We start from the raw sequence: 115,343 nt of genomic DNA on the forward strand, positions 1-115,343 counted from the left end.
ACCACCGGAGCCAGCAGCATCACCCGCAGATAGAGCGCGGCCAGACCGGCGGCGGGCGGGCGCAGGATGAAGAGCCCGGCCAGCACCGCGAGGGCGACATAGACCACCCCGCCGACCAGGCCGGCCCGGTCCGGGGCGGCCTTCTTCAGCACGGCCCGCACCTGGAAGGCGAGCAGCCAGAGCAGCGACCCGGGGAGGAACAGCACACCGGTGACCAGGGTGACCAGGGTCAGCTTGCGGTCGCGCTGGTTGCGCAGCTCCTGCGCCTCCAGGCAGTGCTCGACCACCATCCGGGAGTCGACACCGAGCGACGGCACCAGCGGCTTGCGGCCGTTGCCCAGGGTGCGGGCGATGACCGCCTCGGTGAAAGCCTCGCCGAGGTTGGCGCGGAAGAGCGCGAACCGGGCCCCCTTGGCCTTGGCGTCCGGCAGACCCTCGATCGGCCCGTCGCGGTAGGCGGCAGAGGCCAGCGCCTGGGTGACCGCGGTCTGGGGACCGCCGTCCAACCGGGGTATCTGCGCCCCGGGTGTCATGTCGAGTGTGGACATACGGCCTCCCCCTCCTCCCCTTGTCAGCGGCAGGCTACCGCGCCCCCGCACCGCCGCGCCGAAGATCGACTGATCCGGCGTCACCGCTCGGGCGGCCGGCCCGCCGGTTCTGAATGGTTCTCCCCGCCGGACCACCCGGGCATGCGTGCGGAACCCTAGGATGCGTGCGGAACCATAGGGGAGGATCGGTCCATGGCCACACGACCTCTGCTCGTCTACGACGGCGACTGCGCCTTCTGCTCCAGCTGCGTCGAGTTCGCCGGAAAACGGCTCTCCGACCCGGCCGCCCCGCTGTGGGACACCACCCCCTTCCAATTCGCCGACCTGGCGGAACTGGACGCTCTGGCCGGCGGCCGAGGGCAGCTGACCGCCCACCGCGCCGAGCAGGAGGTGCTCTGGCTGACCCCCACCGGGCAGGTGTACGGCGGTGCGCAGGCGGTCGCCCGGCTGCTGATGCGCGCCGGGGGCGCGTGTTCGGTGCTGGGCGCCGTGATCGCGCTACCGCCGGTCAGCTGGATCGCAGCCGGTGTCTACCGCCTGATCGCCCGCAACCGCCACCGGATGCCCGGCGGCACCCCCGCCTGCGCCCTGCCGCCCCGCAGGGCCTGAACCCCGCCGGGCCGGCCTCCCCGCACCCGCGGGGACGCCGGCCCGACCGCTGCCGCTCAGTGCTTCTCGGGTCAGTGCTTCTTGGATCAGGGCTTCCCGGGTCAGTGCCTCTCGGGTCAGTGCCTCTCGGGCTTCTCGGACTGCTGCTCCCGCATCCTGGCGGCGAGCTGCGGCGGCATCGGCTCATGCCGCGCGTACGTCCGGGAGAACCGCCCGGTGCCGTGCGACAGCGACCGCAGGTCCACCGCATAGCGGATGATCTCCAGCTCCGGCACCTCCGCCCGTACCAGCGTCCGCCCACCCGTCATCCGCCACTGCCCGTCCTGGGAGGCGGCGTGTGCGGCCCCGCCCGACGGCGGCACCGGCTCGGTGCCCAGCACCCGCCCGCGCCGCGCCGAGAGGTCGCTCATCACCGTGCCCACATAGTCGTCCGGCACCAGCACCCGCACCTCGGAGACCGGCTCCAGCAGGTGGATGACGGCCTGCGCCGCCGCCTCCCGCAGCGCCAGCGCCCCGGCGGTCTGGAAGGCGGCGTCGGAGGAGTCCACCGAGTGCGCCTTGCCGTCCACCAGCGTCACCCGCACGTCCACCACCGGGCAGCCGGTCGCGACGCCCCGGGCGAGCTGCGTCCGGATGCCCTTCTCCACGGAGGGGATGAACTGCCGGGGCACGGCCCCGCCGACCACCTTGTCCACGAACTCGAAGCCGCCGCCGGTGGGCAGCGGCTCCACCTCGATCTCGCAGATCGCGAACTGCCCGTGCCCGCCGGACTGCTTGACATGCCGCCCGCGCGCCGCCGCCGCCGACCCGAAGGTCTCCCGCAGCGGCACCCGGTACGGCACCGGGTCCACCTGCACCCCGTACCGGGTGCGCAGCCGCTCCAGCAGCACATCGGCATGGGCCTCGCCCATGCACCAGAGCACCAGCTGCCGGGTGTCCTGGTTCTGCTCCAGCCGCAGCGTCGGGTCCTCGGCGACCAGCCGGGCCAGCCCCTGCGAGAGCTTGTCCTCATCGGCCTTGCTGTGCGCCTCCACGGCGACCGGCAGCAGCGGGTCGGGCATCTCCCAGGGGAGCATCAGCAGCGGCTGCTCCTTGGCGGACAGCGTGTCGCCGGTCTCGGCGCGGGCCAGCTTGGCGATGCAGACGATGTCACCGGCGACGCCCTTGGGCACCGGGTGCTGGAACCTGCCGAAGGGCGCGGTGAGCGCACCGACCCGCTCGTCCACGTCGTGGTCCTCGTGCCCCCGGTCGGCCAGACCGTGCCCGGAGACATGCACCGCGGCGTCCGGCCGCAGCGTGCCGGAGAAGACCCGGACCAGGCTGAGCCGGCCCACATAGGGGTCGCCGCTGGTCTTCACCACCTCGGCGGCCAGCGGGCCCTCGGGGTCGCAGCTCAGCGGCTCCAGCGGGGCGCCGGCCGGGGTGGTGACGGGCGGCACCCGGTGCTCCTCGGGGGAGGGGAAGGCCGAGGTGATCAACTCCAGCAGCTCCACGGTGCCGATGCCGTGCCGGGACCCCTCGGCGGGCGGGGAGGCGGCCAGCACCGGGTGGAAGGAGCCCCGGGCGACGGCCCGCTCCAGGTCCTCGATCAGGGTCTTGACGTCCAGCGCCTCACCGCCGAGGTAGCGGTCCATGAGGGTCTCGTCCTCGCTCTCGGCGATGATGCCCTCGATCAGCCGGCCGCGTGCCTCCTCCAGGGCGGGCCGCAGGTCGGGGTCGGGGTCCCGCTCGGCCCGGGTGCCGCCGGAGTAGTCGAAGATCCGCTCGGTGAGCAGGCCGACCAGGCCGCAGACCGGCGGTTCGCCGTCGGGGCCGGGGCGCCGCCGCGCAGCGGCAGATAGAGCGGCAGCACGGACTCCGGGTTCTCCCCGCCGAAGGCCTCCCGGCAGACGTCCACCAGCTGGTCGAAGTCGGCGCGGGCGGTGTCCAGCTTGGTCACCACGACCGCGCGCGGCATGGCGACGGCGGCGCACTCGTCCCAGAGCATGCGGGTGGCGCCGTCCACACCGTCGGCGGCGGAGACCACGAAGAGGGCGGCGTCGGCCGCCCGCAGCCCGGCCCGCAGCTCTCCGACGAAGTCGGCGTAGCCGGGGGTGTCCAGCAGGTTGATCTTGACACCGGCCCACTCCAGGGGGACCAGCGAGAGCTGCACCGAGCGCTGCTGCCGGTGCTCGATGTCGTCGTAGTCGGAGATCGAGGTGCCGTCCTGCACCCGGCCGGCCCGGTTGACCGCCCCGGTGGCCAGGGCCAGCGCCTCGACCAGCGAGGTCTTGCCGGCTCCGCTGTGGCCGACCAGCACCACATTGCGCAGCTGCGCGGGCCGGTCGGCCGCCGGTGCCCTTCCGGCGGCTCCTGGTTGGTGGGATCCCTTGTCGGCCATGTGCCTCTCCTCCCGCTGAACGCTGGGGGCCGCTGCCAAGTGCAGGGGCATGGTCCGCACGCGCCACGGGGGAGCCGCACCGGGTGGGTGGCGACTGCCACCCGCGGTCCTTCGAGCTTTCCACCGTGCGGGCACCAGGTCCATACGGGAGTCGCGCCCGGTACGCCGAAGGGGGTGCGCGGCCGGGGCCGGGGCGCCGCGCGGATAGCATGGGGCCGCCGCAGAACCGAGCGAGATCGGAGCCGTCGGACAGGCCATGCTCAACAAATACGCGCGTGCGTTCTTCACGCGCGTCCTCACGCCGTTCGCGTCGATGCTGCTGCGCGCCGGGATCAGCCCGGACGCGGTCACCCTCATCGGCACAGCGGGCTCCGTGGCGGGCGCGTTGGCCTTCTTCCCCAGGGGCGAGTTCTTCTGGGGGACCATTGTGATCACGCTCTTCATCTTCAGCGACCTGGTGGACGGCAATATGGCCCGCCAGGCCGGCCGCTCCAGCAAGTGGGGCGCCTTCCTGGACTCCACCCTCGACCGGGTCGCCGACTCGGCGATCTTCGGCGGCATCGCCATGTGGTACGCGGGCAAGGGGGACAACCTGCTGCTCTGCGCGGTGGCGCTGTTCTGCCTGGCCTGCGGCCAGGTGGTCTCGTACACCAAGGCGCGGGCCGAGTCGCTGGGCCTGCCGTGCGACGTCTCCGGGCTGGTGGAGCGCGCCGAGCGGCTGGTGGTCACCCTGGTCGCCGCCGGGCTGGCCGGGCTGCACGGGTTCGGCGTGCCGTACATCGACTGGCTGCTGCCGATCGCGCTCTGGCTGATCGCCGTGGGCAGCTTCATCACCGTGCTCCAGCGGATGCTGACGGTGCGCCGGGAGGCCGCCGAGGCCCAGGGGGCGGGTGTCGCATGAGGGAGCGGCTGGTCGACTCGGCGTACGCGCTGGGCTGGTCCGCGCTCAAGCACCTGCCCGAGCCGGCCGCCCGGGCGCTCTTCCGGCAGATCGCGGACACCGCCTGGCGGAAGCGCGGCAAGGGCGTGCAGCGGCTGGAGGCCAATCTGCGCCGGGTGCGCCCGCAGGCCGGGGAGGCCGAGATCCGGGCGCTCTCCCGGGCCGGGATGCGCTCCTACCTGCGGTACTGGATGGAGTCCTTCCGGCTGCCGGTGTGGGACGCCGACCGGATCGCCCGCTCCTTCACCGCCGACGGGTACGAGCGGATCAACCAGCATCTCGCCGAGGGGCGCGGGGTGGTCCTGGCCCTGCCGCACATGGGCAACTGGGACCTGGCCGGGGCCTGGCTGGTCTCCTACCTGGGCCACCGCTTCACCACGGTCGCCGAGCGGCTGAAGCCGGAGTCGCTCTTCGACCGGTTCGTCGCCTACCGCGAGGGCCTCGGCATGGAGGTGCTGCCGCTCACCGGCGGAGCCGTCTCCACCATAGGGACCCTCGCCAAGCGGCTGCGCGACGGCGGACTGGTCTGCCTGGTCGGCGACCGCGACCTCTCCGCGAACGGCGTGGACGTGGACTTCCTGGGCGAGGCCGCCCGGGTGCCCGCCGGGCCCGCCGCGCTCGCCGTGCAGACCGGCGCGGCCCTGCTGCCGGTCACCCTCTGGTACGACGGGACGCCCGTGATGAAGGGCACCGTGCACCAGGAGATCCCGGTGCCCGCCGAGGGCAGCCGCCGGGAGAAGTCCGCCGCCATGACCCAGGCCCTCGCCGACGTCTGGGCGGACGGCATCCGCAACCACCCGGAGGACTGGCACATGCTCCAGCGCTTCTGGCTCGCCGACCTGCCCGCCCCCCGGCGCGCGGGCCCGGCGGCAGGCCCCGCCGACCCGGCCTCCGGGCCCGACCAGGTGGCCGCCCGGTGAGGATCGGCATCGTCTGCCCGTACTCCTGGGACGTCCCCGGGGGCGTCCAGTTCCACGTCCGCGACCTGGCGGACCACCTGCTGCGGCTGGGCCACCAGGTCTCGGTGCTGGCCCCCGCCGACGAGGACACCCCGCTGCCGCCGTATGTGGTCTCCGCCGGCCGCGCCGTGCCGGTCCCCTACAACGGCTCGGTGGCCCGGCTGAACTTCGGCTTCCTGTCGGCCGCCCGGGTGCGGCGCTGGCTGCACGAGGGCCGCTTCGACGTGCTGCACATCCATGAACCGGCCTCGCCCAGCCTCTCGCTGCTGGCCTGCTGGTCCGCCAACGGGCCGATCGTGGCCACCTTCCACACCTCCAACCCGCGCTCCCGCGCCATGATCGCCGCCTACCCGATCCTGCAACCCGCGCTGGAGAAGATCCGCGCCCGGATCGCGGTCAGCGAGTACGCCCGGCGCACCCTGGTGGAGCACCTGGGCGGCGACGCGGTGGTGATCCCCAACGGCGTGGACGTCCGCTACTTCGCCGACGCCGAGCCCGACCCCCGCTGGACCGGCGGCGCCCGCGACGGCGAGCCCGGCACCATCGGCTTCATCGGCCGGATCAACGAGCCCCGCAAGGGCCTGCCGACGCTGCTCGCCGCCATGCCGGAGATCCTGGCCGCCCGCCCGGGGGTGCGGCTGCTGGTCGCCGGCCGCGGCGACGAGGAGGAGGCCCTGGAGGGGGCGCCCGAGGAGGTCCGGCGGGCGGTCGAGTTCCTGGGCATGGTCAGCGACGAGGAGAAGGCCCGGCTGCTGCGCAGCGTGGACCTGTACATCGCGCCCAACACCGGCGGCGAGTCCTTCGGCATCATCCTGGTGGAGGCCATGTCCGCAGGCGCTCCGGTGCTGGCCAGCGACCTGGACGCGTTCCGCCAGGTGCTGGACGGCGGCACGGCCGGGGAGCTCTTCCCGGTCGGGGACGCGGGCGCGCTGGCCGCTGCGGCGGTGCGGCTGCTGGGCGACCCGGCGCGGCTGGCGAAGCTGGGCGCGACGGCCGCGCGGCATGTGCGGCGGTTCGACTGGGAGACCGTCGGCGCCGACATCCTCGCCGTGTACGAGACGGTGGCATCCGGCGCCGCGGCCGTGGAGGAGGACGAGCGGACCGGCTGGCTCGGCCGCCTCGGGCTGGCCCGGGACTGAGCCCGCAGCCGATCCCACGGCCGGGCGGCGGGTAGCCTGATCGGCCGTGAGTACTTGGATCTGGGCCGCCGTCGCCGTCGTCGCCATCGGGCTCTACCTCAGCTGGACGGCCGGCCGGCTGGACCGGCTGCACGCCCGGATCGACGCCGCCCGGGCGGCCCTGGACGCGCAGCTGCTGCGGCGGGCCTCGGTCTCCCAGGAGCTGGCCACCTCGACCCTGCTGGACCCGGCCGCCTCGATCGTGCTCTACCAGGCGTCGCACGCCGCCCGGCAGGCGGACGAGGACCACCGCGAGATGGCGGAGAGCGAGCTGAGCCAGGCGCTGCGGGCGGTCTTCGCCGAGCCGGAGCAGGCGACCGCGCTGCGTGCGGCCCCGGGCGGCGAGGAGGCGCTGCGCGACCTCACCGCCGCCGCCCGGCGGGTGCCGATGGCCCGGCGCTTCCACAATGACGCGGTGCGGGCGGCGCGGGCGGTGCGCACCCACCGGATCGTGCGCTATCTGCGGCTGGCGGGGCATGCGCCGTTCCCGATGGCCTTCGAGATGGACGACGAGCCGCCGGCGGTGCTCACCCCCGAGGGGGCGCGGCACTAGGCGGTCGTCCGAGGGCGGCTGAGGGTGGTGGCTCCACTCCGCAGTGTCGCAACGGAGGCCGAAAGCTGGCCCTGGTGGCACATCGGTTAGGGTCACGCCGGGCCTACGATGGGCCCTGTCGCACCGATTCGTCTCCCAGTGAGGTCTTTCCGTGTCCACCAGCACTCCCGCCACCCTCTCCCACGGCGAAGGCGACCAGCCCCAGGTCGGCACGGCCCGCGTCAAGCGCGGCATGGCCGAGCAGCTCAAGGGCGGCGTGATCATGGATGTCGTCACGCCCGAGCAGGCGAAGATCGCCGAGGACGCCGGTGCCGTGGCCGTCATGGCCCTGGAGCGCGTCCCCGCCGACATCCGCAAGGACGGCGGCGTCGCCCGGATGTCCGACCCCGACATGATCGACGGCATCATCAACGCTGTCTCCATCCCGGTGATGGCCAAGTCCCGCATCGGCCACTTCGTGGAGGCCCAGGTCCTCCAGGCGCTCGGCGTCGACTACATCGACGAGTCCGAGGTGCTCACCCCTGCCGACGAGCTGAACCACAGCGACAAGTGGGCGTTCACCACCCCCTTCGTCTGCGGCGCCACCAACCTGGGCGAGGCCCTGCGCCGGATCGCCGAGGGCGCGGCCATGATCCGCTCCAAGGGCGAGGCCGGCACCGGCAATGTCGTGGAGGCCGTCCGCCACATGCGGCAGATCCGTGGCGACATCCGCCGCCTCTCCACCCTGGACGACACCGAGCTCTTCGTCGCCGCCAAGAACCTCCAGGCCCCGTACGAGCTGGTCAAGGAGGTCGCCCAGCTGGGCAAGCTGCCCGTGGTGCTCTTCAGCGCCGGCGGTGTGGCCACCCCCGCCGACGCCGCGCTGATGATGCAGCTCGGCGCCGAGGGCGTCTTCGTCGGCTCCGGCATCTTCAAGTCCGGCGACCCGGCCAAGCGCGCCGCCGCCGTGGTCAAGGCCACCACCTTCTATGACGACCCGGATGTCATCGCCAAGGTCTCCCGTGGCCTGGGCGAGGCCATGGTCGGCATCAACTGCGACACCCTGCCCGAGTCCGAGCGCTACGCCAACCGCGGCTGGTAGTCCCCGACCCAAGGCTCGCTCCCGCAGCGGTCCGCCGCACCGGGTCCGCCCGGCGCGGTGGACCGTCCGCGTTCCGACGCCTCTCCCGTCCCCTGTCCCGAAGAGGAAGCCCGTGTCCACCAGCACTCCCGTCATCGGTGTCCTCGCCCTCCAGGGCGATGTCCGCGAGCACGCCGTGGCGCTCGCCGAGGCCGATGCGCTCGCCCGCCCGGTCCGCCGCCCCGAGGAGCTGGCCGAGGTCGACGGCCTGGTGATCCCCGGCGGCGAGTCCACCACCATGTCCAATCTGGCGCTCGCCTTCGGGCTGATGGAGCCGCTGCGGGCCAGGGTCGCCGAGGGGATGCCGGTGTACGGGTCCTGCGCGGGCATGATCATGCTGGCCGACAAGGTCCTGGACGGCCGTGACGACCAGCAGTCGGTCGGCGGCATCGACATGACCGTGCGCCGCAACGCCTTCGGCCGGCAGAACGAGTCCTTCGAGTCCACGGTCGCCCTGCACGGCGGCTGGGCCACCGGTCTGGAGGGCGGCCCGCTGCACGGCGTCTTCATCCGCGCCCCCTGGGTGGAGTCGGTCGGCGCCGGTGTCGAGGTGCTCGCCGAGCTTGCCTCCGGCCCCGCCGCCGGGCGCATAGTCGCCGTCCGGCAGGGGAACCTGCTGGCCACCTCCTTCCACCCGGAGCTCACCGGAGACCACCGGGTGCACGCCTCATTCGTCGACCTGGTGCGAGCCGCCGCGCGCTGAAGTCCGCCGGTTCCGGCGGGGGCGCCGGGTCTCGGTAGGATCTCCCCTGTTCATTTCCGTTGGATGACGTTGTAAGGAGCCAGGCGATGTCCGGCCACTCCAAATGGGCCACCACCAAGCACAAGAAGGCCGTGATCGACGCCAAGCGGGGCAAACTCTTCGCGAAGCTGATCAAGAACATCGAGGTGGCGGCCCGCACCGGCGGTGGCGACCCGGACGGCAACCCCACCCTCTACGACGCCATCCAGAAGGCGAAGAAGAGCTCGGTACCGAACGACAACATCGACCGCGCCGTCAAGCGCGGCTCCGGTGCCGAGGCCGGCGGTGCCGACTACATGACCATCATGTACGAGGGCTATGGGCCCAACGGCGTCGCGGTGCTCATCGAGTGCCTTACCGACAACCGCAACCGCGCCGCCTCCGATGTGCGGGTCGCCATGACCCGCAACGGCGGCTCGATGGCCGACCCCGGCTCGGTGTCGTACATGTTCGCCCGCAAGGGCGTGATCATCGTCCCCAAGGTGGGCGAGCTCGCCGAGGACGATGTGCTCGACGCGGTCCTGGAGGCCGGCGCCGAGGAGGTCAATGACCTCGGCGAGGCATTCGAGGTGGTCAGCGAGGCGTCCGACCTGGTCGCCGTCCGTACCGCCCTCCAGCAGGCCGGCGTCGACTACGACTCGGCCGACGCCAACTTCGTGCCCAGCGTCCAGGTGCCGCTGGACGCCGAGGGCGCCAGGAAGATCTTCAAGCTGATCGACGCGCTGGAGGACAGCGACGACGTGCAGAACGTCTTCGCCAACTTCGACGTCACCGACGAGGTCATGGCCGAGATCGACGCCTGATCCGGTACCGCCCCCGGCCCGGCAGCCCTCCATGGGCCGCCGGGCCGGCGCGTTCCCGGCGGGGCGCGGCGCCGCGCTGTCCGACCCTCCCGATAGCCTCGGACCTCGGACGGATCATCGAACGAGAGGCGGCAACCGCGTGCGGGTACTGGGTGTGGACCCCGGACTGACCAGGTGCGGCGTCGGCGTGGTCGACGGCGAACCGGGCCGTCCGCTGCGGATGGCCGGTGTCGGCGTGGTCCGCACCCCGGCCGATGCGGAGATCGGCCATCGGCTGCTCCAGATCGAGCAGGGCCTGGAGGAGTGGCTGGACGCCCACCGGCCCGACCTGGTCGCCATCGAGCGGGTCTTCTCCCAGCACAACGTCCGTACCGTGATGGGCACCGCGCAGGCCAGTGCGGTCGCCATGCTCTGCGCCACCCGGCGCGGACTGCCGGTCGCCCTGCACACCCCCAGCGAGGTCAAGGCGGCGGTCACCGGCAGTGGCCGCGCCGACAAGGCCCAGGTCGGCGCCATGGTCACCCGCCTGCTGCGGCTGGACGCACCGCCGAAGCCCGCCGACGCCGCCGACGCCCTGGCCCTCGCCATCTGCCACATCTGGCGGGGCTCCGCCAGCGACCGGATCGCCACCGCCCTGGCCCGGGCCGCCCGCCCGGCCCGCATCCCACCCCGCGCCGCCGCCCCCGCACGCCCGCACCCGCCGCCCCCGCGCTGCCGAGCCCCCCGCCGACACCCTCCGCACATCCGCACCCGGCACATCCGCACCCGGCACCGCCGAGACCCGCACCGCCGAGGCCCGGTCTGCCACGCCCGAGGAGAACCGTCTGTGATCGCCTTCGTCAGCGGCCCGGTCGCCGCCGTCGCTCCGGGCACCGCCGTCATCGAGGTCGGCGGGGTGGGCCTCGCCCTCCAGTGCACGCCGAACACCATCGCCGGGCTGCGCGTCGGCGAGCAGTCCCGGCTCGCCACCTCCCTGGTCGTCCGCGAGGACTCCCTCACCCTCTACGGCTTCGCCGACGACGACGAGCGGCAGACCTTCGAACTCCTCCAGACCGCCAGCGGCGTCGGCCCCCGCCTCGCCCAGGCCATGCTCGCCGTGCACAGCCCCGATGCGCTGCGCCTCGCCATCGCCCAGGGCGACGAGAAGGCGCTCACCGCCGTCCCCGGCATCGGCAAGCGGGGTGCCCAGAAGCTGCTGCTGGAGCTCAAGGACCGGCTCGGCGCCCCGGTCGGCGCCGTACCGGCGCAGGGCCCCGCCACCGGCCCCGCCCCCTGGCGCGACCAGCTGCACTCCGCGCTGGTCGGCCTCGGCTACGCCCCACGCGAGGCCGAGGACGCCGTCACCGCGGTCACCCCCGAGGCCGAGGCCCAGCAGAAGCCCGACATCGCCCTGCTGCTCCGCGCCGCCCTGCGCACTCTCAACCGCACCCGCTGAACCAAACCGCCCGCCCCCCTCTCCCGGAGAGCGCCCCCATGACCCCGTACGACCCCGACCCCTCCGCCCCCGGCCTCGGCCCCGGCGGCGACCGCCTGGTCACCGCGGCCGCCGACGGTGAGGACCGGGCCGTGGAGGCGGCGCTGCGGCCGAAGGACCTGGCCGAGTTCATCGGCCAGGAGCGGGTCCGCGAGCAGCTCTCCCTGGTCCTCCAGGCCGCCCGGCAGCGCGGCGCCACCCCCGACCATGTGCTGCTCAGCGGCCCTCCCGGGCTGGGCAAGACCACCCTCTCCATGATCATCGCGGCGGAGATGAACGCCCCCATCCGGATCACCTCCGGCCCCGCGATCCAGCACGCCGGCGACCTGGCCGCCATCCTCTCCTCGCTCACCGAGGGCGAGGTGCTCTTCCTGGACGAGATCCACCGGATGTCGCGCCCCGCCGAGGAGATGCTCTACATGGCGATGGAGGACTTCCGGGTCGACGTGATCGTCGGCAAGGGCCCCGGCGCCACCGCGATCCCGCTGGAGCTGCCGCCGTTCACCCTGGTCGGCGCCACCACCCGGGCCGGTCTGCTGCCGCCCCCGCTGCGCGACCGCTTCGGCTTCACCGGCCATATGGAGTTCTACGCCCCCGCCGAGCTGGAGCGCGTCCTGCACCGCTCCGCCCGGCTGCTCGACCTGGACATCGACCCCGCCGGCGCCGCCGAGATCGCCGGCCGGTCCCGGGGCACCCCGCGCATCGCCAACCGGCTGCTGCGCCGGGTCCGCGACTACGCCCAGGTCAAGCATGACGGCCGGATCACCCCGGAGATCGCCGCCCAGGCGCTGGACGTCTACGAGGTGGACGGCCGTGGCCTGGACCGCCTCGACCGGGCGGTGCTCGACGTGCTGCTCCGGCTCTTCGGCGGCGGTCCGGTGGGCCTGTCCACGCTGGCCGTCGCGGTGGGGGAGGAGAGCGAGACGGTGGAGGAGGTCGCCGAGCCGTTCCTGGTGCGCGAAGGGCTGCTGGCCCGTACGCCCCGGGGCCGGATCGCCACCGCCGCCGCCTGGCAGCATCTGGGGCTGACACCGCCGGCCGCGCCACCCGGCCCACGGCCGCCGCTCCCGGCCCAGCAGGACCTTTTCGGGTTGCCCGGGGGTCCCCCGGCAGAGGGGTGAGACCACTGCACACGGCCAGGGACTCGCCACTTCCGGAACCCGGATGCAATGCTTGACGTTGTCCGACCAAGGCGGGTCGCCCTAGACTCCGCCGAGCCGCCCCACCCAAGGGCGGCCAGACCTCCTACCACACCGGTCGCCCCGCGGCCCCGCAAAGGACCTGTCAAGCCGTGCTTACCACCCTTCTCCCCCTGCTTCTCCTGGTCGGCGTCATGTTCATCATGACCCGCAACGCCAAGAAGAAGCAGCAGCAGGCCCTCGAGATGCGCAACAACATGGGGCCCGGCTCCGGCGTGCGCACCATCGGAGGCATGTACGCCCTGGTGAAGTCCGTCAACGACGACACCGTCGAACTCGAAGCTGCCCCCGGCATCTTCCTTCACTTCACCAAGAGCGCCATCGCTGCCGTGCTGGAGCCGGAGGAGTACGAGGCGATCGTCAACGGCGTCCCGGCGTCCGACGACGAGGTCCCGCCCTTCGTCGAGGAGGACGGTGTGGTGGAGGCCGAGGCCGAGGCCGCACCCAAGTCCCTGGACCTCAGCAAGCCCGAGGCCGAGACCTCCGAGGCCGCCGCGTCCGAGGTCGACACCTCCACGACTGCGGGCGAGAAGGTCTCCGAAGGTGTGAAGGACGAGGGTCCGGCGGCCAAGTAAGGCCCGCCAGGCGTGCTTCGCCGGCCGGACGGCACCTCCGCCGTCCGGTCGTCAGGACTAGTGGGCCGCCGTGCCCGCCGCCCCGCAGGCCGCACGGCGGCCCGAGGCGGCCCGGCGCAGGGCCGCATGGACAGGGAGAAACGAGAAGGTGGCAACACCCAAGTCGCGTCCTCGCGACGGACAACCAGGACGCGCACTGGCGTTCATCCTGGTCGTCACGGTCGCGCTGATCGGTCTCATGTTTGCGACGGGGCACCGCACCCCTCGGCTGGGCATCGATCTCGCCGGCGGTACCAGCGTCACGCTGACCGCCTCGTCGAAGGACCCGAAGGCCATCAACCAGGCCAATATGACCACCGCCGAGGCAATCATGCTGAAGCGGGTCAACGGCATGGGTGTGTCCGAGGCCGAGACGCAGATCCAGGGCAGCAAGAACATCATCGTCAACATCCCCCGGGGTGACGGCAAGGGAGACACCCAGGACGCGGTCGCGCAGATCGGCACCACGGCCAAGCTGTACTTCCGCCCCGTCCTGGCCACCGGCGTCTCCATCCCGGCCGGATTGGTGAAGCCCAGCGCGTCCCCCACGCCGTCGGGCAGCGGCTCGCCCTCCGCCGGGGCCTCCGCCAAGCCGTCCGCCGGGTCCTCGGCCAAAGCGTCGGGCACCGGCGATTCCTCGGCCACCCCCTCCCCGAGCGGCTCCACCGCCGGGCGCGCGGTGAGCCAGGCCCTCCAGGCCGGTTCCACCGCGTCGCCGTCCGCCTCGGCGCAGGGCAGCGCCTCCCCGCAGCCCTCCGCCTCGCAGCCGGCCGCCGCCCCCGCCAAGTCGCCCACCTCGGTGACCACCGGCGGCACCGTGCCGGCCGACATGGAGAAGCAGTTCGCCGCGCTGGACTGCACCAACCAGGAGCAGCGCAGCCGCAACTACCAGACCTCCGACTCCGCCAACGCCGTCGCCTGCGACGAGAAGGCACAGCCGGACGGCACCTACGAGAAGTACGTGCTCGGCCCGGTCGCGGTCAACGGCCAGAACGTCAAGGACGCCAGCGCGGTCTTCGACACCCAGCGCTCCATGTGGATCGTCCAGCTGAAGTTCGACGGCACCGGTGCCAAGGCGTTCACCGCCACCACCACCACGCTCTCCGCCAAGCAGCAGCCGGAGAACCAGTTCGCGATCGTCCTCGACGGTCAGAACGTGTCCGCCCCCCGGGTGGAGAGCCCCATCCCCGGCAACACCGCCGAGATCACCGGCAGCTTCACCCAGAAGGAGGCCGAGGACCTCGCCAACGTCCTCAGCTACGGCGCCCTCCCGCTGGACTTCACCACCCAGTCCGTCAGCACCGTCTCCCCGCAGCTCGGCGGTGAGCAGCTGCACGCCGGCCTGGTCGCGGGCGCCATCGGCCTCGCCCTGGTGGTCCTCTACTCGCTGATCTACTACCGGGGCCTCGGCCTGGTCAGCATCGCCGGTCTGCTCGTCTCCGCCGGCCTGACCTACTCGATCATGTGCCTGCTGGGCGCGGGCATCGGCTTCGCCCTCAACCTGCCCGCCGTCTGCGGCGCCATCGTCGCCATCGGCATCACAGCGGACTCCTTCATCGTGTACTTCGAGCGCATCCGCGACGAGGTCCGCGAGGGCAGCCAGCTGCGCACCGCCGTGCAGCGTGCCTGGCCGCGTGCCCGGCGCACCATCCTGGTGTCGGACTTCGTCTCCTTCCTGGCCGCCGCCGTGCTGTATGTGGTCTCGGTCGGCAAGGTGCAGGGCTTCGCCTTCACGCTGGGCCTGACCACGCTGCTCGACATCGTGGTGATCTTCCTCTTCACCAAGCCGCTGATCACCCTGCTGGCCCGCACCAAGTTCTTCGGCGGCGGCCACCCGTGGTCCGGTCTCGACCCCAAGCGGCTCGGTGCCCGCCCGCCCATCCGTGGTGGACGCCGCCGTCCCGCCCGCGCCAGCGTCGCCAAGGAGGCCTGATGTCCAAGCTCGGCAGTATCGGCCATCGCCTCTACCAGGGCGAGATCAGCTTTGACTTCGTGGGCCGCCGCAAGCTGTGGTGGGGCATCTCCGCGCTGATCGTGATCGCGGCCGTCCTGGGCCTCAGCGTCAACGGGCTCAAGCTGGGCATCGAGTTCACCGGTGGCTCGGTGTACACCGTGACCAAGCCCGGCCTGACCATCTCCCAGGTGCAGACGGCCGCCGACAAGGTGGCGGAGCACTCCACCCCCATCGTGCAGTCGGTGGGCAACGGCAAGATCACGGTCCAGGTCAGCAAGGACGAGACCAAGAGCACCACCGAGGTCACCAAGGAACTCTCCAAGGACCTGGGCGTCGCCGCCGACACCATCAACGCCGACCAGATCGGCCCCAGCTGGGGCAAGGAGATCTCCAAGCAGGCCCTCACCGGCCTGGTGATCTTCATGATCCTGGTGACCGCCTATCTGGCGGTCGCCTTCGAGTGGCGGATGGCCATCGCGGCGCTGGTCGCGCTGATCCACGACCTGCTGATCACCATCGGCGTGTACGCCCTGGTCGGCTTCGAGGTCACCCCCGGTACCGTGATCGGCTTCCTGACCATCCTCGGCTACTCGCTCTACGACACGGTCGTCGTCTTCGACACCGTGAAGGAGAACACCCGGGGCCTGGCCAAGCAGAACCGGCGCACCTACAGCGAGGCCGCCAACCACGGCCTCAACCAGACCCTGGTCCGCTCCATCAACACCACGGTCCTGGCGCTGCTCCCGGTCGCCGCGCTGCTCTTCATCGGCGGCGGCATCCTGGGCGCCGGCACGCTCAACGACATCTCGCTGGCGCTCTTCGTCGGCCTCGCGGCCGGTGCCTACTCCTCGATCTGCCTCGCCACCCCGCTGCTGGCGCAGCTCAAGGAGGAGCAGCCGGAGATGAAGGCCCTGGCCAAGCGGGTGGCGCAGCGCCGCGCAGCCGAGGCCCGGGCCGCCGCCGAGAACCCGTCGTCGGCGTCGGCTGACGCCGCGGAGCAGGACGACGACCAGGAGGGGGCGGACGAGGACGCCGTACCGGCGGGTATCGTCGGTCAGCGGAACCAGCCGGTCGGACGGGGCCGAGGCAAGGGCCGCCCGTCCGGCAAGCGCCACTGACCCCAGGGCCTTCCTGGCCGCCCGGAGCTTCCGGACCTTCGAGAAGAGGACCACGTTGACCGCCGCCTACACGGCCATCCCCGACGCCGCCCTGGCCGAGCTGCTGCTCTCCAGGATCCGGGACGTCCCGGACTACCCCCAGCCGGGCGTGGTGTTCAAGGACATCGCGCCGCTGCTCGCCGACGCCGCCGCCTTCGCGGCGCTGGTGGAGGCGCTCGCGGCCCGGGTCGCGGCGCTGGGCGCGGTCAAGGTGGTGGGACTGGAGGCTCGCGGCTTCGTCCTGGCCGCCCCCGCCGCCCATGCGGCCGGGGTCGGCTTCGTCCCGATCCGCAAGGCGGGCAAGCTGCCCGGCCCGGTCCACAGCCGGGCCTACGACCTGGAGTACGGCTCCGCCGTGGTCGAGGTCCAGCAGGACGCCTTCACCCCGGGCGAGCGGGTGCTGGTGGTCGACGATGTGCTGGCCACCGGCGGCACCGTCTCCGCCGCCCTGGACCTGCTGCGCCAGGCCGGTGCCGAACCGGCCGGCGTGGTGGTCCTGATGGAGCTGGCCTTCCTGGCTGGCCGCAGCCGCCTCGCCGAGCATCTCGGTGACGCCCCGCTGGAGGCCCTGATCGAGGTCTGAAGACCGATCGAGGTCTGAGCGCCGGTCGAGGTCTGAGAGCCGGTCGTACGAGGGCGGGTCCGGAATGCCGGGCCCGTCCTCCGGCGTTCTCCGGGGCATGCGGCGGAACGGATCTTCCACCGCATCGGTACCATGAAGTTCCACCTTCTGCTCCGGTTACCGGGGAGAAGGAATCCGCTCGCCCGAGGAGCGCCCTTGCCCGAAGAGGTTGTGCCCAAGGCCGCGGCTGTCCAGGACAGCGCCCCCACCGCCGGGGACGCCCCCGCTCCGGCCGCCCGGCCCGCCGCGCGCCCGGCCGGGGAGAACCGGCCCGAGGCCGCCACGTCGGCGGGCTCCGGTACCTCGCGCGCCGTCGCGCCCACCGGCAGCCCGGCCCGGCAGCCCGCCTCCTCCTCCAGCGGTCGCGTACGGGCCCGCCTCGCCCGCCTCGGCGGACAGCGCACCAGCACCTTCAACCCGGTGCTGGAGCCGCTCTTCCGGATAGTCCGCGGCAATGACCCCAAGGCCGACCTCCGGGAGATCGAGCGCGCCTACACGGTCGCCGACCGCTGGCACCGAGGCCAGAAGCGCAAGAGCGGCGACCCGTACATCACCCACCCGCTCGCCGTGACCACCATCCTGGCCGAGCTGGGCATGGACGCCCCGACCCTGATGGCCGGGCTGCTGCACGACACGGTGGAGGACACCGAGTACGGCCTGGAGACCCTGCGCCGCGACTTCGGTGACACCGTGGCGATGCTGGTGGACGGCGTCACCAAGCTGGACAAGGTGAAGTTCGGCGAGGCCGCGCAGGCCGAGACGGTCCGCAAGATGGTCGTCGCCATGGCCAAGGACCCCCGGGTCCTGGTGATCAAGCTCGCCGACCGCCTGCACAACATGCGCACCATGCGCTACCTCAAGCGGGAGAAGCAGGAGAAGAAGGCCCGCGAGACCCTGGAGATCTACGCCCCGCTGGCCCACCGGCTGGGCATGAACACCATCAAGTGGGAGCTGGAGGACCTCGCCTTCGCGATCCTCTACCCCAAGATGTACGACGAGATCGTCCGGCTGGTCGCCGAGCGCGCCCCCAAGCGCGACGAGTACCTGGCCACCGTGATCGACCAGGTCCAGGGCGACCTGCGGGCCGCCCGGATCAAGGCGACCGTCACCGGCCGACCCAAGCACTACTACTCCGTCTACCAGAAGATGATCGTGCGGGGCCGCGACTTCGCCGAGATCTACGACCTGGTGGGGATCCGGGTGCTGGTCGACACCGTCCGTGACTGCTACGCGGCACTCGGGACCATCCATGCGCGGTGGAACCCGGTGCCGGGGCGGTTCAAGGACTACATCGCCATGCCCAAGTTCAACATGTACCAGTCGCTGCACACGACGGTCATCGGGCCCGGCGGCAAGCCGGTCGAGTTGCAGATCCGCACCTTCGACATGCACCGCCGCGCCGAGTACGGCATCGCGGCGCACTGGAAGTACAAGCAGCGCGCGGTCGCCGGAGCGTCCAAGGTGCGCACCGACGCGCCCGCCGCCCCCCGCCGGGCCGACAAGGCCGACCTCAATGAGATGGCCTGGCTGCGGCAGCTGGTCGACTGGCAGAAGGAGACCGAGGACCCGGGCGAGTTCCTGGAGTCGCTGCGGTTCGACCTCTCCAGCAACGAGGTCTTCGTCTTCACGCCCAAGGGCGATGTGATCGCGCTGCCCGCCGGGTCCACCCCGGTCGACTTCGCCTTCGCCGTCCACACCGAGGTCGGCTACCGCTGTATCGGCGCCCGGGTCAACGGCCGCCTGGTACCGCTGGAGTCCACCCTGGACAACGGCGACCTGGTGGAGGTCTTCACCTCCAAGGCGGCCGGCGCCGGGCCGTCCCGCGACTGGCTGGGGTTCGTCAAGTCACCGCGCGCCCGCAACAAGATCCGGGCCTGGTTCTCCAAGGAGCGCCGCGAGGAGGCCATCGAGCAGGGCAAGGACGCCATCGCCCGCGCGATGCGCAAGCAGGGCCTGCCCATCCAGCGCATCCTCACCGGCGACTCGCTGGTCACCCTGGCCCATGAGATGCGCTACCCCGACATCTCCTCCCTCTACGCCGCCATCGGCGAGGGCCATGTCACGGCGCAGTCCATCGTGCAGAAGCTGGTCCAGGCGCTCGGCGGCGAGGAGGGCGCCACCGAGGACATCGCCGAGATCACCACCCCGTCGCCCGAGCACGCCCGGCGCCGCCGCCCCAAGGGCGACCCCGGAGTGATCGTCAAGGGCGTCGAGGACGTCTGGGTGAAGCTCTCCCGCTGCTGCACCCCGGTGCCCGGCGACCCCATCGTCGGCTTTGTCACCCGGGGCAACGGCGTCTCGGTGCACCGCGCCGACTGCGTCAATGTGGAGTCCCTCGCCCAGCAGCCCGAGCGCATGATCGACGTCGAGTGGGCGCCCACCCAGTCCTCGGTCTTCCTGGTCGCCATCCAGGTCGAGGCGCTGGACCGGTCCCGGCTGCTCTCCGACGTCACCCGGGTCCTCTCCGACCAGCACGTCAACATCCTGTCGGCGGCGGTGCAGACCTCCCGCGACCGGGTGGCGATGAGCCGCTTCACCTTCGAGATGGGCGACCCCAAGCACCTGGGCCACGTCCTGAAGGCGGTCCGGGGCGTGGAGGGCGTCTATGACGTCTACCGGGTCACCTCCGCCCGCCAGCAGCGCTGACCGCAGCGCAGACAGACCGGCGCAGACAGGCCGGCGCAGACAGGCCGGCGCAGACAAGCCGGCGGAGACAAGACCGGTGGAGACAGACCGGCGGCCCGGGATCCGTGAGGATCCCGGGCCGCCCTGGTCAGTCCCGCCTCAGCCGCTGAACTCCTCCAGCGACTTCTGCGCCTGCTCCAGCAGCTCCCGGCGCCCGGCGAGCTCGGCCTCCAGCTTGGCGGCCTTGGCGCTGTTCCCGGCCGCACGGGCCCGGTCGACCTCGCCCTGGAGCTTGTCCACCGCCGCCTGGAGCAGTCCGGTCATGCCCTGGGCACGCGCCCGGGCCTCCGGGTTGGTGCGCTGCCACTCGGCCTCCTCGGCCTCCCGGATCGCCCGCTCCACGGTGTGCAGCCGCGCCTCCAGCCGGGGCCGGGCGTCGCGCGGCACATGGCCGATGGCCTCCCAGCGCTCGCCGATCGACCGGTACGCCGCCTTGGCGGTCTTGAGGTCGGCGATCGGCAGCAGCGCCTCGGCCTCGACCAGCAGCGCCTCCTTGTGCGTCTGGTTCTCCCGCTGCTCGGCGTCGCGCTCCGAGAAGACCTCCGAACGGGCCTGGAAGAAGACGTCCTGGGCCCCCCGGAAGCGGGTCCACAGCTCGTCCTCCGCCTCCCGCTGAGCGCGGCCGGCGGCCTTCCACTCCGTCATCAGCTGGCGGTAGCGGGCCGCAGTCTCGCCCCAGTCGGTGGAGCCGGAGAGCGCCTCCGCCTCCTGCACCAGCTTCTCCTTGCGCGTCCGCGCCTCGTCCCGCTGCTGGTCCAGCGTGGCGAAGTGGGCCTTGCGCCGCTTGGAGAACGCCGAGCGGGCGTGCGAGAAGCGATGCCACAACTCGTCGTCGCTCTTGCGGTCCAGCCGGGGCAGGCCCTTCCAGATGTCCACCAGGGCCCGCAGCCGGTCCCCGGCCTCCCGCCACTGGGTGGAATCCGCCAGCTGCTCCGCCTCGGCGACCAGCTGGTCCTTGGCCGTACGGGCCTCCTCCTGGGCCTTGGCCCGGGCCACCTTGCGCTCCTCGCGGCGGGACTCGATCTCCGCCGTCAGAGCGTCCAGCCGGGTCCCGAGCGCTTCAAGGTCGCCCACCGCATGGGCCTCGACGACCTGCGAGCGCAGATGCTCCACCGCCGTCAGCGCATCCTTCGGCGCCAGGTCGGTGGTGCGTACCCGGCGCTCCAGGAGGCCGATCTCCACGGCAAGACCCTCGTACTTGCGCTCGAAGTACGCAAGCGCCTCCTCGGGGGAGCCTGCCTGCCAGGAGCCGACGACGCGCTCTCCTTCGGCCGTCCGTACATAGACGGTCCCCTGCTCGTCGACACGGCCCCACGGGTCGCTGGTCACAGCGCCTCCTCCACATGACACCCGGTCCCGGCGGCGCACCGCCGCCGGGACGCGGACGTCGTCCACAGTTGATGTACGGCCGTCCTGGCTGCTGGACGGGCCGTCCGACGTGCCGCTTTTGCGAAGCTGAGGGTGACGGCCGTCGGGTCAGGGCACCCTACACAACAGCAACATAGGCGACAGGCACCGGTGCTGTCCGCATCCGGGCCAGGCCATTTCACGCGGCGGACCGGACCGGGGTCACTCCTTGGCGGCCGTCACCTTCGCCATCTGCACACCGGCCACCGGGGCGCCGTCGCTGCCGCCGCCCACCACACCGCCGGCCGCGATGTTCTTCAGCACGTCCATCCCGCCGGTGACCTTGCCGAACGGGGTGTAGCTGGGGGGCAGCTGGGTGTCCTTGTAGACCAGGAAGAACTGGCTGCCGTTGGTGTTGGGACCGGCGTTGGCCATCGCCAGGGTGCCCGCCGGATACGTCGCCCCCTCCAGGTTCTCGTCCTTGATCTCGTACCCCGGGCCGCCCGAACCCTGGCCCGTGGGGTCGCCGCACTGGAGGACGAAGATGCCGTCGGTGGTCAGCCGGTGGCACGGCACATGGTCGAAGTACTGCTGCCCGGCCAGGAAGACGAACGAGTTCACCGTGTGCGGCGCCTTGGCGGCGTCCAGCTCCAGCGTCACCTTGCCGCAGTTGGTCTCCAGCACGGCCTGGTACGTCGCCTTGGTGTCGACGGTGAGCTCCGGCTCCTTCGTCCAGGTCTTGCCGTTCGGCTTGCCCGCCGCGGGGGCCTTGCAGCCCTTGACCGAGGCCGGGTCGGCCTTGGCGGGGGAAGGCTCCGCCGACGGCGGGGCCGAGGCGGCCGGGTCCGCCGACGGCGTGGAGGCCGCCGCCGCGTCGACCTTCTTGTCGCCGTCCCCGGCGAGCGCCACCCCGGCCCAGGCCGCACCGCCCGCGAGCAGCACCACCGCCAGAGCGGCGCCAATGACCGTGTTCCGCCGCCGGGCGCGCTGCTGCGCCTCGACCCGGCGCTGCTGCTGCCGCTCGAACTTCTCGCGGGCGAGCTGCCGCCGCCGCTTCTCGCTGTCCACCGGTGGAGTCTCCTCGTTCGCTTGCAGGGGGGTCGTTGCGGGAAAGCCCAGGTACGTGCTGGTGCGACACGCACCTGCCGGCGGCCCAGTGTAGAGACGCGGTACGTAAGCCCGGTATCAGCAGGCGGTGACGGTCCCGGCGGTCGCCGGAACGGACGCGGCGGGGCGGCCGCGCCGCTATCTGGTTCGCAAAGCGCGCCTCACCGCCGGTAGGCTGCCCGGAGACCTCAAAAGCCGCCACTCACCCATCGCCGAGGACGCACGTGTTCATCGCCGGATTCCCCGCCGGAGCCTGGGGCACCAACTGCTACCTGGTCGCACCGGCCGCCGGTGAGGAATGCGTGATCGTCGACCCCGGGCACGAGGCGGCCGACGGCGTCGAGGAACTGGTGCGCGAGCACCGGCTCAAGCCGGTCGCGGTGGTCCTCACCCATGGGCACATCGACCACATCGCCTCGGTGGTCCCGGTCTGCGGTGCCCGTGGCGTCCCCGCCTGGATACACCCCGACGACCGCTACATGATGACCGATCCCGAGCGGGCCCTCGGCCGCTCGCTGGGGCAGCAGATCATGGGCTCCCTCACCGTCGGTGAGCCCGACGACGTCCGGGAGCTCTCCGACGGCAGCGTGCTCGACCTCGCCGGACTGGCCTTCACGGTCGACCATGCGCCCGGCCATACCAAGGGGTCGGTGACCTTCAGGACGCCCGCCGCCGGGGACGTACCCCCGGTGCTCTTCTCGGGCGACCTGCTCTTCGCCGGCTCCATCGGACGCACGGATCTGCCCGGAGGGGACCACACCGAGATCCTGAAGTCGCTGGCACGCGTCTGCCTGCCGCTTCCGGACGACACGGTCGTCCTCTCCGGCCACGGCCCCCAGACCAGCATCGGCCGCGAGCGCGCCGCCAATCCCTACCTCCAGCAGGTGGCAGGCGCCGCCGCCGGGGCACCCGCTGCCCCGCGACGAGGAATGTGACGGAAGCGAAGTTGAGCACCTTCAACGCCCCCAAGGGCACCTACGACCTGATCCCGCCGGACTCCGAGGTCTTCCTCGCCGTCCGCGAGGCCATCGCCGCGCCGCTGCGCGACGCCGGCTACGGCTACATCGAGACCCCGGTCTTCGAGGATGTGCAGCTCTTCTCCCGAGGTGTCGGCGAGTCCACCGACATCGTCTCCAAGGAGATGTACTCCTTCACCACCAAGGGCGGCGACGACCTCGCGCTGCGCCCCGAGGGCACCGCGCCGGTGCTGCGTGCCGTCCTCCAGCACAATCTGCACCGCGCCGGCGGGCTGCCGGTCAAGGTCTGGTACTCCGGCTCCCAGTACCGCTACGAGCGCCCCCAGGCGGGCCGCTACCGCCAGTTCTCCCAGGTCGGCGCCGAGGCGATCGGCGCCGAGGACCCGGCGCTGGACGCCGAACTGATCATCCTCGCCGTCGACGCCTACCGCTCGCTGGGCCTGCGCTCCTTCCGGCTGCTGCTCAACAGCCTCGGCGACCGCGAGTGCCGCCCCGTCTACCGGGCCGCCCTCCAGGACTTCCTGCGCGGCCTCGACCTGGACGAGGACACCCGGCGCCGCGCCGAGCTCAACCCGCTGCGGGTGCTGGACGACAAGCGCGAGTCGGTGCAGCAGCAGCTGGCCGACGCCCCGCTGATGCGCGACCACCTCTGCCAGGCGTGCAAGGCGTACCACGAGCAGGTGCGCGAGCTGCTGACGGCGGCCGGCGTCGACTATGTGGACGACCCCCGGCTGGTGCGCGGCCTGGACTACTACACCCGCACCACCTTCGAGTTCGTCCACGACGGCCTCGGCTCGCAGTCGGCCGTCGGCGGCGGCGGGCGCTACGACGGCCTCTCCGAGATGATCGGCGGCCCCGCGCTGCCCTCGGTCGGCTGGGCGCTCGGCGTGGACCGCACCGTACTCGCCCTCAAGGCCGAGGGCGTGCAGATCGACCTCCCCGCCCGCACCCAGGTCTTCGCGGTGCCGCTCGGCGACCAGGCCCGCCAGGTGCTCTTCGGCCTGGTCACCGCATTGCGCCGGGCCGGTGTCCCCGCCGACATCGCCTTCGGCGGCAAGGGCCTCAAGGGCGCCATGAAGGCCGCCGACCGCTCCGGCGCCCGCTGGGCCGTGGTCGCCGGTGAGCGCGACCTCGCCGACGGCGTCGTCCAGCTCAAGGACCTGACCAGCGGCGACCAGATCCCGGTCGCCGCAGACGCTCTCGTCACCACCCTGAAGGAGAAGCTTTCGTGATCCGCACGCACGACGCGGGCACGCTCCGATCGGAGCACGCCGGTACCACCGTGACCCTCGCCGGGTGGGTCGCCCGTCGCCGCGACCACGGAGGCGTCGCCTTCATCGATCTGCGCGACGCCTCCGGCACCGTCCAGATCGTCGTCCGCGACCTCGACTCCGTGCACGGGCTCCGCGCCGAGTACTGCGTCAAGGTCGTCGGCGATGTCCGCGTGCGCCCCGAGGGCAACGAGAACCCGGACATCCCCACCGGTGCCGTGGAGGTCGTCGTCAGCGACCTGGAGGTGCTCTCCGAGGCCGCCCCGCTGCCCTTCCCGGTCGCCGAGTACGAGCCGGGCACGGTCAACGAGGAGGTCCGGCTCAAGTACCGCTACCTCGACCTGCGCCGCGAGGGCCCGGCCCGCGCGCTGCGGCTGCGCTCCCGGGTCAGCCATGTGATCCGCACGGTGATGGAGGAGAACGGCTTCCTCGACATCGAGACGCCCAACCTCACCCGCTCCACCCCCGAGGGCGCCCGCGACTTCCTGGTCCCGGTCCGCCTCCAGCCCGGCCACTGGTACGCCCTGCCGCAGTCGCCGCAGCTCTTCAAGCAGCTGCTGATGGTGGCCGGCATGGAGCGCTACTACCAGATCGCCCGCTGCTTCCGCGACGAGGACTTCCGCGCCGACCGGCAGCCGGAGTTCACCCAGCTCGACGTGGAGATGTCCTTCGCCGACCAGGAGGACGTGCTGGACATCGGCGAGCAGGTCGTCGCCCGGGTCTGGAAGGAGGTGCACGGCTACGACGTCCCGCGCCCGCTGCCGCGCATCTCCTACGCCGACGCCATGAGCCGCTACGGCTCGGACAAGCCGGACGTCCGCTTCGGGCAGCAGCTGGTCGACCTCACCGGGTACTTCGCGGGTACGGCGTTCCGGGTCTTCCAGGCCCCGTACGTCGGCGCCGTGGTGATGCCCGGCGGCGCCGCGCAGACCCGCAAGCAGCTGGACGCCTGGCAGGACTGGGCCAAGGCCCGGGGTGCCCGGGGTCTGGCCTATGTGGTCGTCGACGCCGAGACCGGCGAGCTGCGCGGCCCGGTGGCCAAGAACCTCTCCGAGGAGCACCTGGCCGGCCTGGTGGAGGCCGCCGGCGCGGCCAAGGGCGACGCCATCTTCTTCGCCGCGGGCAAGAAGACCGCCTCCCAGGAGCTGCTGGGCGCCGCCCGCCTGGAGATCGGCCGCCGCTGCGGGCTGATCGACGAATCCCGGTGGGAGTTCCTCTGGGTGGTCGACTTCCCGATGTTCGAGCCGGTGGAGGACGACAAGGGCGAGCAGATCGGGTGGACCGCCATCCACCACCCCTTCACCGCGCCCACCGCCGAGTCCCTGGACACCTTCGACAAGGACCCGGCGAGCGCCCTCTCCAACGCCTACGACCTGGTGCTCAACGGCTCCGAGATCGGCGGCGGCTCGATCCGTATCCACCAGCGCGACGTCCAGCAGCGCGCCTTCGAGGCCATCGGCCTCTCCCAGGAGGAGGCCGCCTCGCAGTTCGGCTTCCTGCTGGAGGCGTTCAACTACGGCCCGCCGCCGCACGGTGGCATCGCGCTGGGCCTGGACCGGCTGGTCACCCTGCTCGGCGGCTACGAGACGATCAGGGATGTCATCGCCTTCCCGAAGACGTCGACCGGCGGCGACCCGCTGACCGGTGCGCCCACCCCGATCACCCCCCAGCAGCGCCGCGAGGCGGGGATCGACGCCAAGCCGAAGTCCCTGGCGGAGGCGGAGCAGAAGTCCGAGGTCTGAGCCCGGACGGCAGGACCTTCCGGCCCCGGCGGCTGCGTATCCCGCAGCCGCCGGGGCTCGTTCACAGGTGTGTGGCAGACGAAGGGAAGAGGCGATGATCGAGCGCACCGGAGTGGTCAGGGCAAGACCCGAGGAGCCCGAGGACGCCCCGGCGGTGCGCCGGGTGCATATGGCGGCCTTCCCCGGCCCGGCCGAGGCCGACCTGGTGGACACCCTGCGCAAGGACCCGGCCTGGCTGCCCGGCCTCTCCTGGGTGGCGGCCGACCACCGGGGCCTGGTGATCGCCCATGCCCTGCTCACCCGGCTGGCGGTGGGCGACGGCAAGGCGCTGGCCCTCGCCCCGGTCGCGGTCGCCCCGGAGTGGCAGCGCAGAGGGGTGGGCACCCTGCTGGTCCGGGCCGCCCTGGAGGCCGCCGGGGCCGCCGGGGAGCGGCTGGTGGTGGTGCTGGGCGATCCGCGCTACTACGGCCGGTTCGGCTTCACCCCCGCCTCCCGACACGGCGTCAGCGGCCCATATGAGGTGCCCGACGCCCTCTTCCAGGCGCTTCCGCTCGCCGACCAGGACGGCACCCCGCGCGGAACGGCCGTCTATCCGCCGCCTTTTGACGAGCTGTGAGCTGCGGCGAAACCCCTCCGCCCGGCTGCGGCGCATTTTTCTCGCCCGGCGTTGAACCGTAGCCCGCCCGGGCCCGTAATCCTCCTCGACGGCGGCGCAAACGCGCCGCAGCGGACCGGATCGAGGAGTGCGCAGATGAAGAAGGCGACAAGGGCGGGAGCCGCTGTGGGGGCTGCGGCTGTGGTCCTGCTTGCAGGCGCCTGCGGATCTTCGCAGCAGTCTGCCGGAACCACCACGGTGCAGCCCGCGGCCGCCGCAGGCGACGCCTACGGCGGCGGCGCCTACGGCGACGCGGCCGGGTCCCCCTCGCAGGCCGCCCAGGCCGCGTCCGACTCGTCGGCCGGAGTCGGCACCACCGATGACGCCAAGCTCGGTGAGATCCTGGTCGACGACCAGGGCCGCACCATGTACCGGTTCGACAAGGACACCGCCAAGCCGGCCAAGTCCAACTGCAACGACGCCTGCGCCCAGGCGTGGCCGCCGGTGCCCGCCTCCGCCAAGGACGCCGCCCAGGTCCCCGACCCCAGCCTGCTGGGCGAGGTCACCCGGGACGACGGCTCCAAGCAGCTCACCGTGGCGGGCTGGCCGATGTACCTGTACGCGGCCGACTCGGCGCCCGGCCAGACCAACGGCCAGGGCGTCAACCAGGTCTGGTGGGCCGTCCAGCCCAACGGCAAGAAGGCCGGCCAGGCCGCAGCGGCCCCGGAGGCCCCCGCAGCCGGCGGCAGCGGCAGCGGCAGTGGCAGCAGCAGCGGCGAGGACAGCGGCAGCAGCACCGGCAAGGAGTCGCTCGCGCTCTCCAGCGTCGACGACCCGCAGCTCGGCAAGATCCTTGTGGACGGCAAGGGCATGGTGCTCTACCGCTTCACCAAGGACGTCGCCTGGCCCATGAAGATCTCCTGCGTCGGCCAGTGCACCGAGGTCTGGCCGCCGGCCAAGCCGCTCAACCTCCAGCAGCAGGAGCAGGCCGCCAAGGCGCTGGGCGTCGACAAGAAGCTGATCACCAACATCAAGCGGCCCGACGGCACCTACCAGCTCGCCATCAACTGCTGGCCGCTCTACAACTACAGCAAGGACACCAAGCCCGGCCAGGCATCCGGCCAGGGCGTGGGCGGCACCTGGTTCGCCGTCACACCGGGCGGCAAGCTCGCCAAGTAGCCCGGAGGGCGACAGAGACCCGCAGGGGTACCGGCAGCGCGTGGCAGCGGCCCGCCGGCGCGGGGAAGGGGAGGGCGGCGCACGGACACCGAGTCCGTGCGCCGCCCCATGTCCGAGGGCTTGCCACCCGAAGGGCCGCCGACGTCCGTGACGTAGGCTGGCGAGCCGTGGAGCCCGATCTGTTTACCGCAGCAGCCGAGGAACGCCAGGCCAGAGAGCCCGGTCGGGCACCGCTGGCCGTACGGATGCGGCCGCGCACCCTGGACGAGGTCGCCGGGCAGCGGCATCTGCTGGGCGAGGGGTCGCCGCTGCGGCGGCTGGTGGCCACCGCCCGGGGCCCGGCCGCCACCTCCTCGGTGATCCTCTGGGGGCCGCCCGGCACCGGCAAGACCACCCTGGCGTATGTGATCAGCAGGGCCACCGACCGCCGCTTCGTGGAGCTCTCCGCCATCACCGCCGGGGTGAAGGAGGTCCGCGCCGTCATCGAGAGCGCCCGCCGCGAGGTCGGCGCCTCCGGCCGCGAGACGGTGCTCTTCCTGGACGAGATCCACCGCTTCTCCAAGGCCCAGCAGGACTCCCTGCTGCCGGCCGTGGAGAACCGCTGGGTCACCCTGATCGCGGCCACCACCGAGAACCCCTACTTCTCGGTGATCTCGCCGCTGCTCTCCCGCTCGCTGCTGCTCACCCTGGAGTCGCTGACCGACGACGACATCCGGGGGCTGCTGCACCGGGCGGTCGCCGACGAGCGGGGGCTCGGCGGCGCGCTGACCCTGGCGGAGGACGCGGAGCAGCATCTGGTGCGGCTGGCCGGGGGCGACGCCCGCCGGGCGCTGACCACCCTGGAGGCGGCGGCCGGCGCGGCCCTCGCCAAGGGCGAGTCCGAGATCGGCCTGGCCACCACCGAGACGGCGGTGGACCGGGCGGCCGTCCGCTACGACCGGGACGGCGACCAGCACTACGACGTGGCGAGCGCCCTGATCAAGTCCATCCGGGGCAGCGACGTGGACGCGGCTCTGCACTACCTGGCCCGGATGGTGGAGGCGGGGGAGGACCCGAGGTTCATCGCCCGGCGGTTGATGATCTCCGCCAGCGAGGACATCGGCCTGGCCGATCCGACCGCATTGCAGACGGCGGTCGCGGCTGCGCAGGCGGTGCAGCTGATCGGCTTCCCCGAGGCCCGGATCACCCTCTCCCAGGCGGTGATCGCCCTGGCCCTGGCGCCCAAGTCCAACGCGGCCTATCTGGCCATCGACGCCGCTCTGGCCGATGTCCGCAAGGGGCTCGCCGGACCGGTCCCCGCCCATCTGCGCGACGCCCACTACGGGGGCGCCCAGAAGCTCGGCCACGGCCAGGGCTACCAGTACCCGCACGACCTTCCCGGCGGCATCGCGGCCCAGCAGTACGCCCCCGACGCGATCCATGGGCGGCGCTACTACCGGCCCACCCGGTACGGGACCGAGGCCCGCTATGCGGAGGTCGCGGAGCGGGTGCGGGGCAAGCTCGACGGGGAGTGACGACCGACGGGACCGACCGCCGACGGGACCGACCGCCGACGGGACCGGCGGCCGGGGCCGGGGTGGTCAGTGGACGGCCGCCGGGGACGGCAGCGAGGTGGGCAGGTCCCGCTGGGTGCGGATGGGCCCGAGCAGCCGGAGGGACTTGGCCAGCACCCCGACGACCAGGGTCAGCCAGAGCGAGTGGCGGACGCCCAGCACGGTGCCGAGGGTGCCGCCGAGCACCGCCGCCACCGGGATGATCCCGAACTGGAGGACCCGGGTGCTGGCGAAGACCCGGCCGAGGATGTACTGCGGCACATACGCCTGCCGGAAGCCGCTGGAGAGGACGTTGCAGACGGCCATGCCGGCGCCCGCCACCATCAGCCCCAGGGCGAAGAGGCAGAGTCGCGGGCCGGGGCCGGCCATCGGGATCAGCAGGGTGAAGGGCGCGGTTCCGAGGGCGGCCAGCAGCATGCCGTGGGCGGTGCCGAAGCGGCAGGCGACCCGGGTGACCAGCAGCGCCCCGAGGATGCCGCCGAGGCTGTCGGCGGCGGTCAGCACGCCCACCAGGCCCGGCGCGACATGCAGGTCACGGACCAGGTAGACGACATACAGGGTCATCGAGGAGGTCCAGGTGAGGTTGTCCACCGCACCGGCGACGGTGAGGACCCGCAGATAGGGGTCGCGCACCACGAAGTGGACGCCCTCGGCGATCTCGGCCCGCAGGTTGCGGCGCGGGCGCTCCCCGGTGGGCCGGACCTCGGGGGTGCGGATCCGCATCAGGCAGACGGCGGAGACCGCGAAGGAGGCCGCGTCGGCGAGCATGCCGCCCGCGGCGCCGATCGACTGGGAGATCAGACCGCCGGCGCCCGGCCCGGCGACACCGGCCACCTGGTTGCTGCTCTGGAGCTTCGCATTGGCCGCAGAGAGGCCCTCCTTGGGGACCAGGGTCGGCAGATACGCCTGGTAGGCGGCGGTGAAGAAGACGGAGGAGGCGCCGACGCCCAGCGCCACCGCCACCACCTGCGCGATGCCCAGCACCCCGGCCGCAGCCGCGACGGGCACGCTGAGCAGCAGCAGCAGGGCGACGACATCGCAGGTCAGCATGGTCCGCCGCCGGGACAGCCGGTCGATCCACACCCCGGCAGGCAGGCCGATCAGCAGCCAGGGCAGCCAGGTGGCGGCCCTGACCAGCCCCACCATGAAGGTGGACGCCTGGAGTGTGCTGACCGCGATGAGGGAGATCGCCACCCCGCTGATGCCGGTGCCCAGCGCGCTGACGGTCTCCCCGGTCCACAGCAGCCGGAAGTCGCTCCGGCGGACGGCTGCGTCGTCCTGATCGCCGGGCGGGCGGCTCTGGACAGTGGTCTGAGCGACCTCTTCGGACATGCCTGTGTACCCCCGTAGTGCCCCGGAAGAGACTTGGAGTGTACATGGCAAATCTGGAAGATCGTCAGTGGACGAATTTCATCGTGTGCGGGGCTGGATGTCCAGGGGTTGGGCGCCTGGAGTTGGACGTCCGGAGGGTGGATGCCTAGAGGGTGGCGCGGTGCAGAATCCGGTGCATCGCGGTGCGCAACTGCTCGGGTGCCTCCACCGCCCGGTCGAAGTCGAAGCGCACATCGATGAACCGCTCCTCGTCCAGGAAGCGCACCCGCAGCCCGTAGCGGTCGAGCGCGATGGGCACCACCTCCGGGTGCGAGCCGGGCAGCCGGTCGGCCACCAGGGCTCCCAGCAGTCGCAGCTGGTCGGGGTGCGAGGCGGCGAGGTGCTGGAGCAGGTCCGCCTCGTACTCGGCCAGCGGGTCGGGGGTGGCCGCCGCGAAGTCCTCGCCGCCTGCCTGGGCGGTGCCCCAGAGGTCGTCGACCAGCACCCGCTCGACCTCCAGCAGAAGCAGCCGCCATGCCACCCGCCCGCTGTACGACGCGGCGGCCTCCTCCAGGCCGAGCGTGCCGACGGAGGGGTGCCGCCGGGCCAGCAGCCGCGCATGGCCGGCGAGCCGGTCGGCGGGTACCGGGCGGAGCAGTCCGCCGGCCCAGGCCCGGCCGCGGATGCGGTGGCGCACCGCCACCGGGGCGACGTCCACCGCCTCCAGTAGCGCCCGCAGGCCGCCGTCGCGGTCGTGTGCCGCATGCCGGGCGGCGGGGGAGTCGGCGGGTGCCAGCAGCAGCACATCGCCGTCCGGCAGCACCGTGCGGACGAGCGGGAACGGCGGGCAGGGGCGGGCGAGCAGGTCGAGCCCGGGGATCTCGACGGCCGCCGACGAGGCGTGCTCGACCAGGGTGCGGGCACGTTCGGCGGGGCAGGGGGACGGGCTCGGCTCTCCGGGGTGCGGCATCGCTCCTCCTCGGGTCGACTTAGGTGAGGCTAACCTAAATCAAAGGGGCCGTCACGGAAACCCCGCCCCTGGTCGGAAGCGGCCGTCCGGGACCCGTACAATGGCGTGAAGTGCCACGTCCCGTGCACGGAGGACTCCCGGGAGACCGGGCCGTCCACCGGCGTCACCAGCGGGACCGTCGGCCGGAGCGCCGCCCCCTCGGGTGCGGTGCCTCCAGGAGCGTCGCGCACGTCCCTGTGTCGCGGGCAGCCCACCACCATCAGGCGGTGGGCATCTCGTGCGCACCGGTGCGGGCTCCGGACCGGGAAGCGGCTGACCCCCTCCGCCACGGCGGGGACGGGTTTTTCCGGACCGCGGCAGGCGACCTCCTCAACACCGGTGAGCCAGTCACAACAGAGAGGTTCGGTTCAACAGTGAACCAGGCACGTCCCAAGGTCCGGATCGCCCGCGCGCTGGGTATCCCGCTGACCCCGAAGTCCGTCAAGTACTTCGAGGCCCGCCCCTACCCGCCGGGCCAGCACGGCCGTGGACGCAAGCAGAGCAGCGACTACAAGGTCCGTCTGCTCGAGAAGCAGCGCCTGCGCGCCCAGTACGACCTCAGCGAGACCCAGCTCTCCCGTGCCTTCGACCGCGCCCGCAAGGTCGAGGGCAAGACCGGTGAGGCGCTGATCGTCGAGCTGGAGCGCCGGCTGGACGCCCTGGTGCTGCGTTCCGGGATCGCCCGGACGATCTACCAGGCCCGCCAGATGGTCGTGCACGGCCACATCGAGGTCAACGGCCGCAAGGTCAACAAGCCCTCGTTCCAGGTGAAGCCCGGCTACGTCGTCACCGTGCGTGACCGCAGCAAGGAGAAGCACCCCTTCCAGGTGGCCCGTGAGGGTGGCTACGCCGGCGAGGGCCAGACCCCGAAGTACCTCGAGGTCAACCTCAAGGCCCTGGCCTTCCGCCTGGACCGCGACCCGCAGCGTCGTGAGGTCCCCGTGATCTGCGACGAGCAGCTGGTCGTCGAGTACTACTCGCGCTGACGCGCGGGACGTCACTCGTCGTACGCGGAACCGAGCCCCCGCAGCACCCCGTGCTGCGGGGGCTCGGCCGTTTCCCGGCCCCGGACCCTTCCGGCCGGGCGCCACGGGTGCGCGGCGGGGCCCGTACCGGCGATAACGCGTCGGGAATGCGGGCAGCGGCGCGATAGGGTTCTGCCCTGCGGCCCAAGGTGTGCGCCCGACCGTTCCGCGCACCGCCGGTCCCCGCCGCGACGGGGCCCCGGCCAGGGCGGCCCCAGCAGCCGACGCAGCATACGAGGGAGCACGCAAGGTGTCCGTGGGAGAGATGGCCGGCCTGATCGTGGCCGTCTTCTGGGCCGTCCTCGTGACCCTGCTCGCCGTGGTGCTGGTGCGGCTCTCCCGGGTCCTCAAGGAAACCACTACGCTCGTCAGAGGGGTCTCCGAGCAGGCCGTACCGCTGCTGGAGGACGCCTCGGCCGCGCTGGCCGACGCCCAGCAGCAGCTGGACCGGGTCGACGAGATCACCGCCAACGTCCAGGATGCCGCGGCCAACGCCCAGGCACTCTCCTCCACCGTCGCGGCCACCCTCGGCGGCCCGCTGGTGAAGGTCGCCGCCTTCAGCTACGGCGTACGGCGGGCCGTGGCGCGGCAGCAGGGCGTGGCGGGCACGGCAGCCCTGAGAACGGCCCCGCAGGGCGACCGCGAGGCCATCGCCGCCATCGTCCGGGCCGAGGTCCGGGCGGCCACCGCCCCCCGGCGGGGCGGGCTGGCCTCCCGCATCCGGCGAGCCGTGAGGGGCTGACAGAGACCGTGCGACGCATCTTCTGGATGGCGGTCGGCGCCGGCGCCACCGTCTGGGCCATGAGCAAGGCCAACGACGCCGCCCGCCGCCTCACCCCGACCGGCCTGGCCGGCACCGCCGCCCGCGGCGCCCTCGACCTCGGCGACGCGGTCCGGCAGTTCACCGGCGAGGTACGGGCCGGCATGGCCGAGCGCGAACGGGAACTCCGCACCGACCTGGGCCTGGACGGCAGCGCCGTACTCCCGGCCCCGCCGCCCCGGCGGGCACCGGCCGCACCGCGCGAGCCGGCGGTCGAGTACCGAGCTATCGCGCCGGCCCCGGGCCTGCCCGGAGCCGGCCCGGTACGCCGCCTCGCCCCCCAGCAGAACCGACAGACACCCGCCGCCCTCGAAACGACATCCGATCCCCGCGAGGCAGGACTGCGCGGCCGACGCCCGCGCAGGGGCAGCACCCACAACCGGAAGGACCACTGATGGAGTCGGCAGAGATCCGCCGCCGCTGGCTGCGCTTCTTCGAGGAGCGCGGCCACACCGTCGTTCCGTCGGCATCCCTGGTCGCCGACGACCCGACGCTGCTGCTGGTGCCCGCAGGCATGGTGCCGTTCAAGCCCTACTTCCTCGGGGAGGTCAAGCCGCCCTTCAGCCGCGCCACCAGCGTGCAGAAGTGCGTCCGCACCCCCGACATCGAAGAGGTCGGCAAGACCACCCGCCACGGCACCTTCTTCCAGATGTGCGGGAACTTCGCCTTCGGCGACTACTTCAAGGAAGGCGCCATCACCTACGCGTGGGAGCTGCTCACCACTCCCGTCGCGGACGGCGGCTTCGGCCTGGAGCCGGAGAAGCTCTGGATCACCGTCTACCAGGACGACGACGAGGCCGAGAAGATCTGGCGCGACGTCGTCGGCGTCCCGGCCGAGCGCATCCAGCGCCTCGGCATGAAGGACAACTTCTGGTCGATGGGCGTCCCCGGCCCCTGCGGCCCCTGCTCCGAGATCAACTACGACCGGGGCCCGGCCTACGGCGTGGAGGGCGGCCCGGCCGTCAACGACGAGCGCTACCTGGAGATCTGGAACCTGGTCTTCATGCAGTACGAGCGGGGCGCCGGCGACGGCAAGGACGGCTTCGAGATCCTTGGCGACCTGCCGAGCAAGAACATCGACACCGGCCTCGGCCTGGAGCGGCTCGCCGCCGTCCTCCAGGGCGTCGACAACATCTACGAGATCGACACCACCCGGATGATCCTCGGCCGGGCCGGTGAGCTCACCGGCCACCGCTACGGCGCCGGTCAGAAGTCCGACATCTCGCTGCGCGTCATCGCCGACCACATCCGCACCGCCGTGATGCTGATCAGCGACGGCGTCACCCCCGGCAACGAGGGCCGGGGCTATGTGCTGCGCCGCATCTTCCGCCGTGCCATCCGCAATATGCGGCTGCTCGGCGCCACCCAGCCGGTCGCCCTCCAGCTGGTCGACGTCACCATCGAGGCGATGGGCCCGCAGTACCCGGAGCTCCACGAGGACCGCAAGCGGATCGAGACGGTGGCCGCCGCCGAGGAGGCGTCCTTCCTCCAGACCCTGCGGACCGGCACCACCATCCTGGACACCGCCGTCTCCGAGGCGCGCGGCGCCGGCAGCACGGTGCTGGCCGGTGACAAGGCGTTCCAGCTCCACGACACCTACGGCTTCCCCATCGACCTCACCCTGGAGATGGCCGCCGAGCAGGGCCTCACCGTGGACGAGGCGGGCTTCCGCCGCCTGATGAAGGAGCAGCGCGACCGCGCCAAGGCCGACGCCAGGGCCAAGAAGCACGGCCACGCCGATGTCTCCGCCTACCGCGAGGTCGCCGACCGCGCCGGGGCCACCGCCTTCACCGGCTACACCGACACCAGCGGCGAGGCCGCCGTGGTCGGCCTGCTGGTCGACGGCGCCTCCGCCCCCGCCGCCCACGAGGGCGACGAGGTCGAGGTCGTACTGGACCGCACCCCCTTCTACGCCGAGGGCGGCGGCCAGCTCGCCGACCACGGCCGCATCCGCTTCGACTCCGGCGCCGTGGTCGAGGTCCGCGACGTCCAGCAGCCGGTGCCCGGCGTCACCGTGCACAAGGGCTCGGTGCTGGTCGGCGAGGTGGTGCTCGGCTCGGCCGCGTACGCGCAGATCGACGTGGACCGCCGCCGCTCCGTCTCCCGCGCCCACTCCGCCACCCACCTCACCCACCAGGCGCTGCGCGACGCGCTCGGCCCCACCGCCGCCCAGGCCGGGTCCGAGAACGCCCCGGGGCGCTTCCGCTTCGACTTCGGCTCGCCGGCCGCCGTACCCGGCTCGGTGCTCACCGACGTCGAGCAGAAGATCAACGAGGTGCTGGCCCGCGAACTGGACGTCACCGCCGAGGTGATGACCATGGACGAGGCCCGCAAGCAGGGCGCCATCGCCATGTTCGGCGAGAAGTACGGCGACGCGGTCCGGGTGGTCACCATCGGTGACTTCTCCAAGGAGCTGTGCGGCGGCACCCATGTCGCCAACACCGCCCAGTTGGGCCTGGTGAAGCTGCTCGGCGAGTCCTCCATCGGCGCCGGGGTGCGCCGCGTCGAGGCGCTGGTCGGGGTGGACGCCTACCGGTTCCTGGCCCGCGAGCACACCGTGGTCTCCCAGCTCACCGAGCTGGTCAAGGGCCGCCCGGAGGAGCTGCCGGAGAAGATCTCCGGCATGCTCGCCAAGCTCAAGGACGCCGAGAAGGAGATCGAGCGGTACCGCGCCGAGAAGGTGCTCGCCGCCGCCGCCGGACTCGCCGAATCCGCCGAGTCCATCCACGGCACCGCCCTGGTCGCCGCCCGCGTCCCGGACGGCACCGGCGCCGACGACCTGCGCAAGCTGGTCCTGGATGTGCGCGGCCGACTGGGCTCCCGGCCCGCCGTGGTCGCCGCCTTCACCGTGGCGAACGGCCGCCCGCTCACCGTGATCGCCACCAGCGAGGCCGCCCGCGAGCGCGGCATCAAGGCCGGTGAACTGGTCCGCACCGCCGCCAAGACCCTCGGCGGCGGCGGTGGCGGCAAGGACGATGTCGCCCAGGGCGGCGGCACCGACCCGGCCGCCGTGGACGAGGCGATCGAGGCGGTCCGCCGCCTGGTCGCCGAGCGCGCCTCCTGATGCGCCGGGGCCGGCGGATCTCCGTGGACGTCGGGGACGCCCGGATCGGGGTCGCCTCCTGCGACCCCGACGGGCTCCTCGCCACCCCCGTGGAGACCGTTCCCGCAGGCGGCAAGGCCCGCGCCCGGATCGCCGCGATCGTCGCCGAGTACGAGGCGATCGAGGTGGTCGTCGGGCTGCCCCGCTCGCTCAGCGGCAAGGAGGGGCCCGCCGCCGCCAAGGTGCGCACCTTCGCCGGCGGGCTCGCCGCGCTGGTCGCCCCCGTACCGGTGCGGCTGGTCGACGAGCGGATGTCCACCGTCACCGCCACCCACGGCCTGCGCGCCTCCGGCGTGAAGTCCAAGAAGGGCCGCTCGGTGATCGACCAGGCCGCCGCCGTGGTGATCCTGCAGAGCGCCCTGGAGGCCGAACGGGTGAGCGGCAACCCGCCCGGTGAGAGTGTCGAGCCGAGCTGACCACCACCCCTGCCTAGCCTCACCGCAAGGGGCCTGCTGAGCCGTCCGGGCATCCGTCCGGCGACCGGCAGGCCCCTCGCACATTCCGCCCCGGGCCCCGCGCCCGGGCCCGCCGGTGAGGGGCCCCATGACCGACCAGGACTCGACCGGGGAGCCGTACCCCGGCCCCATCGACGCACTGGCGGAGCGCGCCATCCCGGACCAGGGACCCGACCCCTACCACCGCCGCCGCACCGGACTGGCCTGCGCCATCACCACTGTGCTGCTGGCCGTCATGCTCACCATCGGCGGCCTGCTGCTGCGCGGCTGGTGGACCGGACGGCAGGTCCCCGCCCCCGCCGACTACGCCGGGAGCGGCACCGGGGCCGTCCGGGTCGACGTCCCCCAGGGGGCCAACCTCACCCAGATCGGCCGCCTGCTGCTGGACGGGGGCGTGGTGGCCAGCGTCCAGGCGTTCACCCGGGCCGCGATGAGCGACCCCAAAGCCGTCTCCATCCAGCCCGGCGACTACGCCATGCACCGCCGGATGTCCGCCCGGTCGGCGCTGTCCATCCTCACCGACCCGGCCAACGCCGGCGGGCTGGTGATCCCCGAGGGGCTGCGGGCCGCCCAGATCTTCGCGGCGATCGACACCCGGCTCGGCCTCCGCCCCGGCTCCGCCGCCGCCGAGGCCCGCCGCGACCCCGCCTCGCTCGGCCTGCCCCCGTACGCCGGCGGCCGGCTGGAGGGGTTCCTCTTCCCCGCCCGGTACAGCGTCGCCAAGGTCACCTCCGCCGAGGCGCTGCTGCGCACGATGGTCGCCCAGGCGAGGACCGAGTACGCCGCGGACGCCATCGGCACCGGCACCGCCGCGTACCAGGTGGTCGTCATGGCCAGCCTGGTGCAGGCCGAGGCCCAGGCGCCGGCCGACTTCGGCAAGGTGGCCCGGGTGATCCGCAACCGGCTGGACCGGGGCATGCCGCTCCAGCTGGACTCCGCGCTCAACTACGCGCTGGGCCGCACCACCCTGGACACCACCCACGAGGACACCAGGATCGAGACCCCGTACAACACCTATCTGCACCCCGGCCTCCCGCCGACCCCCGTCGGCAACCCCGGCCATGCCGCGATCCGGGCCGCGCTGCACCCCACCCCGGGGAAGTGGCTCTACTTTGTGACCGTCAAGCCGGGCGATACGCGTTTCACGGACAGTTACCGCGAGCAGCAGCGCAACGTTGCGGAATTCAACCGCTACCAGCAGCAACACAGCAGCTCACCGGGGTCGGGGGCGCACTGAGCCGGTTCCGTACCGCCGTACCCTGCGTTCACCCGGTTGCGGTACGGTAACGTCTCCCAGCAGTCTGGTTTGGCTAGTACGCCGGTTCGAGCTGGAGCACGGGACGTCGTCCCGGACGGTCGGCGGGGATGCCGACCGTGTCCGTCGGTATAAGGGGATCGATGACTGACCTGGGGCGGGGGTACGGCTCCCAGCCGTGGAACGCGGGAGACCCGCTGTACGGTGATGTGCCCGCGCAGGGTGGCGTCCCGGGCGGCTACGGTCAGCAGTCCTCGTACGGGGGCTACGGTCAGGGCCAGGGCCAGGGCCAGGGGCACGGTCAGCAGCAGGGGTGGCAGCCCGACCCGTACGGTCAGCAGCCGCCGCAGCAGTATCCGGGCAACTGGCAGCAGCCGCAGGACCCCTACACCACCGGGCAGCAGCCGCAGTATCCGCAGCAGCAGTACCCCGGCCAGCAGCCGCCGCCGCAGCAGTATCCGCAGCAGCAGCCCCCGCCGCAGCGCACCCCACCGCCGCCGCAGCAGCCCCAGCAGCCCCAGCCCCAGCAGCAGCCGCCGCAGAACGACGGCTTCGACTGGGAGGCCGAGGCCGCCGCCCTGGACGCCCCGCCCGCCGAGCCGGCCCAGGAGGAGCCCTGGGAGGAGGAGCGGCCCGAGGACGGGGAGCTCGAAGGCGCGTTCTTCGGCGACCAGGACGACAGCCGGGGCGCCGAGCGCCGCCGCAAGCAGCAGGGCAAGAAGTCCGGCATCCGCAACAGCGGCGCCTGCCTGGTGGTCTCCCTCGTCCTGGTCGGCATCCTCGGCGGTGGCGGCTACTACGGCTACACCTTCTACCAGGGCCACTTCGGCCCGCCGCCGGACTTCACAGGCAAGGGCACCGGCTCGGTCCAGGTCGAGATCCCGGACGGCGCCAGTGGCACCCAGATGGGCGTCGAGCTGAAGAAGGCCGGCGTGGTCAAGAGCGTCGACGCCTTTGTGAAGGCGTACACCGCCGAAAAGAAGGCCGTGAACATCCAGGCCGGCTTCTTCACCATGCCGTTGCAGATGTCGGCGGCCGAAGCGGTGAAGTACCTGGTGGAGTCGGCCGGCGGCAATGTGCTGCTGATCCCGGAGGGCCGCCGCGCGACCGAGATCTACGCGATGATCGACGCCAAGCTCAAGCTGAACAAGGGCACCACCGCCAAGGCGGCCAAGGCCAACGTCAAGGCGCTCGGGCTGCCTTCCTGGGCGGAGGGCAATCCCGAGGGGTTCCTCTTCCCGGCGCGCTACCCGGTGGGCAAGGACACCAAGCCGCTGGCCCTGCTCAAGCAGATGGTCGGCCGGGCCAATGACGAGTTCACCAAGCTGGGCTTCGCCGACGGGTACAAGAAGGACGGTCTGAAGTCGCCCTACGAGCTGCTGACCGTCGCCAGCCTGGTCCAGGCGGAGGGCCTCAACTCCGAGGACTTCGGCAAGATCTCCCGGGTCGTCTACAACCGGCTGAAGCCCGGCCAGACCGAGACCAACGGCTTCCTCCAGTTCGACTCCACCTACAACTACGCACGCGGCAACCGGACGCTGCATGTCAGTGCCGCGGAGATGCACGCATACAAGAGCGACATCAACACGTACTACCGCCCGGGGCTCCCCGCCCAGCCGATCAGCAACCCCGGCGAGGAAGCGCTGCAGGCGGCGCTCAACCCGACCCCGGGCCCCTGGTACTACTTCGTCTCCATCACGCCGACCGACACCCGGTTCGCAGCCACCAGCGCGGAACACGACAAGAACGTGGAACTGTTCAAGCAGGAGCTGTCAAAGAACGGGGCCAGTGGATGACCGCCTCCCGTCGCGCGGCCGTCCTCGGCTCGCCCATTGCGCACTCGCTCTCGCCGGTGCTGCACAACGCCGCCTATGCCGCGCTCGGCCTGGACGGCTGGAGCTACGGCCGCCATGAGGTGGACGAGGCCGCGCTGCCCGGCTTCCTGGCCTCGCTGGACGTCGAGGGCGACGGCTGGGCCGGGCTCTCGCTCACCATGCCGCTGAAGCGGGCGGTGATCCCGCTGCTGGACGAGGTCAGCGAGACCGCCCTGGCCGTGGACGCCGTCAACACCGTGGTCTTCACCGCCGACGGCCGCCGTACCGGGGACAACACCGACATCCCCGGACTGGTCGCCGCCCTCGCCGAGCGCGGCATCACCCGGGTCGAGCAGGCCGCCGTACTGGGCGCCGGGGCCACCGCCTCCTCCGCGCTGGCCGCGCTGGCCCGGATCTGCACCGGTGAGGTCACCGCCTATGTCCGCAGCCCCGAGCGGGCCGCCCAGATGCGGGATCTCGGCGACCGCCTCGGGGTGGCCGTCCGCACCGCCCCCTGGGAGCGGGCCGCCGATGCGCTCGCCGCGCCGCTGACCATCTCCACCACCCCGGCCGGCGCCAATGACGCCCTCGCCCACGCCGTCCCCGCCGAGCCCGGCGCGCTCTTCGACGTGCTCTACCACCCCTGGCCCACCAAGCTCGCCGCCGCCTGCGCCGAGCGCGGCGGCACCGTGCTGGGCGGCCTGGACCTGCTGGTCCACCAGGCGGTCCTCCAGTGCGAGCGGTTCACCGGCATCCGCCCGGCCCCCCTCGCCGCCATGCGCGCCGCCGGGGAGGCGGCCCTCGCCGGCGGCTCCTGACGTGTCCGTACAGCGGACCGTGCCCCGCAGCGCCTGCCCGACGTGAAAGGATCGGAGGGAGGACGCGCTGTGACGGCCCCGGCCGGGCCGATGACAAAGGAGCACCGTTGAGCAGGTTGCGCTGGCTGACGGCGGGGGAGTCGCACGGCCCCGCACTCGTCGCGACGCTGGAAGGGCTGCCCGCCGGCGTTCCGATCACCACGGACATGGTGGCGGACGCGCTGGCTCGGCGTCGGCTGGGCTATGGGCGCGGCGCGCGGATGAAGTTCGAGCGCGACGAGGTGACCTTCCTCGGCGGCGTACGGCACGGGCTGACCCTGGGCTCCCCGGTGGCCGTGATGGTGGGCAACACCGAGTGGCCCAAGTGGGAGCAGGTGATGTCCGCCGACCCGGTGGACCCCGAGATCCTGGCCGGGCTGGCCCGCAATGAGCCGCTGACCCGGCCCCGCCCCGGGCACGCCGACCTGGCGGGCATGCAGAAGTACGGCTTCGACGAGGCCCGGCCGATCCTGGAGCGCGCCAGCGCCCGGGAGACCGCCGCGCGGGTCGCCATCGGCACCGTGGCCCGCTCCTACCTCAAGGAGACCGCCGGGATCGAGCTGGTCTCGCATGTGGTGGAGCTGGGCGCGGCCAAGGCCCCCGCCGGGGTGCTGCCGCTGCCGTCCGACGAGGCCCGGCTGGACGAGGACCCGGTGCGCTGCCTGGACGCCGACGCCTCCAAGCGGATGGTCGCCGAGATCGACCAGGCGCACACCGACGGCGACACCCTCGGCGGTGTGGTGGAGGTGCTGGCGTACGACGTGCCGCCGGGCCTCGGCTCGCATGTGCACTGGGACCGCCGCCTGGACGCCCGGCTGGCCGCCGCGCTGATGGGCATTCAGGCCATCAAGGGCGTGGAGCTTGGCGACGGCTTCGACCTGGCCCGGGTACCCGGCTCGCAGGCCCATGACGAGATCGAGCCCACCCCGGAGGGGATCCGCCGCCGCTCCGGCCGGTCCGGCGGCACCGAGGGCGGCCTGAGCACCGGTGAGCCGCTGCGGGTCCGCGCCGCGATGAAGCCCATCGCCACCGTGCCCCGCGCCCTGGGCACCCTGGACGTCCGCACCGGCGAGCCCGCCAAGGCCCACCACCAGCGCTCCGACGTCTGCGCGGTGCCCGCCGCCGGGATCGTCGCCGAGGCCATGGTGGCCCTGGTGCTCGCCGACGCGGTGGCGGAGAAGTTCGGCGGCGACTCGGTCGCCGAGACCCGCCGCAATGTCCAGGGCTACCTGGACCACCTCACCATCCGCTGAAGGGCGCTGTGACCGTGACCGAGAACCCGTCGTCCGGCACCCCGCTGGTGGTGCTGGTGGGGCCCATGGGGGCAGGCAAGACCACCGTCGGCCGGCTGCTCGCCGAACACCTAGGGGTGTCCTTCCGGGACACCGACGAGGACATCGAGCAGCGCGCCGGACAGCCGATCCCCGACATCTTCGTCGACCACGGCGAGGAGCACTTCCGCGCCCTGGAGGCGGCTGCCGTACGGGACGCGCTGGCCGCTCACCCGGGCGTACTGGCCCTCGGCGGCGGGGCGATCCTGGACCCGGCGACCCGGGCCCTGCTCGCCGCCCACCCGGTGGCCTTCCTCGACGTGGGCGTGCACGACGGCGTCAAGCGGGTCGGACTGGACGCGCCCCGCCCGCTGCTGGCGATCAACCCCCGGGCCCGCTGGCGCGAGCTGATGGAGGCCCGCCGCCCGCTCTACCTGGAGGTGGCCCGCGCCGTGGTCGCCACCGACGGCCGCGAGCCCGCCGAGGTCGCCGACGCCGTCCTCGAAGCCCTGGAGTTGAAGACCGTATGACTGGCACACCTGTCCGCATCCCCGTCGGCGGGGACGCCCCGTACGACGTCCTGGTCGGCAGCCACCTGCTCGGCGAACTGCCCGGCCTGCTCGGCACCAAGGCCCGGCGGGTCGCGGTGATCCACCCCGAGGCGCTGGCCGCCACCGGGGAGGCCATCCGCGAGGACCTGGCGGCGCAGGGCTATGAGGCCATCGCCCTCCAGGTGCCCAACGCCGAGGACGCCAAGAGCGCCGAGGTCGCCGCGTACTGCTGGTCGGTGCTCGGCCAGACCGGCTTCACCCGCAGCGACGCCGTGGTCGGCGTCGGCGGCGGCTCCACCACCGACCTGGCGGGCTTTGTCGCCGCCAGCTGGCTGCGCGGGGTGCGCTGGGTCGCCATGCCCACCACCCTGCTGGGCATGGTGGACGCGGCGGTCGGCGGCAAGACCGGGATCAACATCGCCGAGGGCAAGAACCTGGTCGGCGCCTTCCACCCGCCCGCCGGGGTGCTCGCCGACCTGGCGACCCTGGAGACGGTGCCGCGCCATGACTACATCAGCGGCCTGGCCGAGGTGATCAAGGCCGGGTTCATCGCCGACCCGGTCATCCTGGACCTGGTGGAGGCCGACCCGCAGGGCGCCACCACCCCCGCCGGTCCGCACACCCTGGAGCTGATCGAGCGGGCCGTACGGGTGAAGGCCGAGGTGGTCTCCGGCGACCTCAAGGAGTCCGGCCGCCGCGAGATCCTCAACTACGGCCACACCCTGGGCCATGCCATCGAGCGCAATGAGCGCTACAAGTGGCGGCACGGCGCCGCCGTCTCCGTCGGCATGGTCTTCGCCGCCGAACTGGGCCGGGTCGCCGGGCGGCTGGACGACGCCACCGCCGACCGGCACCGGGCCGTACTGGCCTCCGTCGGCCTGCCGCTGACCTACCGCGCGGACGCCTGGCCCCGGCTGCTGGACGCCATGAAGATCGACAAGAAGTCGCGGGCGGACATGCTGCGCTTCATCGTGCTGGACGGCCTGGGCAAGCCCGCCGTGCTGGAGGCCCCCGACCCCTCGCTGCTGGTCGCCGCGTACGCGGAGGTGGCCGGGTGACCGCCGTCCTGGTGATCAACGGGCCCAACCTCGGCCGCCTCGGCAGCCGCGAGCCGGACGTCTACGGCTCCACCTCCTACGCGGGCCTGGTCGAGCGCTGCACCGCGCTGGGCAAGGAGCTGGGCCTGGAGGTGGAGGTCCGGGAGACCAATGACGAGGGCGAGCTGATCCGCTGGCTGCACGAGGCCGCCGACGGCCGGATCCCGGTGGTGCTCAACCCCGGCGCCTTCACGCACTACTCGTACGGGATGCGGGACGCCGCCGCGCAGCGCACCGCGCCGCTGATCGAGGTGCACATCTCCAACCCGTACACCCGCGAGGAGTTCCGGCACACCTCGGTGGTCGCGGGGGTCGCCTCCGGCACCGTCGCGGGGTTCGGCATCGGCTCCTACGAGCTGGCCCTGCGGGCCCTCGCCGAGGGGCTGACCAGCGGCTGACCTGTCGTCAGTACCCGGGCGCGGGCCCGGTGGCGGACTGTGCCCGCCACCGGGCCCGCGTGTATTGTCCGCGCCGGAGGTGTCCGTGACGCAGCATGCCGGGGGAGCACCACCGCCCCCCCATCCGCCCACCCCGTACGGCACGGGAGCACAGGGCCGACCGCCCTTGCCGCCCGCCGGACCGGGTGCGGGCTGGCCTGCTCCGCACCACCCCCAGCAGCAGCCCCACCCCCACCCCCAGCAGCCGCAGCAGCAGCCGCACCCCAGCAGCCGCCCCGTCCGCCGCAGTACCCGCAGACCGGCCACCACCCGGCGGTGCAGCCCCCCGTGCCCACCCGCCCCCGGTACCGGCCGGGGCCACCGGGCACTTCCCGCTGCCGCCGGGCACCGCCGCCCAGCTCCCCGCCCCCGCCGCCCGGCCGCACCCGCATGCCCCGGCCGGGCCGATCGCGGTGCTGCTGATCGGACCGGCCGGGGCGGGCAAGACCACCGTCGCCCGCCACTGGGCCGAGCTGCGCACCACCCCGACCGCCCACATCAGCCTGGACGACGTCCGCGAGTGGGTGCGGGCGGGCTTCGCCAACCCCCAGTCGGGCTGGAACGACCACTCCGAGGCCCAGTACCGGCTGGCCCGCCGCACCTGCGGCTTCGCCTGCCGCAACTACCTGGCCAACGGCATCTCCTGCATCGTCGACGACGCCGTCTTCCCCGACCGCCCCGCCATCGGCCTCGGCGGCTGGAAGCGCCACCTCGGCCCCGGCGTGATCCCGGTGGTGCTGCTGCCCGGCCTGGAGTCGGTGCTGGCCCGCAACGCCCGCCGCAGCGGCACCCGCCGGCTCGGCGACGAGGAGGTCGCCCGCATCCACGGCCGGATGGCCGGCTGGTACAACTCCGGGCTGCCGATCATCGACAACAGCCGGCTGGACGTCCAGGCCACCGCCGCCGCCCTCGACCAGGTGATCGCCGCCCGGCTGGCGGGCCTCCCTCCCCGGTAGCCGCCCGCAGCACCCGGCAGCCGCCCGCAGTCGCCGGTACGGCGCAGCACGGCGGGCCGCCCGGAGCCCGCGCACGTACGCTGCCTGCATGGCCGATGTGCACGCAGCCCGTCGTGAACGCCTCCGGGACAGGTGCGGGGCCCTGGCCGCCGACGCCGCGCTGGTGACCCGCCCGGCGAACGTGTGGTACCTGACGGGCGCCGAGCCGGACGGGGCGGCGCTGCTGCTCACCCGGGACCGGGCGGTGCTCGCCGTACCGGAGGAGGTGCCGCAGGACGCCGAGGGCCTGCTGCTCCAGCAGCCCGAGGACGTCCAGCGGCTGGAGGTGCCGCCGGGCGCCGACCCGGCGGTGTCGGCGGCCACCGCCGCCGCCCGCTACCGGGTCGCGGTGCTGGCGGTGGAGGAGCACGACCTGACGGTCGCCCGCCACCGGGCGGTCGCCGAGGCCGCCGCCCCGGCACGCCCCACCGACCTGGACCGGGCGGTGGAGCAGCTGCGCCTGGTCAAGGACGAGGAGGAGATCACCGCCCTGCGGATCTCCGCCGAGATCGCCGACCAGGCGCTGGGCGAGCTGCTGGAGTCCATCCTGGTGGGCCGGACCGAGCGGCATCTGGCTATGGAGCTGGAGCGCCGGATGGTGGACCACGGCGCGGACTGCGCCGCCTTCCCGGTCTCCATCGGCACCGGGACCCACGCGGGCCTGGCCGGGCATCTGCCCACCGACCGCAGGGTGGAGGAGGGCGACTTCCTCACCGTCGCCCTGGGCGCCCGCTACCGGGGCTACGGCGCGTCGGCCGCCCGGACCTTTGTGATCGGCACCGCGCCGGCGCAGTGGCAGATCGATCTGCACGCGGTGGTCTTCGCCGCCCAGCGGGCCGGTCGGGAGGCCCTGCAACCAGGCACTCCCTGCCATGAGGCGGACCGTGCGGTGCGGGAGGTGCTACAGGCGGCAGGCCATACGGAGGCCCCGCCGAGGCCGGTCGGACACGGCGTGGGACTGGAGATCGCCGAGGAGCCGCGACTCGGACCCGGGGACATGGGTAAACTGGACGCTCGTGTGCCGGTCACCATCGGCCCGGGGGTCCACCTTCCGGGTCGGGGCGGTGTCCGGATCGAGGACACACTCGTGGTCCGCCCCCTCGGAGAGGGCGGTCCCGAGCTGCTCACCATCACCACCAAGGAGCTCCTCGCCCTGTGATCCCGCAGGGGGCCGACAGGCCACACACCCTTGGTTCCTTGACAGCTATATGCAGGAGTTAGTGCGACCGTGGCGACCACGAACGACCTCAAGAACGGCATGGTGCTCAAGCTCGACAATGGCCAGCTCTGGTCTGTCGTCGAGTTCCAGCACGTCAAGCCCGGCAAGGGCGGCGCCTTCGTCCGCACCAAGCTCAAGCACGTGCTCTCCGGCAAGGTGGTCGACAAGACCTTCAACGCCGGTACCAAGGTCGAGACGGCCACCGTGGACAAGCGCGGTATGCAGTTCTCGTACAAGGACGGCAGCGACTTCGTGTTCATGGACACGGACACCTTCGAGCAGATGCCGATCAGCCCGGAGGTCGTGGGCGACGCCGCGAACTACCTCCTGGAGGGCTTCGAGGCCGTCGTGGCGATCTACGAGGGCCAGGCGCTCTATGTGGAGCTGCCGGCCTCCGTCGAGCTGGTGATCGAGTACACCGAGCCCGGTGTGCAGGGCGACCGCTCCACCGGCGGCACCAAGCCGGCCCGCCTGGAGACCGGCTACGAGATCGCCGTGCCGCTCTTCATCACCACCGGCGAGAAGGTCAAGGTCGACACCCGCGACGGCGGCTACCTCGGCCGGGTGAACAGCTAACCGTGTCCGCAGCACGCAGCAAGGCCCGCCAGCGCGCCTTCCAGATCCTCTTCGAGGCCGACCACCGGGGCGTCGACCCGCAGGGCGTCCTCGCCGACTGGGTGCGCCGTGCGCGGGAGCCCAAGCCGGACGAAGGCGTCCCGCAGGTGGGTGAGTACACGATGCGGCTGGTCGAGGGGTATGCGCAGCACGCCGCTCGGATCGACGAGCTCATCTCGGGTTACTCGGTCGGCTGGACCCTGGACCGCATGCCCATCGCCGACCGCAACATCCTTCGGCTCGGCGCCTATGAGCTGATCTGGGAGGACGACGTCCCGGACGCGGTCGTCCTGGACGAGGCGGTCGAGATCGCCAAGGAGTTCTCCACCGACGAGTCCCCGGCGTTCGTCAACGGCCTGCTCGGCCGGCTCAAGGAACTCAAGCCCTCCCTGCGCCGCTGACCGCCGCAGCCTCCCGAAGGCCCGCTGCGGAACCCTCCCGGGGTTCCGCAGCGGGCCTTCGGCCGTGTCCGCCCCCAGCTGCCCCGGGAGCCGACGCCAGACGGCCGGGGCGGCCCGCAGATCGCCTGCGGGCCGCCCCGGCCGTCTCGGTGCCGGGAGCGTCAGACGGAGTCGTCCTCGCGCACGGCGCGGCGCGCGTCAGGGTTGAGCACGCCCCAGCTGATCAGTTGCTCGGTCAGGATCGACGGCGACTGGTCGTAGATCACGGCCAGGGTGCGCAGGTCGTCCTGCCGGATGGAGAGGACCTTGCCGTTGTAGTCGCCGCGCTGGCTCTGGATGGTCGCCGCGTAGCGCTGCAAGGGACCGGCCTTCTCCGACGGGACCTGCGCCAGGCGCTCCAGGTCGAGCACCAGGCGCGGCGGAGGCTCGGCGGCACCGCCAGGGGTGCTGCCGGGGAGCAGCTCCTGTACGGGCACGCCGTAGAACTCGGCGAGCTCGGCCAGGCGCTGCACGGTCACGGCGCGGTCGCCGCGCTCGTACGACCCGACCACCACAGCCTTCCAGCGCCCCTGGGACTTCTCCTCGACGCCGTGCAGGGAGAGGCCCTGCTGGGTGCGGATCGCGCGGAGCTTGCCCCCGAGCTGTTTCGCGTAGTCGCTGGACATTGGTCTCCCCGGACAAGATAGAGATGGTGACTGACCGGTACGGCTGGCCCGTTCGATGCCCGGTCCGTAACTCACTGTGAGGTTACGCAGAGTAATATGCGTTCGTCAAGCCGAATGGGGCAGCCGTGCGAATATGCGGGGGCGAGACCGTGGATTCCGCCGCTCCGCCCCTCTGAGCTGCGGCTTCACCGAGCGGGCCGGTCCCCTCCGCCGACCTCGGAGCCGCCCTGGTACGGTTGACAACGGCCTGCCCGGGGATCCCGGAGGCCACTCCAGACATCCTTTAAGGCCCGTCCTGTGAGGCGGGGAAGGAGGTCCGCTTCGGCATGACCGCATCCCATGACGAGGGCGCCGCGCTGCGCGCCCCCCACCAGGTCCTCGACGAGTCCGACATCGCCCGGGTGATCACCCGCATCGCGCATGAGATCGTCGAACGCGCCAAGGGCGCGGAGGACGTCGTCCTGCTCGGCATCCACACCCGCGGCGTCCATCTGGCCCGCCGGCTCCGCGCCAAGCTCGCCGCCATCACCGGCCGGGACATCCCGCTGGGCGCGCTCGACATCACCATGTACCGGGACGACCTGCGCCTGAAGCCCGCGCGGGCCCTGGAGCACACCGAGATCCCGCCCGGCGGCATCGACGGCCGCCTCGTCGTCCTCGTCGACGACGTGCTCTTCTCCGGCCGGACCATCCGCGCCGCCCTGGACGCGCTGAACGACATCGGACGGCCCCGCGCCGTGCAACTCGCCGTACTGGTCGACCGAGGCCACCGCGAGCTGCCGATCCGCGCCGACTATGTGGGCAAGAACCTGCCCACCTCGCTGCGCGAGGCCGTGAAGGTCCAGCTCGCCGAGACCGACGGCGGCGACGCCGTCCTGGTCGGCGACCGCGACTACGCCGCCCGCTCCTCCCAGGCTCTCGCCGCCGAGGAGCCCGCCGCCGATGCCCAGCAGCCGTCCGCACCGCACCTCCCGGAGTAATACCGCGTGAAGCGCCACCTCGTCTCCGCCGCCGACCTCACCCACGACGACGCGCTGCTGATCCTCGACACCGCCGAGGAGATGGCCCAGGTCTCGGCCCGCGCCGTCAAGAAGCTGCCGACCCTGCGCGGCCGCACCGTCGTCAACCTCTTCTTCGAGGACTCCACCCGCACCCGCACCTCCTTCGAGGTCGCCGAGAAGCGGCTCTCCGCCGACGTCATCAACTTCTCCGCCAAGGGCTCCTCGGTCTCCAAGGGCGAGTCCCTCAAGGACACCGCCCTCACCCTCCAGGCCATGGGCGCCGACGCCGTCGTCATCCGGCACAGCGCCTCCGGCGCCCCGCTGCGGCTCGCCCGCTCCGACTGGCTGCACGGCAGCGTCATCAACGCCGGCGACGGCACCCATGAGCACCCCACCCAGGCCCTGCTCGACGCCTTCACCATGCGCCGCCACCTCGCGCCCGGCCTCGGCCACGACCTCGCCGGCCGCCGCATCACCATCGTCGGCGACATCCTGCACAGCCGGGTCGCCCGCTCCAATGTGCTGCTGCTCGCCACCCTCGGCGCCCAGGTCACCCTGGTCGCCCCGCCGACCCTGGTCCCCATCGGCATCGAGAGCTGGCCCTGCGAGGTCTCCTACGACCTCGACGCGGTGCTGGCCAAGACCGACGCCCTGATGATGCTCCGCGTCCAGCGCGAGCGGATGAACGCGGCCTTCTTCCCCACCGAGCGCGAGTACTCCCGCCGCTACGGCCTGGACGGGCTCCGGATGGCGGCGCTGCCCGAGCACGCCATCGTGATGCACCCCGGCCCGATGGTCCGCGGCATGGAGATCACCGCCGAGGTGGCGGACTCACCGCGCTGCACCGTGGTCGAGCAGGTCGCCAACGGCGTCTCCGTCCGGATGGCCGTCCTCTACCTGCTGCTCGGCGGCGCCACCCTCGCAGACACCCAGCCCCGCACCAACGACGCCGAGGAGAGCACCAAGTGACCAGCCACCTCATCAGGAACGCCTCCCTCCTCGGCGGCGCCCCGCAGGACGTCCTGATCGCCGACGGCGTCATCCAGGACGTCGGCACCGGCCTCACCGGCGCCGACACCGAGACCGACGCCACCGGGCTGGTCCTGCTGCCCGGCCTGGTCGACCTCCACACCCACCTGCGCGAGCCCGGCCGCGAGGACGCCGAGACCGTCTACACCGGCACCCGCGCCGCCGCCCGCGGCGGCTTCACCGCCGTCCACGCCATGGCCAACACCTTCCCCGTCGCGGACACCGCCGGCGTGGTGGAGCAGGTCTGGCGGCTCGGCCGCTCCTCCGGCTACTGCGATGTGCAGCCGGTCGGCGCCGTCACCATCGGCCTGGAGGGCAAGCAGCTCGCCGAACTCGGCGCCATGCACGACTCCGCCGCCGGTGTCCGGGTCTTCTCCGACGACGGCAAGTGCGTGGACGACGCCGTGATCATGCGCCGCGCCCTGGAGTATGTGAAGGCGTTCGACGGCGTCATCGCCCAGCACGCCCAGGAGCCCCGCCTCACCCAGGGCGCCCAGATGAACGAGGGCGCCGTCTCCGGCGAACTCGGCCTGGCCGGCTGGCCCGCCGTCGCCGAGGAGGCGATCATCGCCCGCGATGTGCTGCTCGCCGCACACGTCGGCTCCCGGCTGCACATCTGCCATGTCTCCACCGCAGGCTCGGTCGAGATCATCCGCTGGGCCAAGGCCAAGGGCTGGAACGTCACCGCCGAGGTCACCCCGCACCACCTGCTGCTCACCGACGAGCTGGTCCGCTCCTACGACCCGGTCTACAAGGTCAACCCGCCGCTGCGCACCGAGACCGATGTGCTGGCGCTGCGCGAGGCCCTGGCGGACGGCACCATCGACGCCGTCGCCACCGACCACGCCCCGCACCCGGCCGAGGACAAGGACTGCGAGTGGGCGGTCGCGGCGATGGGCATGGTCGGCCTGGAGACCGCGCTCTCCGTCGTCCAGCACACCATGGTCGACACCGGCCTGATGGACTGGGCCGGGGTCGCCGACCGGATGTCCTTCCGCCCGGCCCGGATCGGCCGCCTGACCGGCCACGGCCGCCCCGTCTCGCCCGGTGAGCCGGGCAACCTGGTGCTGGTCGATCCCGCGTACCGTGGAACCGTGATCCCCGAGAGCTTCGCCACCCGCAGCCGCAACACCCCCTACCGGGGCCTGGACCTGCCCGGACGCGTCCGCGCCACCTATCTGCGCGGCGTACCGACCGTCGTCGACGGCGAGCCGGCCGCCCCCGAGACGGTCGCTCCCCGGACGGCCGACGGGGCCATCGCGTGACCGGCGCCCTCCGGCTGCTCGCCGAGCAGCCGCACTCCGCACCGGTCCAGCACTGGGGCGACTACCTCGGCTGGAGCGCCGGGCTGGTCCTCCTCGTCATCCTGGTCTACTGGCTGATGCGCCAGGGCTGGAAGTGGCGCTCCACCCTCCAGTCCGACCTCCCGCCGCTGCCCGAGGCGCCCGAGGACCCCGGCCCGGTACTGCTCACCGCCACCGGCCGGTACCACGGCACCACCACCGCCGGGAACTGGCTCGACCGGGTCGTCGCCCATGGCCTGGGCGCCCGCAGCCTGGCCGACCTCACCCTCACCGAGCGGGGCCTGCTGGTCCGCCGCACCGGCGAGGGCGACCTCTGGATCCCGGCCGGTGCCCTGGCCGGCGCCCGTACCGACTCCGGCATCGCCGGCAAGGTCATCCCCTCCGGGCTGCTGGTGGTCACCTGGCACCACGGCGACGGACAGCTGGACTCCGGCTTCCGCGCCGACCACCCCGACCAGCACCCCGCGTGGGTCGCCGCGATCGAGAAGATCGCCGCCACCCCCGCCGCAGCACGCACCAACCCGACGGAAGGCACGTCATGACCGCACCCGCCCCCACCACGACCACACGGGCCCGGACCCAGCGCCGGGAACGCGTACCCGCGGTCCTGGTCCTTGAGGACGGGCGCACCTTCCGAGGCCAGGCGTACGGCGCGGTCGGCGAGACCTTCGGCGAGGCGGTCTTCAACACCGGCATGACCGGCTACCAGGAGACGCTGACCGACCCCTCGTACCACCGCCAGGTGGTGGTGATGACCGCTCCGCAGATCGGCAACACCGGCGTCAACGACGAGGACCCGGAGTCGGCCCGGATCTGGGTCGCCGGCTATGTGGTGCGCGACCCCGCCCGGGTCCCGTCCAACTGGCGCTCGGTGCGGTCGCTGGACCAGGAGCTGGTCGACCAGGGTGTCGTCGGCATCAGCGGCATCGACACCCGGGCGCTCACCCGCCATCTGCGGGAGCGCGGCGCCATGCGGGTCGGCATCTTCTCCGGCGCCGCGCTGGCCGACGAGGCCGTGCTGCTGGAGCGGGTCCGGCAGGCCCCCGAGATGACCGGCGCCGACCTCTCCGCCGAGGTCGCCACCACCGAGCCCTATGTCGTCCCCGCCGTGGGGGAGAAGCGGTTCACCGTGGCCGCGATCGACCTCGGGATCAAGGCGATGACCCCGCAGCGGATGGCCGAGCGCGGCATCGAGGTGCATGTGCTGCCCGCCACCGCCACCCTGGACGACGTCTACGCCGTACGGCCCGACGGGGTCTTCCTGTCCAACGGCCCCGGCGACCCGGCCACCGCCGACCTCACCGTGATCCAGGGCGTACTGGAGCGCAGGACCCCGCTCTTCGGCATCTGCTTCGGCAACCAGCTGCTGGGCCGCGCCGTCGGCTTCGGCACCTACAAGCTCAAGTACGGCCACCGGGGCATCAACCAGCCGGTGCAGGACCGCGCCACCGGCAAGGTCGAGGTCACCGCGCACAACCACGGCTTCGCCGTGGACGCGCCCCTGGAAGGGACCACCGACACCCCGTACGGCCGGGTCGAGGTCTCCCATGTCTGCCTGAACGACGACGTGGTGGAGGGGCTGCGGCTGCTCGACACGCCCGCCTTCAGCGTCCAGTACCACCCCGAAGCGGCAGCCGGCCCGCACGACGCCGCCTACCTGTTCGACCGCTTCGTTGAGCTCATGGAGGGCCAGCGTGCCTAAGCGCACCGACATCCAGTCCGTCCTGGTGATCGGCTCCGGCCCGATCGTCATCGGCCAGGCGGCCGAGTTCGACTACTCCGGTACGCAGGCCTGCCGCGTGCTCAAGGCCGAGGGCCTGCGGGTCGTCCTGGTGAACTCCAACCCGGCGACCATCATGACCGACCCGGAGATCGCCGACGCCACCTATGTGGAGCCGATCACCCCCGAGTTCGTCGAGAAGATCATCGCCAAGGAGCGCCCCGACGCGCTGCTGCCCACCCTGGGCGGCCAGACCGCGCTCAACGCCGCCGTCTCCCTCGCCAAGAACGGCGTGCTGGAGAAGTACGGCGTGGAGCTGATCGGCGCCAATATCGAGGCCATCGAGAAGGGCGAGGACCGCGACCGCTTCAAGGGCGTCGTGGAGGCCGTCAAGGCCAAGATCGGCCACGGCGAGTCCGCCCGCTCGGTGATCTGCCACACCATGGACGAGGTGCTGGCCGGGGTGGACACCCTCGGCGGCTACCCGGTCGTGGTCCGCCCCTCCTTCACCATGGGCGGCGCCGGCTCCGGCTTCGCCCACGACGAGCAGGACCTGCGCCGCATCGCCGGCCAGGGCCTGGCCCTCTCGCCGACCACCGAGGTGCTCCTGGAGGAGTCCATCCTCGGCTGGAAGGAGTACGAGCTGGAGCTGATGCGCGACCGGCACGACAATGTCGTGGTCGTCTGCTCCATCGAGAACTTCGACCCGATGGGCGTCCACACCGGCGACTCCATCACGGTCGCCCCCGCCATGACCCTGACCGACCGCGAGTACCAGGTGCTCCGCGACATCGGCATCGCGGTCATCCGCGAGGTCGGTGTGGACACCGGCGGCTGCAACATCCAGTTCGCGGTCAACCCCGAGGACGGCCGGGTCATCGTCATCGAGATGAACCCCCGGGTCTCCCGCTCCTCCGCGCTGGCCTCCAAGGCCACCGGCTTCCCGATCGCCAAGATCGCCGCCAAGCTCGCCGTGGGCTACACCCTGGACGAGATCCCCAACGACATCACCGAGCAGACCCCGGCCTCCTTCGAGCCCACGCTCGACTATGTCGTGGTCAAGGTGCCCCGCTTCGCCTTCGAGAAGTTCCCCTCCGCCGACGCCACCCTCACCACCACCATGAAGTCGGTGGGCGAGGCCATGGCCCTGGGCCGCAACTTCCCCGAGGCGCTCAACAAGGCCCTGCGCTCCCTGGAGAAGAAGGGCTCCCAGTTCACCTGGAAGGGTGAACCCGGCTCCAAGGAGCAGCTGCTCCGCAAGGCGCGCATCCCCACCGACGGCCGGATCAACACCGTGATGGAGGCCATCCGGGCGGGCGCCACCCCCGAGGAGGTCTTCGAGGCCACCAAGATCGACCCGTGGTTCGTGGACCAGCTCTTCCTGCTGGACGAGACCGCCGCCGAGCTGGCCGAGGCCGACGAGCTCACCCCCGAACTGCTGCGCCACGCCAAGCGGTACGGCTTCTCCGACCTCCAGATCGGCGAGATCCGGGGCCTGACCGCCGACGTGGTCCGGCAGATCCGGCACGCGCTGGGCATCCGCCCGGTCTACAAGACCGTGGACACCTGCGCCGCCGAGTTCGCCGCCCGCACGCCGTACTTCTACTCCTCCTACGACGAGGAGAGCGAGGTCGCGCCGCGCACCAAGCCCGCCGTGATCATCCTCGGGTCGGGCCCCAACCGGATCGGCCAGGGCATCGAGTTCGACTACTCCTGCGTGCACGCCTCCTTCGCGCTGGCGGACGCCGGGTACGAGACCGTGATGGTCAACTGCAACCCGGAGACCGTCTCCACCGACTACGACACCTCCGACCGGCTCTACTTCGAGCCGCTCACCCTGGAGGACGTCCTGGAGATCGTCCACGCCGAGCAGCTGGCCGGGCCGCTCGCGGGCGTCATCGTCCAGCTCGGCGGCCAGACCCCGCTGGGCCTGGCGCAGGCGCTCAAGGACAACGGTGTGCCGATCGTCGGCACCCCGCCGGAGGCCATCCACCTCGCCGAGGAGCGCGGCGCCTTCGGCCGCGTCCTGATCGAGGCCGGACTGCCCGCCCCCAAGCACGGCACCGCCTTCTCCTTCGAGGAGGCCAAGGCCATCGCCGACGAGATCGGCTACCCGGTGCTGGTCCGCCCCTCCTATGTGCTGGGCGGCCGCGGCATGGAGATCGTCTACGACGAGCCCTCCCTCGCCGCCTACCTGGAGCGCCACGCCGGTCTGATCTCCGAGCACCCGGTGCTGGTCGACCGGTTCCTCGACGACGCCGTGGAGATCGACGTCGACGCCCTCTACGACGGCGCCGAGCTCTACCTCGGCGGCGTCATGGAGCACATCGAGGAGGCCGGGATCCACTCCGGCGACTCCGCCTGCGCCCTGCCCCCGATCACCCTCGGCGGCCACGACATCAAGCGGCTGCGGGCCTCCACCGAGGCCATCGCCCGGGGCGTCGGCGTGCGCGGACTGATCAACATCCAGTTCGCCCTCTCCGGCGACATCCTCTATGTGCTGGAGGCCAACCCCCGCGCCTCCCGCACCGTGCCCTTCACCTCCAAGGCCACCGCCGTGCCGCTGGCCAAGGCCGCCGCCCGGATCTCGCTCGGCGCCACCGTCGCCGAGCTGCGCGCCGAGGGCCTGCTGCCCGCCGAGGGCGACGGCGGCACCCTGCCGCTGGAGTGCCCGGTCTCCGTCAAGGAGGCCGTGATGCCCTGGAGCCGCTTCCGGGACGCCTCCGGACGCGGCGTGGACACCGTGCTCGGCCCCGAGATGCGCTCCACCGGCGAGGTCATGGGCATCGACTCGGTCTTCGGCACCGCGTACGCCAAGTCCCAGGCCGGGGCCTATGGCGCACTGCCGACCAAGGGCCGGGTCTTCGTCTCGGTCGCCAACCGCGACAAGCGCAGCCTGGTCTTCCCCGCCCGGGCGCTGGCCGAGCTGGGCTTCGAGCTGATCGCCACCTCCGGTACCGCCGAGGTGCTGCGCCGCAACGGCATCCCCTCCACCGTGGTGCGCAAGCACAGCGAGGGCGAGGGGTCGAACGGTGAGCGGACCATCGTCCAGCTGATCCACGACGGGGAGGTCGATCTGATCATCAACACCCCGTTCGGCACCGGCGGCCGACTGGACGGCTATGAGATCCGTACGGCGGCCATCGCGCGCGGCCTGCCCTGCCTGACCACCGTCCAGGCCATGGGCGCCGCCGTGCAGGGCATCGACGCCCTGATCCGGGGCGAGGTGGGCGTGATGTCGCTCCAGGAGCACGCGGCGCTGCTGACCGCCGCCCGGCACCACCAGTAGCCGCACCTGTGGGGGCACCGTAGGCAACGGGTGCCCCCACAGCCATGCCCGGCCCCGCTGCGTACCGCCCCTCCCGCCCAGCCCCGCCCCCACGCAGCCCGCCCGCCGCCCGCCCTCGCCGCCCCGGAAGGCCCCGCCACGTGTACCGCCTGCTCTTCGACCTGCTCTTCCGCCGCCTGGACCCCGAGAAGGCCCACCACCTGGCCTTCGGCTGGATCCGAGGCGTCTCCGCCGTCCCCGGCCTGCGCGCCCTGGTCCGCCGGGTCCTGGCCCCGCAGGACCCCGCGCTGCGGATCAGAGCCCTCGGCCTGGACCTGCCCGGCCCCTTCGGCCTGGCCGCCGGGTTCGACAAGAACGCCGTGGGCATCGACGGCCTCACCATGGTCGGGTTCGACCATGTCGAGATCGGGACCGTCACCGGCCAGGCCCAGCCGGGCAACCCGACCCCCCGCCTCTTCCGCCTGGTCGAGGACCGCGCCCTGATCAACCGGATGGGGTTCAACAACGACGGCTCCGCCGCCGTCGCCGCCCGCCTCGCCGCCCGCCCCCGCAGCTCCACCGCCGTCGTCGGGGTCAACATCGGCAAGACCAAGGCCGTCCCCGAGCAGGAGGCCGTGACGGACTACGTCACCAGCGCCGAGCGGCTCGCCCGGCATGCCGACTACCTGGTCGTCAACGTCAGCTCGCCCAACACCCCCGGGCTGCGCAACCTCCAGGCCGTCGACCAGCTCCGCCCGCTGCTCACCGCCGTCCGGGAGGCCGCCGACCGCTCCACGGGCCGCTCCACCGGCTCCACCGCCGGGCGCCGGGTCCCGCTGCTGGTGAAGATCGCCCCCGACCTCGCCGACGAGGATGTGGACGCCGTCGCCGACCTGGCCCTGGAACTGGGCCTGGACGGCATCATCGCCACCAACACCACCATCGGCCGCGAGGGCCTGCGCACCGACCCCGCCACCGTGGCGGCGGCCGGCGCCGGCGGGCTCTCCGGAGCGCCGCTGAAGCAGCGCTCGCTGGAGGTGCTGCGCCGGCTGTACGCACGCACCGGAGGGCGGCTCACCCTGGTGGCCGTCGGCGGGGTGGAGACCGCCGACGACGCCTGGGAGCGCATCCTGGCCGGGGCGACCCTGGTCCAGGGCTACAGCGCCTTCATCTACCAGGGGCCCTTCTGGGCCCGGCGGATCCACCGGGGCCTGGCGGCCCGGCTGCGGGCGAGCGGCCACGCCGCCCTGGCCGACGCCGTCGGCTCCGGGGCCGCCGCCACCCGTACCCGCGACGACCACTGAGGAGCCCCTGTGACCGCCACCCCCGCCCCCATCGCCGTCGCCCTCGACGCCCCCGACCTGGCCACCGCCGTGGGCTGGGCCGAGGCCGTCGGCCCGTATGTCTCGACCGTCAAGGTCGGCCTGGAGCTCTACCTCGCGCACGGCCATGACGCGGTCCGCCGGGTGCGCGGCGCCAGCGGCGGCCGGGACCTCTTCCTCGACCTCAAGCTGCACGACATCCCCAACACCGTCGCCGGGGCCGCCCGCTCGGTGGCCGACCTGGCCCCCGCCTATCTGACCGTGCACGCCTCCGGCGGCACCGCGATGATCCGCGCCGCCGCCGAGGCGCTGCCGCAGACCAGGATCACCGCCGTCACCGTGCTCACCTCGCTCTCCGAGGCGGACCTGGACGCCGTGGGGCTGGCCGGTCCGGCGCTGGACGCGGTGCGCCGCCTCGCGGTGCTCTCGGTGGAGGCCGGTGCCCGGGCGCTGGTCTGCTCGCCGCGCGAGGTCGCCGCCGTACGGGCCGCCGTGGGCCCCGACATCCACCTGGTCACCCCGGGTGTGCGCCCGGCGGGCGCCGCGCTGGGCGACCAGACCCGGGTGGCCACCCCCGAGCAGGCCCTGGCGGACGGCGCCGACCTTCTGGTCATCGGCCGCCCGGTGACCGCCGCCGCGGACCCGGGTGCGGCGGCGGCTGCCATCGCCGCAGCGCTGGCCGGTTGAGGGGTACGGAGAGTGAGGGCCGTCACACTCGGGGTCCCCGGAGGGTGGATATGCCCGGAAATATGCCGGTCAGCATTCTCTGACCAGGACTTTTCGTACTCTTCTCCTGACGTGGGCCCCCGGGACGGGTAGTCTCCGGCGGTAGGTCGTAAGAGGAGCGCGTTTCTCGTTGCTCCCGCAGGTCAGAGCAGCTAGGTTCCTCTGCGGTCGGTATCACAACATCCCATTCGTTCGAACCCTGAGGTGAACGGCGTGGCACTTCCGCCCCTTACCCCTGAACAGCGCGCTGCTGCGCTCGCCAAGGCCGCTGAGGCTCGCCGGGAGCGCGCCGAGGTGAAGAACCGGCTGAAGCACAGTGGTGCTTCGCTGAGCGAGGTCATCAAGCAGGGCCAGGAGAACGACGTCATCGGCAAGATGAAGGTCTCCGCCCTCCTTGAGTCCCTCCCGGGCGTCGGCAAGGTCCGCGCCAAGCAGATCATGGAGCGCCTCGGTATCTCCGAGTCGCGCCGTGTCCGCGGCCTCGGCTCCAACCAGATCGCCTCCCTGGAGCGCGAGTTCGGTGGTGCGGCCGCCTCCTGAGGCACCGCAGCCGTACCGGTGTCCGGCAGTGGCCGGCGTCCGGGATAATCGGTGCATGAGTGAACGTCCGCGGCTGACCGTGCTCTCCGGCCCCTCCGGGGTCGGCAAGAGCACGGTCGTCGCTCATATGCGCAAGGCACACCCCGAGGTCTGGCTCTCCGTCTCGGCGACGACCCGCAAGCCTCGGCCGGGGGAGCGGCACGGCGTCCAGTACTGGTTCACCGGGGACGACGAGTTCGACAAGCTGGTCGCCAACGGCGAACTGCTGGAGTGGGCCGTCTTCGCGGGCAACCGCTACGGCACCCCGCGCGGACCGGTCCTGGAACGGCTGGAGCGCGGCGAACCGGTGCTGCTGGAGATCGACCTCCAGGGCGCCCGGCAGGTCCGCCAGTCCATGCCCGAAGCCCAGCTGGTCTTCCTGGCCCCGCCCTCCTGGGAGGAGCTGGTGCGGCGGCTGACCGGTCGCGGCACCGAGCCGCAGGAGGTCATCGAGCAGCGGCTCGCCGCAGCCAGGGTGGAGCTGGCGGCGGAGTCGGAGTTCGACGTCACGCTGGTCAACACCTCTGTCGAGCAGGTCGCAGCCGAACTGCTAGCCTTGATGAACGTAGTCTGATCTTTTCCACCCTTTCGGAAGGTTTTCGCGTGTCCTCTTCCATGACCGCGCCCGAGGGCATCATCAACCCGCCGATCGACGAGCTGCTTGAGGCCACCGACTCCAAGTACAGCCTGGTGATCTACGCGGCCAAGCGTGCGCGGCAGATCAACGCCTACTACTCCCAGCTGGGCGAGGGCCTGCTGGAGTACGTGGGACCGCTGGTCGACACCCATGTGCACGAGAAGCCGCTGTCGATCGCGCTGCGCGAGATCAACGCCGGCATGCTGACCGCCGAGGCGATCGAGACCGCCCCGTAAGCAGCGCCTTTCGCGGACATTCGCCGCAGGCCGCCGGAGAATCGGCGGCCTGCGGCGTTTCGCTGTGCGGCGACCGGTGTAGCCCCGGTCCACTGCGGGCCCGTACAGTGTGGGCGATCCATCAGGAGCCCCTAGCAGAGCCGGAGCTGAGCAGTATGGACGGCCGCCCCGAGCCGGAGCAGCGCGAAGCCGCACACCCGTCGTCGCCCCCGCGTGTCGTCCTCGGGGTGAGCGGTGGCATCGCCGCCTACAAGGCGTGCGAGCTGCTGCGCCGCCTCACCGAGTCCGGCCACCGAGTGACCGTGGTCCCCACCGCCGCCGCGCTGCACTTCGTGGGCGAGGCCACCTGGGCCGCGCTCTCCGGGAACCGGGTGGCCACCGAGACCTGGGAGAGCGTCCACGAGGTCCCGCATGTGCGGATCGGCCAGCAGGCCGACCTGGTGGTCGTCGCCCCCGCCACCGCCGACCTGCTCGCCAAGGCCGCCCACGGCCTGGCCGACGACCTGCTGACCAACACCCTGCTCACGGCCCGCTGCCCGGTGGTCTTCGCCCCCGCGATGCACACCGAGATGTGGGAGCACCCGGCCACCCAGGAGAATGTCGCCACCCTGCGCCGCCGGGGCGCGCTGGTGATCGAGCCAGCCGTGGGCCGGCTGACCGGGGTGGACACCGGCAAGGGCCGGCTGCCGGACCCGGCCGCGATCTTCGACAGCTGCCGCCGGATCCTGGCCCGGGGCGACCGCGCCACCGTCACCGACCTGGCCGACCGCCATGTGGTGGTCTCCGCAGGCGGCACCCGGGAACCGCTGGACCCGGTCCGCTTCCTCGGCAACCGCTCCTCCGGCAAGCAGGGCTACGCGCTGGCCGCCACCGCCGCCGCCCGGGGAGCCCGGGTCACCCTGCTGGCCGCCAACACCGAGCTGCCCGACCCCGCCGGGGTGGACGTCGTCCGGGTGGCCACCGCCGTGCAGCTGCGGGAGGCGGCCCTGAAGGCCGCGGCCGACGCCGACGCGGTGGTGATGGCGGCGGCGGTGGCCGACTTCCGCCCGGCGGAGTACGCCACCGGCAAGATCAAGAAGGTGGAGGGCCAGGAGCCCGCCCCGGTCGCCCTGGTGCGCAACCCGGACATCCTCGCCGAGCTGGCCGCCCACCGGGGCCACCCCGGCCAGATCGTGGTCGGCTTCGCCGCCGAGACGGACCAGGTGCTGGCCAACGGCCGCGCCAAGCTGGCCCGCAAGGGGTGCGACCTGCTGGTGGTCAATGAGGTGGGGGAGCGCAAGGTCTTCGGCGGCGACACCAACGAGGCGGTGATCCTGGGCGCCGACGGAACCGACACTCCTGTCCCATACGGCCCAAAGGACGCCCTGGCGGACGCGGTCTGGGATCTGGTCGCCGCACGGCTGCCCTGACCTGCGCGGGGGGGCTTGGCCAGGGCGCTCGGAACGAGCACTTCCGGTAACCGATGCGTCCGATTGTGCCATCCACCACCCGAGACTCCATGACATTCCCCAGTTCACGACCGTTAGACTCGCTCCCAGAAGTCTTTCCGGACGCCCCCGCCCGCCGGGGGCGTTCAGTCAGCAGCCGCTGCAACCCCAGGGAGCGCTGTGTCTCGCCGCCTGTTCACCTCGGAGTCCGTGACCGAGGGACACCCCGACAAGATCGCTGACCAGATCAGCGACACCATCCTCGACGCACTCCTCAAGGACGACCCCACCTCGCGGGTCGCCGTGGAGACGCTGATCACCACCGGCCAGGTGCATGTCGCCGGCGAGGTGACCACCAAGGCGTACGCGCCGATCGCGACGCTGGTCCGGGACAAGATCCTGGAGATCGGGTACGACTCGTCCAAGAAGGGGTTCGACGGCGCCTCCTGCGGCGTGTCGGTCTCCATCGGCGCCCAGTCGCCGGACATCGCCCAGGGCGTGGACGCGGCCTATGAGAACCGGGTCGAGGGCGACGACGACGAGCTGGACCGGCAGGGCGCGGGCGACCAGGGCCTGATGTTCGGCTACGCCTGCGACGACACGCCCGAGCTGATGCCGCTGCCGATCACCCTGGCGCACCGGCTGGCCCGCCGGCTCTCCGAGGTGCGCAAGAACGGCACCATCCCCTACCTGCGCCCGGACGGCAAGACCCAGGTCACCATCGAGTACGACGGCGACCGGCCGGTCCGCCTGGACACCGTCGTGGTCTCCTCGCAGCACGCCTCCGACATCGACCTGGACTCGCTGCTCGCCCCCGACATCCGCGAGTTCGTGGTGGAGCCGGAGCTGGCGAGGCTGGCCGAGGACGGCATCACCCTCTCCTTCGAGGGCTACCGGCTGCTGGTCAACCCCACCGGACGGTTCGAGATCGGCGGCCCGATGGGCGACGCCGGACTGACCGGCCGCAAGATCATCATCGACACCTACGGCGGCATGGCCCGCCACGGCGGCGGCGCCTTCTCCGGCAAGGACCCGTCCAAGGTCGACCGCTCCGCCGCCTACGCCATGCGCTGGGTCGCCAAGAACATCGTCGCCGCCGGGCTGGCCCGCCGCGCCGAGGTCCAGGTCGCCTACGCCATCGGCAAGGCCGAGCCGGTCGGCCTCTTCGTGGAGACCTTCGGCACCGAGACCGCCCCGGTCGCCAGGATCCAGGCCGCCGTCACCCAGGTCTTCGACCTCCGCCCGGCCGCCATCATCCGCGACCTGGACCTGCTGCGCCCGATCTACTCCCAGACCGCCGCGTACGGCCACTTCGGCCGCGACCTGCCGGACTTCACCTGGGAGCGCACCGACCGCGCCGAGGAGCTGAAGAAGGCCGTCGAAGCCTGACCCACGCACCCCGAACGCCCCGGCGGGCCCCGCTCTCAGGAGCGGGGCCCGCCGAAGTGTTCTCTTGACCTACTGAAGGTGTTCTGTGTCCATCATCCGCCCGGCAGCATTCCCCGGACGGTGAGTCGAACGCTATCGGGTCGCCCCCAGACGGCGGAGGGCTGCCACGACGATCAGTCCGACGGCGGCCCCGGCGCAGGATTCCAACGCCGTCATCATTGCCGAGTCGCCTTGGCTGACTGCGAACGCCGCGTACAGGACGACGCCGAAAAGAGCGGCTGAAATGTACTGCCACCTGGGAGGGAGCAGAGAATCGGTCCTCTGTCGCAGCGTTATGAAGAAATTCATTCGCACCTTAGAACCATGTATTCGATCCTCGGAATACTCCGTAGAATCCGCCGCCGACAGCGGCGCCGGGTGCGCAACCGATACCGCCGCTCATGGTACCAGCGATCACGTATCCGCCGATAACCCCGATTCCTCCGCCGATGGTACCGCCCCGACCGCCATAGAAAAAGACGCCCTTCGCCCGGCGGGCACCCCAGTGCCAGAATGAGCGCTTGCCTCGGCAGCGCTTCTGCTATGCCTGCCAGCACTTTCCATCGATATCGGTGTCGTAGTGGTTGAGCTTGGCGGTGGTCTGGGTCCAGGTGGTGCCGGTGTTGGTCTCGGTGGTGAAGCCGCGGAAGCGCAGGTTGGAGTCGAGGGTCCAGGTCTGGCGCTGGGTGCGGGTTGGCTCTGCCTGGACTTCATCCGCACCCTGCGCCACCGGGGCACCGACGCCGTCTCGGAGGAGTTGGCCGACCCGGCCGACCTCGCCGCCTGGGTGCGCCAGTGCGTACCCTCCGCCGTCGGCAGCGCGGTGCCGTCGGCGGACGCCGCCCGGGTCGGCGAGGCGCGGCGGCTCCGGGAGGCGGTCCACCAGCTGGTCCAGGCAGCTCGGGGGCCCGGTGGCGCCGGAGCCTGCGGACGAGAGGCCCTGGAGTGCGTCAACCGCGCGGCGGCGCGGCCGGTGCCCACGCCGAGCCTCGATCCGTCGGGGGGCATCCGCTGGCGCGCGGACGATCCGGTGGACGCGGCCCTCTCGCTGGTCGCCCGCGACGCCCTGGACCTCGCCACCTCGGCGTCCGCGACCCGCGTCCGGCAGTGCGCCGGGCCGCTCTGCGGCGCGCTCTTCCTGGACGGCTCGCGCCCGGGGACCCGCCGCTGGTGCGCGATGGGCGTCTGCGGCAACGCCGCCAAGAAGCAGGCCCTCCGCACCCGATCCGCCCGCTGACCGGGGCCGCAGGCCGGACCGGTCGGAGCAGCTTGGAGCAGCTTGGAGCAGCCTGGTCGGCTCGGATCAGACCCGGTCGAGCGGCCGATGCGGCTCGTCCGGGAGCTCGACCCTGATCGCGTCGCCGGGCCGGACCGTGCCGCCGCTCACCACGACGCTCATGATCCCGGCCTTGCGTACGACATTGCCGGCCTCGTCGCGGCCGACCACCCGCTTCAGCAGCCCGCTCTGGAAGTGGTCGATCTGGAGGCAGGGGTTGCGCAGCCCGGTGACCTCCACGACCGCCTCGTCGCCGAGGTGCAGCAGCGTGCCGACGGGCAGGTCGAGCAGCCGGATGCCGCTGGTGGTGATGTTCTCGCCGAGGTCACCGGGCAGGACCCTGAACCCCTCCCGGCCGAGCTCGGCGAAGAGCTCCTCATGGATGAGGTGGACCTGGCGCAGGTTCGGCTGCGTGGGGTCCTGCGCGACCCGCGAGCGGTGCCTGACCGTCACCCCGGCGTGGACATCCCCCTCCACGCCGAGCCCGGCGATCAGGGTGATGCTGCTCCGGTTCGGCTTGGTGAACGTGTACTCGCCATTGCTGCTGACCGCCGTCACCGTCCCGGTCATCCCGGAGCCCCCTTCTCGGTAGCGATGTCCACCCCCGAGCCTACGCGGCTACCGCCCCGCCTCGGGCCAGCCGTGCAGCCGTACCGCCCGGCGGATCAGCGTCAGCATGACCACCGCCCCGGCGAAGACCACCGCGCACACCAGCCCGGCGAACGCCGCCGCCGGGGCGGTGGCCGGCAGCAGATTGGCCCCGGCGACCAGCAGCACCACCGTGGTGAGACCCCCGGCCACGGCCGCCCACGCCCGTCCGCGCGGAGCCTGGGCGTGGATGCGGAGCGGACGGGCCGCCCCGGCGGCCAGCAGCACGCCCCCGACCGGCACCGCCACCGCTCCCCACACCCCGCCGAAGTGCTCCGCCAGCGCCGCCAGCGCGACCACCGCCGCCGAGCAGGGAGCCATCGCCAGCGCCAGCAACCCGGCCTCCGCACCGACCGCAGGCCCCGGGCTGCCCTTGACCCGGACCAGGGGCAGCCGTATCCGCGAGGCGGCGGTGAAGACCGGTACCGCGCACAGCAGCGCGCCCGCCGCCGCCACCAGTTCGGCCGTCGACCGGTCGGCCATCCGGTCCCGCAACACGTCCACGGTGAGGAAGAAGACCGCCGAGCCGAGGAACCCCGCCAGGAGCGCAGGCCACACCCGGCTGCGGTGCTGGGCGAAGACCCACCAGACCAGACACCCGCCGGCCGGCCCCAAGGCCGGAGTCCCCCCGCCGCCGATCAGCCGGTGCACCCCCCACGCCAGCGCGCACAACAGCCACGCGAGGAGCAGCATCCCGGCGGCCTCGCCCCACTCCACGGGCCGCACCTCCACGGGCCGCGTCCGCACCGGCGGAGCAGGGGCGTTCGGCTGGGTCGGCTCAGGATCAGGCGCAGGCACGGGAGGATCCTAGGGGCACGCGCAGCGAGGCCGCGAAGCGCCCATCCGGCCAGGTCGGCCGTGTCGGTCCCGTCTGGTACGACTAAGGGTGATGAGCAGCACCGATCCGCAGCGGCCCGCCGACGCCGCCGCACCCGAGACCCCGGGAGCCGCCCGCGACGAGAGCGCGCCCCCCGAGCAGCTCGCGCTGCTCCGGGAGACCGTGCGCAAGGCCCGGCCCCGGGCGCGCGGGCCGCAGCCGCTGGCCGACGACCTGCCGGTGGCCCGGGTGCTGGTCGACAAGGGCCTCGCCCACCTTGACCAGTACTACGACTACGCGGTGCCCGCCAAGATGGCCGAGACCGCCCGGCCCGGGGTGCGGGTGCGGGTGCGGTTCGGCGCCCGGGTGGTGGAGGGGAAGCGGTCCGGCGGCGGTCTGCTCGACGGGTATGTGGTGGAGCGCCGCGCCGCCTCCGACTACCCCGGCCCGCTGGCCCCGCTCTCCCTGGTGCTCTCCCCGGAGCCCGTCCTCACCCCGCCGCTGCTGCGGCTCTGCCGGGCGGTCGCCGACCGCTACGCCGGGACCCTCGCCGATGTGCTCAGCCTCGCCGTGCCGCCCCGCCATGCCCGCGCCGAGGCCGACCCCTCCCCGGAGCCGCTGCCCGCCCCGCCCGCCCCCGATCCCGGCCCCTGGGCCCGCTACCCCACGGGCGCGGGCTTCCTGGCGGCCCTGGCGTCCGGGCAGTCCCCGCGCGCGGTGTGGACCGCCCTGCCCGGCCCGCACTGGCCCGAGGAGGTCGCCCGCGCCGTCGCCGCCACCCTCGCCTCCGGCCGGGGCGCCCTGGTGGTGGTGCCCGACGGCCGCGCCACCGCCCGGGTCGACGCGGCGCTCACCGCGGTCCTCGGCCCCGGCCGCCACACCGCGCTCACCGCCGAACTGGGCCAGGAGGAGCGCTACCGCCGCTGGCTCGCCGTCAGCCGAGGCTCCGTACAGGCCGTCGCGGGCACCCGGGCCGCCATGTTCGCCCCCGTGCGCGACCTCGGCCTGCTGGTCGTCTGGGACGACGGCGACGGCAGCCACAGCGACCTGCACGCCCCCCACCCGCACGCCCGCGACGTCGCCCTGCTGCGCGCCACCGAGGAGGGCGCCGGCGTACTGATCGGCGGTTTCGCCATGACCGTCGAGGCCGCCCAACTGGTCGCCACCGGCTGGGCCCGGCCGCTCGCCCCCGACCGCGAGGGCCTACGCCGCACCGCCCCCCTGGTACGGACCGTCGGCGACCGGGACCTCGCCCGCGACGAGGCCGCCCGCGCCGCCCGGCTGCCGACGCTCGCCTGGCAGACCGTGCGCGACGCGCTCACCCGTGGCCCGGTCCTGGTCCAGGTGCCGCGCCGGGGCTATGTGCCGCGCCTGGCCTGCGCCCGCTGCCGGGAGCAGGCCCGCTGCGCGCACTGCGCCGGACCGCTGGAGGCCCGGGGCGGCGACGGGCTGCTGCACTGCGTCTGGTGCGGCCGTCCGGAGGGCGACTGGCACTGCCCGGAGTGCGGCTCCTTCCGGCTGCGCGCCCAGGTGGTGGGCGCCCGGCGGACCGCCGACGAACTGGGCCGGGCCTTCCCCAAGGTGCCGGTGCGCACCTCCGGGCGGGACGCGGTGCTGCCCACCGTCCCCGCCGCTCCGGCGCTGGTGGTGGCCACGCCCGGCGCCGAACCGGTCGCCGAGGGCGGCTATGCCGCCGCGCTGCTGCTGGACGGCTGGGCGCTGCTGAACCGGCCCGACCTGCGGGCGGCGGAGGAGGCGCTGCGCCGCTGGCTGGGCGCCGCGGCCCTGGTACGGCCGCAGAGCGAGGGCGGCACGGTGGTGGTGGTCGCCGAGCCGACCCTGCGGCCGGTCCAGGCGCTGGTGCGATGGGACCCGGCCGGGCATGCCGCCACCGAACTGCGGGAGCGGGCGGAGCTGGGCTTCCCGCCGATCTCCCGGATGGCCGCGGTCACCGGCTCGGCGGCGGCCGTCGCCGACCTGCTGGCCCTCACCCGGCTCCCCGAAGGCGCCGACGTACTCGGCCCGGTGCCCGTACCGGGCCCGCCGGGCCCGGGGCCGGGCGCCGAGCCGCAGCAACGGGCCCTGGTCCGCGTTCCGTCCGGGCAGGGCGCATCCCTCGCCGCCGCCCTCAAGGCCGCCCAGGCCGTCCGCCTCGCCCGCAAGCAGGCCGACCCGGTCCGCGTCCGCATTGACCCCCCGACATCGGCTGACCGGCCCCCGGCCGCCCAGGCCGCCTCGCCCGCAAGCGGGTTGGCCCAGCCCGCGTCCGCATCGACCCCCGCATCGACCCCCCGACATCGGCTGAGCGGCCCCCGGCCCCCGGCCCCCGTCCGCCTCGCCCGCAAGTGGGCCGACCCGATCCGCATCCGCGTCGACTTCTGCCTCCCCGCCTGGTGCCGGGGCAACGGCCCAGCCCCGGCTGGCCGCCTCGCCCGTAAGCGGCCCAGCCCCGCGTCCGCGTCGACTTCTGCCCCCGCCCGGTGCCGGGCCAACTGCCCAGCCCAGGCCGTCCGTCTCGCCCGCAAGCAGGCCGACCCGGTCCGCATCCGCATCGCCCCCCGGCATCGGCTGACCGCCCCGCGCCCCCGCCCGCTGCCGGGGCGACGCTCAGAGCGTCGGCCGCTGCAATGGCCGGGCTGTGCCGCCCTGCCGGGCCACCGGGATCGCGCCGGGCCGGGCGGGCGCGGCTGCCGTGGGCGGCGGAGGCGGCGGTGCGGCGGCGGGTGCGGCTGCGGGCTGCTGGTCGTCGGCGGGCTGCGTCGGGGCGGGGACCGGCCCCGGAGCCGCGCCCGCCGCCGGTCGCCGCATCCCGTAACGGCGGTGCACCGCCTGCTTGGTGACGCCCAGCGCCGAACCCACCGAGTCCCAGGAGAACCCCAGCGAGCGGTCGAACTCCACCGCCGCCGCCACCAGGGACTCCACGCTGTCCCGCAGCTCCTGCGCCAGCCGCACCGTCGGCGCCGGAGCCCTGCCGTACACGACGAACCCCGCCGAGGTACTGGGCCGGCGCGGCCGGTAGACATTCCCCAACTGGGCGGTGAGCGTGCGCAGTGCGTCCACCTGCCGGCGCACTTTCTCGATGTCGCGGACGAGCAGGTGCAGGCTGGCCCGAGCCCGGGCGTCGTGCGTCGTATGGTCGGCCATAGAACCGGAGCCTCTCCAGGACGGGCAGGGGTGGGCGGGGCGCTGCTGCCCCGGTCGATCTCCATGCACGGTCAATCTCGCCTTGACCAACGCCCGAGCGGCACCCCGGGTCACGCTTCCGGACGAACCGGCCAGGCGCCGGCCTGCGCGGGAGCCCCGCCGGGGCCCCGTAGACTGGGAGGCCGTCCCAGCCTCGACCCGACGGGAGCCCGTTCCGGTGGCGATACAGCCGATCCGCATCTTCGGCGACCCGGTGCTGCGCACCCCGGCCCAGCCGGTGACCACCTTCGACAAGGAGCTCCGCACCCTGGTCAAGGACCTCACCGACACCATGCTGCACGCCCCCGGCGCCGGGCTCGCCGCCCCTCAGCTCGGTGTCTCGCTGCGGGTCTTCACCTACTGCGTCGACGGCGAGGTCGGCCACCTGGTCAACCCCGACCTGTCGCTCACCGAGGAGGAGCAGGAGGGCCCCGAGGGCTGCCTCTCGCTGCCCGGCCTCTCCTTCGACACCCGCCGTGCGTACGGCGTGGTCGCGCGGGGCTTCACCATGCACGGCGACCCGGTGACCATCGAGGGGACGCAGCTGCTGGCCCGCTGCATCCAGCATGAGACCGACCACCTGGACGGCATCATCTTCATCGACCGCCTGGACCGCGAGCAGCGCAAGGCCGCCCTGCGGGCCATCCGCGAGGCCGAGTGGGCCGGCGCCCCCGCGCCCCAGGTGAAGGTCTCCCCGCACAGCACCTTCGGCAGCGCCCGCTAGCCACCCCCAGCCACCCCTCAGGAAGGCCCCAACCCCGCATGAGGCTCGTCTTCGCAGGCACCCCCGAGGTCGCCGTCCCCGCGCTGGAGGCGCTGCTCGCCTCCGACCGGCACCAGGTGGCCGCAGTCGTCACCCGGCCCGACGCGCCCGCCGGGCGCGGCCGCCACCTGGTGGCGTCCCCGGTGGCGCAGCGCGCGGAGGAGGCGGGCATCGAGGTGCTGAAGCCGGCCCGGCCGCGCGACCCGGACTTCCTGGAGCGGCTGGCGGCCATCGCCCCGGACTGCTGCCCGGTGGTCGCGTACGGGGCACTGCTCCCCAAGGCCGCCCTGGACATCCCCCGGCTCGGCTGGGTCAATCTGCACTTCTCGCTGCTGCCCGCCTGGCGCGGCGCCGCCCCCGTGCAGCACGCCGTACTGGCGGGCGACCAGGTCACCGGAGCCTCCACCTTCCGGATCGAGGAGGGCCTGGACTCCGGCCCGGTCTTCGGCGTGGTCACCGAGGAGATCCGTCCCACCGACACCAGCGGCGCACTGCTGGAGCGGCTCTCCCATTCCGGCGCCCGGCTGCTCGCCGCCACCATGGACGGCATCGAGGACGGCGCCCTCCAAGCCGTGCCGCAGCCCGCCGAGGGCATCACCCTCGCCCCGAAGATCACCGTGGAGGACGCCCGGATCGACTGGACGGCGCCCGCCCTGCGCGTCGACCGCGTGGTCCGTGGCTGCGCCCCCGCCCCGGGCGCCTGGACCACCTTCCGGGACGAGCGCCTCAAGCTGGCCGGTCCGGTCCGGCTGCTCACCGACCGCTCCGACCTCGCCCCCGGCGAACTGGCCGTCGCCAAGAACAGCGTCCGGGTCGGCACCGGCAGCCATGAGGTCGAGCTGGGCGACGTCCAGCCGCAGGGCAAGAAGCGGATGGCCGCAGGAGACTGGGCCCGGGGCGTCCGTATCGAGTCCGGCGAGACCCTCGGCCGCTGACCCGCCCCCACCTACGACCGCTCCACTCCGTGATCCGACGCACCTTCCGGCGAGGCCCCGCATGACCACCCCTCCCCCCGCGCGCAACCGCCGCGCCCCGCGCCCCTACCGCCGCCCCAAGAAGGACGCGGCGCGCATGGTCGCCTTCGAGGCCCTGCGGGCCGTCGACGAGCGCGACGCCTACGCCAACCTGGTGCTGCCCGCACTGCTCCGCGAGGCCGAGCGCAAGAGCGGCCTCGACCGCCGCGACGCCGCCCTCGCCACCGAGCTGGTGTACGGCGCGCTGCGCCTCCAGGGCACCTATGACGCGGTCATCGCGGCCTGCGTCGACCGGCCGCTGCGCGAGGTCGACCCGCCGGTGCTGGATGTGCTGGTGCTCGGCGCCCACCAGTTGCTCGGCACCCGCATCCCCTCGCACGCCGCCGTCTCCGCCACCGTGGAGCTGGCCCGCGTGGTGCTGGGCGACGGCCGCGCCAAGTTCGTCAACGCCGTACTGCGCCGGATCGCCGCCCGCGACCTGGACGCCTGGCTGGACGAGGTCGCCCCGCCGTACGACCAGGACCCCGAGGACCACCTCGCCATCGTCCACTCCCACCCCCGCTGGGTGGTCTCCGCCCTCTGGGACTCCCTCGGCCGCTGGCAGCCCGACGCCTCCGGCCGCTCCGGCGTCGAGGAACTGCTCGCCGCCGACAACGCCCGCCCCGAGGTCACCCTGGTCGCCCGCCCCGGCCGCTCCACCGCCGCCGAACTGCGCGACGCGCTGCCCGAGGAGGCGACCGAGCCCGGTCTCTGGTCGCCCTACGCGGTACGCCTCGCCGAGGGCGGCGACCCCGGCGAGCTGGACGCCGTCCGGGAGAACCGGGCCGGTGTCCAGGACGAGGGCAGCCAGCTGGTCGCCACCGCCCTGGCCGCCGCACCCCTGGACGGCCCGGACCGGCTCTGGCTGGACGGCTGCGCGGGCCCCGGCGGCAAGGCCGCCCTGCTGGCCGCGCTCGCCGCGCAGCGCGGCGCCGCCCTGGTCGCCTCCGAGAAGCAGCCGCACCGGGCCCGGTTGGTCGCCCGCGCCCTGGACGGCAACCCCGGCCCGTACACGGTCATCGCCGCCGACGGCACCCGCCCGGCGTGGCGGCCCGGCTCCTTCGACCGGGTCCTGGTCGATGTGCCCTGCTCCGGCCTCGGCGCCCTGCGCCGCCGCCCGGAGGCCCGCTGGCGCCGCCGCCCCGACGACCTGGCCGCCTTCGGCCCGCTCCAGCGCGGCCTGCTCCGCACCGCCCTGGACGCCGCCCGCCCCGGCGGTGTCGTCGGCTACGCCACCTGCTCCCCGCACCTGGCGGAGACCCGCGCCGTGGTGGACGACGTGCTGCGCGGCCGGACCGACGCCGAGTGGATCGACGCCCGCCCCCTGCTCCCCGACCTCCCCGGCCTGGGCGAGGGCCCCGACGTCCAGCTCTGGCCGCACCTCCACGGCACCGACGCCATGTACCTGGCCCTCCTCCGCCGCACGGCCTGACCGCCCCGCTACGGCTTCGCCGTCCTGCGGGCCAGCAGGTGGCCCTGCTGGAACCGCTCGTTCTCGTCGGGTTGGCGCACCAGCCGGGCCTTCTCGGCAAACCCGGCCCGGCCCAGCACCTCGGCGAGGCCGTCGGGCGACCAGCGGTAGGCGAGCGTCACCTTGTGGTCGAACGCCTGCGCAGGGATCAGCGGTTCGTCGCCGGCCTGGAAGGCGAGCAGCAGATGGCCGCCCGGGGCCAGCACCCGGTGGAACTCGGCGAGCGTCTCCGGAAGCCGCTCCGGCGGGGTGTGGATGACGGAGTACCAGGCGACGATAGCGCCGAGGGAACCGTCCGGCAGGTCCAGGTCGGTCATCGAACCCTGGTCGAACCGCAGGTCCGGGTGTGCCTGCCGGGCCAGCGCGATCATCGCCGGCGACAGGTCGATGCCGAAGGCGGACAGCCCCAGCCCATGCAGATGCGCCGTCACATGGCCGGGCCCGCAGCCGAGATCGGCGACCGGCCCGGCATCGGCGGCCCGCACGAGTTCGGCGAACGCGGCCAGCAGCGCGCGGCTCAGCGGCTGGGTCTCCAGCGAGGTGCTGAAGAGCCGTGCGTACTCGACGGCGACGGCGTCATAGGCGGTCCGGGTGGTGCGCAGATAGGAGGCTTCGGTCATAGCCGAGGAGGCTAGCGGCATCCTGCTTCCGCAGCCTGCCCGGCCCTTTGTCCGCCCGCGCGCCTCGGCGAGGCTACCGGTGCTGCCGTGCAGGGCCGTTTAGACTCGACGGCTCCGACGGTCCGCTCACGGTTCCGGAGGACGAGAGGCTATTGCCCGCCCGATCCGAAGGACAACTGACGCTTTGATACGTTTTGAATCGGTCACGAAGCGCTACCCGGACGGCACGGTCGCGGTCGATGAGCTGTCGCTGGAGATCCCCGACCGGTCGATCACGGTCCTGGTCGGCCCGTCCGGCTGCGGCAAGACCACCTCACTGCGGATGATCAACCGCATGATCGAGCCCAGCGGCGGCCGCATCCTGCTGGACGGGACGGACATCGCGGACCAGCCGGTGCATGCGCTGCGCCGCTCCATGGGCTATGTCATCCAGCACGCCGGGCTCTTCCCGCACCGCACCGTCGCCGACAACATCGCCACCGTGCCCCGGCTGCTCGGCTGGGACCGGAGGCGGGCCCGTTCGCGGGCGCTGGAGCTGATGGAGCGGGTCGGGTTGGACCCCGCGCTGGCCAAGCGCTACCCGTACCAGCTCTCCGGCGGCCAGCAGCAGCGCGTCGGCGTGGCCCGGGCGCTCGCCGCCGACCCGCCCGTGCTGCTGATGGACGAGCCCTTCTCGGCCGTGGACCCGATCGTCCGCAAGGGGCTCCAGGAGGAACTGCTGCGCATCCAGGAGGAGTTGGGCAAGACCATCGTCTTCGTCACCCATGACATCGACGAGGCCATCCGGCTCGGCGACCTGGTCGCGGTGCTGCGCACCGGCGGCCGGCTCGCCCAGTTCGCACCGCCCGACCGGCTGCTCTCCGCGCCCGCCGACGGCTTTGTGGAGGACTTCCTGGGCGCCGACCGGGGTATCCGGCGGCTCTCCTTCTTCGCCTCCTCCGGCCTGGAGCTGACCACGGCGCCCGTGGTCACCGAGAACGCAGGGAACGCCGGGAACGCCGGAAACGGCAAGCCCGCCGACCCGGGCGGTGCGCCCTATCTGCTGGTCACCGACGCCGAGGGCCGCCCGCTGGGCTGGACCGACCCCGGGCGGCAGGCCCCCGGTGACCGGACGCTGATCCCGTACGGCCGCCCCTTCGAGCCCGGCCGCGACTCGCTGCGCACCGCGCTGGACTGCGCGGTGCTCTCACCCATCGGCTGGGCCGTGGGCGTCGACGCGGACGGGCGGGTGGTCGGGGTCGCCTCGCAGGAGGCCGTCGCCGCCGCCATCCGGGCGGCGCACGCCGGGCACGGCATGGTGTCTGCGGAGGTCGGCTGATGGGTGAGTTCTTCCATATGCCCAGCGACCTCCAGCACAGCTATCTCGGCCTGGTCGGGTGGCACCTGGAGGAGTCGCTGATCCCGGTGCTGGTCGGGCTGCTGCTGGCGCTGCCCACCGCCCAGGTCTGCGTCCGCTTCCGCTGGCTCTATCCGCCGGTGCTCTGGGTCACCACCGTGCTCTATGCGATCCCGTCGCTGGCCTTCTTCGTGGTGCTGATCGACTGGACCGGGCAGAGCGAGATCACCGTGATGATCCCGCTCACCCTCTACAGCCTGGTGGTGCTGGTCCCGGCGATCGTCGACGGGGTGCGCTCGGTGCCGGAGGAGACCCATGCCGCCGCCACCGCCCTGGGCTTCGGGCCGGTCCGCCGCTATGCGCAGGTGGAACTGCCGATCGCGGTACCGGCGATCTTCGCCGGGCTGCGGGTGGCGACCGTCTCCAGCATCAGCCTGGCGTCCATCGGCGCCCTCATCGGCAACCAGGGCGCGCTGGGCAATCTGCTGGCGGACGCGATGTTCTACCACCGGCCGATCCTCGCGGTCAGCTCGGTGGTCACCACCGCCGTGCTGGCCATCGCGGCCGATGCGGCACTGGTGCTCTGCCGGCGGCTGCTGACCCCGTGGGCGCCCTCCCGGCAGCGCCGGTCCCGGGCTCCGCTGCCCGCCCCGGTCGCGGTGGAGGAGGCCCGGTGAACGTGCTGCACTTCATCGGCCACTTCTTCAGCCAGGGGGCGCAGTGGCACGGGTACGACGGCATCCCGCAGCGGCTCTGGGAGCACGTCCAGTACTCGCTGCTGGCGATGGCCATCGCGGCGGGTATCGCGCTGCCGGTCGGCCTGGTTACCGGGCACACCGGTCGCGGCGGCAACGCCCTTGCGCTGCTGGCGACGGCCGGGCGTGCGCTGCCCAGCTTCGGGCTGCTGGTGCTGCTCTTCGTGATCATGGGTCTGGGCCTGCTGCCGGTGATGATCCCGCTGGTGGTGCTGGCGATCCCGCCGATCCTGGTGACCACCTATGAGGCGGTACGCACCGTGGACCCGGCCCCCGTGGACGCGGCGCGAGGGATGGGGATGCACCCGGTGCGCATCCTGGGCCAGGTGGAACTGCCGGTCGCGCTGCCGCTGATCCTCAGCGGTCTGCGGTCGGCGGCCATCCAGATCGTCTCCACCGCCACCATCGCCGCCTATGTGAGCTTCGGCGGCCTCGGCCGCTACATCGTGGACGGCCTCTACCAGCACAACTACGAGAAGGTGGTCGGCGGCGCGACCCTGGTCGCCGCGCTGGCCCTGCTGACCCTCGGCCTCTTCTGGCTGATCGGCAGGGTCGCGGTCTCGCCGGGAGTGCGCAGGCGCTGAATTGTCAAAAGTTCGTGACAAGCCCCCGCAGAAGCTGTTGCTGAGCTGTTCAACCCGATCAGGATCGAACCGACAGAGAGATCGGGATCATCGACTACGCCCGGAAATGGGAACCGTGACTGACAGACACCAGGGCCACCGCACCCGCGCCGCCGCCCTACTCGCCGCCGCCACCGCAGCCGTACTGCTGGCGGGGTGCAGCTCCTCAGGCGGCGACGACCCATTGGCCGCCCCCAAGGCGTCGGCCGGCGAGGTCGTCGTGGGATCCAACAACTTCGCCGAGTCCATCCTGCTCGCCGACATCTACGGCGAGGCCCTGAAGGCCAAGGGCCTCAAGGTGAGCTACAAGCCCAACATCGGGAGCCGGGAGACCACCTACGGCCTCATCAAGAACGGCACGCTGACCGTGCTGCCCGAGTACAACGGCGCCCTGCTCGCCTATCTGGACTCCGACGCCACCCCCACCTCGGCCGAGGAGACCGACGCGGCGGTCACCGCCAAGCTCGCCTCCGGGCTGAAGCTCCTCCAGCACGCCCCGGCGGAGGACAAGGACTCCCTCACGGTCAACGCCGCCGCCGCCAAGAAGTACGGGCTGACCACCGAGTCCAGCATCGAGGACCTGGCCAAGGCCGCCCCCGAGCTGGTGGTCGGCGGCTCGCCGGAGTTCCAGACCCGCCACCAGGGCCTCAAGGGGCTGGAGTCGGTCTACGGGCTGCGCTTCAAGTCCTTCAAGGCGCTCGACGCGGGCGGCCCGCTCTCGGAGGCGGCGCTGACCAACGGCGATGTCCAGGTGGCCGACCTCTTCACCACCGACTTCACCATCGCCAAGGAGAAGCTGGTCACCCTGAAGGACCCGAAGAACCTCTTCGGCTTTCAGAACGTGGTGCCGCTGGTCCGCACCGCCGACCTGCCCCAGGAGGGCGTGGACGCGCTCAACGCGGTCTCCGCCAAGCTGGACACCGCCACCCTGCTCGACCTGGACACCAAGGTCCAGGCCGACAAGAAGGACCCGCTGGACGTCGCCAAGGAGTGGCTGAAGTCGGCCGGACTCGCCTGACCCGCCCCGCCGCCCGCCGCGCGCCGCCCGCCGCCCCCGGCCGGGCGGCGCGCGGCGGACGGCCGGAACCGGCCGGATGCCCTGTGGACAACACCGCCCGGCTGATCAAGGGTGGACCCATGGAGTACACGCATCTCGGACGCACCGGTCTGTCCGTCTCCCGCCTCTGCCTGGGCACCATGAACTTCGGCCCGCTCACCGAGGAGCCGGACGCCCACCGCATCATGGACACCGCCCACGAGCACGGCATCAACTTCTTCGACACCGCCAACGTCTACGGCTGGGGCGAGAACAAGGGCCGTACCGAGGAGATCATCGGCAACTGGTTCGCCCAGGGCGGCGGCCGACGCGAGCGCACCGTCATCGCCACCAAGCTCTACGGCGACATGGGGGAGTGGCCCAACGAGGGCAGGCTCTCCGCGCTCAACATCCGCCGCGCCTGCGACGCCAGCCTGAAGCGCCTGCAGACCGACCACATCGACCTCTACCAGATGCACCACATCGACCGCTCCGCCCCCTGGGAGGAGGTGTGGCAGGCCATGGAGGTGCTCACCGCCCAGGGCAAGATCCTGTACGTCGGCAGCAGCAACTTCGCCGGCTGGCAGATCGCCCGCGCCCAGGAGACCGCCGCCGCCCGCCACTACCTCGGCCTGGTCAGCGAGCAGTCCCTGTACAACCTGATGGAGCGCTCCGTCGAGCTGGAGGTGCTCCCCGCCGCCGCCCACTACGGACTGGGCGTCATCCCCTGGTCGCCGCTGCACGGCGGGCTGCTCGGCGGTGTGCTGCGCAAGGAGCGGGAGGGCCGCCGCCGTACCGAGGACCGCGCCAAGGAGACCCTGGAGCAGCACCGCGACCGGATCGAGGCGTACGAGGACCTCTGCGCCGAACTGGGCCAGGAACCCGGCGATGTCGCCCTGGCCTGGCTGCTCACCCGCCCCGCCGTCACCGCGCCGATCGTCGGTCCGCGCACCCTGGACCAGCTGCACGCGGCGCTGCGCGCCCTCCAGGTGGACCTGGATCAGAAGACCCTGGACCGCCTGGACGAGATCTTCCCCGGCCACCGCACCGCCCCGGAGGACTACGCCTGGTGACACCGCGCCGCCCCGGGCCCGGCGAGTCCGCCGGGCCCGGGCGCCGCTCGGGCCCGCCCGGGTCCACGACATACTGAACCCATGGCCGTGCAGATCAACCCGAGCATCCTCTCCGCCGACTTCGCCCGCCTCGCCGACGAGGCCGAGGCCGTACGCGGCGCCGACTGGCTCCATGTCGACGTGATGGACAACCACTTCGTGCCCAACCTCACCCTGGGTGTCCCGGTGGTGGAGTCCCTGCGCAAGGCGACGGACACCCCCCTCGACTGCCATCTGATGATCGAGGACCCCGACCGGTGGGCCCCGCAGTACGTCGAGGCCGGGGCAGGCTCGGTGACCTTCCATGTCGAGGCCGCCGCCGCCCCCGTACGGCTCGCCCGGGAGATCCGCGCCAAGGGCGCCCGCGCCTCCATGGCGCTCAGGCCCGCCACCCCGATCGAGCCCTACGAGGACCTGCTGCCCGAGCTGGACATGGTCCTCATCATGACGGTGGAGCCCGGCTTCGGCGGGCAGGCGTTCCTCGACATCATGCTGCCCAAGATCCGCCGCACCCGGCAGCTGATCGACCGGCACGGCCTCCAGATGTGGCTCCAGGTCGACGGCGGCGTCTCCGCCGCCACCATCGAGCGGTGCGCCGAGGCCGGTGCCGATGTCTTCGTGGCCGGTTCCGCCGTCTACGGTGCGGCCGACCCGGCCGAGGCGGTGCGGGAGCTGCGCAAGCAGGCCACGGCGGCCTGCGCGCACTGAGCACGCCGTTGGCGTTCGCCTTTGGAGGTTCGTACAAGTGGCCGCCCGTCAGCGGGCGGCCGCTTCTGCGCTTCCTCCGAAGATCACCAGGACATTGGCGCGGCCCGCCGCCGTGCCGGAAGATGGACCGTCGGGTGCGGGGCGCCCGAACGCGCCCGGCCACCAGGCCCGACCGGCACCCGAGGTGTACCCACTCCCACCCGGAGAGCCCCTTCATGCGCTTCCTGAACGACATCAAGCCGGCGTACGACCTCACGTACGACGACGTCTTCATGGTCCCCAGCCGCTCCGCGGTGGGATCCCGGCAGGGAGTGGACCTGTCCAGCCACGACGGGACCGGCACCACCATCCCGCTGGTCGTCGCCAATATGACCGCGGTCGCCGGACGCCGGATGGCGGAGACCGTCGCCCGCCGGGGCGGCCTGGTCGCCCTCCCGCAGGACATCCCGATCGAGGTCGTCTCCGAGGTGATCGGCTGGGTCAAGCAGCGCCACCTGGTCCATGACACCGCGCTCACCCTGCCGCCGACCGCCACCGTCGCCGAGGCGCTGTCGCTGCTGCCCAAGCGCGCCCATGGCGCCCTGGTGGCGGTCCAGGACGGCCGACCGGTCGGCGTGGTCGCCGAGTCCGACTGCCATGGCGTGGACCGCTTCACCCAGCTCGCCGAGGTGATGTCCCGCGACCTGCTGCTGCTGGAGGAGGGCATAGACCCGCGCACCGCCTTCGACCGGCTCAACGACGCCCACCGCAAGCTGGCCCCCGTGGTCGGCGCCGACGGCCGCCTGGTGGGCCTGCTCACCCGCCGCAACGCCCTGCGCGCCACCCTCTACACACCCGCCGTGGACGACGCCGGGAAGCTGCGGATCGCCGCCACCGTCGGCATCAACGGCGATGTCGCCGGGCGGGCCAAGGCGCTGCTGGCAGCCGGGGCCGACGTGCTGGTGGTGGACACCGCGCACGGCCACCAGGAGTCCATGATCAGCGCGCTGCGCGCGGTCCGGGACCTGGACCCGCAGGTCCCGGTGGTGGCCGGCAATGTGGTCTCCGCCGCCGGTGTGCGTGACCTGGTGGAGGCGGGCGCCGACATCGTCAAGGTCGGCGTCGGCCCGGGCGCCATGTGCACCACCCGGATGATGACCGGCGTCGGCCGACCGCAGTTCTCCGCCGTGCTGGAGTGCGCCGCCGAGGCCCGCCGCCTCGGCCGCCACATCTGGGCCGACGGCGGGGTGCGCCACCCGCGCGACGTCGCCATGGCAATCGCGGCGGGCGCCTCCAACGTCATGATCGGGTCCTGGTTCGCGGGCACCCATGAGTCGCCCGGCGACCTCCAGGCCGCCGCCGACGGCCGCCTGTACAAGGAGAGCTTCGGCATGGCCTCCGCCCGCGCCGTACGCAACCGCACCGCCGACGAGTCCGCCTACGACCGTGCCCGCAAGGCGCTCTTCGAGGAGGGCATCTCCACCTCGCGGATGTTCATCGACCCGGACCGGCCGGGCGTGGAGGACCTGATCGACTCCATCGTGGCCGGTCTCCGCTCCTCCTGCACCTACGCGGGCGCGGCCTCGCTGGAGGAGTTCCACCGGAACGCCATCGTGGGTATCCAGAGCGCGGCCGGGTACGCCGAGGGCCAGCCGCTCCACTCCAGCTGGGGCTGACCGGGCCGCGCCCCGCGCGGGCGGTGCAGGTGGGCGGTGCAGGCGGGCGGTGCGGCCGGGGTCAGTGGCTGGGCCGCCCGCCCACCGGGGTGAGCAGATACCGGCCGACCATGCCCACCGAGTCGTCCAGCGCCGCCGCCAGCGCCCGGTACGCCGGTCGGAGCCGCCGCAGGCCCCACAGCGCCAGCACACTCGCCCAGGCGGCGTCCCGGGCCCGCTCGATGCTCCACGACCCGGCCAGGTGCACCAGCGGATCGGCCGCGTCCAGCGGGTCGGGGCCGGGCAGCAACTGCTCGCGTACCCGGGCCTCCAGGGCGGCCAGCACCTCGTTGATCCGGTGGTAGTCGGCGGCCAGCGCCTCGGGTGGGCAGGAGCGGCGGCGGCAGGTCTCCACCACGGCCAGCGGCAGGTCCAGCTCGATATGGGCGTTCATTCCGGCCAGGGCGAACTGGACCGGGTGGATGTGCGGGTGGGCGCGCAGCGAGAAGAGCGGGCGCCAGCAGGGGGTCGGGCGCTGTCCGGCCAGGTCGGCGTCGACGGCGGTGAGGTAGCGGCCGGCGAAGACCACGTCCAGCTCGGCCACCGCCGCCGGGTCGCCGAAGCAGGGTCCGGCCAGCCGGTCCCGGATCTCCTCGGTGACGGTCAGATACATGCGGTTGAAGACCGCCACGCCGTCGCCGGGCGGGAGCCGACCGTCCAGCTCCCGCAGCCGCGCCACCACGCCGTCCAGCGGCGGCACCTCGACCTGTACGACCATCGCAGCCTCCCGGGCCCGGCCGCCGGACCCGCTCCGGCGGCCGGACCCACCGTCCCAGCCCGCCCCGCCCCCACGCACCCACCCACGCGGCCCACCCCCACCCATCACCCGAACACCCCGCCCCCGGCCGCTTGCCGTCCCCCGCCCTGGGCCGCGGGTGACTGCCCCGTCATCCGGGCACCCCGCATCGCCGCCCCCGGTCGCTGGTGGCCGCCGTCATCCGAACACCCCGCGCCCCCGCCCCCGTCTGCTCGCCGTGACCTGCCCTCGGCCGCCCGACGGCCGCCGCCCGCATCCTCGCCCCCCGCTCGCTTGCCGTGTACTGCCCTGGGCCGCCGGTGACCGCCGTCTTTCGGGCACCCTGCACCCCGGTCCCCCCGGCCCCCCGGCCGCTCGCTGTCACCCCGAAGGCGGCACAATACAGGCATATCGGGTAGTTTCGGGCCAAGGGTCCACCGCAGGTGTAATCGAGCCCGTGTCGGGCACCCGCGCCCTGGAACGAAGACGCCTACCAGCACAGCGTGTCCCGGTTCGCCGGGATGCCGGATCGGACGGCTATGAGCAGCGGGTTCATGGGTCCGGAGGGCTTCGGTCCGGACCCGTTCGGAGAGTTCCTCGCACAATTCTTCGGCGGCGGGCCCGGCACCCCCCAGCCCGGCCCGCGGCGCATCGACATCGGCCGGCTGATGAGCGAGCCGACCCGCAACCTGGTGGCGGGCGCCGCCGCCTATGCGGCCGAGCACGGCAGCACCGACCTGGACACCGAGCACCTGCTGCGCGCCGCCCTCGCCGTCGAGCCGACCCGCAACCTGGTAGCCCAGGCCGGCGCCGACCCCGACGCGCTGGCCGCCCAGATCGACCAGCAGGCGGGCGACACCCTGCCGCAGTCCACCGAGCGCCCCCAGCTCAACTCGCTGGCCGTCACCCCGGCAGTCAAACGCGCCCTGCTGGACGCCCATGACCTGGCCCGCTCCACCGGCGCCTCCTACATCGGCCCCGAGCACGTCCTGGCCGCGCTGGCCTCCAACAGCGACTCCGCCGCCGGCCACATCCTCAGCGCCGCCCACTTCGACCCCAACGCCGTACCCCCGGCCCAGCCGCGCCCGGCGGCGCCCGGGGCCGAGCACCGCCCTCCGCCCCAGCACGGCACCCCCAACCTGGACAAGTTCGGCCGCGACCTCACCGACCTGGCCCGGGAGGACCGGATAGACCCGGTGATCGGCCGCGACGAGGAGATCGAGCAGACCGTGGAGGTGCTCTCCCGGCGCGGCAAGAACAACCCCGTGCTGATCGGCGACGCCGGTGTCGGCAAGACCGCCATCGTGGAGGGCCTTGCCCAGCGGATCGCCGACGGCGAGGTCCCCGCCACCCTGCTGGGGCGGCGCGTCGTCCAGCTGGACATCCCCGCCGTGGTCGCCGGCACCCGCTTCCGGGGTGACTTCGAGGAGCGCCTGACCGGCATCATCGACGAGATCCGCAGCCACTCCGAGGAGCTGGTGGTCTTCATCGACGAGCTGCACACCGTGGTCGGCGCTGGCAGCGGCGCCGAGGGCGGCGGCATGGACGCCGGCAATATGCTCAAGCCCGCCCTTGCCCGCGGCGAACTCCATGTCATCGGCGCCACCACGCTGGAGGAGTACCGCCGCTACATCGAGAAGGACGCGGCCCTCGCCCGCCGCTTCCAACCGGTTCTGGTCCCCGAGCCGACCCCCGAGGACGCCCTCCAGATCCTGCGCGGCCTGCGCGACCGCTACGAGGCCCACCACCAGGTCCGGTACACCGACGAAGCGCTGCTGGCCGCAGTCGAACTCTCCGACCGCTACCTCACCGAGCGCTTCCTCCCCGACAAGGCCATCGACCTGATGGACCAGGCGGGCGCCCGGGTGCGGCTGCGCTCCTGCACCAAGGCCACCGACGTACGGGCCCTGGAGCGGGAGGCCGAGCAGCTCACCCGGGACAAGGACCAGGCCGTCGCCGCCGAGCAGTACGAGCGCGCCACCCAGCTGCGCGACCGCATCACCGAACTCTCCCGCCGCATCGAGGACGTACGGAACCGGCCCAGCGAGAGCCAGGCCCACGACCGGGTCTCCAAGGTCACCTCCGAGGACATCGCCGACCTGGTCTCCCGGCAGACCGGAATCCCCGTCAGCACCCTCACCCAGGAGGAGAAGGACCGGCTGCTCAACCTGGAGGCGCACCTGCACGAGCGGGTCATCGGCCAGGACGAGGCGGTCACCGCCGTCTCCGAGGCGGTGCTGCGCTCCCGGGCCGGGCTGGCCGACCCGGACCGGCCCATCGGCAGCTTCCTCTTCCTCGGCCCGACCGGTGTCGGCAAGACGGAGCTGGCCCGCGCCCTGGCCGAGGTGCTCTTCGGCAGCGAGGAGCGGATGGTCCGGCTGGACATGAGCGAGTTCCAGGAGAAGCACACCGTCAGTCGGCTGGTCGGGGCGCCGCCCGGCTATGTCGGCCACGAGGAGGCCGGGCAGCTCACCGAGGCGGTCCGCCGCCACCCGTACGCGCTGCTGCTGCTGGACGAGGTGGAGAAGGCCCACCCCGACGTCTTCCATGTGCTGCTCCAGGTCCTCGACGACGGGCGGCTCACCGACGCCCAGGGCCGCACGGTGGACTTCAAGAACACGGTCATCGTGATGACCAGCAACCTCGGCTCCGAGGCGGTCGGCGGCCGGGGTTCGGTGCTCGGCTTCGGCAGCACCGAGGCCGAGGCGGACGAGGAGGCCCGGCGCGAACGCATCCTGCGCCCGCTGCGTGACCACTTCCGGCCGGAGTTCCTCAACCGCATCGACGAGATCGTCATCTTCCGGCGGCTCGCCGACGAGCAACTGCGGCAGATCACCGACCTGCTGCTGGAGGAGACCCGGCGCCGGCTGCGGGCCCAGGACGTCACCATCGACTTCACCCCGGCGGCCGTCGACTGGCTGGCCCGCCGGGGCCACCAGCCGGAGTACGGCGCCCGGCCGCTACGCCGCACCATCCAGCGCGAGGTCGACAACCGGCTCTCCCGGCTGCTGCTGGACGGCAAACTCTCGGCCGGCGACCACGTCCGGGCGGACGTGGAGGGTGACAGCCTCACCTTCACCACCGGCCGCTAGTGCCGCTTGGACCCGCCTGGGCCCGCCTGGGCCCGCCGGTCAGCAGGGAAGGCCGCCCAGACGCCCTTCCAGCAGTACCAGGAACTCGCCCAGCAGCTCGGCGAGTTCCTGCCGACGCTCCTCCGGCAGGCCCTCAAGCAGCGCGTTCTCATAGCCGATCTGGGCAGGCAGCAGACGGTCCACCAGCTCCAGCCCCCGGCGGGTCAGCGAGAGATGGGCGACCCGGCGGTCGCGGGCGTCGGTGCGCCGCGCCACCAGGCCGAGTTCCTCCAACTGCTTGACCCGCTTGGTGACGGCGGCACCCGAGGCGAAGGTCTCGCGGGCCAGCCGACCCGGCGTCAGCTCGCCGCCCACGCGCCGCAGCGCGATCAGGATCTCGTACTCGGCGCGGCTGAGACCGGCGCGGCCCAGCGGGGCGTCGGCGACCTGCTGGAGCAGCGCCGCACAGCGGTTGAGCCGTCCGATCACCGCGACGGGTGCCAGATCGAGGCCGGGGAAGAGGGACTCCCACTGGCGCAGCACCACCGCGACGGCGTCCTCCACGTGCGCTGTCCCCTCTCCGCGAACCGCCGAGGCACGCTCGGCGATGATGCTACTGGGGCGGGCCGGACCTCGGCGCGGCGGAGGCGCGGTGCGCGCCCGCGTGAGGCAGCCCACAGCGGCAGACCCTCCCCGGATGCCCTCGGATCGTGGCAGAATCCCTCCTGTACCAGTGACGTTTGCGCACTCCGGGGTCGGTGTAATTCCGAACCGGCGGTTACAGTCCGCGACCCGTCCGCAGCCAGCGGCCGGTTGACCAGGTGAAATTCCTGGACCGACGGTGAAAGTCCGGATGGGAGGCAGTGCGCGGCGGACGTCCGGCCGGTACCCGCGCCGTCGGTGCGTCCCCGCCAGGGGATGCCCCTCCCGGTCGCGCCCGGCATGGCAGCACGTCCGCGTCCTCTCCCCACGCCCCGGAGCCCGCGCCCTAGCGCGAGGAGGACTCCGGTGGCCCCCCGGACGGAAAGCCGCATCGCCGATGCGATGCGTCGCGCCGTCGCGCTTGCCGCGCTCGGCCTCGGCCGTACCAGCCCCAACCCCGTCGTCGGCTGTGTCGTCCTCGGGGCGGATGGCGAGGTCGCGGGGGAGGGGTACCACCAGCAGGCCGGTGGGCCGCATGCCGAGGTGCATGCCCTGCGTGCGGCCGGCGACCGGGCCCGTGGCGGCACCGCCGTCGTCACCCTGGAACCCTGCAACCACACCGGCCGCACCGGCCCCTGCGCCCAGGCGCTGATCGACGCCGGTGTCGCCAGGGTGGTCTACGCCGTGGCCGACCCCACCGACCAGGCCGGTGGCGGCGGTGCCGCGCTCCGCGCGGCCGGAATCGACGTCCGGGGCGGACTGCTGGCCGAGGAGGCCGCACGCGGCAATGAGGTCTGGCTCACCGCCACCCGGCTGGGCCGCCCCTTTGTGCTCTGGAAGTACGCCGCCACGCTCGACGGCCGCACCGCCGCCGCCGATGGCACCAGCCGCTGGATCACCGGCCCCGAGGCCCGCGCCGAGGTCCACCGGCTGCGGGCCGAGGCCGACGCCGTGCTGGTCGGTTCCGGCACCCTGCGCGCCGACGACCCGCACCTCGCCGTACGCCACGGCGCGGGCGGCACCGTACGGCAGCCGCTGCGGGTGGTCGCCGACAGCACCGCCGCCACCCCCGCTGCCGCCCGGGTACTGGACGGCGCCGCGCCGACGCTGATCGCGGTGGCGCCCGGTGCGGACACCGCCCACCTGACCGCCGCCGTCCGGGCCGGACGCGCGGCGATAGCCGTGGTGCCGCGCGCCTCCGGCGGGGGGCGCGGCCTGGACCCGCATGCGCTGCTCGCGGAACTGCACGCCCGGGGTGTGCGCTCGGTGCTGCTGGAGGGCGGGCCCACCCTGGCCGGGGCCTTCTGGGCCGCCGGACTGGTCGACAAGGTCATCGGCTACCTGGCGCCGGCGCTGCTGGGTGCGGGCCCAACCGCTCTGCGGGATGCGGGAATCGGCACGATCGGCGAGGCGTTCCGACTCGACGTCCACGACATCGCCCGCATCGGACCCGACGTGCGCCTCACCGCCTACCCCCAGCCCGAGCCGCACCCACTCAACGGGTCTGCCACGGCCACGCCCCCCGTGCCCGCCCAGCCCACTCAGCCCGCCCAGCCCGAGCCCCGCCCACTCACCGCGCCTGTCACCGAGGAGAGCTGACACGTGTTCACCGGAATCGTCGAAGAGCTTGGCGAGGTCGTCTCCGTCGAGGACCTCGGGGACTCGTCCCGCCTGCGCCTGCGCGGCCCCCTCGTCACCGAGGGCGTACGCCACGGCGACTCGATCGCCGTCAACGGCGTCTGCCTCACCGTCGTGGACACCGCCGACCAACTGGCCGCCGGCAGCGGCGAGTTCTCCGCCGATGTGATGGCCGAGACGCTGAACCGGTCCAGTCTGGGCGCGCTGGTCCCCGGCTCGCGGGTCAACCTGGAGCGGGCCATGGCGCTCGGCGACCGCCTCGGCGGCCATCTGGTGCAGGGCCATGTCGACGCCACCGCGACGCTGCTCTCCCGGAGTCCGGGTGAGCCCGGCGCCGACGGGCGGCCGCAGTGGGACGTGCTGCGCTTCTCGCTCCCCGCCGACATCGCCCGCTACCTGGTCGACAAGGGCTCCATCACCGTCGACGGCGTGAGCCTCACCGTGGTCGAGGCGGGCCCGGACTTCTTCACGGTCAGCCTCATCCCGGCCACCCTCGCCCTCACCACGCTCGGCCGCAAGCAGCCCGGCGAGCCGGTGAACCTGGAGGTGGATGTGCTCGCCAAGTACGTCGAGCGGCTGCTCGGGGCCCGCCCCGGTGCCGCCACCGTCCCCGGGGAACCGCGATGACCTGGCTGAACGGCGCCGCCTTCACCGCCTTCGGGCAGACCGTCATCTGGTCCGACATGATCGGCAACCTGCTGGGCCTGGCCGCCCTCGCCCTGGGCTGGCGGCGGGCCATGGCCGTCTGGCCGGTGCAGCTGCTCTCCGGCGTGGTGCTGGTCTCCGCCTACTGGTCGGCCCAGCTGAGCGGCGGCGTCGGCAAGCAACTGCTGGTGGTCGCCGTCGCCGTCTGGGGCTGGACCCAGTGGCAGCGCGGCCGCCGCGACACCGGCGAACTCCAGGTCCGCTTCGCCACCTGGCGCGAGCGCGGCCTGCTGGTGGCGGGCACCGCGCTGGGGACGCTGGCGGTCGGTGGGCTCTTCACCGCCGTGCCGTCGCTCTCCTGGAACCCCTGGCCGGACGCCTACATCTTCGTCGGCACGCTCACCGCCATGGTCGCCCAGGCGCGTGGCTGGGTGGAGTTCTGGTTCGCCTGGCTCGCCGTCGACCTGGTGGGTGTGCCGCTCGCCTTCAGCAGTGGACTGGCCTTCTCCGGGCTGGTCTACGGCATCTACTTCGTCCTCGTCATCCTCGGCCTGCGCGCCTGGTGGCTGCGCACCCGCATCCCTCGGCCGCTGCCGCAGACCGCACTGGAAGGAGCGGCCGCATGACCGCCCTGCATGAGCTCGCCGACCTCGCCGACCTCGCGACCCCCGCCCGGCCCGGCGACTCCGTCGGGTCTGCCGGGTCCGAGGACCTCACCCTGGACCCGGTCGAGCGTGCCATCGCCGACATCGCGGCCGGCCGCGCCGTGGTCGTGGTGGACGACGAGGACCGGGAGAACGAAGGCGACCTGGTCTTCGCCGCCTCCGCCGCCACGCCCGAGCTGATGGCCTTCACCGTCCGGTACACCTCCGGCGTCATCTGCGCGCCCATGACCGGCGCCGAGTTGGACCGCCTCCGGCTGCCGCCGATGACCCGGGTCAACGAGGACCGCAAGGGCACCGCGTACGCCGTCTCGGTGGACGCCCGGGACGGGGTCTCCACCGGTATCTCCGCAGCCGACCGCGCCCGCACCGTCAGACTGCTGGCCGACGCCTCGACCACGGCCGGCGACCTGACCCGGCCCGGCCATGTCTTCCCGCTGCGGGCGGTGGAGGGCGGCGTACTGGTCCGCCCCGGCCACACCGAGGCCGCCGTCGACCTGGCCCGGCTCGCCGGGCTGCCGCCCGCCGGGGCCATCGCCGAGGTCGTCAACGACGACGGGAGCATGGCGCGGCTGCCCGACCTGGTGCCGTTCGCCCGCCGCCACGGTCTGTCGATCATCTCCATCGAGGCCCTGGTCGCCTATCTGCGCCGCACCGAGCGCCAGGTGGAGCGCGCCGCGGTGACCAGCCTGCCGACCCGGAACGGCGACTTCACCGCGATCGGCTACCGGGGCACGCTGGACGGCACCGAGCACATCGCCCTGGTCGCCGGGGGCCTGGCCGCCGACGGCCGGCTCCCGGACGGCAAGGACGTCCTGGTCCGGGTGCACTCCGAATGCCTCACCGGTGACATCTTCGGTTCGCAGCGCTGCGACTGCGGCCCGCAGTTGCACGCCTCGCTGGAACAGGTCGCCGCCGCCGGGCGCGGGGTGGTCCTCTATCTGCGCGGCCATGAGGGCCGGGGCATCGGCCTGGTCCACAAGCTGCGCGCGTACCAGCTCCAGGAGTCCGGCCGGGACACCGTCGACGCCAACCTGGACCTGGGGCTGCCTGCGGACGCCCGTGAGTACGGCACCGCCGCCCAGATGCTGGACGACCTGGGCGTGGTCTCGCTGCGGCTGCTCACCAACAACCCGGCAAAGCTCTCCGCGCTGGCCGACCACGGCCTCACGGTGGTCGGCCGCGAGCCGCTGCCGGTCCAGGCGGGCGAGCACAATCTGCGCTACCTGCTCACCAAGCGGGACCGGATGGGCCACGACCTGCCCTGGCTGGACGGAGCCGAGGCCGCCGCCTCGCTGGTGGCCCCCGTGGTCGAGCCCCGCACCGGCGGCGGCGCGGCCTGAACCCGCCCCGCCCCCACTGCACACCCCACTCCACCCAGTTCCCGACGGCACGGCCAGGAGGCCGTGCCCCATCGAAAGGAAGCCCGTGAGCGGCAAGGGAGCCCCCGAGCTGACGCTGACCGCCAAGAACTGCCGTGACCTGCGGGTCGCGGTGGTCTCGGCCCAGTGGCACGAGCAGGTCATGCAGGGTCTGCGCGACGGTGCCCTGCGCGCCCTGCGCGAGCTCGGCATCGACGAGCCGACCGTGCTGCGGGTGCCCGGCACCTTCGAGCTGCCGGTCGCGGCCAAGCAGCTCGCCGACCGCGGCTATGACGCGGTCGTCGCCCTGGGCGTGGTGATCCGTGGCGGGACCCCGCACTTCGACTACGTCTGCCAGGCGGCCACCCTGGGCCTCACCCAGGTGTCGGTCACCACCGGCGTCCCGGTCGGCTTCGGCGTACTCACCTGCGACACCGAGGAGCAGGCGCTGGACCGCGCCGGACTGCCCGGGTCCAGCGAGGACAAGGGCCATGAGGCGGTCACCGCCGCCCTCGCCACCGCCGCCGCGCTGCGGGCCGTCTCGGAGCCCTGGCGCTGAGCCCCGGCGCTGACACGAGGTGTCCACGCTGCGGTCCGTTCGCCTGCGTTTCGCCCGCAGGCCGTAAGGTGTGCTCATCATGGCGCTGAAGACATTCGAGGAGCTCTTTGCCGAGCTCCAGCAGAAGGCCGCTACCGGCGACCCCGGAGCCTCCCGTACCGCGCAGCTCGTCCAGCAGGGCGTCCATGCCATCGGCAAGAAGGTGGTCGAGGAGGCCGCCGAGGTCTGGATGGCCGCCGAGTACGAGTCGGACGAGCGGACGGCCGAGGAGATCTCCCAGCTGCTCTACCACCTCCAGGTGATGATGGTCGCCCGCGGCCTCACCCTTGAGGATGTATACGCACACCTGTGACCCGTCGCAGGGGGCGCACGGCGCCCCCTGCGCAACCACTCCCGCAACCACGCATCAGCGAACAAGCGAAGGACTCACCTCTCATGCTGCGCATCGCCGTTCCCAACAAGGGTGCTCTCTCGGGTCCTGCGGCGGAGATGCTCCATGAGGCCGGCTACCGCCAGCGCAAGGACTCCAAGGAACTGGTGCTGGTCGACTCCGACAACCAGGTCGAGTTCTTCTTCCTGCGCCCGCGCGACATCGCCATCTATGTCGGCTCCGGCCGACTGGACGTCGGCGTCACCGGCCGCGACCTGCTGCTGGACTCCGGCGCCGAGGCGGAGGAGGTGCTGGCGCTCGGCTTCGCCGCCTCCACCTTCCGCTTCGCCGGCCCGGTCGGCATCGCCAAGGACGTGGACGGCCTGCAGGGCCTGCGGATCGCCACCTCCTACCCGGGCCTGGTTCGGCGGCACCTCGCCGAGCACGGCGTGGAGGCATCGGTCACCCGGCTCGACGGCGCCGTGGAGACCGCCATCCAGCTGGGCGTCGCCGATGTGATCGCCGATGTCGTCGAGACCGGCACCACGCTGCGCAACGCGGGGCTGGAGGTCTTCGGCGAGCCGATCCTGGAGTCCGACGCCGTGGTGGTCCGCCCCAGGGGCGCCGCCGACGACCCCCGGGTGGAGCAGTTCCTGCGCCGCCTCCAGGGCGTCCTGGTCGCCCGCCGCTACGTGATGATGGACTACGACATCCGCGCCGAGCGGGTGGTCGACGCCGTCGCCCTCACCCCCGGCCTGGAGTCCCCGACCGTCTCGCCGCTGCACAGCGAGGGCTGGGTGGCCGTCCGCTCGATGGTGCTCCGCAAGGAGGCCCAGCGGATCATGGACGACCTGTGGGCCATCGGCGCCCGTGCGATCCTGGTCACCAACATCCACGCCTGCCGCCTCTGACCGCCCGTCCCGGGGCGGGGGAGAGCGGTACGCAGCCGCCCACCCGCCCCGGCCCCAGCCCCTCCCCGTGGAGTCCACCGCCATGCCCGTCACGCCGCCCCCCGCCGAGGACCGCACCATCGCCCCCGGTCTCCCGGAGCTGCCCGTGACCTGGCGTGCGACCCGCACCCGCGCCGTGCTGCTGCCGGTCGCGGCCCTGCTGGTGGTGATGTTCGCCGCCATGGCGACCGCGCTGCCGGAGAACTGGCACTTCTACGACCGGGCCGCCCTGGTCGTCATGGGGCTGCTCTTCGCGGCGGCCCTGGTGATGCTCTCCCGCCCCCGGGTCACCGCCGACGGCGACGGCGTGACCGTGGTCAACTTCGTCCGCACCCGCCGCCTGGCCTGGGCCGAGATCGTCCGGGTCAACCTCCGCCAGGGCGACCCCTGGGCGATCCTCGACCTGGCCGACGGCACCAGCCTCGCCACCGTCGGCATCCAGCCCGCCGCGGGCCGCGCCCAGGCCGTGGCTGCGGCCCGGACCCTGCGCGACCTGGCCGAGGCGCGCACCGCCGCCCACAGCTGAGCCGGCGCCCGCCCGGGACCACCCCGCACCCCGGCGGTCCTCCCGGGTCTGCCCCGCACGGCCGCCGCGCCGTCGTCTACGCTGGTAAAGGTGGGGCAAACCCCCCGCAGACCAGGACGCGTCCCGGCGCCCCGAGCACCGCCCCCGCCAGGGGGCACGCGTCTCCACCCCCGACCAGAGGAGTGACACCTCCCCTCGATGGACGATCCGTCCGGTAGTACGAACGCCGCCCCACCCTCGCAGCCGCCGGACCGCCCGGTCCCGGCCGGAGCCAGCGGAGAGGCGGCACGGTGACCACCGCCTGGCTGCTGCTCGCCGCGGCATTCGCCCTCATCGTCGCCAACGGCCTCTTTGTGGCCGCCGAGTTCTCCCTGGTCACCGTCGAGCGCGGCGCCGTCGAACGCGCCGCCGCCTCCGGTGACCGGCGGGCCGGCGGTGTCGCCAAGGCCCTGCGCAAGCTCTCCTTCGAACTCTCCGGAGCCCAGCTCGGCATCACCGTCACCTCCCTGGTGGTCGGAATGCTCGCCGAACCGGCGCTCTCCGTCCTGCTCCGCCCGGTCTTCACCGACCTCGGCGTCCCCGCCTCCGCCGCCGGTGGCGTGGCCGTCGCCGTGGGCATGGTGCTGGCGACCGTCGTCCAGATGGTCATCGGCGAGCTGGTGCCCAAGAACTGGGCCATCTCCCAGCCCCTGCGGGTGGCCAGGGCGGTGACCGGCCCCCACCGGGTCTTCTCCGCCGTCTGCCGACCGCTGATCACCTTCCTCAACGGCTCCGCCAACCGCGCGGTACGCGCCCTCGGGCTGGAGCCCGCCGAGGAGCTGGCGCACGCCCGCACCCCCGCCGAACTGGTTGCCCTCGCCCAGCACTCGGCCAAGGCCGGAGTGATAGAGGAGGACACCGCAGACCTCTTCGTCCGCACCCTCGGCCTCACCGGTCTCACCGCGCAGAGCGTGATGACCCCCCGGGTCGACGTCTCCTCCCTGCAGGGCGACGCCACCGCGACCGATGTGCTCAACCTGACCCGCGCCACCGGCCTCTCCCGCTTCCCGGTCTACACCGACACACTGGACGAGGTCACCGGCACCGTCACCCTCAAGGATGCGCTGGCGGTCCCCGCCGACCAGCGCTCCACCACCAGGGTCTCCGACATCGCCGTCCCCCCGCTGCTCGTCCCCGAGACGCTGCCCGCGCAGCGCCTGCTGGAGCTGCTGCGCCGCAGCCAGCCGATGGCCGTGGTGGTCGACGAGTACGGCGGCACGGCCGGGGTGGTCACCCTGGAGGACATCATCGAGGAGATGGTCGGCGAGGTGCTGGACGAGCACGACCCGGCCGACGTCCCCGACCTGGTGCCGCTGGCCCCGGTCGGCTCGCTGCCGGTCTGGGACGCCGACGGCCGCAGCCGCGTCGACCAGCTGGAGTCCATCGGCCTCTATGCGCCGGACGGCCCCTACGACACCCTGGGCGGCCTGGTCGCCGACCTGCTGGGGAAGATCCCCGCACCCGGCGACAGCGCCGAGCTGCCCGGCTGGCGGCTGACCGTGCTGGACACCGACCGCCGCCGCACCTCCCGGGTGCGGCTGGAGCGCACCGGGCACCTGCCCGGCGGCCCGCACGACGACGAGGAGCAGGCCCGATGACCGCCCTGCAGATCCTCGCCTCGCTACTGCTGCTGCTCGGCAACGGCTTCTTCGTCGGCGCCGAGTTCGCGGTGATCTCCGTACGCCGCAGCCAGATCGAGCCGCTCGCCGAGGCCGGCAACCGCCGCGCCCGGACCGTGCTGCACGCCCTGGAGAACGTCTCCGCGATGCTGGCCGCCGCGCAGCTCGGCATCACCGTCTGCTCGCTGCTGCTGGGCGCCCTCGCCGAGCCGACCATCGCCCGGCTGCTGCACGGGCCGTTCCATGCGGCCGGTGTCCCCGCCGGGCTGACGCACCTGGTCTCGTATGTCATCGCGCTGGCCGTGGTGGTCTTCCTGCACATGGTGGTCGGCGAGATGGTGCCCAAGAACATCGCGCTGGCCGGTCCGGAGAAGGCCGCGCTCTGGCTGGGCCCGCCGCTGGACGCCCTGGCCCGGCTGCTCGCCCCGGTCATCAGCTTCCTCAACGCCTTCGCCAACCTGGTGCTGCGGGCGTTCCGGGTGGAGCCCAAGGACGAGGTGGAGTCGGTCTTCACCAGCGAGCAGCTGGCCCACCTGGTGGAGGACTCGCGGGTGGCAGGGCTGCTGGCGCCCGGCGACCAGGAGCGGCTGGAGGACGCCCTGGAGCTGGGCCGGCGCCCGGTCACCGAGGTGCTGCTGCGGCCGGAGAAGCTGGTCACCGTGGACGCCTCCGCCACCCCCGACCGGGTAGAGGAACTGGCCGTGGCCACCGGCTTCTCCCGGTTCCCGGTCGCCGACGAGAACGGCGCCTTCCTGGGCTATCTGCACGTCAAGGACGTCCTCGACCTGGACGACCGCAGCGCGCCGGTGCCCCCTCAGGTGTGGCGGCGGATGACGGCGGTACGCGACCGCACCCCGCTGGACGACGCGCTCGGCGCGATGCGCCGCGCCGCCGCCCATCTGGCCGCCGTGGTCGACCAGCACGGCCGCACCCTGGGCCTGGTCACCCTGGAGGACGTCCTGGAGGAGCTGGTGGGCGAGGTCCACGACCCCGACCACCGGCGGCCCTCCACCGCCTTCAGCTAGCGCACCGCCCCGGGCCGGGACCCACTCCCGGCCCGGGGTGCCCGGCCCGGGGCGCCCGGGCGCGGGCGGTCAGGACCGGCCGTCGATCAGTTCGCCGTAGGCCTGGACCAGATCGGGCAGCCGCAGGGTGGCCAGGTCCTGCCGGGTCGGGGGCGTGGACAGGACCGAGAGCCGCAGGTCGCGGTAGGCGCAGCACTTCTCGTACAGGGTGCGCATAAAGCGCCCGTTGCCCAGCTCGTCGATCCACCCCTCGCTCACCACATGGCCGCAGATGGAGTGCAGCTCCTCCAGCGCGTCGGCGTCCCAGCCGTCGCCGTCCCGGGCGGCCAGGGCCTGCCCGATCGCGGTCAGCTCGGCCGGGCGGTAGCTGGGGAAGTCGACGCGGGTGGTGAAGCGCGAGGCCAGGCCGGGGTTGGCGGCCAGCAGCCGGTTCATCCCCTCCGGGTAGCCGGCCAGTATCACCACCAGCCGGTCCCGGTTGTCCTCGGCCCGCTTCAGCAGCACCTGCAACGCCTCGTCGCCGTAGGCGTCGCCCTTGCTGTAGCCGGAGTTGGCCAGCGAGTACGCCTCGTCGATGAAGAGCACCCCGTCCAGCGCCGAGTCGATCAGCTCATTGGCCTTGACGGCGGTCTGCCCCAGGAACTCGCCCACCAGGTCCGCCCGCTGGGCCTCCACCAGATGGTCGCCGGAGAGCAGTCCCAGCGCATAGAAGACCCGGCCCAGGATCCTGGCCACCGTGGTCTTGCCGGTGCCGGAGGGCCCGGAGAAGACAAAGTGCCGCTTGGGCGGCTGCACCGGCAGGCCCTGGTCGGCCCGCAGCCGCGCCATCCGCAGCTGCGCCGACAGGGCCAGCACCTGGCGCTTCACCGGCTCCATGCCGACCATCCGGTCCAGCTCGGACAGCGCCGCGTCCAGCTGCTCCCGGTCCGGCCCGCCGCCGTCCCCGGCCGGACCCGAGGACCGGGGCTGCGCCGGCAGCACCACCCGGTCGCGAAGCGTGCCCTCCGGGGCGCCCAGGGACGGTTCCGCTCCTTCGGAGGCGGTCGCGGTCACCGGGTCGGCCGCCACCGGGTCGGCTGCCATCGGGTCGGCTGCCACCGGGCCCGGGGCCTCCAGGTCGGGGGAGGGGATCTCCAGGCCCGGCTCCGAGGACTCCGGACCGCCGAACTCGCCGAACCCCTCGACGCCGGGCAGCTGCACCGTCCCCGCCTCCGGCGCCCCCTGCCCGCCGTTCAGCTCCGCCTCCAGCAGCTCGGGGTCGACCCCGTCCTCGGAGGTGATCGCCGCCAGCCGGGCCGCCGTGTCCATGAAGGCCGGATCGGCCCGGTGCACCGCCCGGTACAGCGGCAGCGCGGCGGCGCTGCGCCCCGCCCCCTCGTACGCCCGGGCCAGCCAGTAGCGCAGCTCCTTGCGCTGCGGCTGCTCGGAGCGGCAGCGGGCCAGCGACGCCGCCAGCGGGACCTCCGCCTGCGCGCACATGTCCAGCCGGACCCGCGCCATGCCGCTGAAGAGACCCGCCTCTATGCCCAGCAGCGGGTCGTCCAGCAGGCCGTCGGTGTCCCGGATCAGCTGCTCCCAGTCCTTGACCAGATAGGACCGGCAGGCGTGCAGGAACCGCACCGACGGGTCCTCCGCCGCCGGCGGGCAGAGCGCCATCGCCCGGTCCAGCTCGGTCAGATGGCGGCCGTCCAGCCAGTGCGAGGCATGCGCCAGCGCCAGGTCGCGGCGGTCCTCCAGGACCGGCTGCACCCACCAGCCCAGCCAGTACCAGGAACTCAGCGGCCGGCGGTGCCGGCGCCGCTGCTCCCCGAACCGGTCGCGGTGGCGGTGCATCGCCAGCAGCGCCCCCGAGGTGTCCGAGCGCAGCGCGTGGAGGCCCAGCCAGGCGTCCGCCATGCCCGGGTCCAGCCGCACCGCCGTCCGGAACTCCTCCTCCGCTCGGGTGTAGGCCCCCGCCGTGTACGCGTCCATCGCCCGCAGCCATGCCCGGTCGGCGAGCGCCGCCGCACCGGAGTCCTGCACCGTCGCCACTCATGCCCCCCGCTGTGCGTTCCGAGCCCCTGCCGCCGCTTCCGCGTCCATGAGCCCCGCCCCCTCGCGCCACCCGCCGCACTGCGGGCCGACCGCCGCACCGGCCGTCCGGCCACCATGATGAACCCGTCGGGGCCGACACGGAATGCGGCAGTCCCCGCCGGATCCGCAGCGCCGGAGGATTGACGGAAAGTCACCGTTTCGCCCCCGGCCCGCACCGTTCCGCGCGCCGCTTCTCCCGGCATCGTACCGGCGCCCCGCTGATCCGGAAGAGTGCCTCGCCACCTGGCCTCCGGGCCCTGGACAGGACGAAGCCCTCTCGGCCACGGGGGAACAGCCAAGAGGGCTTCGCGTCTGTAGTTGCGAGATCAACCAATCTCGCCATGAGGAGAACGTAAGTCCTGACCAGAGGGTTGGTCAAGCCATTGATCGAACGCCCTGCCGACGCCCGAACCGGTGGTACACACAGTCACCGCCCGGGTGTGATCCGTCCCGGTTCGGCCCCCGACGTGGCGCGGTCCGCAGCCGCGTCCAGCTGGGCGCGGAGCTCCTCGGCCTCCGGAAGGCCCAACCGCTGGAAGACCGCGTAGGCGTCCTCCAACTGGGTCCTGCCCCGGTCGGTCTCGCCGAGCCGGGTCAGCACCCGCCCGCCCACCGCCAGCGCCAGCCCCTCGCAGAAGGCGTCGCCGACCTCCCGGGCGACCACCAGGGCCTGCTCGGCGGAGAGCGCCGCGTCCGCCTCCCGGCCCTCGTCCTCCAGGCACTCGGCGAGCCGCGCCAGGGCCAGCCCCTCCCAGGTCCGGCGGCCCTGCTCGCGGAAGAGCCGCAGCGCGTCGCCGAGGTGGGTCGCCGCCGCGTCCGCCCGGCCGGCCTCGCGCAGCACCACGCTCGACTGGTAGTGGGTGTCCGCCACGGTCGACTGGTTTCCCGACCGGCGGGCCGTCTCCACCGCGGCCTCCGCCGTGGCCAGTGCCTCGTGCTCGCGGCCGAGGTCGCTCAGCGAGCGGGCGGTGTTGCCCAGGATGATCGCGGAGACGCTGGCGTTCCCCAGCGCCTCGCACTGCTCGAAGGCCTCCTGGAGGAACGGCAGCGCCTCGGCGGCCCGGCCCGTCGTCCCGGCCACCATGCCCAGCAGATTGGCGGCGGTGAACTGGGCGACGGCGTCCCCGTTGGCCCGGGCCGGCAGCAGCGCGGCAAGCAGCTCGGCCTCGGCGGCCTCGTACTCGTCGACCGCGTACAGCAGCAGCCCCCGGATGCAGCGGGCGCGGGACTCCGCGACGGCGTCGCCGATGCGGTGGGCGGTGACCACCACCGGCCGCAGGATCTGCTCGATCTGACGCTGGTGGACCGCGCCGTCGATCAGCCACACCCAGGCCATCAGCAGGTCGATCAGCGGGCGTACGGCGGCCTCCCGCTCGTCCCGCGCCCGCTGGGCGATCACCGCGAAGAGCGTCGACTGCTCCGCCCGCAGCCAGGCCCGCGCCGCCGTGGTGTCGGTCAGCGGGACGCTCTCCGCGCGCGGCGGGCGCAGATGGTCCGTCAGCACATCGCCCGGCTCCAGGATGCGGGAGGCGGTGGACACGGTGGCGAAGAGGAAGTCGAGCAGCTGGTTGACCGCCTGGTCGCGCTCCTCCGCCGAGTCGGCCCGCTCCGACTGGCGGCGGGCGAAGAGCCGGAGCAGATCGTGATGCCGGTAGCGCCCCGGTGCCGGGGACTCCAGCAGTCCGGCGTCCACCAGGGACTCCGCCAGCTCCTCCGCGTCCGGTTGCGGAAGGCCCAGGACGGCGGCGGCCGAGGCCAGCGAGAGGTGTGGGCTGTCCGGCAGGGCCAGCAGGCGGAAGGCCCGGGCGAGCGCGGGGGAGAGCTGCCGGTACCCCAGTTCGAAGGTGGCCTCCACGGCCAGCCGCCCGGTCTGGAGCTCGTCCAGCCGGCGTTGCTCGTCGGCCAGCCGGGCGGCGAGCGTGGAGACCGTCCAGGAGCGCCGGGCGGCCAGCCGCGAGGCCACGATCCGGACGGCCAGCGGAAGGAAGCTGCACGCCGAGACGACGTCCAGGGCGGCCTCCCGCTCCGCCGCCGCCCGCTCGGGCCCCGCGATGGCGCCGAAGAGTTGCAGTGCCTCCTGCGGATCGAGCACGTCCAGGTCGACATGGCGGGCCCCGGGCAGGTCGGTGAGGCGTGCCCGGCTGGTGACCAGCACCGCGCAGCCCGCACCGCCCGGGAGCAGCGGCATCACCTGGTCGGTGTCCCGGGCGTTGTCCAGCACCACCAGCACCCGCCGCTCGGCCAGCAGCGACCGGTACAGCAGCGATCGGCGCTCCAGCCCCTCCGGAATGGACCCGGTGTCCTCGCCAAGGGCCGCGAGGAAGTCGCCGAGCACCGCCTCCGGGTCCACCGGGCCGTCGCCCGCGCCCCGCAGGTCCACATAGAGCTGCCCGTCGGCGAACTCCGAGCGGACGCTGTGCGCCGCGTGTACGGCCAGCGCGGTCTTCCCCACCCCGCCTATCCCCGCGAGCGCGCAGATCCGCACGCCCAGCCCCGGGTCGTCGCAGAGGGCCAGCCGCAGTTCCGCCGTCAGCTCGGCCCGCCCGGTGAAGTCGGTCGGGTCCTGCGGCAGCTGGGCCAGGACCCGTACGGAGGGCATGACGGCCCCGCCCGCCGTGCGCTCGGGGACGACCAGCGAGGCGTCGGAGGCCAGGATGCGGGCATGGAGGTCGGTGAGTTCGGGGCCGGGCTCCACCCCCAGCTCGTTGACCAGCAGCCGGCGGGTGTCCGCGTACGCGGCCAGCGCCTCGGCCTGCCGCCCGCTCCGGTAGAGCGCCAGCATCAGCAGCGCCCGGAAGCGCTCGCTCAGCGGCTGCTCGGCCACCAGGTCGGCCAGCTCGGCGACGGCCTCCCGATGGCCGCCCAGGTCGATCACCGCACCGAGGCGGAGTTCCAGCGCCGTGGAGCGCAGCTCGTCCAGGCGCCGGCGCCAGGTCTCGACCGACGGGCCAGGCAGCCCGGCGAGCGGCGCCGCCCGCCAGAGGCCCAGCGCCGCTGCCGCCTCCTGCTGGCAGGCCACCGCGTCACCCGCCGCGCGAGCCTGTCCGGCGTCGGTGATGTGCTGCTCGAACCGGGCCGCGTCCACCGCCTGCGCGGGCAGCCGGAGGGTGTACCCGTCGGCCACCGAGACCAGCAGGCTGGCCGCCGCCCGGGACTTGCGGTCCGGCTCCAGCAGGCCCCGCAGCCGCGACACATAGGTGCGGACGGCCGCGACCGCGTTCGGCGGGGGCTCCTCGCCCCAGATGCCCTCCACCAGCTCCTGAAGCCCGATCGGACGGCCCGCCCGGCGCAGCAGCACAGCCAGCAGCGCCCGTTGCTGCGGTGGACCGGGCTCGATCTCCTGCGACGACCGCCAGACCTGCAAGGGCCCCAGCACCTGGAACCGAAGGATCGGATCCGCTGCGTCCGCATCACTCTGCACGGCCGTGATTCTCCACTTCGCCGGTGCCTACCCCGACCGGCTCGGGGCAGCGCCTCACGCGGCGCCCGCTGCTCCCCACCGGCCCTCGGGGCCCCGCATGCCACCGGAAGGTAGCCCGGCTCTGCCGCGTCGCACGTGCTGTTTATCAGATGTTTATTGGGCTTCGCCATGCTGATGAGGCTCGTTCTTCCAGGGTCGGGAGGCCGACTCCGGGAGCCGGAAGCGAGCGTACATCCGCGTCAGTGCAAGGGAGCCACGACATGAGCACGCCCGAGGAGCCCACTCCGGAGATGCCGGAGCCCGGTACCGAGCCCGGGCCCGCGCCCGAGCCGGAGCCCGGTACCGAGTCGCCCACCGGCAACGGCGGCTCGCGCAAGTAGCCTTCACGCTTCCGTCGCCCGGGGGGGGACGGCGGAAGCGGCTTCCGCCGTCCGGGGGGACGGTGGGGGCCGTCTCCGGGTGGTGCTCGGAGGCGGGGACGCGGGGGGAGCAGGGGGAACAGGGGGGAACAGGGGGAGAGCGGCCGGCTCCGCCGGCGCAGCAGCATCGGGGGGCTGCTGCGCCGGGGGAGCCGGCCGCTCACGCATGCCCGGAGCGGTCCGGGGCGGGTCAGGGCCGGTCGGGGCCGGTCGGGGCTGGTCCGGGGGGCTCCTGCGGTGACGGACGCGCCAGGATCGGGCATACTCGCATCGCCACGTTGGTTAATGGTCGTTCACTGCGAACCGGTGAAACCACCTCCGACAAGGCACGATGACCCCACCGGTCCCTCACCCAGGGCCCGGGGCGCGACCGAGGAGGCGACCCCGCCATGAGCATCTCCCCGACCAAGCCGGTGGAACGCCAGCTGCCCACCGAGGAGGCCCGTGACCTGCTGACCCTCACCCGTGAGCTGGTGGAGCGGGAACTGCTGCCGCGCGCCGCCGCCGACGAGGCCGAGGGCCGCTTCCCGCGCGACGTCTTCCGCACCCTGGGCAGCGCCGGGCTGCTGGGCCTGCCCTACCCCGAGCGGCACGGCGGCGGTGAACAGCCGTACGAGGTGTACCTCCAGGTCCTGGAGGAGCTGGCCGCCGGATGGCTCGCGGTCGGCCTCGGCGTCAGCGTGCACACCCTCTCCTGCCATGCGCTGGCCACCTTCGGCAGCGAGGAGCTGAAGCAGCGCCTGCTGCCGGGGATGCTCGGCGGCGACCAGCTCGGCGCGTACTGCCTCTCCGAGCCCCAGTCCGGCTCGGACGCCGCAGCGCTGCGCACCAGCGCCGTCCGCGACGGTGACGCCTACACCGTCAACGGCACCAAGGCGTGGATCACCCACGGCGGGGTCGCCGACTTCTACAGCGCCATGGTCCGCACCGGGCAGGAGGGCGCGGGCGGCATCAGCGCCCTGCTGGTCGCGGGGGACACGCCCGGCGTCTCGGCAGCGCCGCCGGAGCGCAAGATGGGCATGAAGAGCTCGCCGACCGCGCAGATCCACTTCGACGGGGCGCGGGTGCCCGCCGACCGGCTGATCGGCGAGGAGGGGCAGGGCTTCGCGATAGCCCTCTCCGCGCTGGACTCCGGGCGTCTCGGCATCGCCGCCTGCGCGACCGGTGTCGCCCAGGCGGCCCTGGACCACGCGGTGGAGTACGCCCGCACCCGCCGGCAGTTCGGCCGCCCCATCGCCGACTTCCAGGGGCTCTCGTTCATGCTGGCCGACATGGCGACCCAGATCGAGGCCGGCCGCGCCCTCTACCTGGCCGCCGCCCGCCGCCGCGACGCCGGGCTCTCCTTCACCAAGGAGGCGGCCATGGCCAAGCTGTTCTGCACCGACGCGGCGATGCGGGTCGCCACCGACGCCGTCCAGGTGCTCGGCGGCTACGGCTACACCCAGGACTACCCGGTGGAGCGCTATATGCGGGAGGCCAAGGTGCTCCAGATCGTGGAGGGCACCAACCAGATCCAGCGCATGGTCATCGGCCGCCGCCTCACGGGCGGCAACGGCCGCTGACCGTCAGGCGCATACGCGAAGGGGCCCCGCCGACCATTCGGCGGGGCCTCGGTGCAGTGCGGCGGCGTGGCACTGCGGAGGGGCGGCGGGGTGGTGGCGCGGCGGCGCGGCGTCAGCGCTGCGCCAGGCGCTGCTGCTGCGGCACCCGCACCGGCCGCGAACCGGGCCCGCCGACGTGCGAGAACGGCTGGGTGCGCCAGTCCAGCTCCGGCGGCAGCGCCAGCAGCGCCTCCAGGTCGGGCTCGGCGTCGAAGTCGGGGTCGTCGTCGAGGTCGGCCGCCTCGTCCACCGGCCGGCCGGAGCCCGGGCAGACCGCCGAGGCGAACGGGTTCCACGCGCTGTGCAGCACGGCGTGCTGCGGGAAGCGCTCCTCGTCCCCGAGCAGCGCGATCGGGCGGTCGCACTCCGGGCAGCGGAGCCGCAGGATCTCCCAGGTGTCGCCGTCGCCGGGGTCGATGCCCCGGAAGGACCCCGGGTGGGTGGGGTCGGCCTCGGCCGCCGACATCGGATCGTTCCCGGGCTCGACGTCTTCTGCGCGCAGTGCCGCCTCGGTGCTGCGGGTGCGCTGGTCAAGTACAGGCATATTCATCCCCCTCGGGTGGGCCAGGCCGCCACGACCATGACCACAACCAGCACTTCCCTGCGTACGCCCCACATAATCCTGCGGATTGACGCACCATCATGCGCCCGGTGTGTCCTTGGTCACATATGACTCCCGAAGGCATCCCCGCACTCCGGAACCCGCCGCCCAGCGCCCCCTGCGCCACGGGACATGACGCCATGTCAGAAGGCGCCGCCGACGGTCTGCCGGGGTCCGTCCCGGCCCGCTCGGGACCGGGCGTGTCGCTCCTCCGGGTCGGCAGCTGTCGGTCGTGCCCAGTAGGTTTGCCCCTTGTGGAGGATCTCGACCGTCAGATCGTGCAGCTGCTCGTCCAGGACGGGCGGATGAGTTACACCGACCTGGGGAAGGCCACCGGCCTCTCCACCTCGGCGGTGCACCAGCGCGTGCGCCGCCTGGAACAGCGGGGCGTCATCCGCGGCTATGCCGCGATCGTCGACCCCGAAGCGGTGTCCCTGCCGCTCACCGCGTTCATCTCGGTGAAGCCGTTCGACCCCAGCGCGCCCGACGACGTGCCGGAGCGCCTCGCCGGGATCGAGGAGATCGAGGCGTGCCACAGCGTGGCCGGTGACGAGAACTACATCCTCAAGGTCCGGGTCGCCGGTCCGGGCGACCTGGAACACCTGCTGGCCCGCATCCGTACGGCGGCCGGCGTCTCCACCCGCACCACCGTGGTCCTCAGCACCCCGTACGAGGCGCGCGCGCCCCGGCTGTGAGCCGACCGCCGCCGCCCGGCAGACTGGGCCCATGACCGATCGCACCACCCGCACCGTGCTGCTGCGCGGAGGCAATGTCCACAGTCCCGCCGACCCCTTCGCGACCGCCATGGTGGTCCAGGGGGACGCCGTCGCCTGGATCGGCTCGGAGGGGGCGGCGGACGCCTATGTCGACGGCGCCGACCAGGTGGTCGACCTGGCCGGGGCCCTGGTCACGCCTGCCTTCGTGGACGCCCATGTGCACGCCACCGCGACCGGTCTGGCCCTCACCGGGCTCGACCTCACCGGCTGCCCCTCGCTCGCCGAGGCGCTGGCCCGGCTGGAGCGGCAGGTCAAGCAGGAGCGCGCCCGGGGCCGTCTCACCGCCGCCGGGGGCGGTGCCGGAGGCGCGGCCGGGGGCGTGCTGATCGGCCATGGCTGGGACGACACCGGCTGGCCGGAGAACCGCCCGCCGACCCGGGCGGAGCTGGACGCCGCCGCCGGCGCCGCCGCCGTCTACCTCTCCCGTACGGACGTCCACTCCGCCGTCGCCTCCACCGCCCTGCGCGCCCTCGCCGAGCGGGCGGCCGGGCTGTCGTCGCTCGCCGGACACCACCCCGACGGGCCACTCACCCGCGACGCCCACCACGCGGTCCGGCGGGCGGCCCTCGGGCACCTCACCGCCGACCAGCGGCGCGACGCCCAGCAGGCCACCCTGGCCCGTGCCGCCTCGCTCGGCATCGGCGCCCTGCATGAGTGCGCCGGCCCGGACATCTCCTCCGCCGACGACCTGGCCGAGCTGCTGGAGCTCGCCGCCGCGTCCGCCGGCCCGGACGTCTTCGGCTACTGGGGCGAACTCGGCGGCATCGACACCGCCCGCCGCCTCGGCGCGGTCGGCGCCGGCGGCGACCTCTTCGTGGACGGCGCCCTCGGTTCCCGCACCGCCTGCCTGCACGCCCCGTACAGCGACGCCCCCGACTCCACCGGCACCGCCTACCTCACCGCCGAGCAGGTGGCCGACCATGTGGCCGCCTGCACCGAGGCCGGTCTCCAGGCGGGCTTCCACGCCATCGGCGACGCCGCCCTCACCGCCGTGCTGGACGGCGTACGGGAAGCCGCCCGGCGGGTCGGCACCGACCGGGTACGGGCGCTGCGGCACCGGGTGGAGCACGCCGAGTTCCTGGACGACGAGGCGGTCGCGGCCTTTGCCGAGCTGGGCCTGGTCGCCTCCGTGCAGCCCGCCTTCGACGCCGCCTGGGGCGGCGAGGACGGCATGTACGTCCGGCGGCTCGGCGCGGAGCGGGCGCGCGCCCTCAACCCCTTCTCCCGGCTGCTGCGGGCCGGTGTCCCACTCGCCTTCGGCTCCGACGCCCCGGTGACCCCGCTGGACCCCTGGGGCACCGTGCGGGCCGCCGCCTTCCACCGCACGCCCGAGCACCGGATCTCGGTCCGGGCCGCCTTCACCGCCCACACCCGGGGCGGCTGGCGGGCGCTGGGCCGCGACGACGCCGGGGTGCTGGTGCCGGGCGCCCCGGCGACCTTCGCCACCTGGCAGGCGGGCGACCTGGTGGTCCAGGCCCCGGACTCGCGGGTGGCCGGCTGGTCCACCGACCCGAGGTCGGGCACCCCGGGCCTGCCGGACCTCACCCCGGGCGGCCCGCTGCCGGTCTGCCTGGCCACCGTCGTCCGAGGCCGGGTGGTGTACGGCGCCCTGTGACGGGGCGGCGGCGCGACGGTGTGCCGGCCGAGCGCCGCAGCGGAGGCCGCAGGAGGGCGGACCCGAAGATCTCCTGCGGCCGATCGGGTGGTGCCGCATACCTCCCTAGGGCGGGCCGGACAGGCCACCTGGCCTGAGTGCACCCCGGCTGACCTGCGGTTTTGATGCGTTCGTGCTGGTCAGGCCCCAGTTGACAGACGATGGTCGGCTACGAGTAGGTTCGACGCCGTCCACCTCCGGGGAAGCCCCCCGCAGGTCGCCCGACCGGAACACCTCCACGCCAAACCCGTGACCGCAGCTGGGCCAACGGGCGGCGCCCCCGGGGGCGCCGTCGACAGGCAGCCAGGTCCAGCCTCCGCGGTGCGGGGAGCGTGGGAGCCGGCAGGCCAACCGGGTCCGGCCGGGCAGGTGCGACCCGGGCGGGGACCGGACGCTCAGTAGACAACGGCTCTCGGTCGACCCGCAGCCGGCGGGCCCCAGGTCGGACCGAAGGGCGTCCGGTCCCTGGCCCGCTGCGCGGGCCGGGACCCCGCACCGGTCATCCGCGCAGGTCATCACGGTGGTCATGCGCGCCGATCACCCGTTCAGCCCCGGCTCCCCTGTCCCGCCCCGCGCGTTGTACCGTCGTCGCACGTCGCCCTCCCCACCGGACGGCGCACGCAGGAACCACCGACGAGAGAGGCGGCGCGCGTGGCACTGCCGGTAGATCCCGTGCTCCGTGAGCAGCCGGCGGTGGAGGACGCTCCCTCCGCCGCCGAGCCGGAGCGGGCGGCGCCGCGTCCCCGCAGCCGACCGTCCCGCTGGGAGCGCCTGCGGCGCGGGCTGCCGCGCACCGGCGCCGCCGTCTGCCTGGGACTGCTGCTGGCGGCAGCCTTCCCCCGTACGACCTCTGGCCGCTCTCGGTGGTCGCCGTCGCGGGCCTCTCGCTGCTCACCCGGGGCCGTACCGCGCGCCAGGGCGCCTGGACGGGGTTCGCCTTCGGTGCGCCCTTCCTGCTCTGGCTGCTGGCCTGGCTGCGGGTGATCGGCCCGGACGCCTGGATCGCGCTCTCGCTGGTGGAGGCGCTCTTCCTGGCCGCGATGGGCGCGGGGCTGGCCGTCACCTCCCGGCTGCGCGCCTGGCCGCTCTGGGCGGCCTGCCTCTGGGTCGCCCAGGAGTGGGCCCGCGACCGCCTGCCGCTCGGCGGCTTCCCCTGGGGACGGCTGGCGTTCGCCAACACGGCGACCCCGTACACCCCGCTCGCGGCGGTGGCCGGAGCGCCCCTGGTGACCTTCGCCGTGGCGCTGACCGGAGCCCTGCTCGCCGCAGCGGCCCTCCCGCTGCTCCCGCGTGCGGAGGCCGCCCTGCGCCGGCGCCGCCCGGCAGCTGCGGCCGCCCCGGACGGCACCGGCGCCCCGGAAGCCCTGACGGCCCAGGAGCCCGAGGCCGCCCGCTCTCCGCTGGGCGTGCGCCCGGTGGCCGTACCGGTCGTGCTGGCCGCCGCCGCGCTGCTGGCCGGCTACGCCGTCCCCGTCCCCACCGCCCCGGACGCCACCGCGGAGGTCGCCGTCGTCCAGGGCAATGTGCCGCACCCGGGCATGGACTTCCTGGGCCGCCCGATGGCGGTGCTGGGCAACCACGTCAAGGCCACCGAGCGGCTGGCGGCGGAGGTCGCGGCCGGCCGCCGCCCCAGGCCCGACATCGTCATCTGGCCGGAGAACTCCTCGGACCTCGACCCGTTCGGCTACCCCGAGGCGTACGCCGCCATCGACCGCGCCGTGAAGGCCATCGGCGTCCCCGTGCTGGTCGGCACCCTGGTCGACGGCCCGGACAGCCAGCACGTCCGCAACGAGGGCATCGTCTGGGACCCGGTCACCGGCCCGGGGGCCTCGTACACCAAGCAGCATCCGGTGCCGTTCGGCGAGTACGTGCCCTTCCGCTCCGTCCTGTCGAAGTTCATCACCCGGCTGAACCGGGTGGCTCGCGACTTCTACCCCGGCACCACCACCGGGGTGATGCAGCTGGGGCCGGTCCGCATCGGCGATGTCATCTGCTTCGAGGTGGCCTATGACGAGATCGTCCGCGACACCGTCAACGCGGGCGGCCGGGTGCTGGTCGTGCAGACCAACAACGCCACCTATGCGCGCAGCGGACAGCCCGAGCAGCAGTTGGCCATGTCCCGGCTCCGGGCGGTGGAGCACGGCCGGGCGGTGCTGATCGCGGCGACCAGTGGGATCAGTGCGGTGATCACACCGGATGGTGCGGTCCAGCAGCGTACGGCCGAGTTGACCCCGGCCGAGTTGACGGCGAAGATCCCCCTTCGTGACGGCAGGACACTGGCCGACCGCCTTGGTGACTGGCCGGAGTGGGTGATCGCTATTGTGGGTCTGTTCTCCTGCGCAGCAGGCGTCCTGCGGAGTCGAGCCCGCCGGAGTGCCGCGCCCGGGGCGCCGACCGGTGGGGCCGGTCGCCCGGCCGCGCCCGGTGGGGGCGGCGGTGACCGTGGCTGACGGGTGCACCGTGCGGGAGCGCAGTCACTCAGGGGGACGGCACCGGGTACTCGACGGACCGAGGACGCGCCTCCAGCCGCACCACTGCCCGATGTAATGGAGAAAGGCCGGTCCGTGACCGACACAAGCGCCGACGAGTCGCAGAGCTTCGCAGACCTCGGGAAGATCCTGGTCATCATCCCGACCTACAACGAGGCCGAGAACGTCGCCCGCATCACCTCCCGCGTCCGCGCCTCGGTGCCGGAGGCGCACATCCTCGTCGCGGACGACAACAGCCCCGACGGCACCGGCAAGCTCGCCGACGAGCTGGCCGCCGCCGACGACCACATCCAGGTGATGCACCGCAGGGGCAAGGAGGGGCTGGGCGCCGCCTACCTCGCGGGCTTCCGCTGGGGCATCGAGCAGGGCTACGACGTGCTGGTGGAGATGGACGCGGACGGCTCGCACCAGCCGGAGCAGCTGCCCCGGCTGCTGACCGCGCTGCTGGGCGGCGCCGACCTGGTGCTCGGCTCCCGCTGGGTGCCCGGCGGCAGCGCGGTCAACTGGCCCAAGTACCGCGAGTTCATCTCCCGGGGCGGCAGCACCTACTCCCGGCTGATGCTCGGCGTCCCGCTGCGCGACGTCACCGGCGGCTACCGCGCCTTCCGCAAGGAGACCCTGCTCGGCCTGGGCATGGACGAGGTGGCCTCCCAGGGCTACTGCTTCCAGGTCGACCTCGCCTGGCGTGCCGTCCGGGCCGGCTTCACGGTGGTCGAGGTCCCGATCACCTTCATCGAGCGGGAGCTCGGCGCCAGCAAGATGAGCCGCACCATCGTGGTGGAGGCGCTGGTCCGGGTCACCGGCTGGGGCGTACGCAACCGGCTGGGCCGGCTGCCCGCCCCCAACGCGGCCGCCCCGAACGCGGGCGCCCCGAAGGCGGGCGCCCGGAACACCCCTGCCGCCTCCGACGTTGACCCCAACGCAGGGGCGAACGAGGCCGCTCAGTAGGAGCAGCGGCCCCGCCGGATCGCCGGCGCCCCCAGCTGACCGGGCGGACGCCCGCCCACGGCCCTCCCGGCCGGGTGGCGGCGGCCCCGGTCGCCGGCGCTCCGCCCGGGAGCGCCGGGGGCGAGCGATGGAGTGGACCGCACCGTGACCGAGTCCGACCCCCGCCTCCCCGGCCCCGCCGCACGGACGGGCCGCGAGGAGGCCCGCCGGCGGCCCGACAGCGGGCGACGTGGGCGGCTGCGCACCGTGCTGCCGCTGCTGATCGCGGCCTGGCTGGTCCTCGAAGTCTGGGTGGCGCTGGAACTGGCCTCGCTGCTCGGCGGCTTCACCGTCGTGGCGCTGCTGGTCGCGACCGCCGTCCTCGGCGGCTGGATCGTCAAGCGCGCCGGGCTGCGTGCCCTGCGGGCGGCGGCCCGGGCGGTGGAGCAGGGGCGGGAGCCCGAGGCGGGGGAGTCCCACACCGCCATCACCCTCACCGGCGGCGTGCTGCTGATCGTGCCCGGCTTCCTCTCCGACCTGCTGGGCCTGGCCTGCCTCTTCCCGCCGACCCGGGCGCTGCTGCGGCGCGTCCCGGCCCGGCTGGCCCGGTCGGCGGTACGCCGAGGCCGGGTGGGGGACCCGCTGGGCGAGGCGCTGCGGCTCCAGGAGCAGCTGCGCATCCACCGGCCGGACGGCAAGGTCGTCCCCGGTGAGGTCGTGGACTCTGCCGGGCCCACCGGGCCTGCCGGACCCGCCGGACCCGCCGGACCCACCGGGCCTGCCGAGCCGCAGGACGGCAGCCGTCCGCCGCGCGTCATCCGGGTGCTGCCGCCCGACCGGCCCCGCCCCTGAGCCCGCGGGCCGCCGAGCCCATCGGCCGCCGAGCCCAGGGACCCCTGAGCCCATGGCGAAGGCCCTGGCGCCGGCAGACTCCTCTGCCGCCGCCAGGGCCTTCGCCTCCCCGCCGTGGTGGGAAGGCGGTGGAATCAGGCGCTCTTGCGGGTGTCCCTCGGGTGAACCGCCAGGTTCATCCCGCCGGAGCGGAGCACGGCCAGCCGCTCGGCCAGCACCTCCTCCAGCTCCTCCCGTGTGCGGCGCTCCATCAGCATGTCCCAATGGGTACGCGCCGGCTTCACCTTCTTCTCTTCCGGCTCGTCGCCGTCGAGCAGGAGAGCCTCGGTACCGCAGAAGCGGCACTCCCACACAGGCGGGATCTCGGCCTCCACGGAGAACGGCACCTCGAACCGGTGTCCGTTCTGACATGCGTACTCCACGGTCTGGCGCGGGGCCAGATCGATACCGCGGTCGGTCTCGTAGCTGGTGGCCCCGAGTCGCGTGCCGCGGAGAGCTCGCTCACTCATGAATCGTGCCTCCCGGGCTTGTGGCCCACAGGACTGGTGGTCGCTGTCTTGTTGGTCGCTGTCGTCGTCGTGTCGGTCAACGCTCGACCGCCGTCGAAGATTCCCGTCCCGGGACGCGCGTCGTCCGTTGTGCCGCCCCCGTTGTACCCATCGGCGCCCTTTTTGTCACATCTGGCGTGCGATGTCACCGTGGGTTTCCGAAATTCTGCACGCAGTGACGAATCCTGACAGCTGCAATCGGCGTACACTGCGCTTCTGCCCGAAACCGGCCCACGGATGTCGCGAGACTCACACCCGCGCCCGCACACCGCCGTCCTCATACCCGCTCCGGCACCGGGTTGCCCGCCTCCTCGATGGCCCGGCGCACCGGCACCCGCAGCAGCAGGACGAACCCCACCGCGAAGAACACCATCAGCGACACGATCGCCGCCCGGTAGCTGCCCGTCGCCTGGTAGGCCACACCGAAGACCAGCGGGCCCAGCCAACTGGTGCCCCGGTCGCTCACCTCGTAGACGCTGAAGTACTCGGCCTCCTTGCCGGGCGGCACCAGCTGTGAGAAGAGCGACCGCGACAGCGCCTGGCTGCCGCCCATGACCAGCCCGATCAGCGCGGCCAGCGCGAAGAACCAGACCGGCCGGTGCGCCGGCAGCACATAGCCCACCGCCACCGTCGCCCCCCACGCCACCAGCGACCCCAGGATGGCCCGCCTGGCCCCGAAGCGGCCCGCCAGCCGCCCGAAGAGGAGCGCCCCGCCGATCGCCAGCACCTGCACCATCAGCACGGCCACCACCAGCGACCCCTGCGCCATGCCGAGCTCGCGGCTGCCGTAGAGCGACGCCTGCGAGATCACCGTCTGCACGCCGTCGTTGTAGCAGAGGTAGGCGGCGAGGAAGAGCAGCGTCAGCGGATAGCGCCGCATCTCGCCGAGGGTGGCCCGCAACTGCCGGAAGCCCGAGCCCGCACCGGCCGACGCCGCCCCGGGCGCCACCCCGACCCGGTCCGGCAGCCGCACCATCGGCAGCAGCGTGAACCCCGCCCACCACACCCCCGCCGAGGCCAGGCAGATCCGCACCGCGTCGCCCTCCGAGACGCCGAACCGCGCATGGCCCTGGTACAGCACCAGGTTGAGCACCAGCAGCAGCGCCCCGCCCGCATAGCCGAAGGCCCAGCCACGGGAGGAGACCGCGTCCCGCTGCTCGGGCGGCGCGATGACCGGGAGGAAGGAGTTGTAGAGCACCACCGAGACCGCATAGGCGACATTGGCCACCACCAGCAGCGCCGCGCCCAGCAGATAGCGGTCGCCGCGCAGCAGGAACATCGCGGCGGTGGCGGCGGCGCCCAGGTACGCGGAGGCGCCCATCAGCACCCGGTGCCGACCCGCGCGGTCCGCCACCGCGCCGACCAGCGGCATCACCAGCACCGACAGCAGCACCGAGGCGGACACCGCGTACGGGAAGACGGCACCCGAGCGGACCGGCAGCCCCAGCGGGTGCACATAGCCGTCGGCGTCCGCTGCGGCCTCGGCGACCGAGGTGAGATAGGGGCCGAGGAAGACGGTGATGACCGTGGTGGGGAAGACGGAGTTCGCCCAGTCGTAGAAGTACCAGCCGCGCTGCACCCGCCGCAGCCGCCGGGCCTCCGCGTCCATCGCCTGAGCCGCCGGAGCCCCCGGAGCCGCCTGCGCGGCGCGTGCTCCGCCCGTGCCGTCGCCGCCCGTGGTCCGCCTCGCGTCCATCCGCCTCTGCCCCCCGGTTCGTCGGTCGCGGGTCAGCCGGACCAGGACCCGTGCTCGACCAGCACATCGCGCAGTACGTCGATGCGATCGGACATGATGCCATCCACCCCCAGCGCGATCAGCTCCCGCATCAGCCGAGGATCGTCCACCGTCCAGACATGCACCTGGAGCCCGAAGCGGTGGGCGGTGCGGACAAAGGCCCGGTCGACCACCCGGATGCCGCGCCCGCCCGCCCGGTCCTGCACCGCCCCGGTGTCCTGCGGTTGCTCCAGCGCCGGAAAGCGCACCGGGACCTGGACGCAGACCGCCTGCCGCCGCACCGCCGCGCCCAGCAGCCGCCCGCCCAGCAGCCGGTCCGCCGGGACCGGTCCGGCCAGCGACCGCAGCCGCAGGCCCAGCACCGCGCGCGGGCCCAGCGAGGTGGCCAGCCGTGGCCCGGCGGCGGCCCGCACCGCCGCGAGACGCCCGTCGGAGAAGGCGCCCACGCAGACCCGGTCCCAGGCCCCGGTCCGGCGCACCGCAGCCACCAGGGGCCGCACTGCGGCAGCGCTCTTGACGTCGATGTTGAACCGGACCTCGGGAAAGGCGTCCAGCACCTCCTCCAGCAGCGGTATCGGCTCCCGCCCGGCGACCCGGGCCGCCCGCACGGTACGCCACGGCAGCTCGGCGACGGCCCCCGCGCCGTCGGTGGTGCGCTCCAGCCGCGCGTCGTGGAACGCCAGCAGGGCCCCGTCGGCGGTCGCCCGGGCATCCGTCTCCAGATAGCGGTAGCCCAGTGCCACCGCCCGCTCGAAGGCGGCCATGGTGTTCTCCGGGGCGCCCAGCGCACCGCCGCGATGGGCGAAGGCGAGCAGACCGGAGTGGCCCAGGAACGGGTGGCGGGCGTGGTCGAGGCTGGTCACGCCCCAGAGTATGCCGCCGGCCGGGCACGGCCGGGCACGGCCGGGCACGGCCGGCTGTCAGGGAGTGCCCTCGGCGGCGGCCGGTACCGGGGCCGGGCCCGGGGAGTCGTCGGACACCCGGACCGCCGCCCCCTGCCCCGGACGGGAGAACCACCGCAGGAAGACCTGCGCCACCGGCCCGATCGCCAACGCATAGACCACGGTGCCCACCCCGACCGTGCCGCCCAGCAGCCACCCGACGGCCAGCACCGTGACCTCGATGCAGGTCCGCACCAGCCGGATCGACCGCCCGGTGCGGCGGTGCAGCCCGGTCATCAGCCCGTCCCGGGGACCCGGCCCGTACCCCGCGCCGATGTACAGGCCGGTCGCCGCGCCGTTCAGCACCACGGCCGCCGCCAGCAGCACCACCCGCAGCGGCAGCGAGGCGGGCTCCGGCACCACCCACAGCGCCGCGTCCATGGAGGTCCCCACCAGCACCACATTGCTCACCGTGCCCAGCCCCGGCCGCTGCCGCAGCGGTATCCAGAACAGCAGCACGGCCGCGCCGACCACGCAGGAGACCATGCCGATGGACCAGCCCGTGTGCAGTGCCACGCCCTGGTGGAAGGCGTCCCAGGGGTCCAGCCCCAGGGCGGAGCGGACCTGGAGGCCGGCGCTGGCCCCGTACAGCACCAGCCCGATGTACAGCTGGGTAAGACGTCGTGCGTGCATCCCGTCGGCCCTCCTCGGCCTTCCCCGGTCCCCTCGGCCGGCCCTTCCCGGCCCTTCCCACCCGGCGGCCTGGCACCGCCGGGCCACCGCATGCCACTCTGGGGCTGACCGGCCTGCATATCGAGGGCCAATCCGGGAGAAGTGGACTGATCCGTATGACCGCATGGGCCACCGTCCTCGGCGCACCCCGGCTCGCCCGGCTGCTCGCCGCCGCCGGCTTCCCCCCGAAGGGACCCACCCCCGCCTACCGGGGCCTGGCCGAGTCCACCCGGCTGCTGGTCCTGGAAGGACGGCTGGGCGTGGGCGTACGGCTGCCCGCCGAACGCGAACTCGCCGTCGCCCTCGGCGTCAGCCGCACCACCGTCGCCGCCGGGTACCAGCAGCTCCGCGACTGGGGCTATCTGACGAGCCGCCGGGGCTCGGGCAGCTGGACCGTCCTGCCCGACGGCCACCCGGTGCCCTCCGGCGGCCTGGACCCGCTGCCCCCCGAACTCGCCGACGCCGTCATCGACCTCGGCTGCGCCGCCCTGCCCGCCGTCGAACCCCGGCTCACCGCAGCCTTCACCGAGGCCCTTCAGGACCTCCCCGCCCACACCCGTACCCACGGCGACCACCCGGCCGGACTCCCCGCTCTACGCGAGGCCCTGGCCGACCGCTACACCGAGCGCGGCGTGCCCACCATGCCCGAGCAGATCATGGTCACCACCGGCGCGATGGGCGCCCTGTCCGCCGTCCGCCGCCTGATGGCGGACCCCGGTGACCGGGTGGCCGTCGAGGCGCCCAGCTACGCCAATGTGCTGCAACTGCTGCGCCGCGACGGCCTGCGGCTGCTGCCCGTCGCCATGGGCGAGGCCCTCTCCGGATGGGACCTGGCCGAGTGGCGGCGGGTGCTGCGGGACGCCGCCCCGCGCGCCGCGTATGTCATCCCCGACTTCCACAACCCCACCGGCACGCTCGTTCCCGACGAACAGCGCGGCGCCCTGGCGGCGGCGGCCCGCGCCGCCGGAACGCTCCTGGTGGTCGACGAGACCATGGCCGAGCTGTCCTTCGACGGCGAGGCGCAGCGGCCCCGGCCGATGGCCGCCGCCGACCCCGGCGGCGCCGTCATCACCGTCGGCTCGGCCAGCAAGGCGATCTGGGCGGGCCTGCGCATCGGCTGGGTCCGGGCGGCCCCCGGCGTCATCCGCCGCCTGGTCTCCGCCCGCTCGTATGCGGACCTGGGCTCCCCGGTGCTGGAGCAGCTCGCGGTGGTCCGGCTGCTGCGGGGCGGCGGGTGGGACGCGACGCTCGCGGAGCGGCGCCGCAGACTCCTCGGCCACCGCGACGACCTCGCGGCGGCGCTGCGCACCGCCCAGCCGGGGTGGCGCTTCGACCTGCCGCAGGGCGGGCTCACCCTCTGGGTCCGCACGGCGGGGCTCTCCGGTGCGGCGCTGGCCGCCGAGGGCGACCGGCACGGAGTACGGGTCGCGGCCGGGCCCCGCTTCGGGGTGGACGGCGCCTTCGAGCAGTACCTGCGGCTGCCGCTCACCGTGGGCGGTGACACCGCCCGCGAGGCCGTCCGCCGCCTCTCGCTGGCCGCCGACGCGGTCGCCGCCGGGGCGTCGGGCGTGGCGGTGGGTGAGGTTTTTGTGGCGTGAGCGGGGTGGTGGTCGGTCAGGCGCCGGGGCCGGGCTGGGCGGGGGACTTGACCAGGGTGGTGGTCGTGGCGGCCGCCTCGACGCGGGTGTCGGAGTGCGGCAGCAGGGCGATCACCGCGTCCCGCTGCCCGGCGGGGGCGTCCTCGTCCAGCGGGTCCGGGGCAGCCGGAACCTGGAGGCGTACCGGGGCGGCGCCGCCGAGCCGGGCGTAGCCGCGACCGGGCGGGGTGCGGGCCGGGGGAGTGATGTCCAGCGGGGCGCCGAGGGCCGCCTCCGCCTGCTCCGGCGTCGGCGAGCCCAGCACCACCCGGCCCCGGGCGGCAGCCCGCACCACGGGCCGGATGCGGTCCAGGGCGCCCAGGTGCTCGGCCACCACCACGCAGACCCGTACCGCCCGGCCCTGCCGCAGCGGGGCTTCCAGCAGGTCCTGCGGGTCGGGCCGCCCCTCCGCGTGGGCGAGTTCGCTGAGCTCCGTCGGGTGGTCGAGCAGCAGCCACAGCGGCCGGGTGACGCTCTTGGGCAGTGCCCCGCCGCCCAGCCGGACCCGCTCCAGCGCCGCCAGCCGCCGGGCGGTCTCGCCCGCCGCCCACTGGAGCGCCGCGACCGCGCCGTGCAGGCTGGTCTCGACCCGGCGTACGCCGGGCCTGCCGACCAGGCAGCCGTGTTCGCCGGTGCCGGCGCCGTCGATCACCACGATGTCGCCGTACGGCAGCGCCTGGAGGGCGAGCGCGCGGAGCAGCGTCGAAGTGCCGGAACGCGGTGTGCCGAGGGCCAGCAGATGGGCGTCCGAGGCCCGTGCGCCGGTGCGCCACACCACCGGCGGCTGGTGGGCGGGGGTTCCGCCCTGGTTGAGGGGGATGGTCCGGTCGCTGCCGTCCGGGTCGGTGACGCCCAGCACCAGTTCGCCGGGCCCGGTGACGAAGCGCTGCACGGTGATGTCGTCGGGCAGCGGAGCCAGCGCCTCGGTGCGCAGCCGGTTGATCTCCTCGTCCCAGATGAAGCGGTACTCCCGGCTGCGGCCCGCCTTCCCTTGCAGGACCTGCTCGACCCGGGTCCGGGAGGCGGCCTCGCTGTCCCGGAAGTACGGGGGGTAGCGCAGCTCCAGCATGGTCAGCCGGCCCTCCGCGTCGAACTCCCAGGCGGTGAAGGCCGCCGTGTGGTCGCCGTCGTGGGCGTAGAGCGGCTTGGGGTCGTCCGGGTGGCCGAGATACGGCGTCAGCGCCGCGTACACGGCCTGGAGCTTGAGGTGGGTG

The 115,343-nt window shown here is 73.3% G+C and carries 99 protein-coding genes, 4 pseudogenes and 1 riboswitch (2 of these 104 running past the window's edge); of the genes and pseudogenes, 81 read left to right on the forward strand and 22 right to left on the reverse strand.

What is annotated here, in order from left to right; all coding sequences use genetic code 11:
* Window positions 1–548 carry the start of a hypothetical protein gene (locus C7M71_RS28230; protein WP_111492032.1) on the reverse strand. Its footprint begins 1,087 nt before the window's first position, so the window shows 548 of its 1,635 coding nt (coding positions 1–548); the start codon lies at window positions 546–548; its stop codon lies off the left edge, out of view.
* Between the two features lie 192 nt (window positions 549–740).
* Between C7M71_RS28230 and C7M71_RS28235 the strand changes: the two genes are divergently transcribed.
* Window positions 741–1,157: a thiol-disulfide oxidoreductase DCC family protein gene (locus C7M71_RS28235; RefSeq protein WP_111492031.1), complete on the forward strand. Its 417-nt coding sequence runs from the start codon at window positions 741–743 to the stop codon at window positions 1,155–1,157.
* A gap of 116 nt (window positions 1,158–1,273) precedes the next feature.
* Here C7M71_RS28235 and C7M71_RS28240 read toward each other — a convergent pair.
* Window positions 1,274–3,537, reverse strand: a pseudogene (locus C7M71_RS28240) (elongation factor G-like protein EF-G2).
* A 256-nt stretch (window positions 3,538–3,793) separates the two neighbouring features.
* On the opposite strand from C7M71_RS28240, the gene pgsA reads away from it, so the two are divergent.
* From pgsA to C7M71_RS28315, 15 genes and pseudogenes are all read left to right on the forward strand, one after another.
* Entirely contained in the window at window positions 3,794–4,438 is a 645-nt protein-coding gene (gene pgsA, locus C7M71_RS28245) for a phosphatidylinositol phosphate synthase (protein ID WP_111492029.1), read from the forward strand.
* Window positions 4,435–5,397, forward strand: coding sequence for a phosphatidylinositol mannoside acyltransferase (locus C7M71_RS28250; protein WP_111492028.1), 963 nt, complete (start codon window positions 4,435–4,437; stop codon window positions 5,395–5,397). Before pgsA ends, C7M71_RS28250 begins: the two co-directional genes overlap by 4 nt.
* Window positions 5,394–6,575 (forward strand): glycosyltransferase family 4 protein, encoded by a 1,182-nt coding sequence (locus C7M71_RS28255; protein ID WP_111492027.1) that lies wholly within the window; start codon window positions 5,394–5,396, stop codon window positions 6,573–6,575. The genes C7M71_RS28250 and C7M71_RS28255 overlap by 4 nt, the downstream gene beginning before the upstream one ends.
* A 46-nt stretch (window positions 6,576–6,621) precedes the next feature.
* The gene (locus C7M71_RS28260) at window positions 6,622–7,167 is read left to right on the forward strand and encodes a LemA family protein (RefSeq protein WP_111492026.1); all 546 of its coding nucleotides are present in this window, start codon (window positions 6,622–6,624) and stop codon (window positions 7,165–7,167) included.
* Between the two features lie 151 nt (window positions 7,168–7,318).
* The gene (pdxS, locus tag C7M71_RS28265; protein WP_111492025.1) at window positions 7,319–8,248 is read left to right on the forward strand and encodes a pyridoxal 5'-phosphate synthase lyase subunit PdxS; all 930 of its coding nucleotides are present in this window, start codon (window positions 7,319–7,321) and stop codon (window positions 8,246–8,248) included.
* A 112-nt stretch (window positions 8,249–8,360) separates the two neighbouring features.
* The gene (pdxT, locus tag C7M71_RS28270; RefSeq protein WP_111492024.1) at window positions 8,361–8,990 is read left to right on the forward strand and encodes a pyridoxal 5'-phosphate synthase glutaminase subunit PdxT; all 630 of its coding nucleotides are present in this window, start codon (window positions 8,361–8,363) and stop codon (window positions 8,988–8,990) included.
* An 86-nt stretch (window positions 8,991–9,076) separates the two neighbouring features.
* Window positions 9,077–9,832 carry a YebC/PmpR family DNA-binding transcriptional regulator gene (locus C7M71_RS28275; RefSeq protein ID WP_111492023.1) on the forward strand — a complete coding sequence of 252 codons (756 nt, stop codon included), beginning with the start codon at window positions 9,077–9,079 and terminating at the stop codon, window positions 9,830–9,832.
* 139 nt (window positions 9,833–9,971) lie between these two features.
* A pseudogene (gene ruvC, locus C7M71_RS28280) lies at window positions 9,972–10,532 on the forward strand (crossover junction endodeoxyribonuclease RuvC); the annotation flags it as partial.
* A 126-nt stretch (window positions 10,533–10,658) separates the two neighbouring features.
* Window positions 10,659–11,267 carry a Holliday junction branch migration protein RuvA gene (ruvA, locus tag C7M71_RS28285; RefSeq protein WP_111491210.1) on the forward strand — a complete coding sequence of 203 codons (609 nt, stop codon included), beginning with the start codon at window positions 10,659–10,661 and terminating at the stop codon, window positions 11,265–11,267.
* A gap of 38 nt (window positions 11,268–11,305) precedes the next feature.
* Complete coding sequence (ruvB, locus tag C7M71_RS28290) at window positions 11,306–12,427, forward strand: Holliday junction branch migration DNA helicase RuvB (RefSeq protein ID WP_111491211.1); 1,122 nt, start codon at window positions 11,306–11,308, stop codon at window positions 12,425–12,427.
* Between the two features lie 212 nt (window positions 12,428–12,639).
* On the forward strand, window positions 12,640–13,080 hold the full coding sequence (locus tag C7M71_RS28295) for a preprotein translocase subunit YajC (protein WP_111491224.1): 441 nt from the start codon (window positions 12,640–12,642) through the stop codon (window positions 13,078–13,080).
* A gap of 148 nt (window positions 13,081–13,228) precedes the next feature.
* Complete coding sequence (gene secD / locus C7M71_RS28300; RefSeq protein ID WP_229758974.1) at window positions 13,229–15,052, forward strand: protein translocase subunit SecD; 1,824 nt, start codon at window positions 13,229–13,231, stop codon at window positions 15,050–15,052.
* Complete coding sequence (gene secF / locus C7M71_RS28305) at window positions 15,052–16,191, forward strand: protein translocase subunit SecF (RefSeq protein WP_111491213.1); 1,140 nt, start codon at window positions 15,052–15,054, stop codon at window positions 16,189–16,191. Before secD ends, secF begins: the two co-directional genes overlap by 1 nt.
* Window positions 16,192–16,246: 55 nt before the next feature.
* Complete coding sequence (locus tag C7M71_RS28310) at window positions 16,247–16,813, forward strand: adenine phosphoribosyltransferase (protein ID WP_229758975.1); 567 nt, start codon at window positions 16,247–16,249, stop codon at window positions 16,811–16,813.
* 195 nt (window positions 16,814–17,008) lie between these two features.
* Window positions 17,009–19,498, forward strand: coding sequence for a RelA/SpoT family protein (locus C7M71_RS28315; protein ID WP_194104084.1), 2,490 nt, complete (start codon window positions 17,009–17,011; stop codon window positions 19,496–19,498).
* A gap of 138 nt (window positions 19,499–19,636) precedes the next feature.
* On the opposite strand, the gene C7M71_RS28320 is transcribed toward C7M71_RS28315, so the two are convergent.
* Together C7M71_RS28320 and C7M71_RS28325 are read right to left on the reverse strand one after the other, a co-directional pair.
* The gene (locus C7M71_RS28320; protein WP_111491215.1) at window positions 19,637–20,866 is read right to left on the reverse strand and encodes a DUF349 domain-containing protein; all 1,230 of its coding nucleotides are present in this window, start codon (window positions 20,864–20,866) and stop codon (window positions 19,637–19,639) included.
* Window positions 20,867–21,106: 240 nt separating this feature from the next.
* The gene (locus C7M71_RS28325) at window positions 21,107–21,952 is read right to left on the reverse strand and encodes a peptidylprolyl isomerase (RefSeq protein WP_111491216.1); all 846 of its coding nucleotides are present in this window, start codon (window positions 21,950–21,952) and stop codon (window positions 21,107–21,109) included.
* A gap of 263 nt (window positions 21,953–22,215) precedes the next feature.
* Between C7M71_RS28325 and C7M71_RS28330 the strand changes: the two genes are divergently transcribed.
* The 6 genes from C7M71_RS28330 (at window position 22,216) to C7M71_RS28355 (ending at window position 29,269) form a co-directional block, all read left to right on the forward strand.
* Complete coding sequence (locus C7M71_RS28330; RefSeq protein ID WP_111491217.1) at window positions 22,216–22,926, forward strand: MBL fold metallo-hydrolase; 711 nt, start codon at window positions 22,216–22,218, stop codon at window positions 22,924–22,926.
* Between the two features lie 11 nt (window positions 22,927–22,937).
* Window positions 22,938–24,200 (forward strand): histidine--tRNA ligase, encoded by a 1,263-nt coding sequence (hisS, locus tag C7M71_RS28335; protein ID WP_111491218.1) that lies wholly within the window; start codon window positions 22,938–22,940, stop codon window positions 24,198–24,200.
* Window positions 24,197–25,981 carry an aspartate--tRNA ligase gene (gene aspS, locus C7M71_RS28340; protein ID WP_111491219.1) on the forward strand — a complete coding sequence of 595 codons (1,785 nt, stop codon included), beginning with the start codon at window positions 24,197–24,199 and terminating at the stop codon, window positions 25,979–25,981. The genes hisS and aspS overlap by 4 nt, the downstream gene beginning before the upstream one ends.
* Before the next feature lie 94 nt (window positions 25,982–26,075).
* A complete protein-coding gene (locus tag C7M71_RS28345; protein WP_111491220.1) occupies window positions 26,076–26,597 on the forward strand; it encodes a GNAT family N-acetyltransferase in 522 nt (173 codons plus the stop codon).
* A 135-nt stretch (window positions 26,598–26,732) separates the two neighbouring features.
* A complete protein-coding gene (locus tag C7M71_RS28350; protein WP_111491221.1) occupies window positions 26,733–27,755 on the forward strand; it encodes an SCO0930 family lipoprotein in 1,023 nt (340 codons plus the stop codon).
* Between the two features lie 167 nt (window positions 27,756–27,922).
* The gene (locus C7M71_RS28355) at window positions 27,923–29,269 is read left to right on the forward strand and encodes a replication-associated recombination protein A (RefSeq protein WP_111491222.1); all 1,347 of its coding nucleotides are present in this window, start codon (window positions 27,923–27,925) and stop codon (window positions 29,267–29,269) included.
* A 66-nt stretch (window positions 29,270–29,335) separates the two neighbouring features.
* On the opposite strand, the gene C7M71_RS28360 is transcribed toward C7M71_RS28355, so the two are convergent.
* Window positions 29,336–30,640 (reverse strand): MFS transporter, encoded by a 1,305-nt coding sequence (locus C7M71_RS28360; RefSeq protein ID WP_111491223.1) that lies wholly within the window; start codon window positions 30,638–30,640, stop codon window positions 29,336–29,338.
* Window positions 30,641–30,785: 145 nt separating this feature from the next.
* Complete coding sequence (locus C7M71_RS28365) at window positions 30,786–31,589, reverse strand: DUF2470 domain-containing protein (protein WP_229758976.1); 804 nt, start codon at window positions 31,587–31,589, stop codon at window positions 30,786–30,788.
* 413 nt (window positions 31,590–32,002) lie between these two features.
* Between C7M71_RS28365 and rpsD the strand changes: the two genes are divergently transcribed.
* The 16 genes from rpsD to nusB all read left to right on the forward strand — a co-directional run bounded on the left by rpsD (window position 32,003) and on the right by nusB (window position 47,543).
* Complete coding sequence (rpsD, locus tag C7M71_RS28370) at window positions 32,003–32,614, forward strand: 30S ribosomal protein S4 (protein ID WP_111490706.1); 612 nt, start codon at window positions 32,003–32,005, stop codon at window positions 32,612–32,614.
* 289 nt (window positions 32,615–32,903) lie between these two features.
* Window positions 32,904–33,395 carry a DUF948 domain-containing protein gene (locus C7M71_RS28375; protein ID WP_111490707.1) on the forward strand — a complete coding sequence of 164 codons (492 nt, stop codon included), beginning with the start codon at window positions 32,904–32,906 and terminating at the stop codon, window positions 33,393–33,395.
* Window positions 33,396–33,403: 8 nt separating this feature from the next.
* A complete protein-coding gene (locus tag C7M71_RS28380; protein ID WP_111490708.1) occupies window positions 33,404–33,868 on the forward strand; it encodes a DUF6167 family protein in 465 nt (154 codons plus the stop codon).
* Window positions 33,868–36,537, forward strand: coding sequence for an alanine--tRNA ligase (alaS, locus tag C7M71_RS28385; RefSeq protein WP_111490709.1), 2,670 nt, complete (start codon window positions 33,868–33,870; stop codon window positions 36,535–36,537). Before C7M71_RS28380 ends, alaS begins: the two co-directional genes overlap by 1 nt.
* Complete coding sequence (gene ruvX / locus C7M71_RS28390) at window positions 36,537–36,992, forward strand: Holliday junction resolvase RuvX (RefSeq protein WP_111490710.1); 456 nt, start codon at window positions 36,537–36,539, stop codon at window positions 36,990–36,992. Before alaS ends, ruvX begins: the two co-directional genes overlap by 1 nt.
* A 127-nt stretch (window positions 36,993–37,119) precedes the next feature.
* The gene (gene mltG, locus C7M71_RS28395; protein WP_229758977.1) at window positions 37,120–38,268 is read left to right on the forward strand and encodes an endolytic transglycosylase MltG; all 1,149 of its coding nucleotides are present in this window, start codon (window positions 37,120–37,122) and stop codon (window positions 38,266–38,268) included.
* A gap of 161 nt (window positions 38,269–38,429) precedes the next feature.
* Window positions 38,430–40,082 carry an endolytic transglycosylase MltG gene (mltG, locus tag C7M71_RS28400; protein WP_111490711.1) on the forward strand — a complete coding sequence of 551 codons (1,653 nt, stop codon included), beginning with the start codon at window positions 38,430–38,432 and terminating at the stop codon, window positions 40,080–40,082.
* Window positions 40,079–40,918 carry a shikimate dehydrogenase gene (locus C7M71_RS28405; protein WP_111490712.1) on the forward strand — a complete coding sequence of 280 codons (840 nt, stop codon included), beginning with the start codon at window positions 40,079–40,081 and terminating at the stop codon, window positions 40,916–40,918. The genes mltG (C7M71_RS28400) and C7M71_RS28405 overlap by 4 nt, the downstream gene beginning before the upstream one ends.
* A gap of 107 nt (window positions 40,919–41,025) precedes the next feature.
* Window positions 41,026–42,210, forward strand: a complete 1,185-nt coding sequence (gene aroC, locus C7M71_RS28410; protein WP_111490713.1) for a chorismate synthase — start codon at window positions 41,026–41,028, stop codon at window positions 42,208–42,210.
* A 65-nt stretch (window positions 42,211–42,275) separates the two neighbouring features.
* A complete protein-coding gene (locus tag C7M71_RS28415) occupies window positions 42,276–42,758 on the forward strand; it encodes a shikimate kinase (RefSeq protein WP_111490726.1) in 483 nt (160 codons plus the stop codon).
* Window positions 42,755–43,837 (forward strand): 3-dehydroquinate synthase, encoded by a 1,083-nt coding sequence (gene aroB, locus C7M71_RS28420; RefSeq protein WP_111490714.1) that lies wholly within the window; start codon window positions 42,755–42,757, stop codon window positions 43,835–43,837. Before C7M71_RS28415 ends, aroB begins: the two co-directional genes overlap by 4 nt.
* A complete protein-coding gene (aroQ, locus tag C7M71_RS28425) occupies window positions 43,834–44,274 on the forward strand; it encodes a type II 3-dehydroquinate dehydratase (protein ID WP_111490715.1) in 441 nt (146 codons plus the stop codon). Before aroB ends, aroQ begins: the two co-directional genes overlap by 4 nt.
* Window positions 44,275–44,459: 185 nt before the next feature.
* A complete protein-coding gene (locus tag C7M71_RS28430) occupies window positions 44,460–45,269 on the forward strand; it encodes an AAA family ATPase (RefSeq protein WP_229758978.1) in 810 nt (269 codons plus the stop codon).
* Between the two features lie 88 nt (window positions 45,270–45,357).
* Window positions 45,358–46,467 (forward strand): M24 family metallopeptidase, encoded by a 1,110-nt coding sequence (locus C7M71_RS28435; protein WP_111490717.1) that lies wholly within the window; start codon window positions 45,358–45,360, stop codon window positions 46,465–46,467.
* A 69-nt stretch (window positions 46,468–46,536) separates the two neighbouring features.
* Complete coding sequence (efp, locus tag C7M71_RS28440; protein ID WP_111490718.1) at window positions 46,537–47,103, forward strand: elongation factor P; 567 nt, start codon at window positions 46,537–46,539, stop codon at window positions 47,101–47,103.
* 2 nt (window positions 47,104–47,105) lie between these two features.
* Complete coding sequence (gene nusB, locus C7M71_RS28445; protein ID WP_111490719.1) at window positions 47,106–47,543, forward strand: transcription antitermination factor NusB; 438 nt, start codon at window positions 47,106–47,108, stop codon at window positions 47,541–47,543.
* Window positions 47,544–47,704: 161 nt separating this feature from the next.
* Here nusB and bldD read toward each other — a convergent pair whose 3' ends face one another.
* Window positions 47,705–48,208 carry a transcriptional regulator BldD gene (gene bldD / locus C7M71_RS28450; RefSeq protein WP_055588805.1) on the reverse strand — a complete coding sequence of 168 codons (504 nt, stop codon included), beginning with the start codon at window positions 48,206–48,208 and terminating at the stop codon, window positions 47,705–47,707.
* Between the two features lie 326 nt (window positions 48,209–48,534).
* Here bldD and pyrR point away from each other — a divergent pair, with 326 nt between their 5' ends.
* From pyrR to metK, 13 genes are all read left to right on the forward strand, one after another.
* Window positions 48,535–49,188 carry a bifunctional pyr operon transcriptional regulator/uracil phosphoribosyltransferase PyrR gene (gene pyrR / locus C7M71_RS28455; protein ID WP_111490720.1) on the forward strand — a complete coding sequence of 218 codons (654 nt, stop codon included), beginning with the start codon at window positions 48,535–48,537 and terminating at the stop codon, window positions 49,186–49,188.
* 6 nt (window positions 49,189–49,194) lie between these two features.
* Window positions 49,195–50,178 carry an aspartate carbamoyltransferase catalytic subunit gene (locus C7M71_RS28460; protein WP_111490721.1) on the forward strand — a complete coding sequence of 328 codons (984 nt, stop codon included), beginning with the start codon at window positions 49,195–49,197 and terminating at the stop codon, window positions 50,176–50,178.
* Entirely contained in the window at window positions 50,175–51,503 is a 1,329-nt protein-coding gene (locus C7M71_RS28465; RefSeq protein ID WP_111490722.1) for a dihydroorotase, read from the forward strand. Before C7M71_RS28460 ends, C7M71_RS28465 begins: the two co-directional genes overlap by 4 nt.
* Window positions 51,500–52,084 carry a PH-like domain-containing protein gene (locus tag C7M71_RS28470; protein ID WP_175607757.1) on the forward strand — a complete coding sequence of 195 codons (585 nt, stop codon included), beginning with the start codon at window positions 51,500–51,502 and terminating at the stop codon, window positions 52,082–52,084. Before C7M71_RS28465 ends, C7M71_RS28470 begins: the two co-directional genes overlap by 4 nt.
* On the forward strand, window positions 52,081–53,244 hold the full coding sequence (gene carA / locus C7M71_RS28475; protein ID WP_111490723.1) for a glutamine-hydrolyzing carbamoyl-phosphate synthase small subunit: 1,164 nt from the start codon (window positions 52,081–52,083) through the stop codon (window positions 53,242–53,244). Before C7M71_RS28470 ends, carA begins: the two co-directional genes overlap by 4 nt.
* Window positions 53,237–56,551: a carbamoyl-phosphate synthase large subunit gene (gene carB, locus C7M71_RS28480; protein ID WP_111490724.1), complete on the forward strand. Its 3,315-nt coding sequence runs from the start codon at window positions 53,237–53,239 to the stop codon at window positions 56,549–56,551. The genes carA and carB overlap by 8 nt, the downstream gene beginning before the upstream one ends.
* Before the next feature lie 140 nt (window positions 56,552–56,691).
* The gene (locus tag C7M71_RS28485) at window positions 56,692–57,834 is read left to right on the forward strand and encodes a quinone-dependent dihydroorotate dehydrogenase (RefSeq protein WP_111492957.1); all 1,143 of its coding nucleotides are present in this window, start codon (window positions 56,692–56,694) and stop codon (window positions 57,832–57,834) included.
* A 9-nt stretch (window positions 57,835–57,843) separates the two neighbouring features.
* Window positions 57,844–58,539, forward strand: coding sequence for an orotidine-5'-phosphate decarboxylase (gene pyrF, locus C7M71_RS28490; protein ID WP_111492958.1), 696 nt, complete (start codon window positions 57,844–57,846; stop codon window positions 58,537–58,539).
* A gap of 252 nt (window positions 58,540–58,791) precedes the next feature.
* Complete coding sequence (gene mihF, locus C7M71_RS28495) at window positions 58,792–59,118, forward strand: integration host factor, actinobacterial type (protein WP_055588796.1); 327 nt, start codon at window positions 58,792–58,794, stop codon at window positions 59,116–59,118.
* Window positions 59,119–59,173: 55 nt separating this feature from the next.
* Window positions 59,174–59,731 carry a guanylate kinase gene (gene gmk, locus C7M71_RS28500; RefSeq protein WP_111492959.1) on the forward strand — a complete coding sequence of 186 codons (558 nt, stop codon included), beginning with the start codon at window positions 59,174–59,176 and terminating at the stop codon, window positions 59,729–59,731.
* 29 nt (window positions 59,732–59,760) lie between these two features.
* Window positions 59,761–60,030 (forward strand): DNA-directed RNA polymerase subunit omega, encoded by a 270-nt coding sequence (rpoZ, locus tag C7M71_RS28505; protein WP_111492960.1) that lies wholly within the window; start codon window positions 59,761–59,763, stop codon window positions 60,028–60,030.
* 155 nt (window positions 60,031–60,185) lie between these two features.
* On the forward strand, window positions 60,186–61,439 hold the full coding sequence (gene coaBC, locus C7M71_RS28510; RefSeq protein ID WP_111492961.1) for a bifunctional phosphopantothenoylcysteine decarboxylase/phosphopantothenate--cysteine ligase CoaBC: 1,254 nt from the start codon (window positions 60,186–60,188) through the stop codon (window positions 61,437–61,439).
* Window positions 61,440–61,637: 198 nt separating this feature from the next.
* Entirely contained in the window at window positions 61,638–62,846 is a 1,209-nt protein-coding gene (gene metK / locus C7M71_RS28515) for a methionine adenosyltransferase (protein WP_111492962.1), read from the forward strand.
* A 580-nt stretch (window positions 62,847–63,426) separates the two neighbouring features.
* Here the strand turns inward: metK and C7M71_RS30870 are convergent.
* Window positions 63,427–63,615, reverse strand: coding sequence for a hypothetical protein (locus C7M71_RS30870; RefSeq protein WP_162824072.1), 189 nt, complete (start codon window positions 63,613–63,615; stop codon window positions 63,427–63,429).
* A gap of 27 nt (window positions 63,616–63,642) precedes the next feature.
* Between C7M71_RS30870 and C7M71_RS28525 the strand changes: the two genes are divergently transcribed.
* Window positions 63,643–64,122, forward strand: coding sequence for a CGNR zinc finger domain-containing protein (locus C7M71_RS28525; protein WP_229758979.1), 480 nt, complete (start codon window positions 63,643–63,645; stop codon window positions 64,120–64,122).
* Window positions 64,123–64,188: 66 nt separating this feature from the next.
* On the opposite strand, the gene C7M71_RS28530 is transcribed toward C7M71_RS28525, so the two are convergent.
* Window positions 64,189–64,731 carry an MOSC domain-containing protein gene (locus C7M71_RS28530; RefSeq protein ID WP_175607758.1) on the reverse strand — a complete coding sequence of 181 codons (543 nt, stop codon included), beginning with the start codon at window positions 64,729–64,731 and terminating at the stop codon, window positions 64,189–64,191.
* Between the two features lie 48 nt (window positions 64,732–64,779).
* On the reverse strand, window positions 64,780–65,556 hold the full coding sequence (locus tag C7M71_RS28535; RefSeq protein ID WP_162824437.1) for a hypothetical protein: 777 nt from the start codon (window positions 65,554–65,556) through the stop codon (window positions 64,780–64,782).
* A 142-nt stretch (window positions 65,557–65,698) separates the two neighbouring features.
* Between C7M71_RS28535 and C7M71_RS28540 the strand changes: the two are divergent.
* Window positions 65,699–67,825, forward strand: a pseudogene (locus tag C7M71_RS28540) (primosomal protein N'); the annotation flags it as partial.
* Between the two features lie 408 nt (window positions 67,826–68,233).
* On the opposite strand, the gene C7M71_RS32335 reads toward C7M71_RS28540, so the two are convergent.
* Window positions 68,234–68,770: a hypothetical protein gene (locus C7M71_RS32335; RefSeq protein WP_114914625.1), complete on the reverse strand. Its 537-nt coding sequence runs from the start codon at window positions 68,768–68,770 to the stop codon at window positions 68,234–68,236.
* Between the two features lie 217 nt (window positions 68,771–68,987).
* Between C7M71_RS32335 and def the strand changes: the two genes are divergently transcribed.
* From def to C7M71_RS28560, 3 genes are all read left to right on the forward strand, one after another.
* Complete coding sequence (def, locus tag C7M71_RS28550) at window positions 68,988–69,533, forward strand: peptide deformylase (protein ID WP_111493648.1); 546 nt, start codon at window positions 68,988–68,990, stop codon at window positions 69,531–69,533.
* A gap of 38 nt (window positions 69,534–69,571) precedes the next feature.
* Window positions 69,572–70,507 (forward strand): methionyl-tRNA formyltransferase, encoded by a 936-nt coding sequence (gene fmt / locus C7M71_RS28555; protein WP_111493649.1) that lies wholly within the window; start codon window positions 69,572–69,574, stop codon window positions 70,505–70,507.
* A 61-nt stretch (window positions 70,508–70,568) separates the two neighbouring features.
* On the forward strand, window positions 70,569–72,017 hold the full coding sequence (locus C7M71_RS28560) for an RsmB/NOP family class I SAM-dependent RNA methyltransferase (RefSeq protein WP_111493651.1): 1,449 nt from the start codon (window positions 70,569–70,571) through the stop codon (window positions 72,015–72,017).
* A gap of 8 nt (window positions 72,018–72,025) precedes the next feature.
* Here C7M71_RS28560 and C7M71_RS28565 read toward each other — a convergent pair whose 3' ends face one another.
* Window positions 72,026–72,676, reverse strand: coding sequence for a class I SAM-dependent methyltransferase (locus tag C7M71_RS28565; RefSeq protein ID WP_111493653.1), 651 nt, complete (start codon window positions 72,674–72,676; stop codon window positions 72,026–72,028).
* A 184-nt stretch (window positions 72,677–72,860) separates the two neighbouring features.
* Between C7M71_RS28565 and C7M71_RS28570 the strand changes: the two genes are divergently transcribed.
* From C7M71_RS28570 to C7M71_RS28600, 7 genes are all read left to right on the forward strand, one after another.
* On the forward strand, window positions 72,861–73,994 hold the full coding sequence (locus tag C7M71_RS28570) for an ABC transporter ATP-binding protein (protein ID WP_111493655.1): 1,134 nt from the start codon (window positions 72,861–72,863) through the stop codon (window positions 73,992–73,994).
* Window positions 73,994–74,689 carry an ABC transporter permease gene (locus tag C7M71_RS28575; RefSeq protein WP_111493657.1) on the forward strand — a complete coding sequence of 232 codons (696 nt, stop codon included), beginning with the start codon at window positions 73,994–73,996 and terminating at the stop codon, window positions 74,687–74,689. The genes C7M71_RS28570 and C7M71_RS28575 overlap by 1 nt, the downstream gene beginning before the upstream one ends.
* Window positions 74,686–75,351: an ABC transporter permease gene (locus C7M71_RS28580; protein ID WP_111493659.1), complete on the forward strand. Its 666-nt coding sequence runs from the start codon at window positions 74,686–74,688 to the stop codon at window positions 75,349–75,351. The genes C7M71_RS28575 and C7M71_RS28580 overlap by 4 nt, the downstream gene beginning before the upstream one ends.
* A gap of 106 nt (window positions 75,352–75,457) precedes the next feature.
* Window positions 75,458–76,408, forward strand: coding sequence for an ABC transporter substrate-binding protein (locus tag C7M71_RS28585; RefSeq protein ID WP_111493661.1), 951 nt, complete (start codon window positions 75,458–75,460; stop codon window positions 76,406–76,408).
* Window positions 76,409–76,527: 119 nt separating this feature from the next.
* Window positions 76,528–77,499 carry an aldo/keto reductase gene (locus tag C7M71_RS28590; protein WP_111494890.1) on the forward strand — a complete coding sequence of 324 codons (972 nt, stop codon included), beginning with the start codon at window positions 76,528–76,530 and terminating at the stop codon, window positions 77,497–77,499.
* An 81-nt stretch (window positions 77,500–77,580) separates the two neighbouring features.
* Complete coding sequence (gene rpe, locus C7M71_RS28595) at window positions 77,581–78,246, forward strand: ribulose-phosphate 3-epimerase (RefSeq protein WP_111494888.1); 666 nt, start codon at window positions 77,581–77,583, stop codon at window positions 78,244–78,246.
* A gap of 215 nt (window positions 78,247–78,461) precedes the next feature.
* A complete protein-coding gene (locus tag C7M71_RS28600) occupies window positions 78,462–79,901 on the forward strand; it encodes a GuaB1 family IMP dehydrogenase-related protein (protein ID WP_111494886.1) in 1,440 nt (479 codons plus the stop codon).
* A gap of 61 nt (window positions 79,902–79,962) precedes the next feature.
* On the opposite strand, the gene C7M71_RS28605 is transcribed toward C7M71_RS28600, so the two are convergent.
* Window positions 79,963–80,658, reverse strand: a complete 696-nt coding sequence (locus C7M71_RS28605) for a DUF5995 family protein (protein WP_111494884.1) — start codon at window positions 80,656–80,658, stop codon at window positions 79,963–79,965.
* 557 nt (window positions 80,659–81,215) lie between these two features.
* Between C7M71_RS28605 and C7M71_RS28610 the strand changes: the two genes are divergently transcribed.
* The gene (locus tag C7M71_RS28610; RefSeq protein WP_111493079.1) at window positions 81,216–83,768 is read left to right on the forward strand and encodes an ATP-dependent Clp protease ATP-binding subunit; all 2,553 of its coding nucleotides are present in this window, start codon (window positions 81,216–81,218) and stop codon (window positions 83,766–83,768) included.
* Window positions 83,769–83,807: 39 nt separating this feature from the next.
* Here C7M71_RS28610 and C7M71_RS28615 read toward each other — a convergent pair whose 3' ends face one another.
* Window positions 83,808–84,311, reverse strand: a complete 504-nt coding sequence (locus tag C7M71_RS28615) for a MarR family winged helix-turn-helix transcriptional regulator (protein ID WP_111493080.1) — start codon at window positions 84,309–84,311, stop codon at window positions 83,808–83,810.
* Between the two features lie 176 nt (window positions 84,312–84,487).
* Window positions 84,488–84,618, forward strand: a riboswitch (FMN riboswitch).
* 173 nt (window positions 84,619–84,791) lie between these two features.
* Between C7M71_RS28615 and ribD the strand changes: the two genes are divergently transcribed.
* From ribD to C7M71_RS28665, 10 genes are all read left to right on the forward strand, one after another.
* The gene (ribD, locus tag C7M71_RS28620) at window positions 84,792–85,988 is read left to right on the forward strand and encodes a bifunctional diaminohydroxyphosphoribosylaminopyrimidine deaminase/5-amino-6-(5-phosphoribosylamino)uracil reductase RibD (RefSeq protein ID WP_111493087.1); all 1,197 of its coding nucleotides are present in this window, start codon (window positions 84,792–84,794) and stop codon (window positions 85,986–85,988) included.
* A gap of 3 nt (window positions 85,989–85,991) precedes the next feature.
* The gene (locus C7M71_RS28625; RefSeq protein ID WP_111493081.1) at window positions 85,992–86,654 is read left to right on the forward strand and encodes a riboflavin synthase; all 663 of its coding nucleotides are present in this window, start codon (window positions 85,992–85,994) and stop codon (window positions 86,652–86,654) included.
* Window positions 86,651–87,298, forward strand: coding sequence for a nicotinamide mononucleotide transporter family protein (locus C7M71_RS28630; protein WP_111493082.1), 648 nt, complete (start codon window positions 86,651–86,653; stop codon window positions 87,296–87,298). Before C7M71_RS28625 ends, C7M71_RS28630 begins: the two co-directional genes overlap by 4 nt.
* On the forward strand, window positions 87,295–88,677 hold the full coding sequence (locus C7M71_RS28635; RefSeq protein WP_111493083.1) for a bifunctional 3,4-dihydroxy-2-butanone-4-phosphate synthase/GTP cyclohydrolase II: 1,383 nt from the start codon (window positions 87,295–87,297) through the stop codon (window positions 88,675–88,677). Before C7M71_RS28630 ends, C7M71_RS28635 begins: the two co-directional genes overlap by 4 nt.
* 85 nt (window positions 88,678–88,762) lie before the next feature.
* Window positions 88,763–89,254: a 6,7-dimethyl-8-ribityllumazine synthase gene (gene ribH / locus C7M71_RS28640; RefSeq protein WP_111493084.1), complete on the forward strand. Its 492-nt coding sequence runs from the start codon at window positions 88,763–88,765 to the stop codon at window positions 89,252–89,254.
* Between the two features lie 79 nt (window positions 89,255–89,333).
* A complete protein-coding gene (locus C7M71_RS28645) occupies window positions 89,334–89,606 on the forward strand; it encodes a phosphoribosyl-ATP diphosphatase (RefSeq protein WP_111493085.1) in 273 nt (90 codons plus the stop codon).
* An 83-nt stretch (window positions 89,607–89,689) separates the two neighbouring features.
* Window positions 89,690–90,535: an ATP phosphoribosyltransferase gene (gene hisG, locus C7M71_RS28650; RefSeq protein ID WP_111493086.1), complete on the forward strand. Its 846-nt coding sequence runs from the start codon at window positions 89,690–89,692 to the stop codon at window positions 90,533–90,535.
* 82 nt (window positions 90,536–90,617) lie between these two features.
* Window positions 90,618–91,100, forward strand: a complete 483-nt coding sequence (locus tag C7M71_RS28655) for a PH domain-containing protein (RefSeq protein WP_111492152.1) — start codon at window positions 90,618–90,620, stop codon at window positions 91,098–91,100.
* Window positions 91,101–91,390: 290 nt separating this feature from the next.
* On the forward strand, window positions 91,391–92,737 hold the full coding sequence (locus tag C7M71_RS28660) for a hemolysin family protein (RefSeq protein WP_111492150.1): 1,347 nt from the start codon (window positions 91,391–91,393) through the stop codon (window positions 92,735–92,737).
* On the forward strand, window positions 92,734–93,783 hold the full coding sequence (locus C7M71_RS28665; RefSeq protein WP_111492149.1) for a hemolysin family protein: 1,050 nt from the start codon (window positions 92,734–92,736) through the stop codon (window positions 93,781–93,783). The genes C7M71_RS28660 and C7M71_RS28665 overlap by 4 nt, the downstream gene beginning before the upstream one ends.
* Window positions 93,784–93,852: 69 nt before the next feature.
* Here the strand turns inward: C7M71_RS28665 and C7M71_RS28670 are convergent, their stop codons facing one another.
* Both C7M71_RS28670 and C7M71_RS28675 read right to left on the reverse strand, forming a co-directional pair.
* On the reverse strand, window positions 93,853–95,754 hold the full coding sequence (locus C7M71_RS28670; protein ID WP_111492151.1) for an AAA family ATPase: 1,902 nt from the start codon (window positions 95,752–95,754) through the stop codon (window positions 93,853–93,855).
* Window positions 95,755–96,283: 529 nt separating this feature from the next.
* On the reverse strand, window positions 96,284–99,277 hold the full coding sequence (locus C7M71_RS28675; protein ID WP_111492148.1) for an AfsR/SARP family transcriptional regulator: 2,994 nt from the start codon (window positions 99,275–99,277) through the stop codon (window positions 96,284–96,286).
* Window positions 99,278–100,085: 808 nt separating this feature from the next.
* Here C7M71_RS28675 and C7M71_RS28680 point away from each other — a divergent pair.
* A complete protein-coding gene (locus C7M71_RS28680) occupies window positions 100,086–101,258 on the forward strand; it encodes an acyl-CoA dehydrogenase family protein (protein WP_111492147.1) in 1,173 nt (390 codons plus the stop codon).
* A 112-nt stretch (window positions 101,259–101,370) separates the two neighbouring features.
* Here C7M71_RS28680 and C7M71_RS28685 read toward each other — a convergent pair whose 3' ends face one another.
* Window positions 101,371–101,841 carry a hypothetical protein gene (locus tag C7M71_RS28685; RefSeq protein ID WP_111492146.1) on the reverse strand — a complete coding sequence of 157 codons (471 nt, stop codon included), beginning with the start codon at window positions 101,839–101,841 and terminating at the stop codon, window positions 101,371–101,373.
* Between the two features lie 311 nt (window positions 101,842–102,152).
* Here C7M71_RS28685 and C7M71_RS28690 point away from each other — a divergent pair, with 311 nt between their 5' ends.
* The 5 genes and pseudogenes from C7M71_RS28690 to fxsA all read left to right on the forward strand — a co-directional run bounded on the left by C7M71_RS28690 (window position 102,153) and on the right by fxsA (window position 108,596).
* Entirely contained in the window at window positions 102,153–102,593 is a 441-nt protein-coding gene (locus C7M71_RS28690) for an Lrp/AsnC family transcriptional regulator (RefSeq protein WP_111492145.1), read from the forward strand.
* 31 nt (window positions 102,594–102,624) lie between these two features.
* Window positions 102,625–104,289 carry an amidohydrolase gene (locus tag C7M71_RS28695; RefSeq protein ID WP_111492144.1) on the forward strand — a complete coding sequence of 555 codons (1,665 nt, stop codon included), beginning with the start codon at window positions 102,625–102,627 and terminating at the stop codon, window positions 104,287–104,289.
* A gap of 732 nt (window positions 104,290–105,021) precedes the next feature.
* Window positions 105,022–106,778 (forward strand): annotated as a pseudogene (gene lnt / locus C7M71_RS28700) (apolipoprotein N-acyltransferase).
* Between the two features lie 96 nt (window positions 106,779–106,874).
* Window positions 106,875–107,765: a polyprenol monophosphomannose synthase gene (locus tag C7M71_RS28705; protein WP_111495253.1), complete on the forward strand. Its 891-nt coding sequence runs from the start codon at window positions 106,875–106,877 to the stop codon at window positions 107,763–107,765.
* Window positions 107,766–107,909: 144 nt separating this feature from the next.
* The gene (gene fxsA, locus C7M71_RS28710; protein WP_229758982.1) at window positions 107,910–108,596 is read left to right on the forward strand and encodes an FxsA family membrane protein; all 687 of its coding nucleotides are present in this window, start codon (window positions 107,910–107,912) and stop codon (window positions 108,594–108,596) included.
* Window positions 108,597–108,730: 134 nt separating this feature from the next.
* Here fxsA and C7M71_RS28715 read toward each other — a convergent pair whose 3' ends face one another.
* From C7M71_RS28715 to yczE, 4 genes are all read right to left on the reverse strand, one after another.
* Window positions 108,731–109,105: an RNA polymerase-binding protein RbpA gene (locus C7M71_RS28715; protein ID WP_111495298.1), complete on the reverse strand. Its 375-nt coding sequence runs from the start codon at window positions 109,103–109,105 to the stop codon at window positions 108,731–108,733.
* 316 nt (window positions 109,106–109,421) lie between these two features.
* The gene (locus tag C7M71_RS28720; protein ID WP_111495296.1) at window positions 109,422–110,753 is read right to left on the reverse strand and encodes an MFS transporter; all 1,332 of its coding nucleotides are present in this window, start codon (window positions 110,751–110,753) and stop codon (window positions 109,422–109,424) included.
* Between the two features lie 119 nt (window positions 110,754–110,872).
* Window positions 110,873–111,742: a glycerophosphodiester phosphodiesterase gene (locus C7M71_RS28725; protein ID WP_114914737.1), complete on the reverse strand. Its 870-nt coding sequence runs from the start codon at window positions 111,740–111,742 to the stop codon at window positions 110,873–110,875.
* 57 nt (window positions 111,743–111,799) lie between these two features.
* On the reverse strand, window positions 111,800–112,453 hold the full coding sequence (yczE, locus tag C7M71_RS28730) for a membrane protein YczE (protein ID WP_229758983.1): 654 nt from the start codon (window positions 112,451–112,453) through the stop codon (window positions 111,800–111,802).
* Window positions 112,454–112,608: 155 nt separating this feature from the next.
* On the opposite strand from yczE, the gene yczR reads away from it, so the two are divergent.
* Entirely contained in the window at window positions 112,609–114,090 is a 1,482-nt protein-coding gene (yczR, locus tag C7M71_RS28735) for a MocR-like transcription factor YczR (protein ID WP_111492195.1), read from the forward strand.
* Window positions 114,091–114,106: 16 nt separating this feature from the next.
* On the opposite strand, the gene C7M71_RS28740 is transcribed toward yczR, so the two are convergent.
* Window positions 114,107–115,343 carry the 3' portion of a hypothetical protein gene (locus C7M71_RS28740; protein WP_111492196.1) on the reverse strand. It continues 305 nt past the right edge of the window, so 1,237 of the gene's 1,542 nt are visible here — the last part of the coding sequence; the start codon falls outside the window, past its right edge; the stop codon is at window positions 114,107–114,109.

Source organism: Peterkaempfera bronchialis, from assembly GCF_003258605.2.
In the GTDB taxonomy this organism is placed as follows: Bacteria; Actinomycetota; Actinomycetes; order Streptomycetales; family Streptomycetaceae; genus Peterkaempfera; species Peterkaempfera bronchialis.

Coding starts and splice junctions, on each gene's coding strand:
- mltG (WP_111490711.1), top strand. CDS start 38,430: ATGACTGACCTGGGGCGGGGGTACGGCTCCCAGCCGTGGAACGCGGGA.
- ribD (WP_111493087.1), top strand. CDS start 84,792: ATGCGTCGCGCCGTCGCGCTTGCCGCGCTCGGCCTCGGCCGTACCAGC.
- C7M71_RS28345 (WP_111491220.1), top strand. CDS start 26,076: ATGATCGAGCGCACCGGAGTGGTCAGGGCAAGACCCGAGGAGCCCGAG.
- rpe (WP_111494888.1), top strand. CDS start 77,581: ATGGCCGTGCAGATCAACCCGAGCATCCTCTCCGCCGACTTCGCCCGC.
- C7M71_RS28415 (WP_111490726.1), top strand. CDS start 42,276: ATGGGGGCAGGCAAGACCACCGTCGGCCGGCTGCTCGCCGAACACCTA.
- pyrR (WP_111490720.1), top strand. CDS start 48,535: ATGACCGCATCCCATGACGAGGGCGCCGCGCTGCGCGCCCCCCACCAG.
- C7M71_RS28635 (WP_111493083.1), top strand. CDS start 87,295: ATGACCGCCCTGCATGAGCTCGCCGACCTCGCCGACCTCGCGACCCCC.
- C7M71_RS28435 (WP_111490717.1), top strand. CDS start 45,358: ATGGCCGATGTGCACGCAGCCCGTCGTGAACGCCTCCGGGACAGGTGC.
- mltG (WP_229758977.1), top strand. CDS start 37,120: ATGACCGACCAGGACTCGACCGGGGAGCCGTACCCCGGCCCCATCGAC.
- C7M71_RS28405 (WP_111490712.1), top strand. CDS start 40,079: ATGACCGCCTCCCGTCGCGCGGCCGTCCTCGGCTCGCCCATTGCGCAC.
- bldD (WP_055588805.1), bottom strand. CDS start 48,208: ATGTCCAGCGACTACGCGAAACAGCTCGGGGGCAAGCTCCGCGCGATC.
- alaS (WP_111490709.1), top strand. CDS start 33,868: ATGGAGTCGGCAGAGATCCGCCGCCGCTGGCTGCGCTTCTTCGAGGAG.
- C7M71_RS28565 (WP_111493653.1), bottom strand. CDS start 72,676: ATGACCGAAGCCTCCTATCTGCGCACCACCCGGACCGCCTATGACGCC.
- gmk (WP_111492959.1), top strand. CDS start 59,174: ATGAGTGAACGTCCGCGGCTGACCGTGCTCTCCGGCCCCTCCGGGGTC.
- C7M71_RS28360 (WP_111491223.1), bottom strand. CDS start 30,640: ATGTCCGAAGAGGTCGCTCAGACCACTGTCCAGAGCCGCCCGCCCGGC.
- C7M71_RS28670 (WP_111492151.1), bottom strand. CDS start 95,754: ATGGACGCGTACACGGCGGGGGCCTACACCCGAGCGGAGGAGGAGTTC.
- ruvB (WP_111491211.1), top strand. CDS start 11,306: ATGACCCCGTACGACCCCGACCCCTCCGCCCCCGGCCTCGGCCCCGGC.
- C7M71_RS28585 (WP_111493661.1), top strand. CDS start 75,458: ATGGGAACCGTGACTGACAGACACCAGGGCCACCGCACCCGCGCCGCC.
- secF (WP_111491213.1), top strand. CDS start 15,052: ATGTCCAAGCTCGGCAGTATCGGCCATCGCCTCTACCAGGGCGAGATC.
- yczE (WP_229758983.1), bottom strand. CDS start 112,453: ATGCACGCACGACGTCTTACCCAGCTGTACATCGGGCTGGTGCTGTAC.
- fmt (WP_111493649.1), top strand. CDS start 69,572: ATGAGGCTCGTCTTCGCAGGCACCCCCGAGGTCGCCGTCCCCGCGCTG.
- aroB (WP_111490714.1), top strand. CDS start 42,755: ATGACTGGCACACCTGTCCGCATCCCCGTCGGCGGGGACGCCCCGTAC.
- C7M71_RS28605 (WP_111494884.1), bottom strand. CDS start 80,658: ATGGTCGTACAGGTCGAGGTGCCGCCGCTGGACGGCGTGGTGGCGCGG.
- pgsA (WP_111492029.1), top strand. CDS start 3,794: ATGCTCAACAAATACGCGCGTGCGTTCTTCACGCGCGTCCTCACGCCG.
- yczR (WP_111492195.1), top strand. CDS start 112,609: ATGACCGCATGGGCCACCGTCCTCGGCGCACCCCGGCTCGCCCGGCTG.
- C7M71_RS28610 (WP_111493079.1), top strand. CDS start 81,216: ATGAGCAGCGGGTTCATGGGTCCGGAGGGCTTCGGTCCGGACCCGTTC.
- C7M71_RS28655 (WP_111492152.1), top strand. CDS start 90,618: ATGCCCGTCACGCCGCCCCCCGCCGAGGACCGCACCATCGCCCCCGGT.
- C7M71_RS28590 (WP_111494890.1), top strand. CDS start 76,528: ATGGAGTACACGCATCTCGGACGCACCGGTCTGTCCGTCTCCCGCCTC.
- C7M71_RS28680 (WP_111492147.1), top strand. CDS start 100,086: ATGAGCATCTCCCCGACCAAGCCGGTGGAACGCCAGCTGCCCACCGAG.
- hisG (WP_111493086.1), top strand. CDS start 89,690: ATGCTGCGCATCGCCGTTCCCAACAAGGGTGCTCTCTCGGGTCCTGCG.
- C7M71_RS28685 (WP_111492146.1), bottom strand. CDS start 101,841: ATGCCTGTACTTGACCAGCGCACCCGCAGCACCGAGGCGGCACTGCGC.
- C7M71_RS28720 (WP_111495296.1), bottom strand. CDS start 110,753: ATGGACGCGGAGGCCCGGCGGCTGCGGCGGGTGCAGCGCGGCTGGTAC.
- C7M71_RS28705 (WP_111495253.1), top strand. CDS start 106,875: ATGGAGAAAGGCCGGTCCGTGACCGACACAAGCGCCGACGAGTCGCAG.
- C7M71_RS28630 (WP_111493082.1), top strand. CDS start 86,651: ATGACCTGGCTGAACGGCGCCGCCTTCACCGCCTTCGGGCAGACCGTC.
- C7M71_RS28715 (WP_111495298.1), bottom strand. CDS start 109,105: ATGAGTGAGCGAGCTCTCCGCGGCACGCGACTCGGGGCCACCAGCTAC.
- C7M71_RS28235 (WP_111492031.1), top strand. CDS start 741: ATGGCCACACGACCTCTGCTCGTCTACGACGGCGACTGCGCCTTCTGC.
- C7M71_RS28295 (WP_111491224.1), top strand. CDS start 12,640: ATGTTCATCATGACCCGCAACGCCAAGAAGAAGCAGCAGCAGGCCCTC.
- ruvX (WP_111490710.1), top strand. CDS start 36,537: ATGCGCCGGGGCCGGCGGATCTCCGTGGACGTCGGGGACGCCCGGATC.
- C7M71_RS28365 (WP_229758976.1), bottom strand. CDS start 31,589: ATGCCGCACCCCGGAGAGCCGAGCCCGTCCCCCTGCCCCGCCGAACGT.
- C7M71_RS28665 (WP_111492149.1), top strand. CDS start 92,734: ATGACCGCCCTGCAGATCCTCGCCTCGCTACTGCTGCTGCTCGGCAAC.
- C7M71_RS28350 (WP_111491221.1), top strand. CDS start 26,733: ATGAAGAAGGCGACAAGGGCGGGAGCCGCTGTGGGGGCTGCGGCTGTG.
- coaBC (WP_111492961.1), top strand. CDS start 60,186: ATGGACGGCCGCCCCGAGCCGGAGCAGCGCGAAGCCGCACACCCGTCG.
- C7M71_RS28645 (WP_111493085.1), top strand. CDS start 89,334: ATGGCGCTGAAGACATTCGAGGAGCTCTTTGCCGAGCTCCAGCAGAAG.
- C7M71_RS28695 (WP_111492144.1), top strand. CDS start 102,625: ATGACCGATCGCACCACCCGCACCGTGCTGCTGCGCGGAGGCAATGTC.
- carA (WP_111490723.1), top strand. CDS start 52,081: ATGACCGCACCCGCCCCCACCACGACCACACGGGCCCGGACCCAGCGC.
- C7M71_RS28250 (WP_111492028.1), top strand. CDS start 4,435: ATGAGGGAGCGGCTGGTCGACTCGGCGTACGCGCTGGGCTGGTCCGCG.
- C7M71_RS32335 (WP_114914625.1), bottom strand. CDS start 68,770: ATGGCCGACCATACGACGCACGACGCCCGGGCTCGGGCCAGCCTGCAC.
- C7M71_RS28530 (WP_175607758.1), bottom strand. CDS start 64,731: ATGACCGGGACGGTGACGGCGGTCAGCAGCAATGGCGAGTACACGTTC.
- C7M71_RS28275 (WP_111492023.1), top strand. CDS start 9,077: ATGTCCGGCCACTCCAAATGGGCCACCACCAAGCACAAGAAGGCCGTG.
- C7M71_RS28560 (WP_111493651.1), top strand. CDS start 70,569: ATGACCACCCCTCCCCCCGCGCGCAACCGCCGCGCCCCGCGCCCCTAC.
- C7M71_RS28575 (WP_111493657.1), top strand. CDS start 73,994: ATGGGTGAGTTCTTCCATATGCCCAGCGACCTCCAGCACAGCTATCTC.
- C7M71_RS28600 (WP_111494886.1), top strand. CDS start 78,462: ATGCGCTTCCTGAACGACATCAAGCCGGCGTACGACCTCACGTACGAC.